Annotated in this window: 82 protein-coding genes (2 of these 82 cut by a window edge); 15 read left to right on the top strand and 67 right to left on the bottom strand. The window is 52.0% G+C overall.

Annotated elements, in window-relative coordinates; genetic code table 11:
- On the top strand, nt 1–885 hold the 3' portion of the coding sequence (gene splB, locus AC3RCL_RS01885) for a spore photoproduct lyase (RefSeq protein WP_492534381.1). The gene continues 93 nt to the left of window position 1, outside the view; the window shows 885 of its 978 coding nt (coding positions 94–978); its start codon lies off the left edge, out of view; it ends in the stop codon at nt 883–885.
- A gap of 152 nt (nt 886–1037) precedes the next feature.
- Here splB and AC3RCL_RS01880 read toward each other — a convergent pair whose 3' ends face one another.
- Nucleotides 1038–3056: a bifunctional diguanylate cyclase/phosphodiesterase gene (locus AC3RCL_RS01880; protein ID WP_492534379.1), complete on the bottom strand. Its 2019-nt coding sequence runs from the start codon at nt 3054–3056 to the stop codon at nt 1038–1040.
- Between the two features lie 388 nt (nt 3057–3444).
- On the bottom strand, nt 3445–3783 hold the full coding sequence (locus AC3RCL_RS01875; RefSeq protein ID WP_009593955.1) for a winged helix-turn-helix transcriptional regulator: 339 nt from the start codon (nt 3781–3783) through the stop codon (nt 3445–3447).
- Nucleotides 3784–3986: 203 nt separating this feature from the next.
- On the opposite strand from AC3RCL_RS01875, the gene AC3RCL_RS01870 reads away from it, so the two are divergent.
- On the top strand, nt 3987–4580 hold the full coding sequence (locus AC3RCL_RS01870) for an NAD(P)H oxidoreductase (protein WP_492536244.1): 594 nt from the start codon (nt 3987–3989) through the stop codon (nt 4578–4580).
- A 249-nt stretch (nt 4581–4829) separates the two neighbouring features.
- Here the strand turns inward: AC3RCL_RS01870 and AC3RCL_RS01865 are convergent, their stop codons facing one another.
- On the bottom strand, nt 4830–6221 hold the full coding sequence (locus AC3RCL_RS01865; protein ID WP_492534376.1) for a DUF5808 domain-containing protein: 1392 nt from the start codon (nt 6219–6221) through the stop codon (nt 4830–4832).
- Between the two features lie 9 nt (nt 6222–6230).
- Nucleotides 6231–6614, bottom strand: coding sequence for a GntR family transcriptional regulator (locus AC3RCL_RS01860; RefSeq protein WP_492534374.1), 384 nt, complete (start codon nt 6612–6614; stop codon nt 6231–6233).
- Between the two features lie 187 nt (nt 6615–6801).
- On the opposite strand from AC3RCL_RS01860, the gene AC3RCL_RS01855 reads away from it, so the two are divergent.
- On the top strand, nt 6802–7215 hold the full coding sequence (locus tag AC3RCL_RS01855; RefSeq protein ID WP_375121294.1) for a DUF2500 domain-containing protein: 414 nt from the start codon (nt 6802–6804) through the stop codon (nt 7213–7215).
- 157 nt (nt 7216–7372) lie between these two features.
- Here AC3RCL_RS01855 and AC3RCL_RS01850 read toward each other — a convergent pair whose 3' ends face one another.
- The 7 genes from AC3RCL_RS01850 to AC3RCL_RS01820 all read right to left on the bottom strand — a co-directional run bounded on the left by AC3RCL_RS01850 (nt 7373) and on the right by AC3RCL_RS01820 (nt 14679).
- The gene (locus AC3RCL_RS01850; RefSeq protein WP_009593933.1) at nt 7373–7792 is read right to left on the bottom strand and encodes an OsmC family protein; all 420 of its coding nucleotides are present in this window, start codon (nt 7790–7792) and stop codon (nt 7373–7375) included.
- 42 nt (nt 7793–7834) lie between these two features.
- Nucleotides 7835–8821, bottom strand: a complete 987-nt coding sequence (locus AC3RCL_RS01845; protein ID WP_492534371.1) for an ABC transporter ATP-binding protein — start codon at nt 8819–8821, stop codon at nt 7835–7837.
- Nucleotides 8805–9827, bottom strand: a complete 1023-nt coding sequence (locus AC3RCL_RS01840) for an ABC transporter ATP-binding protein (protein ID WP_213579996.1) — start codon at nt 9825–9827, stop codon at nt 8805–8807. The genes AC3RCL_RS01845 and AC3RCL_RS01840 overlap by 17 nt, the downstream gene beginning before the upstream one ends.
- A gap of 22 nt (nt 9828–9849) precedes the next feature.
- Nucleotides 9850–10755, bottom strand: a complete 906-nt coding sequence (locus tag AC3RCL_RS01835) for an ABC transporter permease (RefSeq protein WP_145040211.1) — start codon at nt 10753–10755, stop codon at nt 9850–9852.
- Nucleotides 10756–10770: 15 nt separating this feature from the next.
- The gene (locus tag AC3RCL_RS01830) at nt 10771–11721 is read right to left on the bottom strand and encodes an ABC transporter permease (protein ID WP_096774843.1); all 951 of its coding nucleotides are present in this window, start codon (nt 11719–11721) and stop codon (nt 10771–10773) included.
- A gap of 99 nt (nt 11722–11820) precedes the next feature.
- Entirely contained in the window at nt 11821–13419 is a 1599-nt protein-coding gene (locus tag AC3RCL_RS01825; protein WP_492534368.1) for an ABC transporter substrate-binding protein, read from the bottom strand.
- Nucleotides 13420–13731: 312 nt separating this feature from the next.
- Nucleotides 13732–14679 (bottom strand): phosphotransferase enzyme family protein, encoded by a 948-nt coding sequence (locus tag AC3RCL_RS01820; protein ID WP_492534366.1) that lies wholly within the window; start codon nt 14677–14679, stop codon nt 13732–13734.
- 246 nt (nt 14680–14925) lie between these two features.
- Between AC3RCL_RS01820 and AC3RCL_RS01815 the strand changes: the two genes are divergently transcribed.
- On the top strand, nt 14926–15549 hold the full coding sequence (locus AC3RCL_RS01815; protein ID WP_492534364.1) for a TetR/AcrR family transcriptional regulator: 624 nt from the start codon (nt 14926–14928) through the stop codon (nt 15547–15549).
- Nucleotides 15550–15626: 77 nt separating this feature from the next.
- Here AC3RCL_RS01815 and AC3RCL_RS01810 read toward each other — a convergent pair whose 3' ends face one another.
- The 6 genes from AC3RCL_RS01810 to AC3RCL_RS01785 all read right to left on the bottom strand — a co-directional run bounded on the left by AC3RCL_RS01810 (nt 15627) and on the right by AC3RCL_RS01785 (nt 22376).
- On the bottom strand, nt 15627–16766 hold the full coding sequence (locus AC3RCL_RS01810) for a toxic anion resistance protein (RefSeq protein ID WP_492534362.1): 1140 nt from the start codon (nt 16764–16766) through the stop codon (nt 15627–15629).
- A gap of 56 nt (nt 16767–16822) precedes the next feature.
- Nucleotides 16823–18511 (bottom strand): vWA domain-containing protein, encoded by a 1689-nt coding sequence (locus tag AC3RCL_RS01805; RefSeq protein WP_090910250.1) that lies wholly within the window; start codon nt 18509–18511, stop codon nt 16823–16825.
- A 15-nt stretch (nt 18512–18526) separates the two neighbouring features.
- Complete coding sequence (locus AC3RCL_RS01800; protein ID WP_012818581.1) at nt 18527–19270, bottom strand: hypothetical protein; 744 nt, start codon at nt 19268–19270, stop codon at nt 18527–18529.
- Between the two features lie 425 nt (nt 19271–19695).
- A complete protein-coding gene (gene tnpB / locus AC3RCL_RS01795) occupies nt 19696–20835 on the bottom strand; it encodes an IS200/IS605 family element RNA-guided endonuclease TnpB (protein ID WP_492534359.1) in 1140 nt (379 codons plus the stop codon).
- 5 nt (nt 20836–20840) lie between these two features.
- Nucleotides 20841–21242 (bottom strand): IS200/IS605 family transposase, encoded by a 402-nt coding sequence (gene tnpA, locus AC3RCL_RS01790; protein ID WP_090910252.1) that lies wholly within the window; start codon nt 21240–21242, stop codon nt 20841–20843.
- 291 nt (nt 21243–21533) lie between these two features.
- Nucleotides 21534–22376: a MurR/RpiR family transcriptional regulator gene (locus AC3RCL_RS01785; RefSeq protein ID WP_492534357.1), complete on the bottom strand. Its 843-nt coding sequence runs from the start codon at nt 22374–22376 to the stop codon at nt 21534–21536.
- A 198-nt stretch (nt 22377–22574) separates the two neighbouring features.
- Here AC3RCL_RS01785 and AC3RCL_RS01780 point away from each other — a divergent pair, with 198 nt between their 5' ends.
- The 4 genes from AC3RCL_RS01780 to AC3RCL_RS01765 are packed head-to-tail and all read left to right on the top strand — an operon-like array spanning nt 22575 to nt 27014.
- Nucleotides 22575–23465 carry a DUF8171 family membrane protein gene (locus AC3RCL_RS01780; RefSeq protein ID WP_192569996.1) on the top strand — a complete coding sequence of 297 codons (891 nt, stop codon included), beginning with the start codon at nt 22575–22577 and terminating at the stop codon, nt 23463–23465.
- Nucleotides 23458–25416, top strand: coding sequence for an ABC transporter ATP-binding protein (locus AC3RCL_RS01775; RefSeq protein WP_492534355.1), 1959 nt, complete (start codon nt 23458–23460; stop codon nt 25414–25416). The genes AC3RCL_RS01780 and AC3RCL_RS01775 overlap by 8 nt, the downstream gene beginning before the upstream one ends.
- Nucleotides 25391–26200 (top strand): energy-coupling factor transporter transmembrane component T family protein, encoded by an 810-nt coding sequence (locus AC3RCL_RS01770; RefSeq protein ID WP_492534353.1) that lies wholly within the window; start codon nt 25391–25393, stop codon nt 26198–26200. The genes AC3RCL_RS01775 and AC3RCL_RS01770 overlap by 26 nt, the downstream gene beginning before the upstream one ends.
- A gap of 37 nt (nt 26201–26237) precedes the next feature.
- Nucleotides 26238–27014, top strand: a complete 777-nt coding sequence (locus AC3RCL_RS01765; protein WP_492534351.1) for a PHP domain-containing protein — start codon at nt 26238–26240, stop codon at nt 27012–27014.
- 216 nt (nt 27015–27230) lie between these two features.
- Here AC3RCL_RS01765 and AC3RCL_RS01760 read toward each other — a convergent pair whose 3' ends face one another.
- The 10 genes from AC3RCL_RS01760 to AC3RCL_RS01715 form a co-directional block, all read right to left on the bottom strand.
- Complete coding sequence (locus tag AC3RCL_RS01760; RefSeq protein WP_492534349.1) at nt 27231–34814, bottom strand: pullulanase; 7584 nt, start codon at nt 34812–34814, stop codon at nt 27231–27233.
- 436 nt (nt 34815–35250) lie between these two features.
- Nucleotides 35251–37938: a family 78 glycoside hydrolase catalytic domain gene (locus AC3RCL_RS01755; RefSeq protein ID WP_492534347.1), complete on the bottom strand. Its 2688-nt coding sequence runs from the start codon at nt 37936–37938 to the stop codon at nt 35251–35253.
- A 48-nt stretch (nt 37939–37986) separates the two neighbouring features.
- The gene (locus AC3RCL_RS01750; RefSeq protein WP_492534345.1) at nt 37987–41820 is read right to left on the bottom strand and encodes a DUF5722 domain-containing protein; all 3834 of its coding nucleotides are present in this window, start codon (nt 41818–41820) and stop codon (nt 37987–37989) included.
- Nucleotides 41821–41926: 106 nt separating this feature from the next.
- Nucleotides 41927–44341, bottom strand: a complete 2415-nt coding sequence (locus tag AC3RCL_RS01745) for a glycoside hydrolase family 78 protein (RefSeq protein ID WP_261979533.1) — start codon at nt 44339–44341, stop codon at nt 41927–41929.
- Nucleotides 44338–46482 carry an alpha-L-rhamnosidase C-terminal domain-containing protein gene (locus tag AC3RCL_RS01740; RefSeq protein ID WP_012818571.1) on the bottom strand — a complete coding sequence of 715 codons (2145 nt, stop codon included), beginning with the start codon at nt 46480–46482 and terminating at the stop codon, nt 44338–44340. Before AC3RCL_RS01740 ends, AC3RCL_RS01745 begins: the two co-directional genes overlap by 4 nt.
- Before the next feature lie 27 nt (nt 46483–46509).
- On the bottom strand, nt 46510–47340 hold the full coding sequence (locus AC3RCL_RS01735) for a carbohydrate ABC transporter permease (RefSeq protein WP_012818570.1): 831 nt from the start codon (nt 47338–47340) through the stop codon (nt 46510–46512).
- Between the two features lie 12 nt (nt 47341–47352).
- Entirely contained in the window at nt 47353–49263 is a 1911-nt protein-coding gene (locus AC3RCL_RS01730) for an ABC transporter permease subunit (RefSeq protein WP_261979731.1), read from the bottom strand.
- Nucleotides 49264–49364: 101 nt separating this feature from the next.
- Nucleotides 49365–50678, bottom strand: coding sequence for an ABC transporter substrate-binding protein (locus tag AC3RCL_RS01725; protein WP_492534342.1), 1314 nt, complete (start codon nt 50676–50678; stop codon nt 49365–49367).
- 36 nt (nt 50679–50714) lie between these two features.
- Entirely contained in the window at nt 50715–51035 is a 321-nt protein-coding gene (locus AC3RCL_RS01720) for a hypothetical protein (protein WP_492534340.1), read from the bottom strand.
- A 158-nt stretch (nt 51036–51193) separates the two neighbouring features.
- Nucleotides 51194–52210 (bottom strand): LacI family DNA-binding transcriptional regulator, encoded by a 1017-nt coding sequence (locus AC3RCL_RS01715; protein WP_012818567.1) that lies wholly within the window; start codon nt 52208–52210, stop codon nt 51194–51196.
- Between the two features lie 441 nt (nt 52211–52651).
- On the opposite strand from AC3RCL_RS01715, the gene AC3RCL_RS01710 reads away from it, so the two are divergent.
- Complete coding sequence (locus AC3RCL_RS01710; RefSeq protein WP_492534337.1) at nt 52652–54568, top strand: beta-N-acetylhexosaminidase; 1917 nt, start codon at nt 52652–52654, stop codon at nt 54566–54568.
- Between the two features lie 118 nt (nt 54569–54686).
- On the opposite strand, the gene AC3RCL_RS01705 is transcribed toward AC3RCL_RS01710, so the two are convergent.
- The gene (locus AC3RCL_RS01705; RefSeq protein WP_492534335.1) at nt 54687–56006 is read right to left on the bottom strand and encodes a sulfatase-like hydrolase/transferase; all 1320 of its coding nucleotides are present in this window, start codon (nt 56004–56006) and stop codon (nt 54687–54689) included.
- A gap of 155 nt (nt 56007–56161) precedes the next feature.
- Here AC3RCL_RS01705 and AC3RCL_RS01700 point away from each other — a divergent pair, with 155 nt between their 5' ends.
- Nucleotides 56162–57037: a helix-turn-helix domain-containing protein gene (locus AC3RCL_RS01700; protein WP_492534333.1), complete on the top strand. Its 876-nt coding sequence runs from the start codon at nt 56162–56164 to the stop codon at nt 57035–57037.
- Between the two features lie 130 nt (nt 57038–57167).
- On the opposite strand, the gene AC3RCL_RS01695 is transcribed toward AC3RCL_RS01700, so the two are convergent.
- The 22 genes from AC3RCL_RS01695 to AC3RCL_RS01590 form a co-directional block, all read right to left on the bottom strand.
- Nucleotides 57168–58085: a hypothetical protein gene (locus AC3RCL_RS01695; protein ID WP_340962757.1), complete on the bottom strand. Its 918-nt coding sequence runs from the start codon at nt 58083–58085 to the stop codon at nt 57168–57170.
- Nucleotides 58086–58153: 68 nt separating this feature from the next.
- On the bottom strand, nt 58154–58642 hold the full coding sequence (locus tag AC3RCL_RS01690) for an RNA polymerase sigma factor (protein WP_340962755.1): 489 nt from the start codon (nt 58640–58642) through the stop codon (nt 58154–58156).
- A 337-nt stretch (nt 58643–58979) separates the two neighbouring features.
- A complete protein-coding gene (locus tag AC3RCL_RS01685) occupies nt 58980–65231 on the bottom strand; it encodes a 5'-nucleotidase C-terminal domain-containing protein (RefSeq protein WP_492534331.1) in 6252 nt (2083 codons plus the stop codon).
- Nucleotides 65232–65413: 182 nt separating this feature from the next.
- Nucleotides 65414–66367: an ABC transporter permease gene (locus AC3RCL_RS01680; protein ID WP_012818560.1), complete on the bottom strand. Its 954-nt coding sequence runs from the start codon at nt 66365–66367 to the stop codon at nt 65414–65416.
- A 6-nt stretch (nt 66368–66373) separates the two neighbouring features.
- A complete protein-coding gene (locus AC3RCL_RS01675) occupies nt 66374–67429 on the bottom strand; it encodes an ABC transporter permease (RefSeq protein WP_012818559.1) in 1056 nt (351 codons plus the stop codon).
- Nucleotides 67422–68954 carry an ABC transporter ATP-binding protein gene (locus AC3RCL_RS01670; protein ID WP_251500360.1) on the bottom strand — a complete coding sequence of 511 codons (1533 nt, stop codon included), beginning with the start codon at nt 68952–68954 and terminating at the stop codon, nt 67422–67424. The genes AC3RCL_RS01675 and AC3RCL_RS01670 overlap by 8 nt, the downstream gene beginning before the upstream one ends.
- Nucleotides 68955–69350: 396 nt before the next feature.
- Nucleotides 69351–70463, bottom strand: a complete 1113-nt coding sequence (locus AC3RCL_RS01665; RefSeq protein ID WP_251500357.1) for a BMP family lipoprotein — start codon at nt 70461–70463, stop codon at nt 69351–69353.
- A 368-nt stretch (nt 70464–70831) separates the two neighbouring features.
- Entirely contained in the window at nt 70832–71020 is a 189-nt protein-coding gene (locus AC3RCL_RS01660; RefSeq protein WP_145040239.1) for a hypothetical protein, read from the bottom strand.
- Between the two features lie 414 nt (nt 71021–71434).
- The gene (locus AC3RCL_RS01655) at nt 71435–74341 is read right to left on the bottom strand and encodes a DUF4855 domain-containing protein (protein ID WP_492534327.1); all 2907 of its coding nucleotides are present in this window, start codon (nt 74339–74341) and stop codon (nt 71435–71437) included.
- A gap of 322 nt (nt 74342–74663) precedes the next feature.
- Complete coding sequence (locus AC3RCL_RS01650) at nt 74664–76214, bottom strand: extracellular solute-binding protein (protein ID WP_251500350.1); 1551 nt, start codon at nt 76212–76214, stop codon at nt 74664–74666.
- Between the two features lie 107 nt (nt 76215–76321).
- Nucleotides 76322–77188, bottom strand: coding sequence for a carbohydrate ABC transporter permease (locus AC3RCL_RS01645; RefSeq protein WP_213579974.1), 867 nt, complete (start codon nt 77186–77188; stop codon nt 76322–76324).
- A 184-nt stretch (nt 77189–77372) separates the two neighbouring features.
- Nucleotides 77373–78308, bottom strand: coding sequence for an ABC transporter permease (locus tag AC3RCL_RS01640; protein WP_113059096.1), 936 nt, complete (start codon nt 78306–78308; stop codon nt 77373–77375).
- A gap of 174 nt (nt 78309–78482) precedes the next feature.
- Nucleotides 78483–80708 carry an AraC family transcriptional regulator gene (locus tag AC3RCL_RS01635; RefSeq protein WP_251500346.1) on the bottom strand — a complete coding sequence of 742 codons (2226 nt, stop codon included), beginning with the start codon at nt 80706–80708 and terminating at the stop codon, nt 78483–78485.
- A gap of 388 nt (nt 80709–81096) precedes the next feature.
- Nucleotides 81097–82116, bottom strand: coding sequence for an SPFH domain-containing protein (locus tag AC3RCL_RS01630; protein ID WP_492534324.1), 1020 nt, complete (start codon nt 82114–82116; stop codon nt 81097–81099).
- Nucleotides 82117–82137: 21 nt separating this feature from the next.
- Nucleotides 82138–82926 carry a TPM domain-containing protein gene (locus tag AC3RCL_RS01625; RefSeq protein ID WP_492534322.1) on the bottom strand — a complete coding sequence of 263 codons (789 nt, stop codon included), beginning with the start codon at nt 82924–82926 and terminating at the stop codon, nt 82138–82140.
- Nucleotides 82923–83954 (bottom strand): TFIIB-type zinc ribbon-containing protein, encoded by a 1032-nt coding sequence (locus AC3RCL_RS01620; RefSeq protein ID WP_009593950.1) that lies wholly within the window; start codon nt 83952–83954, stop codon nt 82923–82925. Before AC3RCL_RS01620 ends, AC3RCL_RS01625 begins: the two co-directional genes overlap by 4 nt.
- Nucleotides 83955–83981: 27 nt before the next feature.
- On the bottom strand, nt 83982–84686 hold the full coding sequence (locus AC3RCL_RS01615) for a PspA/IM30 family protein (RefSeq protein ID WP_492536241.1): 705 nt from the start codon (nt 84684–84686) through the stop codon (nt 83982–83984).
- A gap of 156 nt (nt 84687–84842) precedes the next feature.
- Entirely contained in the window at nt 84843–85301 is a 459-nt protein-coding gene (locus AC3RCL_RS01610; protein ID WP_492536240.1) for an Hsp20/alpha crystallin family protein, read from the bottom strand.
- A 324-nt stretch (nt 85302–85625) separates the two neighbouring features.
- The gene (locus AC3RCL_RS01605; protein WP_492534320.1) at nt 85626–85853 is read right to left on the bottom strand and encodes a helix-turn-helix domain-containing protein; all 228 of its coding nucleotides are present in this window, start codon (nt 85851–85853) and stop codon (nt 85626–85628) included.
- 66 nt (nt 85854–85919) lie between these two features.
- On the bottom strand, nt 85920–86162 hold the full coding sequence (locus AC3RCL_RS01600; protein ID WP_012818545.1) for a cold-shock protein: 243 nt from the start codon (nt 86160–86162) through the stop codon (nt 85920–85922).
- Nucleotides 86163–86384: 222 nt separating this feature from the next.
- Nucleotides 86385–86585 (bottom strand): cold-shock protein, encoded by a 201-nt coding sequence (locus AC3RCL_RS01595; protein ID WP_012818544.1) that lies wholly within the window; start codon nt 86583–86585, stop codon nt 86385–86387.
- 343 nt (nt 86586–86928) lie between these two features.
- Nucleotides 86929–89715 carry a glycoside hydrolase family 3 C-terminal domain-containing protein gene (locus AC3RCL_RS01590; protein WP_492534317.1) on the bottom strand — a complete coding sequence of 929 codons (2787 nt, stop codon included), beginning with the start codon at nt 89713–89715 and terminating at the stop codon, nt 86929–86931.
- 241 nt (nt 89716–89956) lie between these two features.
- Here AC3RCL_RS01590 and AC3RCL_RS01585 point away from each other — a divergent pair, with 241 nt between their 5' ends.
- Together AC3RCL_RS01585 and AC3RCL_RS01580 are read left to right on the top strand one after the other, a co-directional pair.
- Nucleotides 89957–91642, top strand: coding sequence for a PrpR N-terminal domain-containing protein (locus AC3RCL_RS01585; protein ID WP_492534315.1), 1686 nt, complete (start codon nt 89957–89959; stop codon nt 91640–91642).
- Nucleotides 91643–91802: 160 nt separating this feature from the next.
- Nucleotides 91803–92786 carry a 2-keto-3-deoxygluconate permease gene (locus AC3RCL_RS01580; RefSeq protein ID WP_492534313.1) on the top strand — a complete coding sequence of 328 codons (984 nt, stop codon included), beginning with the start codon at nt 91803–91805 and terminating at the stop codon, nt 92784–92786.
- Between the two features lie 150 nt (nt 92787–92936).
- Here AC3RCL_RS01580 and AC3RCL_RS01575 read toward each other — a convergent pair whose 3' ends face one another.
- The gene (locus tag AC3RCL_RS01575; protein WP_492534311.1) at nt 92937–94058 is read right to left on the bottom strand and encodes an RNA-guided endonuclease InsQ/TnpB family protein; all 1122 of its coding nucleotides are present in this window, start codon (nt 94056–94058) and stop codon (nt 92937–92939) included.
- 205 nt (nt 94059–94263) lie between these two features.
- Here AC3RCL_RS01575 and AC3RCL_RS01570 point away from each other — a divergent pair, with 205 nt between their 5' ends.
- The 3 genes from AC3RCL_RS01570 to AC3RCL_RS01560 all read left to right on the top strand — a co-directional run bounded on the left by AC3RCL_RS01570 (nt 94264) and on the right by AC3RCL_RS01560 (nt 96946).
- Nucleotides 94264–95577, top strand: coding sequence for a four-carbon acid sugar kinase family protein (locus tag AC3RCL_RS01570; protein WP_332294715.1), 1314 nt, complete (start codon nt 94264–94266; stop codon nt 95575–95577).
- Complete coding sequence (gene pdxA, locus AC3RCL_RS01565; protein WP_119850463.1) at nt 95574–96575, top strand: 4-hydroxythreonine-4-phosphate dehydrogenase PdxA; 1002 nt, start codon at nt 95574–95576, stop codon at nt 96573–96575. Before AC3RCL_RS01570 ends, pdxA begins: the two co-directional genes overlap by 4 nt.
- 194 nt (nt 96576–96769) lie before the next feature.
- Nucleotides 96770–96946: a hypothetical protein gene (locus AC3RCL_RS01560; protein ID WP_162939185.1), complete on the top strand. Its 177-nt coding sequence runs from the start codon at nt 96770–96772 to the stop codon at nt 96944–96946.
- A gap of 438 nt (nt 96947–97384) precedes the next feature.
- On the opposite strand, the gene AC3RCL_RS01555 is transcribed toward AC3RCL_RS01560, so the two are convergent.
- The 16 genes from AC3RCL_RS01555 to lepB form a co-directional block, all read right to left on the bottom strand.
- Entirely contained in the window at nt 97385–98059 is a 675-nt protein-coding gene (locus tag AC3RCL_RS01555) for a uracil-DNA glycosylase (RefSeq protein ID WP_492534308.1), read from the bottom strand.
- A gap of 144 nt (nt 98060–98203) precedes the next feature.
- Nucleotides 98204–99088: a glycoside hydrolase family 43 protein gene (locus AC3RCL_RS01550; protein ID WP_492536238.1), complete on the bottom strand. Its 885-nt coding sequence runs from the start codon at nt 99086–99088 to the stop codon at nt 98204–98206.
- 177 nt (nt 99089–99265) lie between these two features.
- Entirely contained in the window at nt 99266–100519 is a 1254-nt protein-coding gene (locus tag AC3RCL_RS01545; RefSeq protein WP_304148636.1) for a mechanosensitive ion channel family protein, read from the bottom strand.
- A 484-nt stretch (nt 100520–101003) separates the two neighbouring features.
- Nucleotides 101004–101456, bottom strand: a complete 453-nt coding sequence (locus AC3RCL_RS01540; protein WP_492534306.1) for an HNH endonuclease — start codon at nt 101454–101456, stop codon at nt 101004–101006.
- Between the two features lie 254 nt (nt 101457–101710).
- Nucleotides 101711–102307: a hypothetical protein gene (locus AC3RCL_RS01535; RefSeq protein ID WP_492534304.1), complete on the bottom strand. Its 597-nt coding sequence runs from the start codon at nt 102305–102307 to the stop codon at nt 101711–101713.
- A 304-nt stretch (nt 102308–102611) separates the two neighbouring features.
- Entirely contained in the window at nt 102612–103967 is a 1356-nt protein-coding gene (locus AC3RCL_RS01530; protein WP_492534302.1) for an FAD-dependent oxidoreductase, read from the bottom strand.
- 34 nt (nt 103968–104001) lie between these two features.
- Entirely contained in the window at nt 104002–104859 is an 858-nt protein-coding gene (locus tag AC3RCL_RS01525; protein ID WP_012818521.1) for a carbohydrate ABC transporter permease, read from the bottom strand.
- Entirely contained in the window at nt 104849–105796 is a 948-nt protein-coding gene (locus AC3RCL_RS01520) for a carbohydrate ABC transporter permease (RefSeq protein ID WP_096774888.1), read from the bottom strand. The genes AC3RCL_RS01525 and AC3RCL_RS01520 overlap by 11 nt, the downstream gene beginning before the upstream one ends.
- A gap of 26 nt (nt 105797–105822) precedes the next feature.
- Nucleotides 105823–106515 carry a hypothetical protein gene (locus AC3RCL_RS01515; protein ID WP_492534300.1) on the bottom strand — a complete coding sequence of 231 codons (693 nt, stop codon included), beginning with the start codon at nt 106513–106515 and terminating at the stop codon, nt 105823–105825.
- Nucleotides 106516–106541: 26 nt separating this feature from the next.
- Nucleotides 106542–107834: an ABC transporter substrate-binding protein gene (locus tag AC3RCL_RS01510; protein ID WP_277747541.1), complete on the bottom strand. Its 1293-nt coding sequence runs from the start codon at nt 107832–107834 to the stop codon at nt 106542–106544.
- 170 nt (nt 107835–108004) lie between these two features.
- Nucleotides 108005–108769: a response regulator transcription factor gene (locus AC3RCL_RS01505; RefSeq protein ID WP_492534298.1), complete on the bottom strand. Its 765-nt coding sequence runs from the start codon at nt 108767–108769 to the stop codon at nt 108005–108007.
- Nucleotides 108770–108779: 10 nt separating this feature from the next.
- The gene (locus AC3RCL_RS01500; protein ID WP_492534296.1) at nt 108780–110612 is read right to left on the bottom strand and encodes a cache domain-containing sensor histidine kinase; all 1833 of its coding nucleotides are present in this window, start codon (nt 110610–110612) and stop codon (nt 108780–108782) included.
- 324 nt (nt 110613–110936) lie between these two features.
- Nucleotides 110937–112994 (bottom strand): pectate lyase family protein, encoded by a 2058-nt coding sequence (locus tag AC3RCL_RS01495; protein WP_492534294.1) that lies wholly within the window; start codon nt 112992–112994, stop codon nt 110937–110939.
- Nucleotides 112995–113382: 388 nt separating this feature from the next.
- Nucleotides 113383–114174 carry a sensor domain-containing protein gene (locus AC3RCL_RS01490; RefSeq protein WP_492534292.1) on the bottom strand — a complete coding sequence of 264 codons (792 nt, stop codon included), beginning with the start codon at nt 114172–114174 and terminating at the stop codon, nt 113383–113385.
- A gap of 199 nt (nt 114175–114373) precedes the next feature.
- On the bottom strand, nt 114374–114739 hold the full coding sequence (locus AC3RCL_RS01485) for a hypothetical protein (protein ID WP_277747536.1): 366 nt from the start codon (nt 114737–114739) through the stop codon (nt 114374–114376).
- A 203-nt stretch (nt 114740–114942) separates the two neighbouring features.
- On the bottom strand, nt 114943–115343 hold the 3' portion of the coding sequence (gene lepB, locus AC3RCL_RS01480; RefSeq protein WP_277747535.1) for a signal peptidase I. It continues 244 nt past the right edge of the window; only the last 401 of its 645 coding nucleotides appear in the window; its start codon lies beyond the right edge, outside the window; the stop codon is at nt 114943–114945.

Below are 115343 nucleotides of genomic sequence, written 5' to 3'. Positions count from 1 at the left end.
GGCACACCCATCAAAATGACCACCTCCCATAATCGGGTAACCGGCATTCCGGGGGAGACCGAAACCGAAAAATACCGGAACGCCAAACGCACTCTAGTCGTTGGGATTAGGAAGACCTTGGATTTCGACACGTCCAAGCCTTCTGCGGAGTATGCCATCCCGCTGACGACGGGATGTGCAGGACATTGTCATTACTGCTACCTGCAAACCACCATGAGCTCGAAGCCTTATGTCCGGATTTATGTCAACCTGGATGAAATTTTGGACCGAGCGAAGCAATACATCGCTGAGCGGTCGCCCGAAATCACCCGGTTCGAGGCCGCTTGTACCGGCGATCCCGTATCTCTGGAGCATTTGACCGGGGCACTGGCCTATTACATTGAATTTATGGCTAAGCAGGACCATGGCCGACTGCGATTCGTGACGAAATTCGCCAACATCGATTCCCTGCTGAATATCGATCACGGCGGCCATACCAGGGTACGCTTCTCCATCAATTCCGATTATGTGATCCGTTATTTCGAGCCGGGTACCTCTTCCTTCGAAGAACGCATTGAAGCCGCGGGGAAAATTGCCGAAGCCGGATATCCGTTAGGTTTCATCATTGCCCCGATCGTCAAATATGACGGATGGCAGGAAGGATACTGGCATTTATTGGAGAAGCTCCATGAGCGATTGAGCCATGTGGAGGTTAAGGATCTGACGTTTGAGCTCATTCAGCACCGGTTTACCAAAACGGCCAAAAACACCATTTTGAAACGGTACCCCAAAACCAAGCTGGACATGGATGAGGAGGACCGGCAGTTAAAGTGGGGAAGGTATGGAAAATTCAAGTATGTCTATAAGGCCGAAACCGTCGAGGAGTTTCAGCAGCTGTTCGAATAGGGAATCCAAGAATATTTCCCGCGCGCGGAAATTGCCTATTTTGTCTAAAATACCCGGGAACGCCAGTCATTTGATGTACCCAAAAGCAACAAATAACGGACACTCCCGGTGCCCGTTATTCTTATGAACCATATGCATTCGTATCCGCTCTTTCATCGAAGGGCCGCGAACTCTTCGGCCTTGTGATCTTGGTCGTACATCCAGACCTCAATCTCATGGATATCCATCGGCTTTCCGTAATAGTAACCCTGCATGACATGACACCCGAGCCCCGTCAAAAAGTCGATATGCTCCTTATTCTCCACGCCTTCGGCGATCACGTCCAGATTCAGCTTTTCCGCCATAAGAACGACGGCGTTGACGATGGCGCGCTTGCTGGGCGTGTCCAAATCATTGGTGAACTGGCGGTCCAGCTTCAGGGCATCAATCGGAATCCGGTCCAAGAGCCCAATCGAGGAATAGCCGGTTCCGAAATCATCCATGGAGACCTTAACCCCTAAGGATCGGATACTCCCAAGCTGCCGGATGATATCGTTCACATCGTGCAGCACCATGGACTCCGTAATCTCCAGCTCTAACAACCGGGGCTCCAAATCCGCCTTATGCAGCACGTTTTGAATCAGCTCCAGCAGATTGTCGCCATGAAATAAACGGACCGATAGATTCACCGAGACCGGCTGGACAACCCCGCTATCCTGCCACACCCTGCACTGCTTGCATGCTTCTTCAAGCGTCCAGCGGGTCATCGGAATAATCAGCCCCGTCTCTTCCGCAATCGGAATGAATTCCTGAGGGGAAATCACGCCGAGGCGGGGATGCTTCCAGCGGAGCAGCGCCTCGAATCCGACCAAGCGGTCGCTTTGCACATTCCATTTCGGCTGATACACGATGAAGAACTCCTTCATCTCCAGCGCTCTTTGCAGGTCCTTCTCCAATTCCATTTTGCGAACCTCTTGAAGACCCATCTCCTCGTCATAAAGGCATTGCTGATTCTTGCCTAGCCCCTTCGCTTTATACATCGCGGTGTCGGCATTCTTCAGCAGCGTCGTACGATCCGAGCTATGGACGGAACCGATGCTGATGCCGATGCTAACCGTCACATACAGCTCATTGCCGTCGATATGGTACACCTTTTTAATTTGTTGGAGTATATCATCGGCTAAGCGCTGGGCATAATTCGGGTCGCTTTGCTTCAAAATAACCAGAAATTCGTCCCCCCCGATCCGGAACACCTGCTGGCCGCTTCGAATGAATTGACGCAGCCGCTTGCCCACTTCCTGGACCAGCAAATCCCCGACATTATGACCCAGCGTATCGTTGATGGCCTTAAATTGGTCCAGATCCAGAAACAGGATCGTAATCTTATCCGTTTCGGCATTCGTCTTGAAGAACCGGTTCATCTCATTTCGGTTGGGCAATCCTGTGATCGTATCCTGATAGGCCAGCTTTTCCAGCACATGCCGGTCAAAGAACATCGCGCCCCAGGAAATCAACAGAATAGCAAAAATCGCGACCGTCACGCAGTACAAGAGGAAGAAATCCACAGACTGCGGCTGATGTATCATCATGCCGGCATGTGCTTCAAAGCGCGCCGCCCTCATCCCTGTATAATGCATCCCGCACACGGCGAATCCCATGACAACCGCCGAGCCCCACTTGAGAAAGCTGGACTTGGAATGGTTGCGAAAACGAAGAAACAATAATAAGGCCGCATAGGAGGCCGCCAGCGCAATGACGGCGGACAAGATCCAAAAGACGGGATCGTAACGGATGTCGGCGTGAACGACCATGGCTTCCATTCCCATGTAATGCATCGTCACGATGCCGCTTCCCATAACGAAACCGCCAATGGCGATTTTGGACCAGTTAATATCCTTGGGCATGGTGATATAAAACGCGATGAATGAGGAAATCACGCTGGCCAGCATCGACATGATGGTCAGAAAGGCATCGTACTTCACGTTCATATTCATGTGCATCGCCAGCATGCCGACAAAATGCATGGACCAAATGCCGCTTCCCATGACCATGGCTCCCCCGAATAGCCAAAAAAACTTGGATTTGCCGTTCGCGTCCGAAATTTTGGACGTAATATTCAAAGCCGAGTATGAAGCAAGTATAGCGATCGCAATTGAAAGCCCAACAATATACAAGTTATAATTGCCGTCCATCTGAGCTGTGCACACTCCTTTTGTGAGTAATCCTTAGGTCCTATGAAATTCATACGTTACCCGAGAGACAAACGTTTCTATTAATTCAAGGATGGCTCTCCCTGCATACCCAAAATGATCATTCTTATGGTTACGGCCCGCCCGGCCCTGAGTCTTCTACCTATTATATCTTTAGTAACTATTCAATTTCTCGACAAACTCCGTTTTGGCCGAAACTTTCGGAACCCGCATGAGTCCAAAGGACTATATATTCCACAATATCCCTGCCTTTCCTTCTAACCGATTTAAAATAATGGCACGCAGAACGGACATTTCAACCGGATGGATAACGTGAAAAACAAAAAAACTGCCGACTCATTCCCTCAGGTCAGCAGCTTTTATCATGACTTCATGGAGCACTTACCTTCGTTTCTCCATTCATATACTTCTCGCCCCACTCACAGATTTGATCCAGGATGGGCTGCAGTGAAACGCCCAATTCGCTCAGCTCGTAAACGACCTTCGGCGGCACTTGATTAAAGACCGTCCGCGTAATAATCCCATCCTCCTCCAGCTCCCGAAGGGTCTGGGTTAACATCTTCTGCGTAATATCCGGCATCTCTTTCTTAATTTCACTCGTACGCTTGGGCCCATAACTAAGGTGGCACAGCACAACGATCTTCCACTTGCCGCCGATCACCTCCATGGTGGCTTCGGACGGAATATGGTATTGCCGATCACGATTCATAAGATCCTCTCACCTCCAGGACGTAAAATTACTGCGACTATGAAGGGCACTTTAGGGTGCTAATAGCACCTTTAGGTACCTATAGAACAAATAAGTGCGTACTTCCTTCCAGCCATTATATGATACATAATCCCCTTATACCAGTACTGCAAGAAAACAAAGCACATTCAACACATTATAGAAGAAAGCGAAGGTGATTCATGATGAAAGTACTGACTGTTGTCACTCATCCCAGAGTGAACTCCTTTACATTTGCTGTCACGGAGCGATTTGTGCAGGGGCTTCAAGATGCCGGACATGAGACGGAGGTTCTGGATCTTCACCGCATCGGTTTCGATCCGGTTCTGTGGGAGGCGGACGAACCCGATTGGTCTGATGCCGGCAAGGTTTTCTCCGCTGAGGTTGAAAACGAGATCGCGCGAATGAAACAGCACGACGCACTGGCCTATATTTTCCCGGTATGGTGGTACGGGGTTCCGGCTATGCTGAAGGGATATATCGACCGTGTCTGGAATCACGGCTTCGCATATGGCGGCGGTTCCAAGCTCCATCACAAGAAGGCGTTATGGATCGCATTGGCAGGAGCGTCGGAGGACCATTTTGCCAAGCGGAGCTATGATACGATGCTGTCCCATTCCCTCAACGTCGGCATGGCCAACTATTCCGGAATCGAAGATTCCCGAGTGGAATTCTTCTATGATACGTTAGAGGGCAGGCCGGAGCACATGGAGAGCCTGCTGGAGCGGGCATATCAGCTGGGGCTGCATTATGCGGATTCTGACGTGAGCGTGAAATGATTGCTTTATAATTAGCCGAATTTATAAGTTATAAATAAATCGACCTCAAGAGAGGTCGATTTTTATTTACAACACTTCTGATTGATGATTCTCACACTATTGGTACGTTAGCAGGATCGGAGGAATACAGGGTGGCATCAACCATTGATAAGACATTTCTAAATTTAATTGCCCCAAACATAATCTGCCTTGGTCGTCACGATGCATTTTCCACATCCGCCTCGCTACGGCTACCCCTAGGAACCGCCGTCACTCCTCCACCATCTCTCGCAATTCCTCATACAGCTCCTTCGTCTTCGCCGAGTCCTCATCGTTATAGAAAATGTGCAAGTCATCCAGCACGAATTGGATGTAGGGAGGATTGTTCTTGTAAATGTACAGCCTCGACTTCCCGATGTCCTTCAGGCGGAAATGTCCCCGGGCATGCTTATCCGTGGATTCACCATTGGTCTTGGAACCGGAAGGCACACTCTCGACTAGCGTCAGCTGCCGGATGTCCGTCATATCGAAGCTATAGGAATACATCGGGTAGTCAATCTCGATCCGTTGATCCGACATAACCGTAAGCTTAGGCGAGGTCAACTCGGATCGGATGAGCAGGAACGAAGTACCGAAGATAACAGCCGCCACGAGAGCGCCGGTACCCCATACGATCATTTTCCCTACCGGGGTGGCCGTATTGACGGTCTCTCCGACCCCCACTCGCTTCGTAACAAAAATACTTTTATCGTTCGGATTATGATAGGTGAAGCCGTTCGCCCAATATTCATCATCGTCCGTGTAGATGGTTTTGCCGTCATTAGTCAGGATCTCCTGCTCTTGAATGTGGATCCTTCGATAAACATAAATCACGAACCCTGCCGGAATAGCCGTGAATAAGAGTACCATCGTAACCCATACGCCGTTCATGGCCGCATTTTCATTCATAACCAACAGAAGTAGAATAAGGAAAAGGATATTCTCAAGGATCGCTACGAATAACCACAACAAAGAAACGGCTCGGCGTCTTGCCTGATTCAATACGAGATTGGTTTCGCTGTTCATGCTGTACACCTTGGCCTTCGTCCTTCTCATCGACAGCGAGACCAGGAACAGAATGACGGTCATCACCATTCCACCAGCCGAAACGCCCCACAACTGCGGGTCTATAGAGACCGCCCACAGCAGCAATCCAATCGACATGACCCCTGGAATGAGAAACAGCCATGGGGAGGCAGATCGTTGATTCTTCCACTGCGCTACACGCAGGTCGCCCAGGATTACCCGCTTGGTCCCGACGAACCATTCTTCCTCGCGCTTCAGTGCCAGCGTTTCGCGGAATGCCGTTCTGAACGGAAGCACCATAACGACCATAAAGACCATGAGCCATACAAAAAAATAAATCGTCTGGTACGCAAACCATGGACGGAGAATTACAAAGGGGATGTAGGCTGCCAGCATCCATATGCTCGTAAGGTTCATCCTTCTATTGTATTTGGCTTGAATGGCGCGAATGCCGTCATGCTCCATGGCATGCGGCGGCAGGGTAACCGCGAATAACATGCCGTTTCTGTATTTGGCCTGCGGTTTATACGTGGCAAGCAATGCAACGTAACAGATGATCGCGGTAATGGACAGGATTACGGTTAGCAGGGAGACCACCTCTCTTCATTAGGGCTGAGGAAACGTCATTTTGGAAAAAATGCGGGAGCACAGTTCCTGAAACCCGGAACGGTCAATCCCTTGAATCGCTGCTTGCGCAATGATCAATTGAAGCTCTTTCTCCAATTGCGGCGAAGGCTCGGGGTTGTGGGGCTTAGGCGGGCTCACCTTGGCCCCGTGCCGGCGGTCAATCACGATATAGCCCTGCTGTTTCAGAAGTGAATACGCTTTGTTCACCGTCATCGTATTGATTCCGAGTTCATCCGCCAATTGGCGGACGGTTGGCAGCTTTTCTTCCCTCGCAAGCTCGCCTGTAGCAATACCGACGACAATCTGATTGCGCAGCTGCTCGTATAGAGGAACCCCACTGTCCAGTTGTAAAGAGATCATCATCTTCAGGCACGCTCCTCTGCAATAAATTCACTCGAATAAGCATCATCTTATCTGTCATTAAGTATTAATCATTATAATACAAATAATACTTATATCGGAAGGGTACTCCTAAAATTTGAAACATTTTAGTCATTTTTACCGTACATATAATCAATGGAAAAATAACGGAACAGGAGGAGTGCCGTCGATGATGCCCCAAGGCCCGTCTTTTGGCGGAGGTTTTGATTTTATGTTTACGCTGGTTCCCATTCTGATCGGGATTGTATTCGTCATTGTGATCGTGGGCTTCATCTCCAATGGCGCCCGCTATGTTAAGAACGCCAAGTCCCCGCGCACTTCCGAGTTTGCCCGGGTCGTCTCCAAACGCATGGATGTCCGCCATCATACCAATCACCACAACCACGATAACGGAATGATGCACGCCAACCATTCATCCCGTACGTATTATTACATCACCCTCGAATTTGATAATGGAGAACGAAAAGAGTATCTTGACGTCAAGAATCTGTACGGTCTTGTCGTGGAGGGAGATACCGGCTATGCCGCCATCCAGGGCGACTGGATCGTCGCGTTTGAGCGGAATATGCAGCCGCAGTCGTGACCGGACGCGTTTACAATATAAAAATGAAGAAGCATCACGTCTCCGTATTTTATTCGTACGGTCGCTTAAGAACAGAAGAGCCTTAGTCCGCGGTGAAACCTGGACTAAGGCTCTTCTTGTTGAATCGACTTGAATGGTTAATATTTCATCTAATCCTTTACGCATTGCTGCTCGTTTCGATAGGCTCATTCACTTCGATCAGTTCAACGACGGCTTCGCTTTTCAGCGTATTGCCGATCGTGCATGCACGCTCTACGACGGATTTCAGCTTCTCCTTGTAGGCAGGCTCCAGCGTTGGCGGCAGCGAGACAAGGACGTTGAAATGCGAGAACTTATTGCTTTTATCCTCTGCTTTTACCGATGACACTTCGATATGAATGGAAGACTTATCATATTCCACGCCGTCGTAAGCCATTATTTTTTGGAGCGAGATGGATACGCACAGCGCCAGGGACGCTTCCAGCAGCTCTCTCGGAGACAAGCCGCCCTCCAAATTCGGGCCGTGGTTTCCTGCAATCTGAAACCCGGCCTCATTGAATATCCGATCCTGGCCTTCTACGATTTGTAACGTTGTCATGGTCCTTCTCTCCTTTTGGTTGGGGGTGCGAACTTATCTGTTCTAGTCAACAAGATGACAGGCGACCTTATGGCCCGGCCGCACTTCTCTTACAGCCGGTATGTCTGTTCTGCATATATCGGTTGCATAGGGACAGCGCGTGTGAAAAACACAGCCGCTCGGCGGCGATATCGGGGACGGGATTTCCCCCCGCAACATGATCCGTTCCTTTAATCGGCTGCGGTTAAAATCCGGTACGGCCGAGAACAGCGCCTTCGTATAGGGATGCAACGGCTCATGGAACAAATCGTCCGTCAAAGCCTCTTCCATTATTTTTCCGAGATACATAATGCCGATCCGATCCGAAATATACCGAACCACGCTGATATCATGCGTTATAAATAATAGCGTTAGTTTCATTTCGCGCTGCAGGCGCTTGAGCATGTTCAGAATTTGCGACTGGATGGACACGTCCAGGGCGGAGACCGGCTCGTCGCACACGATGATTTTCGGATTCATGATAAGCGCGCGCGCCAAGCCCAGCCGCTGGCGTTGACCGCCCGAGAATTCATGGGGAAAGCGAAAGGCATGCTCCGGCTGCAGGCCGACGGTTTTCAGGATGCGGAACACGGTTTCCTGACGCTCCGCCTTATCCCCCATTTTATGAATGATCAAGGGCTCCTCCAGCATCCGGCCGATTCGTTTCCTCGGATTGAGCGAAGAGAACGGATCTTGAAAAACAAGCTGCACGTCCTTGCGGAAATTCCGCATTTCCTCCCTCGTCATGGCCGCCAATTCCCGATCCCGATACAGGACCTGCCCTTGGCTTGCCGGCGTTAATCCGAGTATGGTGCGTCCCGTGGTGCTTTTGCCGGAGCCTGATTCGCCGACCAGGCCGTAGGTTTCTCCCTCGTTCAATTGCAAGGAAACGTCCGTGACCGCGTTGACGTATGCTTTGGCGCCCCCTATCTTGCCGAATGATCCGTACACCGGAAACTGCTTGTGAAGGGAGCTTACCTTTAAGATCGAACGATCAGCTGCTTGTTCCAACGGTTGTCTCCCTCCCTTCCGGCTTGTTTAGGGCCTCGTAATGCCAGCACTTCACTCGATGGTCCGTTTGGGCCGTTTGCATCGGCGGCTCGGAGGTACGGCACAGCTCGTCAGCATAAGGACACCGCGTTGAGAAGCCGCAGCCCTGCGGAATATCCGTCAGGGACGGCACCGTTCCCTCAATGACGTAAAGCTCATCGTCCCTGTCCCCTTCCAGCTTGGGGATGGATTGGATCAGCCCTTGGGTATAAGGATGCAGCGGCGTTTGGAACAGCTGTTCCGTGGGAGCTTCCTCCACGATCTGCCCCAAGTACATCACCTTCACGCCCGTGCAAATTTCCGAGACCACGCCCAGATCATGCGTAATGAACAGCACGCCCATGCCCATTTTGCGGTTCAAGTCGGCGATCAATTCCAAGATCTGCGCCTGAATCGTCACATCGAGCGCGGTTGTCGGCTCATCCGCGATCAACAGGTTCGGCTCGCAGGAGAGCGCCATGGCAATCATCGCCCGCTGCTGCATCCCCCCCGACAGCTGATGGGGATATTCGTTAACCCTGATTTCGGGCGAAGGAATGCCCGTCATCCGCAAAATTTCGATGGCTTGCTGATGGGCTTCCTTCTTGGACTTCTTCTGATGAAGGCGAATGGCTTCTCCGATTTGATTTCCAATCGTATAGACAGGGCTCAGGGAGGTTAGCGGGTCCTGAAATATCATGGATATTCGATCACCCCGGATCGCCCGTAATTTAGAATGCGGGAGGGACAGCAGGTTCTGATTCTCGAATACGACCTCTCCCTCGTACTCGATCGCATCCGTATGATCCAGCAATCTCATGATGGATTGGGACATCACGCTTTTTCCGCTGCCGGACTCTCCGACGATACCGATGATGTCGCCAGTATTCATGGAAAAGCTCACTCCGTTCACCGCCGTCACTCTTCCGCGCTCGGTATGAAAATGCGTTTTAAGATTTTTCACTTCCAATAGAGGCTCTTTATTCATGGAAACACCTCCAGCCTTATATTCATCGCTTTCTAAACTTTTGCTTCACGCGGGGGTCCAGTAAATCGCGCAGCCCGTCTCCCAGCAAATTCAGGCTAAGGACGGACAGGACGAGCGTGGCCCCGGGAAATACGACCATCCACCATGCCTTGTAAATTACAAGCTTGCTTGCCTGCAAAATGTTCCCCCAGCTGGCTTCGGGCGCAGGAATGCCCGCACCGAGAAAGCTGAGCGCTGCCTCCGAGATAATCGCCTCGGCAAATACGAAAGTCGCCTGTACCAGTAGTGGAGACAGCGTGTTAGGCACGATGTGCTGCCATATAATGCGCGTGGAGCTGGCCCCCTGGACATGCATGGCCTCGATGTAGGTTTGCTCGCGCACTACCAGTGCTGCCGAGCGGACGACTCGGGCAATATTCGGCGTGAACACGATCGTCAGCGCAATGATAACGTTCAAGGCGGATGCGCCGAGCGCGGCCATTAAGGCAATGGCGAGCAGGATTCCCGGAATCGCAATCAACCCGTCGCAAATGCGCATGAGAATATGATCCAACGTCTTATAATACGTTGCATAGACGCCGATCACGAGTCCCAGAGCGGAGGACAGCAGCGCAACCGCCAGTCCGACGCTAATCGATACCCTGGCACCGTAGAGTAGCCTCGTTAGCAAATCCCGTCCGAATTCGTCGGTACCCAGCCAATGCTCGGCCCCTGGCGGAGTTAAACGGTCCACAACCTTCATGTCGTACGGACCGTAGTTCGTGAAGAGCGGTCCGATCAGCGCCAGAATCACCAATACCACAAAGATAGTCGCTCCAATCAATAGCCCGTAGTTGGACTTCAGGCGGCGATATCCTAAGGCTCGCTGCTCTTTTTTCAGCTTTTTGCTGACTTGAGCGACATATTCCTTTTCCTGAACTGTAGCCATCCCGTTACACCTCTTTTATTTGCGATCCAATCGAACGCGCGGATCAACCGCGCCGTATAACAAATCGATGATCAAGTTGATGGTGACGTACATCAGCGTGACGACAAGCACCACCCCTTGGATCACCACAAAGTCCCTTCTGGCTATGGAATTCAAGATCAATTGACCCAGACCGGGAATGTTGAATATGGCCTCCACGACCACCGCTCCCGTCACCAACGTGCCGAAGGTTTGTCCAATGACGGTCAGAATGGGCAGAAACGCGCTCCGAAACGCATGTTTGAACAGCACCTTCATTTCATGCAGGCCTTTGGATCTGGCTGTCTTGATGAAATTCAAATTCAGCACTTCCAGCATGGACGAACGGGTCATCCGCGTAATCAGGGCCGCCTGTATGGTTCCAAGGGAAATGCCGGGAAGAATCAGATACTTCATATGTTCCCATAGCCCGCTGCTCAGCGGTTCATATCCAGCGACCGGCAGCCACTGCAGCTTGACGCCCACGAACAGCATAAGGAACAATCCCAGCAAGAAACTGGGCAAGGCCATGCCCAGCAAGGATATCCCCATCAATGTATAATCGGCGATGGACCCTCGCTTGTAAGCGGCGATAATCCCGAAGGGAATCGCGAGCAAGATCGCGATGACCTGTGCCAGAATGGCCAGCGATAGCGTGGGGGTAATATGCTCCGCAATGGCTTCGCTGACCGGCTGATTCATGAAAATCGAATCCCCCAGATCCCCCTTGAACACGTTGGCTACCCAGCTCGTATATTGTTCGAGTATCGGGCGGTCCAGTCCAAGGTCCTGATTCAGCTGCTCTATTTCCTCCTGCGACGCCTCCATTCCCAAGATGGCCGCCGCCGGATTCCCTGGCGTTATGTGGATGATCAGAAATATAGCGATGGTGACAACGGCCAGTACGGGAATCAGCGACAAAAGTCTTTTCGTAATATAAGCCAGCACGGCAAATCCCTCATTTGTACATGGTCTATGAATCCAATTTCAAAAAAGGAAGGTGTTATCGAAGTTACTCCGGTAACTTGTAACACCCTCCCTATACGCTTACTTCGCTACTTTGGCATTCCAAACCACCGGAGCTTCGAACAGCTCGAAGCCTTCAAGCTTCTTCGTTGTGGCGACGACGCCATTATAATGGCCGATTACGGTGGAGGAAGCGAATTCGTACAGGAAGCCCTGCAGCTTCTCCCATTCCTGCTTGGCGGCTTCCGGCGTGGCTGCACTGCGAATATCGATCAGTGCCTGCTTGACCGTTTCATTGTCGAGTCCGGCCCAATCCGGATTAACGGCCAGCAGCTGCGGCGGGGTAAGCTGATAGCCCGTGCTGGCAACAAAGATATCCCACTTGGAACGGTCGTTCTTCGTTTCCAGGAACGTCGGGAAATCGAAGTTCTCCACTTTTACGTTCATGCCGATCTGACGAAGCTGCTCCTGAATGACCAACGTAGCCGTGTACATCTCGTTATAATCCTTGGTCGTCAGCAGCGTGATTTCTTCGCCGTTATACCCGGCTTCTTGCAGCAGCTGCTTGGCCTTCTCCGGATTGGACTGGTTGTAATACTCCGCTCCGGCTTCGGTCGACCATTGGACTTGATTCGTATTCAGGTAACCCGGCGCTAAAGAGTACAAATCCGGCTTGGCGAAGCTCGCCAACATGATCTCCTCATTATTGAACGCAGCGAGAATGGCCTGGCGAATCTTCACGTCCTTTAACAATCCCTCGCTGGTATTGAAAAATGCCGTCAGGGCACCGCCAGGGAACGAGAGCAGGTTGATGTTGTTGTCGGCAGCCAGCTCATCATAGCTTTCGATCGGAATGCTGTCCGCCACATCGTACTGGCCAGTCTTCACGCCTGCAATGCGCGTGGAGTGGTCCGTGACGAAATGGAAGTACAGGTCTTTGGCGGGAGCTTCTTTTCGACCGTCAAATCCGCTTGGCTCCGCATCCGACACCTGCTGATAATCGTCGTTTCGCACCAAATGGATGTACTGATCCTGCTTCCATTCCTGGAATTTATAAGGTCCTGTACCGATGTACTCCTTGATTCCGTCAGCCGGCGCTGCGTCCACGATCTCTTTCGGCATGATGGAAGGGAACTGCGCTTGCGATGCAATAAGGATCAACACGTCCGACGTAGGCGACTCTACGGTCAGCTTCACGGTATACGCATCGACGGCTTCGAATTTGGCATTCGTCAGCAGCACCTTCGCCCGGGACGAAGTCACCAGCCAGCGGTTCATCGAGGCTACAACATCCTCGGACGTCATCTCTTTCCCGTTGTGGAACTTCACGCCTTGGCGAAGAGCGAACGTATACGTTAAACCATCCTCGCTTCGTTCAACCGACTCTGCCAAAGCCGGTACGGGTTCATAGTTTGCATTCAGCGTGTAGAGCTGTTCGAAGATATTGCCGGCTGTATCGAGCGCAACCGCCGATACCGTCAAGGCCGTATCCAACGTTGGCGGCTGAGCCGTAAGCGCGATGTTCAGCTCGTCTTTGTACTCTTGTTGTTCGGCTTGCTTCTCGCTTCCTTTGTCTTCGGCTGCGCCCTCTGCCGCCGGATCGGAGCCGTTGCCGCATGCCGCGATCAACAGCATCAGCATGATCGACGATAAGAGTAAACCTAACTTTCTGGCTTTCATTGTAATCCCCCCATGTAGTAGACATATGCATACGAAATGTATGCATCATGCTCTGTCAAAAACTCGTAAAACGAACGCACCCCTTAAATCTAAGTTATCTGGTAGGTTTAATAAGCTATGCACATACTAATAGATTCGCTATGGGCTGTCAATGCAATAATTGATCGTACTAGAATTAATTTCCTATTGGTGAAAATTAATAGATCTGAGTTGCAAGGACTTCGTTCCTCCCCATCGCCTTAACCGCCGCAGCCAGCCTTCCCCCCGAAATATAAAAAAGCCTTGGTCCGTCTTTCGAACCAAGGCTCTTTATTAAAGTGGCAGATCGCTTTGCAAAATCTTTTCCCTGCGCCCTTTCATATACCACTGTCCCCAGGGATGAAGTTTGTCGAAATTTCCGCGGCAGGCATGGAACAGCTTCATATACCGCCCCATTTCTCTCAGCTTCATGAAATAGGGGATTTCCCGAAGCCACTCCTCCTCCAGGCGACGCTCCAGACGGTATCCTTCCAGGAAAGGGATCATGAATTTACCTCTGTCCGGATCGGCTCCTTCGGTCAAACCCGAGAAGAAGGCGGCGACGGCTATATCATCCACGAACCATGAATAACGGCTCGCATCGAAATCAATCAGGCACAACGCATCCCCCTGGACAAAAAAATTGCCGTAATGAAAATCGGCATGGATTAATCCGTAAGCCTCCCTAGAAACCGGGAGCTTCGATATATACCGGCACAAGGCTTGATAACGAAAGACAATTCCCTTCTCAGACGGCGGTAAATCGAGATGTCGAACCTTCTCTGCCTCGTACGACCAATTCGGCCGTCTCGTGAAGGGGTCCTGATGGATATACTCTTGGGTGATACGATGCATGCCTCCCATGAATTGGCCCATTCGCCTGTATAAATCCTCGCCGGCTTCGTTCTCCCCAACCGGACGCCCCTTGGCTTCCTCGTAACAGACCGCCGTATATTCACGGTCCTCCATCCGGATCCGCTCCGCAAGGTTCCCGGCTGCCGAATGGAGCGGCCTCGAAACGCAAACGCCCTTACTCCCAAGAAACTCTACCCACTGCACCTCCCCGGCAATCTTCGCATAGGGTTTGTGGGACTCGTCGGTCAAGCGCACATACACGGTCTTCTCGTCCCTTCGATAAGAACGGACAAGGCTGTGTTCGGAAAAATGCGTCTGGAGTCTATCCCGCTCCAAAAGTCCGAACCTGCTCGCAGCCGCGGCCATAAGCTCGCTCCGTCGTTCCAATTGCAGCGCCTCCCTTCAAGCCGGATGATATTGAAATCAATGATGAATGATTTCTGCAAATATGTAAGCGGCTCCTGCATGCAAAGCCCGGTCCTCATGAATATTCCATTGAAATAACGCCATCTAATAGCGGTCCTTGTGCGGGCCGCTTTCTCCGCCGATGTATACGCTCTTGTTGTCGTCAAAAGGGCGGAAGGATATAATACGGGTAAAATAAAATCGTCATGCAAGAAAGAGGGCCTTATTATGAATCCCGAAACCCGAAACGCCCGAACCCAACTCATCATCGAAGCAGCCGAGCGCGTATTTACACATAAAGGCATTGAAAAAGCCACCATGCAGGATGTAGCCACCGAGGCTGCCATGGGCGTAGCCACCGTTTTTCGTTTTTTTCCCCGCAAAGAGAAACTCGTCGTTGCCGTTGCCACGAAAATGCTGGAGACCGTTCTCGAGACCTTCCGCTCCGTCGCGGAACAGCCGATTTCCTGTATGGAGAAGCTGGAGCTGCTGTTCGACCACTTTATTTCCCTGCTGGAGCAGCAGACCAGCTCGAACGTGAAACTGCTCGAGAACTTCGAGAGTTACGCGGCTCAGTTTACAGAGCCTCTCGAAGACATTGAGCTGTTTAACGCCGTCTACCGGGATATATCCCAGGTATTCTCGACCATCGTGGAGCAGGGCATCGAGGATGGATCGGTTCAAGCCGATCTTCCGATTGCCGAGACGCTGACCACCATCGTGAATACATTCGGCATTTTTGCCAGAAAGCTGTCCCTCCAGAAAAACATTCTGGTGGTCGAGCCGGACCTCGCGCCGGAGAAGCAGCTGGCGATTCTCAAGCACATTCTGCTTAATTATTTGCGGACATAAGGGACTTGGAGCCAAGTAAAAAGAGTGCGCAGCATCACGTCTGCACACTCTTTTCTTGATGGTATCCCTGGCTTCCCCTACAGGCCCAGCTTCTGCCCCCGCTCCAGGCGCTGAATCTGCTGTTCGCCCGTGACCGCCAGCTCGCTGAACTGATGGATCGTCTCGCGCATCCGCGGGAGAGCCTCCTGCTTGTAAGTGCTGATGGAATCAAGCGCTGACAGCACATCCGTGAACGCTTGCTTCAAGGTATCAACGGAAATGCTCGTTTCCAGCGATTGCTTGTGAATCGCCGCGCCCTGATCCTTCAGCATTTTGGAGGTGGCGCTGATCAGGTTGTTCGTGGTTTCGTTCAGCAGCTCGATTTTCTTCAGGACAATCTTCTGGTTGTAAAGGGCACTTGCGACCGTCACCGAAATCTTCAGCGCCGTTACCGTTACGTTTCTCGCCCGATCCACACCACGGATTAACTCCTTGTTGTTCCGGATGACGACTTCAATGGCCATGATACCCTGCTGGTTCACGACCAGCATCTGCTGCAGGTCCATCACGCGCTGGCGCAGCGGAAACAGCACCTCTTCGGTAATAAACCGGATTTTATCCTCCGACTCCTGGCGGATTTTGGCCGCCTCGACCTGGGACTCGATCTCCGTGTCCATCAGCATGCCCAATTGGATTTCCTTTTGCAGCTTTTTGGTGAGCTCGCGAAGGGTTTGCTGTTCAATCTCCAGCGTGGTGTTGTCGTTCTTTAATACGGTTTTTCCTTTATCCAGAGAAATGATAATGTCCGAAATGACGGCATCCGCCTTTTGGAACTTGGCAAAATATCGGCGCAGCGGGTTAAACACCATGCCCAGCAGCCCGCTCTTCGCAAAATCCACGACGCTCGGATCCAGATCCTTCAGCTGCAGCTGCAGCTCCGTTAACCCTTTGGCCACTTCGCCGCCTTCGTCCCCGGTTTTCGATAGTCTCCCCACCTGAACCTGCAGAAGCGCGTTCTTCTCCGAGGAGGACCTCATCGTGCTGATCCCAAAGCTGTCAATGGATTGCAGCACCTGTCTCCGTTTCTCGAGCGATTCGATATCCAGCTCCATGATGGCCTGCACATTGCTCGCTGCCAGTTCCTTCAGCTGCGTGACTTCTTCCGGCTCAGGCTTCACCTGCTCCTCGATCGCCGTCTTGATCTCCTCAGGACTTATGACTTCCATCGTGAATGACAATATAACCCCTCCTACAAGTTTCTGATAAACCAGGTTCACATCGTTATGAAAAATTGCTACATCTGCACATTCAGCAGCTGGCCGATTTTGTATACGACATCATCGGTATCGGCGTTGATGCTGGCAGCTTCATTGATGCTGGAAATGCTTTGGAGCGCCTGAATGTCGGCATTATAGCCAATCGTATACACCGGGATTTTGAAGGCTTGGATCAGTCCGCGGATATCGTCTAGGGAATGCCCGACGTTCGTCTCCCCGTCACTCAGCACAAAAATCAGGGGTTTCACGTCCGGATTCGCCGCCATCTCGTCCTGCAGCATCTTCATCGCCACGACGATGCCGTCAAAGGTCGCGGTATTCCCGCTGGCCTCGAGGCTGTTGATCGCACCGACAAACATCGACTGCTGATTTAAATCGTACTTGCCGATCGGAAGGTTAATCGTAACGTCCGTGGAATACGACACGAAGCCGATGCTGTTGTCCCGGCCCAGATATTTCTGTCCCGTCAACAGCGATTCCTTGAGACGGTTTAACGGCTCGCCGTCCATGCTCCCCGATACGTCCGCCACGAACACGGCCGCTACCGGCTTGTTGCCGTCCTTCTTCTCCTTCCACAGCTTCTGGGCGGACGGCAGCAGGCTGCTGTCGACGACCTCGAGCTCGGATTGGTAATCGTTAAGACCGTTGAACCCTTTTTTGTCGGCCATCTGCTGGTATTTGTCCTGCTCAACAAATTCCGCGAATTTCTTGATGATGTCCAGCTTCTCCTTCGGCAATTTCCCGAGCGCGTACAAAGGGCTGTCGTGCCTTACGCCAAACGGAGTAAAGACGTAACCGCTTTTCATATCCGCCGCGTTGACAAAGGTCTGATACTCCAGGACAAAGGCATCCAGCATGCCGGACTTCGCCGCATCGCGCATCTGGATCGTGGTGGAAGCCGTGAAAGGAACGTTTGCTTGGAATTTCTCGAAGCCCTGTACCGCCTTCTCACCCAGTATGTCGTTGCTGTCGAACGTTTCAAGGGCCGTGATCAGGAAGTTGAGACCCGTGGAGCTGGCAAAAGGATCCGTGTATCCCATCGCCAATTCATTATTCGCTATCGCATCCGTCAGCGTCTTGACGTTCAAGGAGCCGTACTTCTCCACCAGCTCGTCGTATTTGGCTTTTCGGGTGACGACGCCGGTGACGTTCCCCGTCAGGCGCTTGGATACCAGCTCGGCTTTGACGCCGTATTCCTTGACCATCTCCCCCCACAGCTCATTGGATGGCGTAAAAGCGTCCGGCACGTACTTCCCGGATGTTATGTAATCGGTTGCGGTTCCCGAAGCGATATTACGGATCTTCACGGATACCGGCTTGCCGTTCACTACCGGCTTGGATTTGTTGAATTCCTCTGCCACTTCGTTCAGCCATCCGTCAATGCCCGGTCCCGCCTTCTCCGGCGAGGAGAAAATCTCCACGTACAAGTCCGTCGTATTCTCGACCGAGATCGGGAACTTGGATATATCGGGCAGGGAATCCGCGACGGCCACCGGGTCCAGATCGACTTGGCCTTTGATGGGATCGGCTGTCGTGACAGTTATATCCTTGTAGATTTTGTTGATCTTTTTAGCCGCGCCTTCCGAATCGACCTCGGCTTGGCTTTTGCCCAGATTGGAGGTCAATGTGATCCCCGCGTACACTAGAACAAACACGACCACTGCAATGGCCACTAATACGACAAAGGCACTACCCTTGCTTCGCATAATCATCTCCCTCTCTTATTGCTTGTATAATTTGGTTTGCTTGATTAACGCATCGATTTCCTTCATGCACGGCATATCCTCCACATCCCGGTAATCGGTGCTGCCGAGCAAAGAAATCTCCAGCAGCAGCTTATCAAGCTTGAGCATGATTTCCTCGTTCGCCTCCAGATAACCGGTCACGTAAGCCAAGTACTCTTGGTATAACGCCGTTTTTTTCTGCGCCACCTTGCTGGACAGCTGGGAGGCTTTCGGCTGATCCGCCATGCGGGCGAAATCGGATGCGGCAAAGACGCCAAGCTTGTTCAGTATCCCTCGGATATTGAGGTAGAACAGCTTCTCGACTTCATCGATGACCCCCATGAATTTCTTGTAACTGAGCTCCGTTGGCTGAAAACGCTGACCCAGAACGCCCAGCAGCGCGTTTCTCTTCTTCTCGATTCGCTCCAATTGGTCCAGGGCAAGAGCGATATCATTCTTCAGCACTTTCACGTTGCGGTAATGGTGAAGCGCCTCTATGTAATCCTCGCGGGTCTGAATCGTTTGGATCGGTTTTGCAGCCGGAGACTTGAACAACAAAACATAACTTCCATAAAAGAGTGCAAGCATACTGACCACCCATACGGTGATGACCAGTGCAGACTGGAAAGCGTTATCGCCGCCGACTTGGAAGCCGAGCAGCCCGGGCGAAACCAGGACAATATTCACGATCGCGATAACCGCCATAAGCAGGAGCAGCTTCGCGGACTTCGAGCCATTCAAGAATTAACACCTCCCCTACTCCTATAGAGCGATGACTGATTCGACCTATAACCGCTTATAAAACATCCGTAAAAACATAGGTAATTAAAGGATATAACACATACTACGTCTCAATTCGAAGTTAGATGCATTTTCCTCTCCAAGCAGCCCTGCCGATATCCAATCCATTCATTTCTTTATCGGATTTTCACTTGGATAACATGATGCGGGCATGAACGTCCCGTGTTTAAGAAAGCCATAACGAATACGTAGAGAACGGCGGCAAAACAGAGGGGCCAAGCCGAGGCGAGCAAGTTCATAGAGGTAGGGTAACTATTTGAACCTCTCATCACTAAAGTGACGAGATTCCTAAGTACAGGGTTCTATCGAACCCTAATTAATTAGGCTATCCCCGTAAATTCCTACGGTTACTGCACAACGACTCACTACAACTGTGCAGACAGAAGTCTTTTTCCTTCATGGAGGATATTCTTACTTGCATTCCAATCTCGATCGTGATGAGAATAGCACACTGGGCAAGTCCATTCACGAAGCTTCAGGTTTCTAACCTCTTTGTTCTTAAACCCACAACATGAGCATAGTTGTGAAGATGCGAACGTTTTGCATACAGCGACCACTGTGCGTCCATACCATTTCGCCTTGTACTCTAACATCGTTCTGAATTGCGTCCAAGATACTTCGCTAATTGCCTTTGCTAGTTTGCCGTTTTGCAGCATATTCTTTACTTGCAAGTCTTCAATCGCAATGTTGTCGTGGTTTTTGACAATATGCGTTGAAATCTTATGTAAGTAATCTGCTCTCGAATTGGCAATACGTTCATGGATTCTAGCTACCTTAAGCTTTTGCTTCTGATAGTTTCTCGATTCAGCAAGAGATCTCTTTTGTATCAATGCTAATTCTTTCCTTCTTGATAGAATACGTTGTTCTTTAGCTAGTTTTGCTTCTAGCTTTCGAAAGAACTTAGGGTTTGGAAAGTTTTCCCCATTAGTCAGAACGGCAAATTTCTTCAATCCCACATCGATTCCAACCGAAGAGTTCGTCTCAGCCAATGCTTCCACTTCTACTTCAGCACGTATAGACACAAAATACTTACCCGTGGGGTTGCGTCTGACTGTAGCATTCAATATACGCCCTTCTATTTCTCTGGATTTTGCAAATTTAACTAAACCTAACTTTGGAAGTTTGATTTTGTTGTCTATTATAGCGATATTGTTGTTGGTGAAGTTGGTTTGATAAGACTGAACAGGGCTCTTCTTGCTCTTGAATCTTGGAGCATCATTCTGCTTTTTGAAGAAGCGAGAATACGAGTCTGCTAAATTCTTTAGTGCGTTCTGCAAAGAGAACTTATCGGGTTCTTTGAGCCAATCCAGCTCCTTCTTAAGTTTGGTTAGTTCGGCTGAACATGTTCCGTAAGTAAGTCCCTTGCCCGTCTCTTTGTAAGTTGTATTCCACTTCCCCAGAAAGTGATTGAACACAAAGCGACTACAGCCAATCGTCTTAGAAATGAGGACAGCTTGCTCTGTTGTAGGATACATGCGGAACTTGTACGCCTTGTGTACTAGCATGGATATCACTTCACTTTCTGGTTTTGTATATACTGTCTAATTTGAGATTCTGTATTTTCGCTAACTGTTGCTACAAAGTAAGATGGGTTCCAAAGATTCCCTCCCCAAAGCTTCTTTTTTAGCTGAGGAAACTCTTTAAACAACAATCTTGCGGATACTCCCTTCAATGCTTTAATGATAGAAGGGATAGCGTGTTGCGGTGAGCATTCGACCAATAGGTGAACATGATCACTGTCACTTTCGATCTCAACGATTTCAAAGTTGTTGTCTGATGCTATCTGACAAAGCATCTCTTTAAGTCTTTTGTCTACACCGTTAAGCAACACCTTATGGCGATCTTTCACACACCATACGATATGATACTGGATTGAGTATACGTAACCTCGTCCATGTTTAATTGCAGACATATATTACCACCTCTTGTTTAGAGTAACATATGTCATAGCAAAAAGAACCATATTTTTATTGTTTCACAGGCGTAAATGTTAATTAATGACCAAACATATGTCGGACAATCGACGTATCATATGGCACGTTTGTCCGAAGCTTTCTAACGCACGACTAATTTGCGAAAGCTGGCTCATCAAAATTACATAAATAATCCAATGGTTCTGCGACAAAAGACACAAAAAAAAGTCTTTCAGGGCGTGCCTGAACGACTTCTATTAGGGATGGCCTCCCGACGGGACTATAAGCCTTCAAGCTTTGCCTCTTGGCAGCTTATCCGCATATCGGGTCCGCAACTCGCCCAAGTAATCCAGCTTGCCAAGCACCTTCTCTTTATTCAGCATGCCCATGCTCAGAATGAGCTGCTCGATCAGCAGCAATGGCGTCACCATGGAATGAAATTCGCCCATATCCCCCCGACTGACAAAAAAGGAGATCTGCGCGGGCGTTCCATACCGGAAGTCCTCCCGGTCCGTGATCATGATCGCCGCATTCTGCACGCGGCTTACGCAGTCCAGGATGACCTCCGTTTCCGGGAGCATCCGGGTGAAGCTGAAGAGCAGTACGACATCTTCTCTTTCTACATGCGCGAGCGATTCCAGCAGTTCATGACCGCTGCCGGACATGATTCGCACCGACATGCCAAACCGGGATAAACGGTACGATAACAGCTCGCCCAGCGAGAGGGACGGACCAGGCGCATGCACATACACGCGTCTTGCCGAGGCCATTAGACGGGCTGCCTCCTCCAGCTCGTCCGGGCGGTTCTTCTCCATCGTGTCTTGCAGATGATGCTTCGCCTGTTCCAGCATTTTCGCGGGCAGACTGGACGCGTCCAGCCGGGATATCGTTTTTTCCAGCTTTACGGCAGGCGTCGTATCCGAGGATTCCCGCAGCTTCAGCTTGAACGCCTTGGCATTCTCGTGCCCGACGGCACGCCAAAACCGGGAAACGGTCGCAATGCTGGTGCCAAGCCTGTCGGCGATTTCCTGCTCGGTCATGAACAGCATCTCCTCGGGATTACGTTCGATAAAATCGGCGATTTTGAGCTGGCTCGGCGACAGCCCGGATGTATCGGGAAACCAATTCTTCAATGATGCTGCACTCCTTCTGCAATGAAATCATCGTAATTGAGCATGAGTTCATCATACGCCGTGATTGTTATGTAAATTTTATTTCATGATTATATTTTTGTAAAAAATATTACAATGCGTTGACATAGTACTCCGTTCATTTTAATAATCGCCTCCTATACTGATAGCAAATCCCATTCCCAAGGAGGCTTCTCTCTAATGGCAAGCAATTCACGGGTCTATACCCTGACCTCTTCACAGAAAATGATGATTTTCGTGCTGTCCATGTCGCTGTACGGCCTGTCCAACATGTTCACCGAGCTCATTCCCGCGTTTCGCCTGGGTCCGATCGAGCTTTCGGTCGAATATTTCGCGTTCATTCCCCTAACCCTCTGCATGCTGTTTCATCCTTTTTATGCTGCTGTAGGGGCTGCGCTCGGCGAGGTTATCTTCGGTGAACTGATGCTCGGGCAATTCGGCGGTCTCGGAGAGCTGGAGAAGTTTCTTACCTTCTCCTTCGCCATGTACGTTGCCGGCCGTCTGGTCAAAAACCCCCTCAGCCGCGCTCAGGTCGGCATCGCTGCCATGTCGGGTGTCATCATCCACCAGCTGTGCAGCTCTCTGGTGGATATCGGCAAGGTCTGGATCGGCGTCGAGGAATTCGAAGCCGTGCCCGGGCTTGCACAAAGCGTGGTCCTTGTCGAAGGCATCGGTTTCCTGAACGATGTGCTGTTCTCCGGCATTCTGTTCGCTCTTCTGCCTACATTATATCTGGTTCCAAGATTGTATGGAAAAATCGAGCCGCTGCTCGGCATCAAACCCCGCCAGAAGCTTACCCAATACGAAGCCGCCGGCATCGTCTCGCCCAAGCTGGTCCTGGCTGGAATCGTTTTGGCACTGATTGCCTTCGGAGCGGAATCCCTTTCGGAAACGGACTGGAACCTCGGCGAGTGGGACAGCGGATTTGCAGACCGGTTCGGCATCGGCGCGATCTGGATCAGCATCGGTGCAGCCGCCATCGTGGCCGTTGCCGTACTGGCTTTCATGCGGGCCAGAAGAAACCGCGGCCTTCAGGAAGAGAAAATGCCGGAGAACCCGCCTTATGCCTAATCCGTTCGTTCATGACCATCCGGCCATCCGAATCGCAGGCGTCACCTTTGCCTATCCCGGTTCGGAGCAGCCTGTGCTGAAGGAAGTCTCCCTTCATATTCGCCGTGGCAGCTTTACGGCGATCATCGGAGGGAACGGCTGCGGCAAATCCACGCTCTGCAAGCTGTTCAACGGATTGATTCCCCACTATTATTCAGGCGATTTCACCGGTACCGTCGAAATCTGCGGGGTTTCCGCCGAGAATCGGACAGTCTCCGAGCTATCGCGAAGGGTGGGGTATGTCTATCAGGATTTTGATAACCAGCTGGTCCGCCCCACCGTCATGGATGAAGCCCATTTCGCTCCGCTCAATTACGGGCTTCCGGACTACCGGGCCATGGGCGCCAGGGCACTCGATATGTGCGGATTAACCCATCTGAAGAACCGCTATATATGGGAACTGAGCGGGGGGCAGAAGCATCTGCTCGCCTTGGCGGGAGCCCTCTCGCTGGAACCGGACATTCTCGTGGTGGATGAGCCGGTATCCCAGCTCGATCCCCAGCACGCCAGGCAAGTGTATGATGTGCTCCGCCAATTGAATCAGGTTCATGGAAAGACCGTTATCGTGATTGAGCATCATGCGGAGTTTATTGCCGACTACTGCGAGGAAGTGTGCCTGATGGAGCAAGGGAAGGTGCTGTGGCAGCGCCCGGTCATTGAAGCGCTGAACAGCCTTGAAGATCTGGAGCGGCTGGGCATCCAGCCGCCCCAGGTGACCAAAGCCGCGGTACAGCTGTCTGCGATTCTGCTGAAGGGCGACCTGGCCCCCGGCAGTCCGCAGGATGGGCACTCGATAACGGACGTCTCCGGCTCTCATGCTATGGGATTGTCAGGATATCAGCTGAAGCAGCCTTACCCTATTACCGCCGAGGAAGCAGAAGCCTTTTTTGGAGAGCTTCTGCACAGACACGCGGATACCCCGTCGCTGCTTGATCATCCACCAACCGACGCAAGAGCTGATGATGCTTCATATGCTGACTCAACCGCGAAGGACCCAGATTCCGACCAGCACCGCATCCAGCAGGGCGATGAATCAGAACGGCAAGGGGAGCATGGCGCGCTGGTGGAGTTCCACCATACCGTACTTCGCTACCGAACGATTCATAAAACGGAGCACGAGGTTCTTCGAGGCATTGATCTTCGCCTGCATGAAGGCGAACGCATCGCGCTTGTCGGCAACAACGGCGCGGGCAAATCGTCGCTTCTGAAGCTGATCGCCGGCATCGCCAAGCCTTCCGGCGGCTCTGTCTCAATCATGGGCAGAAATACAAAGGATGTATCGATGGAGCAAATATCCGCTAACGTGGCTTACGTCTTCCAGAATCCCGAGGATATGTTCATTGAAGACAATGTGTATCAAGAAGTGGCCTACGGCTTGAAGAGCCGCCGTCACCCGGAAGCTGAGGATCGGGTTCATCGCATGCTGACCCATTTCCGGCTTCAGCCTCTCAAGGAACGGGATGCCCGTCTCCTCAGCGGTGGTCAGCAGCGCCGCGTATCCCTGGCAATTGGAGCTGCCATGACGCCCCAGCTGATTCTGCTGGATGAGCCGACGGCCAATCTGGACATGTCCACTCGCGAAGAGCTTTTGGATACGCTGCAGGAGCTGGAGGACCATGTCCGTACCGTTGTCATCGCCACCCATGATATGCAGCTGGTTCACGAATGGGCGACCAGAGTGATCGTTTTAAATCAAGGCGTCGTGGCCGGCGACGGCACCGTCTCCGAGATTTTCGCCGATGCGGAGCTTATTTCCCGGGCCGGGCTCGCACCGACCCAGATGATGGATTTATCTATAAGGCTGGGCGTCGTGCCCGCGACCAGCTCGCCGGACGTGTTTGCCCGGCATATGTACGGCATTCTGAGCGGAAAGGAGATTCACTGCCATGCAGCTAGTCCGCAACTGGTTTAACAAGATTTCGATTGAACGGATTCAACTCGAGTTGATGAATACCGCCTACGGGAGCGGCCATGCCGCCCTTTCCCGGCTCGATCCCCGATGCATGCTGATCTGGTACCTGTTCTTTGCTATAGCGCCCTGGTTTATTTCAAGCATGACCGTGCTGGCCGGATTGTTTCTCATGATGGTGGTCACCACCATTCTGTCGCGGGTTACACCGTTTATTATCGTCGTACTTTGCTTGGGCCTGATCGGCCAGGTCGGCTGGCTGTTCGTGGTGTCCCTCTTTTTCGGCGGGGACGTCAGCTCGGCGCTTCCGCTGCTGAAACTCACCTTAAAGCTGTCGGTTGTATCGCTTGCGAGCATTACGGTGTTCTCCGGCATGGATCCCGAGAAAATCAGCGACGGCCTGCTTGCGCTCGGCATGCCTGCCGCCTTCTCGTTCAGCTTGTCGTACGGCTATCGGATACTCCCCGTATTGTTCGAGGAATTTCGCCATGTGCTGCTCTCTTACCGGCTTCGGGGAAAAGCGCCGGAACATCCCGGTTTTCTCTACTGGCGGCTCGCGTCCTATTACATGAAGCTGCTGATGCTATCCTTTTTCCCTTTGATGCTGGCCACCGCCAAACGTTCCCGCACGACGGTAGAAGCGCTGGAGACCCGCGGGTTCTCCTACGGCATGAAGAATCCGGCTGCCAAGAAGCTGAAGCTGTCCCACCTGACCCTGTCGGCGCGGGATGCGGTGTTCCTGACCGGAACGGCAGCATATACCGCATTATTGTTCTGGTTCGGCTAACCTTAAAATTACTGACTTCGACAAGGAGTGTTCGAATATGAAAATTGATCTCCATACCCACGCCAAATTGTCCAAAGCGTCCGATTTCTCTAAAAATTATTATGAGGAGATGATCCGGGAGGCGCTGGACAACGGACTTGATGCGCTCGCTTTGACCGAGCATTTTAACACGCGCCATTTTGACGAGGTGTACCGGCAGCTTGACAGCATGTTCCCCTATAATGGCGAATACTACGATGCAGGCGGATTGAAGATCTTTCCGGGGATGGAAGTGGACATCCGGGAAACCGGACACATTCTGCTGATCGGCCGAAAGGAGTTCATTCTGGAAACCCGCCGTCGCCTGGACGGGTATACGGAGAAGGGCGCCTTCATCCCTTTCGATGATCTGATGGACTTGGCCGAAGCCTTCCCGCTGCTCAAGATCGGAGCCCATCCGTTCCGGGAGAGCACGCCGCTCCACCATCTCACGCGCAGCCAGTTGAGCCGCCTGGACGCCTTCGATCTCAATGCCAAGGATATGTACCAATACGGCAGCGAAGCCAATCAAGATCAGGTTCAACGTTTCGCCGCCGATCTCGGCAAACCTGTTACGGCGGGAAGCGATACGCATCAATGCCTCCAATTCGGAAGCGTCTATAACGAGCTGCAAATGCCTTGCGAATCCGCCGCCGAGCTCAAGGATGCCATTATGCAAGGCGCTTACCAGCTTCATGTCTCGGACAGCCTGCCTGTTAAGGTCAAAGCATCCGTCATGCTGAAAAAGCTCATGAAGGAGATCATCCGGCTCCAGTCCCCCTCAGCCGTCATCTAGCTAGTGAAACGTGAACTACGCCAAAGTTCGATAGGCCCCCCCGCCGTGTATTCATTTACATTCATGTACGAAAAAGAAGCCTGGTCATGTATCCATGTCCAGGCTCCTTGCGTTTCCGAAAGATTGTTTCATTGCGACTCGATCCCATGTCATTCCCGTCCGAACCGGCTCTCTAACCCCATTCCAGCGTTGCACGAATCGGCGGGATGGGCGGAATTACTGCAGTCGATCCAACAGATTCAGCATGGCTTGCGCGCTTTCCGCACGGGTGGTCTTGGCTTGAGGCGTAAACATGCCATTGGCATGCCCCTTCATCAAGCCAAGGGCCAAGGCTTCATTCACCTCTTGGTGTGCCCATGAAGAAATTTGCTGCTTATCTTTCAGGTCCGGTGCTTCCTCTAAAGAGGAAGCGTCCCCCTTGGTCTGGTAAGCACGATAAAGCATCACGGCCAGCTCCTCGCGGGTGATGGCCGCGTTCGGCGCGAACGTCTCCTTGCCTCTGCCGTTCACCAGCCCGTGCTGGGAAGCCGCCGCAACCGCGGAAGCATACCATGCATCGCCGTCCACATCCGTGAAGGTCGTGTCTTGGGTGCTTTCAAGGCCCAGGGCACGAACGAGCATCGCGGCGAACTGCGCGCGCGTCAGCGGCTGATGCGGACTGAATTTCGTATCGCTGGTCCCATTCACAATATGCTTGGCTGTCAACTCTTTTACCGCTTGCTCCGCCCAATGGCCGGCAAGGTCGGCAAACGATTTGTCGTATTCCAGCACGGCATAGTAGCTCAATTGACTGACTTCAGCCGTCAGCTGCCCGTTTACCGGCTTGCCGCCGGCATATTTCAATGGTCCCCATTCCGAAATGCCGTAGATGCCGGCCAGCTCGCCGTGAATGGCGCTGTCGACGGGAAAGGCAATCGTTACAGGTGCTATGAAATGCTCCAGCTTATATGCCTTGCCGTCTTTCGTACGGACGTTAAGATCTAATTCGTACATCTTGCTGCCCTGCTTCAGTTTAGCCTTCCCGGCAGCAGCTGCTTTGGCTACGAGAGAGGCGGCTGTCTGCGACCCAACCTCCTTCAGCTTAAACGAGATGACCGCATCCTTAGCCTGCTCGGCCGATACGAGCTGGCGCAGCGCTTTGAGCAGCGCCGACGGAAGCTGTACCGTCACGCCGTCCTGCTTCAGCTCCAGCGGCTTCGCCCCCAGAATATCCCCTGCCGTCAGCGGCAGGAGAACTTCGATATCCTCGGCACCGAGCTGAATCGTCACTTTCTCTTGCCCGCCGCGCAGCGATTCTTCGTTAACGATCCGCTGACCCTGATTTGGCTTCGTTCCCGGATCGGTAGGCGGATTGCCGCCTGCTCCTCCGCTTCCGTTTCCACTGCCGGGGTTGCTGCCGTTGCCGCCGCCTTCAGTTGGCACTGCAGCCAGAATGACGGTACCGCCATCCGACATGGCAGGGAGCGTCAGCGTCACTTTCTGATCGGCCGTTACGTTATACACGCTGCCGCCGTACAAGTCCTTCGCCTTGCTGCCTGCCTTAAACGGCACAGACAGGACGACTTCTTTCGGTTCGTTCTTCACATGAATCGCGGTAACGATATGCTCTCCGTTATACTGCTTGTCGAATGCGATATAACCATCGGCATTCGAAGCCGCAATGGATGTGCGCGTTCCTTTTGAAAATACTTTCGAGTTTGCCGCTCGAATGTTCAAGAGCTTCTGGTAATGCGTGAGCAGCTTCTTCTCGGTCTCCAGTTGGTCCCATGGCATATCGCCGCGGTTCTCGGAAAATTCGCCGTTTTCCATTTTACCGGCATTCTTACCGGAGCGCCCAAGCTCTTCGCCATAATAGATGACCGGCTGGCCTTTGGATGTAATTTGCAGCGCTGCGGCCGCCATCAGCTTTGCCTTGTCGCCATCCACGTAGTGGGACAGGAAGCCATCCTCGTCATGACTGCTCAGGAATTGCCCCATCATTCGGGTGTTATCCAGCTTCGATTCGCGGTCAGCCAGGTAGGCCTCAACCGATTCCACGCTGCCGTTCACGAATTCCTTGGCCTTTCCTTTGAAACCGAAGTCCAGCAAGCTGTCCATCTGGCCGCTCTGAAGCGTTCCGCCATCGCTGTCAACCGTGGCTCCGAAATATTCGCCAATCATTTTGAAGCTCGGATCGAGGTGGGTCAGCGCATTTTTGAACGCCTTCCATGTCGTTTCATCCACGTGCTTCACCGTATCCACGCGGAAGTAGTCGATCGTGTCCCCGCGGTCGGTTTTGGCACGCTCCAGCCAGCCTGCCTGCCAATCGATGATCTGCTGGCGAACAGCCGGATTCTCCGTTATGAAATCAGGAAGCCCCGCTAATTCGCCTTTGATCGGGTCCGTATCGGCCGACAGACCGTCTGTACGGAGCATATCTTTGAACCGGTCCTTATCTTCCTGCGTGATACCGGGCGCACTGTCTCCCGGCTTCAGGCCATATCCCGTATGGTTGACCACGACGTCCACCATAATTTTGATGCCCCGGTCATGCGCCTTATCGATAAGCTCCTTAAAAGTATCCAGATCACCCAAATGTTCATCGATCTTCGTAAAATCTTTGGCCCAATAGCCATGATACGCATATTGCTTGCCGCCGAAGCCTGCACCCTGATTAAAATCGATGTTATCCACAATCGGCGTGATCCACAGCGTGTTCACGCCCAGATCCTCGATGTAATCGAGTTTATCGATCAGTCCTCTGAAATCCCCGCCATGATAGGCTTCGGGGTGATCCTTGTCAACATTTGCATTGTTGGAAGCATCCCCATCCATGAAACGGTCGGTCAGCACAAAATAAATGCGCGCCTCGTCCCAATCGAAATCGAGTTTGCCGCCTGCGATTCTTGGCTTCACCGTTACCGCGGCTTCTCCGGTATGCCTATTGCCGTATTGGTCGACTAGCGTGATTCCAATTTTCTTGCTGCCGGCCGTGACCGTATCCTTTACGGCAATACTGTGCTCCAGCAGCTCGGTATCAACCTTCGCTCGGGCCGGTCCTCCCAGTTCCGTCAGGTCGACGAACGCCTCCTTGTAAGCAACGGGCTCCGAAGAGGTTACATTCAATTTTAGCACCGCATTTTCATCATAAGAGATGGAACCAGGGGTTACCTTCGCCCCGATGGTCACGGTCGGATCGCGGTAAACCACCTGCGACTTTCCGTTCACCGTGTTTTTCGGATCGGTGACCTCCTTCGTGGTTCCGTTATGATTGACGATGAACGTGTATTCGTACGTTCCGGGAGCAACGCCCTTAAGCGTATAACTGAACCATTCCTTGTCAGGAACGTAGACCATCGTTTCCAGCTTCCCGTTAATCTTCACTTTCACGTCAGAGATGCTATCCATCCGGCCGTCCCTGAACAATTGATCGTCCCGATAATGGAACGTAATGTTACCGCCTTCAAGCGTCGGCCCCGTAATGCTCGGCAAAATCTCCAGCTCATGCACCATGCTGGTCACATTCACTTTCGTGAAGGCCTCGCCTGGCTGAAGCGGAATGATCCGGTCATCCGGGATATCCTGCTTGGCCGTATCCCAATTCGTTCCTTTGCGCAGAACGAAACCAACGCCTGTTGTTTCGGGTGCCACCTCAATCTGTACGGTAGCCACGCCATTCTCTATCTTTTCAAAGTCGATCTGATCGTTCTTTACCCCCGTATTCCAAACCCACAAATTCCAATCCGCATAATCCTGATCCGGCCGAATGTAGTTAAGCTGCACATACCGTTTATTGTCCACTTCATCGGCTGTAACGGTTACGGTAATCTCTTTCTGGAACCCCCGATAGGAAACGGTTATGACCGCCGTTCCTTCCGAGACTCCCTTCACCACGCCTGCGGCCGTTACCGATGCCACCTGCGGGTTGCTGGATGCATAAGCCGCTTGTTTCGTTACGGCTCGTTTGCTGCCGTCCTCGTATTCAGCGTATACCGCGGTTTGATGCGTCTTACCGGTCTGCAAAGAGTAACTTTCTTGATCTACCGATATCGCGCGGAGTACGGCCGCCGCGGCGTCCGTCTTGATCACAACGGCCGTCAGAGGCTCAAGCGTGATCGAGCCGGAGGTTAACGTGAAGCCGGACTTCGCTTTGACGCTGGTCGTGCCGGCTTCATCGTTATCGACCACCACCGTGCCGGAGCTCAGATCCTCGTTAAGCGTCAACGTTCTCGACACGTTATCCGCATTAACGAACACATAATAATGGCCGGTTCCGTCCGTCGCTTTATTCTTATAAGCAATGACCAGATCCTGCGCCTTTACTTCGGGAATCTGCAGCAGCGTTACGTTCGAATTCACCATCGACTGATCGCCGAGACGGAAAGCGTCGGACGATTTTCTTAACTCGATCAGTCCGGTCGTATATTCACGCGTCTTGTTATTCTCCGGATATTTGGCTTCATCCGTCGCTTTCTCCCAATCGAACATGTTGATGGCATCGGAGGAGTCGTAGGAATCATGGATGAAATAACCGAAGCGGTTTCCTGCCTCGTCCTCTAATTCATGGTATTTCTGCTCGGGAACCCCTGGGCCCAGCCATTGCTTGGTCCGCCCGTACTCCTGTCCTGCATGGAGGAAAGCCGTTCCTTGCGAGGTCAAGGTGAGCAGGTTGCCCAGGCGAATGCGCTTATGGATCTCCAGATCATTCGCCGCAACCGACGGGTCCTTTTTGATGGACTGCGCTATAATGTCGTACAGCGGCAGATTGTCATGGGCTTCGATGTATTGAACCATGTCACCCGGATCGTCTTCCTTCGTGTTGCTCGGCTGCGCCTTAATATTGTTGAAAATGGTTTGGATGTCGCGCGCGCCGCCCGTAATGAATCGTGGCTCGCCTTCATTGCCGAAACCGGATTTCAGCTCGTTGCGGAACTCATCGGAGAAAACGCCGACGTCGTCCGTTTTATCCATCCAATTCTGGTCCGCGCCCTTGCCTGCCAGGGAGGGATCCGACAGATGACCGCCGAACGTGACCCAGCCCTCGCCGATAAACAGCGCCTTCGGGTTGATGGCTGCAGCGGCATCATAGGCGTTCTGCACGGCTTCATAGGTGGCGTCGCCCATCATGTCCCAGCGCATGCCGTCGATTTTGTATTCGTCGAACCAGTATTTCACGGAGTCCACCATCAGCTTCTCGGCCATCTTGCGGTTGGTCGCCAGATTGTTGCCGAAGCCGCCGATGAAATTGCCGTTGGCATCCTGGAATGCATAATAGTTCGGCACGATATCATTCAAGAAATCTGCCTTGGCCATATGGGTGTAAACCACGTCCAATACAACGCCCATATCCGCCTCGTGAATGGCGTTGATCATCGCCTTCAATTCTTTGATGCGAAGCTCGGGATCCGTAGGATCCTCGGAGTAAGCACCGTCAGGGGAGAAATAGCTGTGCGGGTCATACCCCCAGTTGTACTCATTGTCTTTGGCCGAATAATCCAGCTCCCTGTTCTTCATGGCCGCTTCGTCACCGTAATACCAAGCCATCACGGGCAGCAGCTGAACATGGGTGACGCCCAGGGACTTGATGTATTCGAGCTTTTCTTTGAACGCGTCGTAGGATCCCCAAGTCGCGTTATGCAGGTCATTCTCAATCGTCGGATCCGACGTGAAATCCCGGACGTGAATCTCCCAGATGATGGCGTCTTCCCGCTGCTCATAGCCCGGAATGTCCGCAAAATCCAAGCCGGCGGGATCCGTTTGACTCAAATCGACGATCGCGGCTTTGCCGACGGTATCGCCGTCCGGTCCAACTTCGCCCTTGGTGTTCACTCTGAATTGCGCCATGGATTTGGCATATGGATCCAGCACGGTTTTCGTCACGCCGTTGTTGGTCACTTCATATTGATAAAAATATCCTCTAAAATCTTGGATGCCGAGGTCTCCTGGCTTCAACCGAACCGACCATACCCCTTTATCACCCTTTTGGAGAGCGGCATTGCCGATAAACTGCGTGGCATCATCCTTGCTGTACACCTTTGCGGTGACTTCGGTCGCCGTCGGTGCCCACAACTTAAGCTCGGCTCCTCCAGCCTGATAAGTCGCTCCGAGGTCATCGCCGTCGTAAGCGTACATCTCATCCAGCATTCTCCAGCCGGTGGAGGCGGATACGGTTTTTCCGGCGTAAGTTACGCTTAGCGGTATCTGATCCAGCTGAAATGATGCCGATACTTCGATGGACGTGTTTCCGGTAATCTTCACGTTTTGAATGGCAACAGGATGGCCGTCCTTATTCTTAATCTGCAGCTCATTCTTCAGCGTATCCGCTTCCAAACCATCGGTCATGGTAAATCCGAGCTGGAGCTTTCCTGGAGCCAATACTTCAGCCGAGACCAACCCGGTAGGCACTTCCCCATACGGGGATGTGTAGACGGTGTTGTCGCCTTCTTGAATGAATAGATGCTGGTATCGGTCTACCAGGGTGAAGCCTTTGTCGCCTCCGTCTTTGCCGGCGTCTCCTTTGGCCGGATCCAGCACGAGGAAGTTAATCTTCTGGGCCCCCGGCTTCATTGGAATGTCCACATAAGCGCCATATCGGTCGGTTTGGCCTGAAGGGAACATGGTAGCCCCCGTCGGCCAGTCTTTCGAAGGCGCAGCGACATCGTCGCCCCATATCCACAAACCGTACGGATCATAGTTTTGATCCTGCCGTTGATAGTGGATGCGCACGGTATCCGCCGGCAGGTCAACAGGCTCAAAGCTGTATACCGTATCGGAGCCTTCCTTGAGCCATACTTCGTTCATGTCCGGCGAGGCTAGGGTGAATTTCTTGTCGCCGCCGTCTTTATTGCCGCTGATGCGATCGACCACGACGATGCCGACCTTTTGGGCGCCGTCCTTGAGCGGAATGTCGACGAAAGCCCCGTAGCCGTCCTGCTGCCCGCCAGGGAATGGCGTTGCGCCTGCCGGCCAATTGGCGGACGGGGATGCGACGTCATCGAATATCCACAGTCCGACGCTGCCGTAATTCGCGTCAGCCCGGTTGTAATGGACGCGCAGGTGGTTAGCCGGCACCGGCGTTCCCGGATCGGCGGGTACCGTGAAATGAGCGGCAACGCCGTGATTGGCCGCATCGTAGCTGAACGTAACCTTAACGTCCTGCGGCAGCTGAAGCGCCTCCCGATTAGCGGGATGAACCGGACTTGCCGCATCGCTGCCCAAAGCGATTTGGTACTCATGATCCCCTTCGTACACGTCGGCCGTCACCGTGTATACATGGTCATAATCGGGATCCTGCATGATTAATCTCGCATCCGCAGGCGACCAGTCGGCCGCTTCGCCGATGCCCGATTGGAAGCTGCCGATCACTCGGGGAAGCTTATCCGCCTCGATCGGAGCATAGTATGTAGAATCCGCGATCCGGTGGGTCCCATGGTTGTAATAAAAGGTAACCTGGGAATCTTGGGCGAGCTCTATGAGGATGTTGCCATCCTTGTTTGCTCCGCTCGGATTGGAATAATGGGCGAAGCCGTAATTCTCGTCCCACTTGCCGTCGATCGCGATCTTGTATTCGTACGATCCCGCGGGCAAGCTGCCGGTGAACCTGTATTCTCCGTTCCCCATATCGTTCATGGTTGTCGCGGCGGCAGCCGGATCCCAATCCCCGCTATGGCCTAATTCGGATTGCAGAGTCCCCACCAGCGTAACCCGGCTTGGCGCGCTATTGGCATCGGCCGTTGATGGCGGAATGCCGAGCATGGAGAAAATCAGCGAAACAATCATGATGATGGACCACGTTCGTTTGCTTGAAACCGTCATTCTCATGAAACAAATAACCTCCTTCTGTTCTTGGATTAGGTACAGCTGGTACGATGCTGATGCCAATCATTGCGCAAACGCTTGCATAAACAGGTTTGAGCTTCCATCAAATAAAGTACGACAATTACTGACAAGAGTTAGAGAATAAGTTCGAAATATAGAATGAAACATAAATAGATGAAAGCGATTACAATGAAAACGTTTGCATCATTTATTGTAGTATCGAGGCTCCTTCTCGTCAACCATATTTTGACCTGTTTTCATCATGAATTTTGCGGCTCAAGCGGGTTTTCTCCAGCAGCATCTAGCTCTAACAAATAAAGGGAATCAGTCATCCAGATGACCGATTCCCCTACTAAGGTTTACATGTATGGTATGGCCGTTGCCTGTAAATAGGGCTAATGGAATTGCTAAAGTTGGTCGGCCGCAAGCACAACGCTGCCTAATAGCGAACCGTTAACTCATAACGTCCCGACAGCAGCTCAAGTTCAAGCATGCTATCATCCAGGCCGCAGCGAACGATGCCGTCCGGCATGCAGCTTGAAGCTGCTCCTCCCCATATCTCAACACCATCGATCGAGAGACCGGTAATGGGGCGGGAGCTCGGTGAAGCCAATGCAGCGGTAGCGCTCATCGTGCAGGGCAGCTCAAGCCGCATCCGTATGCCGGCTTCGCTGACCCGCTCCCAGCGTACGGCGATCTTGCCTCTTACGGTGGAAACGGAAGCCTCGGCAAAGTCCAGATCCGGCGCGAAAAAGGGGCGAATTCGTGCCGTCGCGAATCCGGGAGCTCCGCTCTGAATCCCGCAGACATACTCCTGCAGCAAGCGGGCGGGATAACCGTTCCATGCATGGCAATGGGATTCGATATCATCCCAGCCTTCCCACATGGTCTCGGCTCCTTGTGCAATCATGTAGCCCCACCCCGGATAATCCGGTTTACTCAGCAAATGGTAGGCCTGATCCTGCAATCCCTCCTCGAACAAAAGACGGAGCAGCGGGAGCGACAATACCGTCTTGCTCTCCCACGGTTTGCCTGCCACGGCCTTCAGTGCAGCCTCCCGGTCTTTTTGCGGCAGGAGCCCCGCATATAATGCCAAAGCATTAACGCCTTGATGGGTGGCAGTCGATCCCGAGCTGTCATGCAGCAGCTTGCCGGAGCCATCGTACAGCCCATTCAGGACGCTGACTTGCAGCTTCTGGGCATGGGCAGCATACGCTGCACTGTCATCTGCCCGGTTCAGCAAGGCAGCGGCTTCGGACAGAATGCGCAACGCCTGCCATGCCTTGATCTGCTGCACGGTCAGATGTTCGCCTTCATGCTCAACCGTCGGGTAGGGCCAATCGCTAATATGCCATCCGCGGCCGACCGGAATCAGGCCTGTTGCCAGCGATATTAACGACAGATAGCCATCAATCATTGCCCGGAGCGGTTCATAATATCGCGAGAGCAGCTCCGTATCTCCGCTAAACTGGTAAAGCTTCCATAGCAAGGTCGCATAATGCAGGTCCCATTCCGGGATTTGAATGAAAAAGTCTGGATGCTCGTAGTTCGATGGGAACACAAAAGGGAAGGAGCCGTCTTCCAATTGGCCGTCCGCAAAGTCCTGCAGCGTCTTATCCAGCACCGGATAGGCATCGAAGTTATAGAGCAGCGTCTCGGCTTGGAGATCGGTATCCGCGAGATACTGCGCCTGTTCCCGATGCGGGCAATCGACCACTTGGCCCAGCACATTATTGCGCTGCGTCTGCAGGCAAACGTCGTACAGCTTGTTTAAGAAGTCAGACGAACACCGAAAATGCCCCGTACGTGCCATGGCCGTACCTGCTGAGCAAATTCGCAGCTGGCCTTCCTCAATCGGTTGCGGATAGCCGGTAATCTCCACATAACGAAAGGCTTTAAAGCTGAAATCCGGCTGCCAATATTCGATCCCCCCGCGTCCATGCATCGTATACAGGTCGTAATAATGATGCGAAGTCTCGTTGCACACTTGATGAACGACCCGCCCGCTGCCATCGAGCGTTTCGGCATACCGCAGCCGTACCGTGACGCCTGCCATACCGGGCAAGGCCAATTGCGGCCAGCCCGATATGATTTTGCCAGCGTCGAATACCTGAATGAGCCCCTCTTCCCCGTTTACGAATGACGGCGCAGCTGCCACGGATGGAATGATGGACTCCAGTTCTTCCGCCTCGGGGAGCTGCTGCCAATGGAGTGACCATGGCTGTGCGGATGGATGAGCAAGAACAACCGAACTGCAGCGTTCCTCTCCAACATCGGACTGCAGCCAGTTCAGTTCCAGAAGAGCCGCATCATAGTCCTCTATGGACGATAAGCGGCGATTCTGCTGATAAGGAGACCCGATGCGATGCGGAATCTGCCTTAAGGCCTGCCATGTCAGATCCGATACAACCATTTGCTCCGTCCCGTCCTCATGCTCCACGTGCAGCTGGAGCAGCATTCCCGGGACGCCGTTCACGTAGTTCTGGCCGCTTCCGCCCAAATAATGAGCGGCAACGCCGATGCAGTTGGCACCGGTCGACAAGAGGGAGGCCACATCATAAGCCAAATAATATTTGCGGTGAGGCACACCCGTCGGTGCGGGTGAACCATAGCCTCCAACCCGTTGTCCGTTAACGAACAATTGGAATACATGGTGGGCGGATACGAATATTTTGGCCCGCGCAACGGCTCCCCGGAGATCAAAGGATTTGCGGAAATAGGCAAAATCATTAAGCTTCATCTCCTCGGACCGCCATATCCATTCGGCACTCCAATCGCCGGGAAACAAGCCCGTATCCCAATATGCCGGTACGCTTTCGCTTTCCTTACCCTGATGGTCCCAGACCGTAACCCGCCACCAGTAACGCGTATTGCTCTGCAGCGGCGGACCATCATACAGAAGGCTTAGGCTTTGGCCACTCCGCCTGCCGCTGTCCCACACCAAATCTTCGTCGTCCCTGTTAGAGAGACCCTCCGCGGAAAGGGACACCCACACCATCACCCTGTAAGCCGCGAACGCCTCTCCGCGCCGATCGCTCTCCAACAGCCAGGAAAAACGGGGAGAAGACACATCCAGCCCCAATGGATTCTCCAGACCATGCACAAGCGGTTTTAGTATCGTAAGCACGCTGCTTCTCCCCTTCCAGACTGTCTATCGGGCGTTAGAATCCATCCATCATGGATTCGATTGATCATGCGGCACGTTCACCTGGGTCACGGCCGCGGTTTCATTGCCGGCTTGATCCGTGACCGTATAAGTGATCGTGTAGATCCTGCCGGAGCCTGCACCCGATCTTGCCGCGCGCAAGCTGAACGAGGTATCCATCGTGCCCAGCTCCGCACCCTGAATATCCTCCGCTTGCAGCTCCTCATTACTTGTAATGGAGGACAGCACGACGGAACCGATATCCGAGACCGAATCGCTGGCGTCGACGGAAGCCGTGACCTGGACCAGCCTCTGGTTAGGCGGCCACAACTTGACCGGGTCCGCCGTTACGTTCGCCACGGGCGCGGTCTGATCGATCTTCAAGGTCAACGACTTGATGGAACCCGGTTCCCCGGCTGGACTCATCGTCCGATAGTCCAGCTCATGAATCCCGTCCGTATCCATGATCATTTCGGAACCGTATGTCTGCCATTCTCCGTCATTCACGCGAAACTGAATGTCGTAGCCGTCCGGCAAGCCATTCGCTGCGCCAAGCTTCACAGTTACCGGGCTTCGGTACCAGCCGTCGTTGCCATCCGGCTGCTCCGGCGTCAAAACGGCGGTAAGCTCTGCCGCCTCCATGCCGTCGGCCAAACCGATGCCGTCCACATGGAAATATCCTCCTTGCCAATGCACCCGGCTTGCCGGCACAAGCCCGATTTTAATTTTGGTGATCCGGTCCTTATAGGCCCAATCCCCTAAGTCAACCGCCAGGTTACTCCACTGCTTCGGCGGAACATTCCCCTCTGCTTCCAGCACATGCTGATCGCTGTACACCTTTACCCGAACGGTATAGGATTCGGCCGCAGGTCCGTTCGAAGGATTGATGCCAAAGAACAGGTAGGGTTTGCCCTCGGCATTCAGCGGCTCGTCGAACAGCTTGGCGATGCCTTTGCTGTCGCCCAGCTGATCTCTGGTCATCACCGTAGCCTTGAGCGTTTGACTGCCGGTCCAGGTGACGGAAGCATCGGTTTCGACGCCGGATACATACTCTGCATGGGTCCAGCCCTCATCGCCGTTCTCAAAATCAAACAGCATTTCCGCGCCCTCCAGCTGCTCCGGAGGAAGTACGGCCGCTGGCGCCGTATCCGGTATCTCCCGCCGAGCAAGCTTGCCGGCATCGAAGGTTGGCGCGATATCCTGCCAGTCGGCGATGCCAATGATCGGCTTCGCGAATTCCGTCACCTCCAGCGAACGTTCCGTGTCGATATACTTAAAGACATCATACACCAGCTTGTGCTCCGCAGGAATGTTGGCACCCCTCGTCGTATCCGGATCATGCGTCCACAATCCGAGATTCAAGCCGTACTCTTCGGCATGGTCCACATGCCGGTGCAGAATGAAGGAGTCGATGCCGTCAAGGAAGTCCGTAATGTAATAGGCATACGCATAGGCTGCCGCCTGCAGCTGCTGGCCTTCAGGCGAATTGTCGCCGCTGTGGAAGCCCTGCTCCGACAGGATAATCCGGCGCGCCTCATCGCCGTACATGAACTTCGGCTGCTTCATGTAATCAACGAGGACGTGCAGGTTTTTAAACGTAATTTTCGGCGTATCGAACTGCTCGAGCGACTGCGGAGCAACCCAGGCTCTCGGATCGAACAGGTTTTCCGGGTAAGGATGATAAGCGATATGCCACGGAATGTCGCCCTCTGCAGCGATCTCCGACTGAAGCGTATCGATGATCGATCGGCCGTCGAACGAGCCGATCTGCGTGGACGGCAGCTGCTGATCCCAGTTATGCGTCAGCGAAATATACACTCTGGCGTTGCTGTAAAAGCTTTTTACGACGGTATTCGTTATTCTCACGGTCCGGGCATAGTCCTGAACGAATTCCCTGACCGTTTTATCGTTGCCCATATTGTACCAGGTCTCCCCGGCGTCCACCTCGTTGCCAACGATGTAATTGACGGCTCTGCCGTATTTCTCGTCCTCGCGCGAGTAGCGCTCCGCCAGGAAAGCGGTGATGGCTTTATAATACTTCGTCCCTAGCTCATCCGTCGTGTTAAATGCATAGACGATGCCTTCCGTGGCATCCGGATGGAGCAAATACCGGTTAGGCGTGGTATCGTCCATTCCCCCCTTATACATGAGGAGGATCAGGGATACCGTCACTCCGTTATCGGACAAACTCTTGATGGAATTATCCCGCTCCTCGATCCAATCCTTCTTGAAGTAGAAGGTCTCCCCTTCGTAGGAATATTCGAACGTATTGGCCGGATTGACGGCCCCGTTCATGTACAGGGCGTTATTGTAATCCACGTTCAGTGCGGCATGGCTGATGCCGAGGTCCTCCGCATCGCCGACCATCTGCACCTGCAGCCCCTTCTTGCTCTTCGCCACTGGGAACGGATACGTATTCGGCGCAAGAATCTCGGGGTTGCTTACGTATTTAGCGCGATCTACGAGCTCCAGCGATCCGTCCGGAAGCATGGCCGCGACAGCAAATTTGGATTGCAGGCGGGTATGTCCCTCTTCTCCTGCCAGGTCCAGCTCAAACATAAATTGTTCTTGAATCCCCTGTTCGGCAATCGGCTCTCGATTCGCCAGATCCCTTTCGGATTCATAGGGCTGCAGCTCAAACAATTGGAGCTCTCCGCCTTCATAAAGCTCCGCTTCCCCGGGCTTTAATGCGCCCTCGATCACGATCCGGTCCCGGGAAGCCGCGATCTCATGCCTCGTAAGCTCCCCGGGGAAAACCTCGATCGGTGCCAGCTGTTTGAATCGGATCTGATCGATGCCGACTTCTCCCGTGATTGCCCCTCCGTCGCTCAAGAACGTCAACCGGAACTGCTTCAGGCTGCCGCTCCACTCCGAATGCAGCGACAGATTAAATTCCTGTTCAACGGATTGGCTGTTATTCGCTTCGATGTCGAACACCTCCGATTTCGCTTCATCCCAATCGGGGCTTTCCTCCGTGATCCATTCGACCTTCACTTTGTTGAATGGCGACTCGTTCCTCCATTTGACGCTTAATGTATTGTAATGATCGATATCCTGGATGATCACCGGAGATTGCAATACGGGAGCGGCACTTGTCAATGCTAATCGGAGCTCACCGCCGGCTGCGCCTACCTCGGCACCTTGGGCGGTAAACCCTTCCGTTTCCCCGTCCACGTTAAAATCCATGCCGATGGCGTTCGATCCGCTGAGATAATCGATCTGGTAATTGCCGCCCCAGAATTCGTATCCCGGATCGCCCGGCTTCAGTCCGCCGTGATCGAAGTTGAGCATGAACGCGAATTCGATCTTGGTGACGTGGTCCCGCTGGGTCCAGTCCTTGACGGACACCGCTACTTTGCTCCAGCTGTTCGGATTGATTTGGGCAATGCTCTCATAGGAATCTTCGCCGCTGAACAGGGTAACCTTGATCAGATAGTCCTCTGTCTGCCATCCGTAACAGTTTGCGGCAAACGTAAGATAATTCACCCCCGACAAGTCGAGCGGCTGATCGAAATCCCTGGATACCGTTCTCCATTCATAGGCTTTGACTTCATCCGACCACACCTCGAGCACGTGGCTTCCCTCATATGGAGAATTCGGGCCGTTGGCATAACGGTCGACGTAGGTGACTTTCTCCGCCCCGGCTCCGCTGGTCCATTTACCTGGCTGGTTTACCGCATCGGGCTCGTTAAAATCGTCAATGACAATCGAAGGCGTGTAACCCGTCACGTTCAGCACATGGGGAGATGCCTTTAAATCCGGATCATACGTGCCCGCAAACACGATCCCGGCGGGATACGCTTGCAGGGTGAGCGCCAGCAGGACGGAATACAGCAGCAGCCTTTTAAACCCCTTCAACTTCATTACGCTTGTTCCTCCTCAAAATGGATTCTGTTGATACGATTACCGCAGTTCGACGCCATTCACCCCCTTTCCAAACCCCTATTCGCTCGTCTCCAAGCCGATCGCCTTAATCTCTGATTCTAAGCACAAGCTCCGTCCCGTCGATCGCTTTCACGGTAATTCCCTCCGGAATCGTGAGCTCGTATTTCAGTTTCCCTCCCTTCTCTCTCTTCCAGCTTGCTTCCATCATGCCAAAGCGCGTCGGCACAGCGCCTTCCGCCCAATCGAGATCACCGGCATGCGGGGCAAGATATACCTCCTGCTCGCCGAGTCTGCTTAAATCAAGGCCCAACACGGATTGCGTCAAAATATAACTCGGCGATGCGCCCCAGCCGTGACTAAAGCTCACGGGAATATGATCAACTAAATAAGTTGGCGTATTGCCTTGATAAGCGCTCGGCACGGTACAGGCCGGCGTTGATGGATCATACGTCTCCCACCAGGTGGTCGCTCCCCGGTCCAGCATGCCGCCCCAATAGCTTCTAATGATCTCCAAAGCGCGGTCTACGCGTCCTTTGCTCATCAGCGTCTCCAGAACCACATGATAGAAAAAAGCGCCTTTTAACGGCGGCAGCTTTCCGCCGTCGTACCATTCGTCCAGGAAGCGGTCCTCTTCCGCCGGGTCCATCAGGCCGGACCATATCGCCGCAAAGTTGGTCTGAGCCGTGATCTGCTTCGATAATCCGTCCGATCCGATGCAATCCGCAAACACGATCTCGCCGGGGGGCCGCATCTGCTCCCTTATGGCAGCGCGAAGCTGGACCGCCTGGTCCTTCCACTGCCCTGCCAGCTCGTCGCGTCCGGTCTCTTGCGCCAGCTCCGCCGCCAACCCGAGCGCCTTGTAATAGAAGCAGGAGACGGCCGTCACCCGGTCGCGCCGGTCGATGTAATCGGCCCAGTCGATAAAGCACCACCAGCCAGGCCGGTCGGCGCCGGCAAACAGGCCATCCCGATCCTCCTGCAGCGCGAACCACGCCATCAACCGTGTAATGGCCGGCCAGATTTCTTCCAGGAAATCGCGGTCCTTCGTATACCGCCAGTGGGAATGCACGCCGAACAACCAATGCGCGCAGAAATCGGGCAGCAGGAACGAGTTTCGTTCCGGGCCGGTACCGGGTATGGAGCCGTCGTCATTCTGAATCCGCGCCCCTTGCAAGAGACATTTGCGCAGCAGCCGATCATCGCCGAACGCGTGGTAGATGACTTTGCCCATGACCACGGCATCGGCTACCCAGAGCGCCTTCTCGCGCAGCGGGCAATCCTCCAGATGATCCTGGCTGTTCACCAGCGTCGTATACGCCCCGACCTCCCAAATCCGGTTCAGGCGCTCATCGCTGCAGCGAAAAAAGCCGGATTCGTCAAACGGATAGTGGACGGATTCGACGCCGAAGCGCGATATCGTCAGCGCGGCCGGCGTCGCCTGTGCCGTAACCTGAAGGAAACGGAAAGCCCGGCGGCCAAAGGGCTTCAGCCGATTTCGCCCTTTGCGCAGGATGAAGGTATCGTACAATTGCAGCTCCAGCGATTCTCCGTACGACAGTTGGATCACGCCGCCCGCAGGCGCGTCCAGCTCCAGCTCGGGATACCCCACGATTTCGCTAGCAAAGTCATATACAACACCCGGCAGCGAGCCGGGCATGCTGGCATCAAGCGTCCAGCCTGTTGTACCTGCCGCTAACCGACCTGGATCTCTTTCTGTTTCCGCCGAGTCCTCTTGCAAGCCAAACGCTTCATGACCCCGAGGGGCACGCTCCGGCGAACCGAACGCTTCCGTGCTGCCTAAGCGATTCCGCAGCATGCCCGACTCCCCCAGGCTGACGCCGAAATTGGCCTCGGTCCGCACGATCGCTGCCGGACTAACCCATTCCCTGTGCAGCGGAGGAATCTCCCGCGGAAGCAGTCGCGGCCATGGCGAATCCGGATCCATTGCTTTGGCGATAACCACCGCCCCGCTCCAGGAGGAATCGTCGTAGGCGGATTCCTCCCATCCGTCCTCCTGCTGCGCGAGATAAACTTCGCGGAATCCGTTCCACTGATGCTGGCGCGACACCTGGGCCATCCATCTTGGCGATCGCCGGACCTTCCAATCCGCATCCGTGGCGGCCACGCAGAACACTCCGTTCCCGCGCTCGATCTCAAGCTCGGCAATCAATCCCCCCGGCCCTTGCATCTGGCCTGTCACGATATCGGTCGAACCGAAATTGTAGGCGACGATGGCCAGCACATTCCTACCTTTCGGAAGCAGCGGGGTCACATCGATCTCGTCGTAATATTTCCACTGCTGGTCGGCAGGTGAAGGGCCCCTCCCGACCACGGTACCATTGACATAGAGCAAGTACTCCTGGTTGGCTGACACGTACAATCGGCCCGCCATCGGCGCTTCCTGCAAGTCAAAGCTCCTTCTCGCTTCCAGATACACGTTGGCCGTATTCGGGGGGAAATCTCCCCAAATCCAGCTCGCTTGCCAGTGATCTTTCATCATGCCCTCCCTGCCAGCTCGGCTTCCCCGATGCGAGCTGATTTGATCATGCGGCCATGCTCAAGCTTCCATTCCACCTTAATCAAGCCCCTGGGACTTGGAATCACGCCCCGTGCGGCCGTGAGCCCTCCGATCGCATGAGGCTCAAAAGCGATGCGGGCATATCCGGGCTCAAGCGCGCGTATCCCCAGGACATACCTGGCAATCCAGACCACCGGCGTGCTCGACCAGCTGTGGCACAAACTCATCCGATAGGAATCGTACGCGGTATACGTGGTCAGGGCATGGTGAATATCGCTGCTCGGCGTCAGCCTGATCCCCTCCCAGAAAGTGGTTGCTCCTGCATCCAGCATCGTTCCCCAGACCGTAGCGATAACCGCCCACGCCCGTTCGTGCATGCCGTACTCCGAATAGCATTCCGCCAGCCAGTAAGCGGACAATGGCGTGAGCGGGTCCCCCAGCCGATAGTCGAGGAGAAATTTGCGTGCGCTGTCTTCTCCCACATACCCGCTCTTAATGCCGATGACCGAGGTGAGCAGCGCGTATGACGGCCCGATGAACTGCTTTTCCTTAAGCTCCGCTTGCGGTTCATCCCAATGGAGCCCGAGCTCCGGCATGTAATCCGCCAGCTGCTTCATTTGGCTCTTCGCCATGCCGTAAATCGCGTTCAGGCACGCCCACGATTCAGACGTCCCCATGGGCGACCATTCGATAAAGGAATGTGCTTCACTGGCATCCGGCATGAAAATCCCGCTGCACGGATCCGCATTCGCCTTCACCCAAGCGATATGCCGCTGCAGATCCTCCCTTATTTCCCATACGAATTCGCGGTCTCCCGTCTCGAAGTAGTAATCCCATATGCTGCTGAGCCACCACAGCGTATAGGAGGGGAGATTGTTCATCCAATAGCCGTAAGGGGTCCGCCCCAGCTCCCGGAGCGACCGCTTCAATACCGAATAATCGTCCCAGAGCGAGTATTCGGTTTTGGCGGCCAGGTAAATATCGTAAGCCCAATTGAGGCGGTCCCGCTTGATGCCGTCCCACAATCCGATTTGATGGCAGACCCGGCTGGTATGCACCGACACCTCATAGATGCGCTGCAGAAGGTCGTTGTCCGTCTGCAGCTGCCCCGCCTGGTTCAGCGCGGCGCCGGCTGCCTCCAATCGGAGCTCGATATGGAATGTTCCTCCATCGTCCCCGCTTACGTAAATTTGCACGTACCGCATGCCCTGGGGATTCGTTGCCGACAGGCTCCCCGGCGGAATCGCCAACCACTCGGTCATGCATCCGTCATAATGCCGCAGCTCCTGCAAGGATTCAGCGCCATTCCACAGCAAACCGATCTCGGAATCGCCGTGGTTGGTCACCTTCATCCGCACATTGAGCTCATGGGGCAATTCCAGCAGCAGCTTCGGCATCCGGCTCAAATCCAGCCCTTTCTGCTGAGTCCTGCGTTCCTTCCATTCCCCCTGCTTCAGAAGATGATAAAAAATATGCCGTTCATTCCGGGACTCCACTTCGCCTAGGACAATTCGCCCCCCGGCCGTTCCATTCATCTGAATTACACCATCTATGCCGCTGACCGCTTCCACTCCGGCTGCGGACATGACTCTTATGCCTTGGACAGGCTCGACCACGATATCGCCGTATCCTCCGGCAATAAACCAAGGAGGCGCATGATCCAGGTCTCCGAAAGGCTCCTCGCCCCAAACGCATACCACCTCCGCCGGGCCGTCCCCGGCCTCCCAGGTATCATCCGTTGCCAGCCATAAGCCTTCGCTTCCGCTCAAGTAGGCGATGCATCCCACCGAGCGGTCATGCAGATGCATATTGATGGGATGCATCGGCATCGGCTCCGTATTTCGGAGCTCGATTCGGAGCGTATAGGCTCCAGGCTCCAAACCGCCGGGGAGCCCCTCTACCGGATAAAATGCGGACGTGTGCCTGGCATGCTCCGGAAAATGGCCGATCACGGCATCGTTCAGCCTGATCTCGGCTTCTCCCGTACAGGCGATTCTCATCTCTAGCTGCTCAACCGCGGCATGCAGGACAAAGGTTTTTTCCAGTACGACATGCCGCCGGCCCTCACGTTCCCTGTGCCAGATCCAGCTGGGTATCTTCTCCGCTTGTCTGTGTATATTCATCCATCTCTCTCCATTTGGTCCGTCGTTTTATATTTTTAAAGCTCCTTGCGTAACGCCCTGAATGTAATACTTCATCCCGAAGCTGAACAGCAGCACCAGCGGAATCGCCGAAATGATGTACGCCGCGAATTCCACGCCCATGTTGGAGATGCCGAACTGGTTCGTGAATTGCGTAAGCCCGACGCCAATCATCTGGATGCTGTTCGATTTAATGGTCAAAAGCGGCCAGATGTAATCGTTATAGATCCCGACGGACTGCATGATCATCAAGGTCATGAGAACGGGAACGGACAGCGGCAGCACCATTCTTGTGAACACCACGAATTCTCCCGCACCGTCGATTTTGGCGGCATCAAACAGCTCGTTGGAAATGCCCGCCATGAAGCTCCTGCACAGAAAGGTGCCGAAAATCTGGCCGCCCGCTGCCGCGCTGATAATGATGACCCACGGCGTATTCACCAGCCCCAGATTCGCATACAGCACATAGGAAGGGATCAGCGTCATGACGCCTGGTATCATCATGATGGCCAGCATCAACATGAACAGCACCTCCTTGCCGAGAAAGTCCTTCTTGGCGAAGGTATAGCCGGCAACGGCGGACAGGGCCACGACCAGGGTGCCGCCCACCGCCGCATACAGCACCGTATTCAAGGTATACCGCCAGATCGCCGCGAAGGCTTCCGCATAATTCGCGGTCTGCGCGGGGATCGGCATCGTCCAGATGCCTCCGAGAATCTGCGCGTTATTTTTGAAGGAAGAAATCAGGGTGAAGGCAATAGGGGCGAGGGTCAACGCAACAAAAACGATAAGCAGCACATAAAGCCCCGACTGATGAACGAGTCTAGCCTTAGCATTCATGCCGTTTCCCTCCTAATCCGTATTGGTTTTGATGAATTTCATATTGATGACCGTAATCACCATGATGATGGCGAACATGCTGACGCCAAGCGCCGACGCATAGCCCAGGTCATTGAATTTCGTTGCGGCAAAATACATCTGCAGCGCCGGCACATAGGTCGAGTCGGCAGGCCCCCCGCCGGTCACGATCAGGATGGAGCCGAAGTCCTGAATGATGCCGATCAGCGCGAGCACGATCAGCAGCTTGAATTGTCCCGCCAGCAGCGGCAGGTGAATCGCCCGGATAATGCGAAAAGGTTTGGCGCCGTCGATTCTCGCCGCTTCGATCACTTCTTCCGGAATGGCAATCAGCCCCGAGTACATCACCAGCAGCTGCAGGATGCCGACGAACGGGAAGCCCATCATTATGATGGCCCACAGCGCCGTATTCGGGTCACCCAGCCAAGGATGGCTTAGCGAGCCGAGTCCGATCATGCGCAGCAGCTGGTTCACAAGGCCGATGTTCGGATCGTACATGTCCTGCCAGACCAGCAGCATGCCAACGGATGGAATGACCATGGAAATGACGAAAAACGTGCGGAATACATACTGGGACCTTTTGCTTCTCAGATGATAGATCAGCTCCGCCACGATCAGCGGCGGAATGAGCGCCTTGAACAATCCGGTGGCGATGAGGATGAGCAGATTGCCCACGCCTTTGGTGACGTACGGATCGTTCGCCATGCGCCTGAAATTGTCCAGCCCGATAAACTCGCTTCTTGCCCCGGGATTCCAGTCGTACAAAGAATGAATCAAGCCGGAGAACGCCGGGATATACAGAAATATGATAAGGAGCGTAAAGCTGGGGAGCAGCATGGCATACGCCAGTTTGCTCTTCCACAACCGGTGAAGAATGTAAGGTTTTTTGCGCCATAACCAGAAAAATAACAGGGCCGTCAACAGAACGAATACGATCACGGCCGCTACCTGTACCACGGTTTTGACCATCGCCGCCTGTTTGCCTTGCTCCAGCACGGCCCCGACTTCATATTGGAAGACGGCTCCTTTATCCGAGCCTGCGAAGAGCCGCGTGCCGTCTTTGCTGAACCGGATTTGCTGGCCGGCTCCGGCCTCCTTCGTGCTCCACAACAAATCGCCGTCTTGATTGGCCACGTAATAATTGCCCGAGTAATCCGCTACCCCGATAAACTCCCCGTCATGGGTGACATGAACGGAGGTCACTTTATCCTTGGTCAACAATTCGCCAAGCCTGCTGCCCTCCGCCGAATAGAAGACCGCTTTATTGCTGGACGTTCCGACCACCATCGTTCCGTTATCCGCAACGGAAGCATGAAGAATGTCGCCCTCCAGCGGCGTCTGGAATTGCAGCTCGTCGGCAGGATTGAACAAATAGGCATACTGGTTAGCGGCTCCGGCTGCCAGCCATTGCCCGTTCGGGGATACCGCGGCGCTCTTCACCGCGATGCCGATCGGAATTTCACGCAGCGTTTGTCCTTGTTCGTCCAGCACATGCACCAAACTTTCGTTATGCAGCGTCACGATAGCCAGCTTGCCGTCGGGCGTTGCCGACAGATTCTTGATCATTTTCTTAAAATCCCGCTTCCACAGCTCCTTGCCGTCAGCACTCAGCATATAAAGATGCCGGTCATCGGAAGTGACGAGCATGCGGCCGTCATTCAGGAGGGCGACACCGGTCACGACGTTGTTTGCCATGAATTCGAATCGCTGGGTGCCGTCACGCTGAAGAAGAATGGCACTCGCATTCTGCGTACCGACCGCCACCAGCTCGCCGTTTTCCGATATGGACAAGGCTTTGATCGTAAGGCCCTGCTCCATCGTCCAGATCGGCTCAGAGGCATGGATCGGCTGGGCATATAGAAATAGCAGCAGCGAAGCCAGCAGGCAGGAATATATTGTTCTCATCACCTTCGTGTTCACACTCCCTTCCATGCCAAGTGAACCCGCAGAACTCCACCGATGAAGGCGAAGTCCTGCACCTTACAGTTATTCACAGCCTTCTAATGCTACTGTCTGACAGGCGGCTGACGCTCCGGATTCTCGATATCGGAGAGTTCTTTTTTGCGTTCCTTGAGCATGGCTTCGAATTTGGCGTCAATATCCGCCTGGTACTGCTTCAGCAGCTGATCCACATCGATTTCATCGTTGAAGTATTTGGAGATCAGACCGATATAGCTTTGCACGGACGGCTGATAGTCATGGAGACCGCGGGCCAACACGTTGCCCGGGCTGTTCAGCCCTTCCGTATTCCCGATCGCGTCAAACGATTCGAACGTCTTCTTCATTTCTTCCGGCAGCTCGATATCGTTAAGCAGCGGCGCGCCGTTCAGGGAGGCGTCTTTGGAATTTTGGACGGCTTCCAGGTACACTTTATATCCTTCCGGGCTGGTCAAATACATCATGAAATCCACGTTCAGGGCGGTTTGCTCCGCATTCTTCTTCACGAAGCCGTAGAAGCCGGTGTAGATGTGAATCGTTCTCGCCGGAGCCTGGACCAGCTCCCCTTCCATGGAAGGCATGTTGAAGAATCCGAAGTCGAAGGATTTCACGCCGCCGCTCTCTCCCGTTTTTTCCGCATCGGCAAAATCCTTGGGAAGCTGCCAATAGGAGGACGGAAGCGCGACCATGGTTGCGGCCTTGCCTGTCAGGAAGAGCTTGTAGGCCTGCTCCTCGGACATGCCCATAAAACCGTCCGGCGCGTAACCGAACAAGGTTTTCAGATTTGTCATGACTTCGCGCCACGCCGGATTGCCCTCGACTTTATACGGGCCGACTTTGTTTTTGATCGCCTGGTACATCCGCAGCTCGTTCGTCGATACTTTGGAACGGGAATCGTTGTACGGGTCGCTCAGGTCGAACTTCCAGTTATCGTCGATGTTTGGCATGTACGTATAATCTTCCGGCTTTGATTTGATCAGCTCCACGTAATCGCGGAAGTACTGGTCCGGATAAATGCGCATGAGCCAGCCCGCCTGACCGCTCCACAGGGAGAGCGCGTTGCCACCGATCGTGAACGGGATATGACCCGCCGCCTTCAGTTTGTCGTAGGTCGCGATGAGTTCATCGAACGTTTTAGGGGTATCGGTAATCCCCGCTTTCTCGAACATCTCTTTGTTGTACATCCAGAGGATTTGAACCGATTCAAAGTTAAGCGCTTGCAAAGTTTGCAGGTTAGGGTCATCCAGATTGACGCCCATGCCGTCCAGGTTGAAGCTTTCCTTCCAGAGCTTTCCGGTGTATGGGTTCTCCGTCTCCAGCCAAGGCTTGAAGTCCACGAATTTCTGGTCTTCGTTCAGGTCGCTGTTTTCATTCGTGTTCACAAAATCGGCTTCCGGCTCTCCGGCGGCAAACTGAGCCTACAGCCATTCGCGGTAGCCCTCGGCCGGCTTGATATCCACGACGACCTTCACGTCCGGATGCTTAGCCATGTAAGCGTCGGCTACCTTGCCCCAAACCTCGGCTGAGGCACCGCGCAAGGATATTTGGATCGTGCCGCTTTTAGATTTTTCGGTATCTTCTCCGGCTGATTCGGCTGGTGTTTTGTTATCCGTTGGGGTAGGCTGTTCGGATGGTGACGGGCTGGCGGTATTGGGTCCGCTGCTGGTACAGCCCGCTGCGATGATGATCATTAGTGAGGAAATCAAAATGAGGCTTACGATTTTTCTAAAATGGATCATGACGTTCACTCCCCTAAGCGTTTAATGAATTCGCTTACATTTATGTGAAGTCTTAGATGTCTAAATTGGACCCGCATCACTCCCTTCAAGGTTAACAGGGTGCAAAAACGTTTTTGCACCCTTCAAAAAAAAGAATCGTCCAACGAAAATATCCGTTTTCAGGTCGATTCTCTTTCAATGACGGTACACGGCAAAACGATCGTCTGAATATCGTCAAAACGAATTTCGCCGTCAATCAACTGCATTAACAGCTTCGCTGCTTCCAGGCCCATCTGCCGCATCGGCAGCTCGATCGATGTAATGGATGGCCGGGCCAACTGGGACACGGCCGTGTTATCGAATCCGATCACCGCCAGGTCCTCCGGCACCTTGTAACCCAGCTCCTGAGCCTTCTCGACGACGCGGGAAGCGATCACGTCGCGTCCGGCGATGATGGCGGTAGGACGCTCGGCTCTGTTCAGCAGCTTCTCCGTTTCCGTATACCCGCTGTCTTCTTCGAAGGAACCGATCTCCACCAGCCGCTCATCGAACCCGTCGCCTAATTCCTCCATGGCCTGGCGGTAGCCGTTATATCGGTCCAGCGAGGCATCCACTTCCAGCGAGCATGGGGTGATGAGCGCAATCCGGCGATGACCTTTGCCGATCAGATATTTAACGGCTTCATAGGCGCCTTGCTCGTTATCCGCATTGACGCTGTGACACACCCCGGGCATTGTGGGCCTCCCGAGCAGGACAAAAGGAAACCGGTTCTTGATCAGCTCCCCATACGGCTGGTTAATGGCCGCGCCCATCAGGATCAGCCCATCCGCCGATTGTTTGCGGTAGACATCCAGCAGATGATCCGCCAATTTATTCGTACTCGGCTTCTGAAAAGACAGCAGCAAATCGTAATTGTTGTCTCCCGTCGCCTCTCCAAGCCCCTTGACGACGTCGAGGAGAATGGTATTCTCCAAACCGTCCACCGTATCCTCGACCACCAGGCCGATGTTGTTCGTCTTCTTCGTAACCAGTCCGCGCGCGGATTGGTTCGGCCGGTAATTCAGCTTCTCGATTGCATCGAATATCCGCTTCTTGGTCGCTTCCGCTACATGCGCGGAGCCATTGACCGCAAACGACACGGTACAAACCGCTACGCCGGCCTCACGGGCGACGTCTTTTATGGTTGCTGCCATCATGATCATCCTTATCCAAAATTATAGGAAAGCATTTGATTAGACTATAAATGCAGAGCTGTAGAAGAAAAAAAAGAGTTCAAACCAACGCATACGTAAACGCTATCAAATCTTGGCCGATTACGGCGCTTTCTCGTTGAAGAATGGAGCGCCGGATGACGCAATGATCGATGTTCTGATTATGCAAAACGTTTTTGCAAAAACGATTTGTATATAAAATACACCGGGTTATCGGCAGTGTCAATCCCGTTTTCTGTTCTTTTTTTAATCAATTCGTAAATGAATAACTCGTCCACGATCCGCTGTACGTTTGATATAGGTCGTGATAACTCCTCTAACTTTGCAAACAAAGGATTGATTTCCAGCGGCGATTCCCATAACATTAAACATTATAATGATATAATGTTTAATGTTCGCAAAATCATGGATGCAGGGGGATTTCATATGAAATTTCGTTTCGAGGGCGCTGTTACGGATGTCATGCCAGGCATTGAGCTGCTGCTGGAGGAGCTTGGCGTCGAACTTGGGGAAAACGGCATCCCCGTTGAGGCAGCCTTGTCCGATGGCGATCTGGAGGTCGGCAGGGACCGAGACCGCGCCTATATTCGTTACGGACGAAAACATCAATTTTTCCGGGGACTCGGCTTGCTGGTTCAACATAGCCGCCAAAGCGATTCGTTCCACCTTCACGAACGCCAGCAATTTGACCAAATTGGCCCGATGTTCGACCTGTCCCGCAACGCCGTGCTGACCGTGGACAGCTTTAAGCTCATGCTGAATAAAATGGCCCTGATGGGAATGAACAGCGTGATGCTGTACATGGAGGACACCTACCAGATCGAAGGCGAGCCGTATTTCGGTTATATGCGCGGTCGCTACACGCAGGCGGAGCTGAAAGAGATGGACGATTATGCCGATCAATTCGGCATCGAGGCTTTTCCAAGCATCCAAACCTTGGCGCACCTCGAGGAGTTTCTGAAGTGGGAGCCCATCAAGCATTACCGCGATACGAAGGGTGCCCTGCTCGTCGGCAGCGAGCAGACCGATTCCCTGATTGAACGGATGATCGAGGCTGCCAGCGCTCCGTTCCGCAGCAACAAGATTCATATCGGGATGGACGAAGCGGAGGAGCTCGGACGTGGTAAATATTTGGATCACAACGGTTATGTGAGCCGTTTCGACATTATGATCGCCCATCTGGACAAAGTCCTGGCTGCCGTCCGCAAGCGCGGCCTGAAGCCGATGATGTGGAGCGACATGTTCCTGAAGCTCGCTGCCGGCGGAGGCGGCGATGCGGCGTATTACGACAAGGACACCTCGATCCCGGAGGATATGGCCCACCGCATCCCGAAGGATGTGGATATGGTGTACTGGGATTACACCCACATGGAGCCGGCGGACTATGAGCAGCTGATCGCCAATCACCGCCCGCTGGGCTGCAACCTCGTGTTTGCCGGAGCCGTCTGGATCTTTAACACATTCGGCGTCAACTACGGGTTGTCCCTGAACGCATCGAATGTTGCGCTTCAAGTGTGCAAGCAGGAAGGAATCCGCGAGGTATACGCCACGATGTGGGGCGACGACGGCAACGAAGGAAATCCGTTCGCGGCGCTGCTCGGTCTGCAGCTTTATGCCGAGCATGCCTACTCGGAACAGGAGCCTTCCCCGGCTCAGTTGGCGGAACGGGTGAAATTCTGTACGGGCATCGACATGGAGGCGTTCCTCCTGCTGAAGGATCTGGACGAGATTCCCGGCCAGGAGCCAAACAACGCCAAGCAGAGCAACCCGTCGAAATTTTTGCTGTATCAGGATGTGCTCCTCGGGATGTTCGACAAACAGATCGAAGGCCTGGACCTCTCGAACCACTATGCCGAGCTGGAGCAAAACCTGCGGGCGAAGCGCGATAGCACAGCCGAGCTGGACTACCTGTTCGAGATGCCGGAGAAGCTGAGCGCCGTCCTCAAACGCAAGAGCGAAATCGGCATTCTGCTGAAGCAAGCCTATGATGCCAAGGACGTCGATACCTTAAGGCATATGGCCAAGAGCGTGCTCCCTGCCATCTCCAAAGCCGTGCAAGAGCTGCGCATTGCCCATCGCACGCAGTGGCACCGGATGTTCAAGCCCTTTGGATGGGAGGTCATCGACATCCGCTATGGCGGCGTCATCACCCGCCTGGACACCGCATCGTTCCGCATACTGGAATACGTGGAGGGACGGGCGGCACGGATCGAGGAACTTGACCAGGAACGGCTGGTGTTCAGCACGACCAACCGCGACAACCACAAGGGCGTCGGCTGGTGCAGCCATTATTACCGCATGGCTTCGCCGAACGTGTTCTACCATGTGCTGAATCCTTTTTAAGGGTTCCGGCTGTCGGATTCTGCTGATACCCTGTCATCAACACATAATAAAAAGCCCCGGTTGCCGGGGCTTTTTTTGCATTTATCGCTGAGGCTTAGGCGATATGCTCTATTCACGCTCAGGATCCGTGCCGCTGCACTTCCTCATACCAGTCTCGCACATCCCGGCTAAGCCGTTCCACGATCTCCGGGTAACGGTCCGCCAGGTTGGAGCGCTCCCCGGGATCCCTGGACAGATCGGACAGGTGAATCTGATCCGGAACCACGCGGTCAAAATCGAGTTTTCCGTTCAGCACCAGCTTCCAATCCCCTTCCCGGACAGCCAGTTGGCCTTGATACTCCCAGAACAATTGCTGATGCGGCGACGGCTCGCGCATTTGCAGCATCTCCTTCAGGCTGCTTCCGTCCAGCGCAACGCCTTGAAGCGGTCCTGCCGCCGGATCGACGCCGGCCAGATCCAAAAAGGTCGGTGCGAGGTCCATCATAGCCGCCACCTCATCTCGCACTTGCCCGCCTTCCCATCCGTTCGGCCAGCTCAATATGGCAGGTTCGCGGATTCCGCCCTCGAACAGGCTTGCTTTATGCCCCCGGAAAATCCCCGCGCTTCCCCCGTAATACACGTCCTCCGTCCCATCCAGCCAGTTCCGGCTCTCGGAGGACGGTCCGTTATCGCTGGAGAAGAAAATGACCGTATCCTCATAACAGCCGGCTTCCTTCAGTGCCTTTACGATCTTCCCGACGCCGTCGTCCACCGCGGCAATCATGGCGGCCATGACCTGCCGATCCCAAGGCAAATGCGCAAACCGGTCCATGTATTCCTGCGGGGCATGCATCGGGTAATGCGGCGCATTGTACGACGCAAATAAGAAGAACGGAGCCTCCTGCTCCCGCGACCGCTGAATGAAATCTACCGATCGTTCCGTGATCAGCTCGGTCATGTACCGGCCGTTCTCCCAAACCTCCGTTTCGTTCTCCCATAGGTCATGCAGGGGGTTGACACCATGGGCTTGGCCCCAATAAAAAATGTGCGAGTAAAAATCGACGCAGCCTGCCTTGAATCCGAAAAACTCATCAAATCCATGCGCATTCGGGCTGGTTTCCTCGGACAAGCCCAGATGCCATTTTCCATACAGTGCCGTCCTGTACCCGGCAGGCTTGAGCGCCTTGGCCAACGTCACCTCGTCGGCAGGCAGTCCATGCGAACCGCGCTTCGCCCCAAGAATCTCGCCGACTCCCGCTCGGGCCGGGTACTTGCCCGTCAATAATGAGGCTCGTGACGGAGAGCAGACCGGGGAATTCGAATACCAATTCGTAAAACGAATGCCTTCATCAGCCAACCCGTCCAGATGCGGGGTTTTCACGGTGTCCGAACCGTAGCATCCAAGATCCCCATAGCCTAAGTCATCGCAATAAATCACGATAAAATTCGGTTGCTTCATATCTCCATTCACCTCTACTATGCTCGACTTGTTCCTCATCATCGTACCTTTTGGCCGACGAATACGGAATGCTCCATCCTTGCAAATGTTATACAATATGTTGCATCATAGCAGTAACAAAAAAGAAATGATCGCTATAGGTAGAAGGAGGACACATGAGTTTAACAGTGAATCAGCGGCCATCCCGAGAAGAATACTTTAACAACCCGGCTCACTTTGAGACACAACTGGGATTATGGATATTCAAATCCGGATCCCACCCCTTTTTCACCGAAAAAGTCGGGCCCCGGTCGGTCGAATTTTATAGTATACATTTCGTTGCCAGCGGCAAGGTGCGGTTCGGATGGGACGGCAGCAGCGTCTCCCTCTCGGAAGGCGACCTCTTCTGCCTCTTCCCCGGCTCGGTCTATACGTATGTCAAGGACTGCGACGAGCCGTCTACCAGGATCACCTGGACGGCCTTTATGGGCGAGTTGATGCCGTCCATATTGAAGCATGTCGATTTATGTCCGGAACGGCCCTATCGTCAAAATGCCTTCAGGGACGATGCCTTGGCTGTCATCAAGGACATTCAGCGATTGCTCCGGCAACCCCAGCAGGACCATAGCCTTCAGCTGATGTCGCTGGGATTCCAGTTGATCCACAGCATCGATCCCAACCGGGACCAGCACCTCCCCGCTGCTTCGGCTGCTTCCGACTGGCTCGAGTCCGTCCCCGGATATATGGGGCTTCATTGCACGGAGAACCTATCCGTGGAGGAGCTTGCCGCCTGGGCCGGCGTGCATCGCAGTCACTTCACCCGCGCGTTTACCCGCCGATACGGCATCTCTCCGTCCCGCTACATGCAGCAGTTGATCATGGAGAAAGCGCCCCGCCTGTTATCCGCCGAGGGAACCAGCATCACGCAGACGGCTTTATCCCTGGGCTATTCGGATTTGTTCACGTTCTCCCGCGCCTTTACCCGGTATTTCGGAATGACGCCGAGCGCATTCGTGAAAGCGAATCGCCCATCATCAACGGCAAGCGAATAACACAAGGAACCGTCATGCATAAAGGAATCGTTATAAGCGACCCTACAGCAACGAAAAGAGGCCATCCGATTAGGGATAGCCTCTAGTCTTTTTACATTACCTATTTTTCGTGGCTACAAACGGCAGGAACCTATTCCTCCATTAGCTCCCACAGCGTGGTGAATGCCGCGCCTTCCAATTGAAAGAACACAGGCGCATTGGCATATCGCACATATTGGCCGCCTTTGAACAGTCTTAACTGGACTTCCGTCCCGTCCTGCAGCTGGATATACAGAAATTTCTGCTCGCTAGGCCCGGTCTCGTAGATCCCTTGCTCAAACAGAGGCTCTGCCGCTATCGGCTTCGCTTCATATAAAGCGTCAACGAAGGCTTGCACCTCCGCATCGGCGGAAAGCTCGCGCAGTTTGTTCTCGCCCATGTTCCAGCTATCGAAATCCTGCCATTTGACCGAAGTCATGTTCCCCATCAGATTCAGCTTGCCGATGATATCCTCGCCCTTGGCCACCGTAATCCCGTTCAAATGCTCATACAATTCGGCGTAGACTTCCCCGTCGTGCTCCATGTAGGACATGATTCTAAAATCGGCGTCATATCCCTTAACCGTGAATATATCCATTTCGCCGATCGTCGAAGCAAGCTCCGTATAATCATCGGAGGAGCTCCATTCCGTAATCCCCGACTTTGACCGTCCGAGCTTGTCGCCCCGCAGCTGCTTGGCGATTTCCGGCGTGATTTGCGTACCGGTTTGGGTGTAGATATTGCCCTGGTATACAACCAAACCGATCATGTCGGCTTTGACGTTGCTCTCGCCCGGAAGTTCGATTTTCGGAATGGTTATTGGATCGTGACCAACCTTCGCGGTCGGCGGGGTATTCGCCCCAGTCCCTTGTTGAACCACCGGGATATCGCTGACCGCTGGCTCGTTCTCAAGATTCAATACCAGCGAAGTCACTACCACCAGCCCCAGCATAATGGCCGCGGTGACGCCGGCGACCCCCATTCGGCTCATTCTTGTCGTTTGACGCTGATTTTGTTTCATTCCTTTCATAATTCGCTCCTCCAATCCCTTATCAGGTTCTATTCGATCTATCAATGATTTGTAGTCATTCCGATTCATCAATCGTCCTCTCCTTCCAAGTCCATGCGCAGCAGCTTCCTGCCGCGCTGAAGACGCATCTTGACCGCAGACTCGTTAATCTGCAAAATCCCGGCGATTTCCCTAACGGAATAATCCTCGTAATAAAACAGATGGATGACCGACTTATACTTGAACGGCAAACTCATGACGTTATCCATCAGCGTCCGTTCCGACGGTTCGACAAAATAATCGTTCATATGCTCCATTTTGGTTACCCGCTTGCGCCACAGGCTCCCTTGCATGTTCTTGCAGTGGTTCGTAATCACCCGAATGAGCCAAGCCTTCTTATGCTCCTGGTCTCTGAAGTCGGGCGCTTTATATATCAATTTAATGAACGTCTCCTGAATGGCTTCTTCGACATCCTGTTTGTTCCCAAGATACACCATTGCTATTTTAAAAAGCATATCGCCATATAATTCATAGGTTTCCGTAATATCTCCGCCCGGCCGGAGCGAATCGATCTGCATCGCCTTTAGACCTCCTTTTACCCTTAACACAGTTATGGACGCGGATCGGTCACATTTTGTTTTTAAGTTTTTCGGATTAAAAAAAGAGGGTGTCCCGATAGATATGGCTATCTCCTTTTTCTGTTAGGAGAAGCTCCGTGTGCGACCCATTTACGAAAGAAGCGGTGCAACGAAAGTAAAAAACAAGAAATGGCGGTGCAAGGATCGTATCCTTAGCACCGCCATTTCTTGTTTTCCTCTTTGTTGATCAATAGAGTGTTCTTCAGCATATTTGCTGTTGTCCCACTCATATATCACAAAAATGCTAACCTAGCATACATCAGCCTCTATAGAGTGTTTATTTTACGTACGTCAAATCCTGCATCAAACGATGGAGCACAGCGGCGCTTTCGCCGCGGGTGGCATTCGATTCAGGGTTGAAGCGCTGCTTCGGATCTCCGTTCAGAATATCAAGTGCCGCCAATTCATACACCGCTGCTTGAGACCAAGCTCCGATCGAGGACGCATCGGCAAAATGAGCTTTTGCCACGTCGACGGGGTTGTATCCGGCATACTCCAGCGCGTTGTAGGCCATTACAGCCATCTCTTCGCGCGTGATCGTCCGATTCGGCTTAAAAGTGCCGTCCGTGTAGCCGTTAATGATATCGGCATCGACTGCTGCCTGGATCGCTCCCGCGTACCAGTCGGATGAAGCCACGTCCTGGAAGCTGCCTGACGCAGCGTCTGCAGAAAGTCCCAATGCCCGGACGACAAGCGCTGCGAACTCGGCCCGAGTGACTGGAGCGTTCGGAACAAAGGTCTGATCCGTGCGCCCGGTTACGATCATTTGGGCTGCAAGCGATTCAACCTCACCCTTAGACCAGTGGGACGCGATGTCCTGGAACGTTACCGGGTTCTGCAACACCAGATACGTGCTGTTGGTTCGGCTATAGATATCGATACGTTGGCCGTTCACCTTGAATGGTACTGGCGTGTATTCGCCGTTTCCATCCACTCGAACAACCGCAATGTCTGTCAACGCATGCGATTTGTCGACATTCAGGGACCGTTTCACATACGTTTGGAACGAATCCAGCGTGAAAGCCTTGCCACTGCCGGACTTCACCGTCACGGTGTAGCTCACGGCTTGCAGCGCTTTATATCCTTTGGACGCCGCTGATTTAAGGGCATCCGCATCGACAGCAAGCTGAATGACCAATTGAAGGCTGTTCATATCCGAACCGGCTTGGGCTGCCAGCGCTTGAAGATCGATCTCCGTCTTCGGAAGTTCATAGCTTCCGTAAGGCGTCGCTACCACCAGCACCTGCGCGCTTGTTTGATCAAGCCACGCACGCAGCGCTTCATTCTCGATGGTAACGGATGAAGAAGAGATAGGCTGCGTGCTTGTTACCTCTACGGTAACATTTCCGCCAACAGGCTGTTTCAGGGCTTCCTTCATGGCCGCTCCGGTCACGCTGCCTGCCGCCGCGCCGTTCTCCACCTTAACCGGCACCTTGATCTTGCCTGGTTCCGCCGGCGGCGTCGTGCCAGGATTCGATGGATTTACGGGAGGCGTCGTCGGCCCTGGAGTTCCAGGCGTGCCCGGATTTTCAGGGTTGCCCGGCCCAGGCTCTCCCGGACCACCCGGAAGCGGCGCTCCCTTCAAGTCCGTAATCCGTCCTTCGACGGCGGAGGTCTTGGCCGTGATGGTGCCTACCTTTTTCACATAGTTCGAGAACACCTCATAGTCAGGCTTATAAAGCAGGTTCACGCGCCCTTCCAGATAAGCCTTCTCGAGCGAAGCATAGAAATCGCCGCCCTTAGCGGTAAATGCGTTCGTCGCTACTTCATACGATTTATTCATGTCGATCGGCTCATACCCGTTCTTGCCTTTCACCTCGATACGCAGGACGCGTGATCCAACCGGCTTGGTCGAATCATAATAGAACTTCATGCCCGCGATATGCGGGAAGCGCCCGTCCTGAGCCGGGGTTTTGGAAACCCCGTTCTCCATGGCTTCTTTGATCTCGGCGCCCGTTAACGTGATCGTGACGAGATCATTGTTAAACGGAAGCACCGCCATGACGTCACCCATCGTGATTTTGCCTGCTTCAATCGATTCGCGGATGCCGCCGCCGTTCTGCAGGGCGATGACCGCATTCGTGCCGGCGGCTTGCGCCGCATCCAGCATGCCATCGGCAATCAGATTGCCGAGATTCGTTTCCTTCGTGCGGACATCGGCGCGGACGCCGTTCAGCTTCACTTCTGTCGTGCCAACCTCCGTTTGTTTCAGTTCATCTACGCCCGGCTTATATTTGGTATTCAGAATTTGCAAGGCTTCGGGATCCGGCTGAATGACATACTGCTCATTGCTATCTTTCTCGTCAACGGAAATGAGGCTGCTGTTCCACTCCTGCAGAACACCCTCGTCGTCAAACACGACCTCCAGTTGGCCTAAGAATTGACCTTTTTCACCTGTCTGCACGATCAGCTTCGGTTCGCTGTCCGAACGGTCCACGACCGCCTGATCAAGCTTGGTATGACTGTGACCGCCCACGATGATGTCGATGCCCTCGACTTCCTTCGCAAGGTTGACATCCACGTCATAACCGAGGTGCGACAGTACGACGATTTTGTTGATACCTTCATTCTTGAGCATCGCTACGGTATCTTTTGCCTTTTGCACCGCATTCTCAAAGGTTACGTCTCCAGGCGAAGCGATGTTCGCCGTGTCTTCGGTTGTCAGTCCAATGAGGCCAACCTGCTCCCCGTCTACCTCCATGATAATGGCCGGGTAGATGGTTGCATCCTTGGCATCCCGGGTCACTTCATGCTTGAATTTCTGGGTCAATAAAGCATCGGCCGAAAAATTCACGTTCGAGGAAACAAACGGGAAATCCGCATGCTCAATGAAATCGTTCAGCACCTCGGAGCCTTTATCGAACTCATGGTTACCGAAGGTCATGGCATCATATTGAACCAAATTCATGAACTCCAGATCGGCGAGTCCCAAATATTGATTAAAATACAGCGTGCCTGAGAATACGTCTCCCGCATCCACGAGCAGAGGATTGACCGCATTCGCTTTGGCTTCCTTGATCGCCGTAACCCGGCGCGCAATATTATCCGGCGAGCTTACGGTGTCCAGATTGGCATGCGTGTCATTGGTATGCAAAATCGTCAGCGGGAAGCCGTCCACGGCTTCTTCCTTCAGGTCGATCTGGGCGACGACCGGATCATGATCCGATACGCGGCCCTTGGAGGCCGGGAAATCGGCGTTCAGATGCACGATATCGACTTGCGTAGAACGGGTCAGATTCTTGCTGACCAGAATATGATCCAGCACCTGCGAGTTTCCGTCATACGTGTACGTGTACTGCTCCTTGAGCGGAAGCGTCTCGATCAGGTTGTCTAATTCGTTGCCCTTTAAAATGTTCGCCGTCTCGGTAAATTGGAAATCATTCAAATCCCCCAGCACGACGATGTTAGCATCAGGATTAGCAGACACCACGTCTTTCACGAAACCGTTCACGACCGCTGCGATCTGATGGCGCTGGGTTTCGCTGGAGAGAACCGGCGGCTGGGTATTGCCGAATGGCCCTTGATCTCCGGATTTCGAGTTAAAATGATTCGCGATGACGATCACTTTTTCCCCTTGGAATTCGAACTGTGCTGCCAGCGGCTTGCGCGATGCGTTGAATGCCGCATTCTGAGGATCAATTCGGCCCGGATTCAAGGTTAACTGATCCTTCGCCGCATCATACGCCACGGATTCCGTCGGGGATCCCTTCTTGCCCTGAACGCTGTCCGATAACTGGACGCGATCCGCGTTGTAGAGGAAACCGACCCGAATGTTGGCTCCCGGCGCTCCCCCGTCGTTATTATTCTCTGGTTCAATGTCGGTAAAGCTATAGGTTGGTCCGCCGGCTGCCTTGATGGCGTTAATCAAGGTCTGGTAGCTTTGATCGGCCGCGGTGGTTCCGTTGTTCTGCTCTCCGTTATTATCCTGTACTTCCACAAGGCCGATAATATCCGGAGACTTGATGTTGTTTACGATCGACTCCGCAAGCTTGTTGATTTTGGCAGAGCTTACGCCAGGGTAGAAATTTTCAATATTATACGTCGCTACTCTGAGCTGTTCGGCATTCACGTCAATAGTAGATACCTCTTGCTTAAAAGAACTGCTGTCGATTGGAGGCAATTCGCCTTTAGCCGGAATCACCTTGAAATTGCCGCTGTTATAACCGATTACGCCGATCACATCATCGGCAAATGTATCGCCTGTACCCACTTCTTGTCCCGGATTGCCGTAAGCAATCAGGAGACGCTGAGGGTTGAAATTGCCGTATTCTTTCAGAACCAGCCCGCCCGCCGGCGTAATGACATCGGCGACATCATTTTCGACCCGGGTCGCAATGTTGTAGGTGCCGCTGCTTGTCCAATAGGGACTAATGATCGTTGGCTGCGGAAGTCTGACCAGCATGCCCTCCAGCGACTCGTAGAAGTCGATGGCATCCTCCTCCGGATCGAACGTGGTCATGCCGTCGTTATCGATAACGGCAGCCGGAATCGGACGTCCGCCTTTGCCTAATAGAACAGGGTCCGGCAGCTGCTGTGCCTCCACGATTTTCTGGAACGATTGCAGCTCGATTTGAGTGGATGTCAGGTTGCTGGAGCTTCCCTCGTTATACTCGGCCACTTTACCTATGACGCTTACCAGATCTCCGATTTGAGGACGGTTTGGATCCGTGGAATACACGAAAATGGCGTCCGAGGTATTCGGATTGGAATCCGGCTTCGGATCCTGGATATAGAATCCCTTAATGCTGCCGTTAGAGAACGTATAACCGTACTGGGTTACAACGCCTTCAATATCGGTTACGGTCTGTCCGTTATACGGCGAAGCATGGTCCTCGCCTTGGATATCCGCGATGCGCGGCTGCTGAGTGGCCTTGTAAGCAAATTCGTATACCTTGCTCACATCCGCACCTGAGACGACAATCGCCTTGATGGTCGTGTCACGGTCAATCTGTATCGGTGCGCTGTACAGTGTGCTTGCAGCCGTAGGAACCGATCCATCGAGCGTATAATAGATGCTTGCGCCTTGCGTAGGGCTGGACAGTGTCACCGTTCCCCCGGTAATGATCGGTCCGGCACCCGGACTTGCGATTACGGAGAACATCTCTTCGATTAAGGCATCCTCGCCTAACGGAATCAGCTCATAAATGTTTCCGAACTGCTTCACCACGCCCGTGATGCGGCTGAGGGTCTTCACCGTCTTCAGCTTGGACAAGCCGGAATAGATGATGAATTCATGCCCGCCTTGCTCGGCTGTGTATTCCCCAGGTCTATTCTCGGACTTGATGGTGACATCATCCAGGTAGACCAGTCTTGCTTCATAAGTCTCTCCCGAAGCTGCAGATAGATCAGCTCCGGTGATTTGAAGAGCCTGCGGCACTCCTGCATTTGCACCAGTTACGTCATGCGGCAGGAGGGCGTGCGGTTTGATCTCCTGAAGATTGTTGTAAATCTCCATCACACCGGCCACGCTGACCCGGTCGCCAACGCTGGCATTAAGCGGGTAGTCATAGAGCACGATACCGGCCGTGTCATCTTGAATGTAAGTTTCTCTGCCTTCGATATGCGTGATGATGCCTTCCGTCCAGACATGCTCGCCTTTTGCCTTGCTGCGGGCCTCAGCGACGGACGTTTGCGTTAAAATATCATATTGGAACGAGGAGACCGGTCCATCCGGTAAACCATCCTGGACTGCATAGGCGTCCACCCGCGTAGGCTCGTTAATCTCGATCGGGCCATTCACGAGCTGATATCCCGAATTTCCACTGGACAGATACACATCCGCATAAACGGAAGCGCCCACCGTCGGCGGATTCAGCGTAATCTCCGTTCCGGCTGGCCAGGCATTAGGCTCCGGATTGGCCGTTACCGCTCCAAGGCCCGAGCCAGGCGTGACCGGCGTAACGGGACTCGCACTGTTCCGGGGATCCGGCGTTGTAACGGTAAAATCCGCCGCATTGTTATCCGTGTCGCGGCCGCGATCATTTTGACCAAAGGTCAATTCCTTGCGAATCGCTGCCGTGCTGTTGGATAGAGCTGCGGTCGGACTCGTTTCATACTCTGAAGCGGACCCATAGCCAATGAGATCGATGCGATCGCCAGCGGTGTTCACCAGATCTACTTTGCCATTGGAGCCGCTAAGGTTCAATGCTCCTGCAGCATCAGCTGTCGGCAAAGAAGCACCTACCGAGCCGCTGCTCTGTAGTTGAATCAAATAATAGGCATATGGTTCTATGATGCCAGTTAAAGAGGCCGTGTTGTTAAAAGTGCCTGCTGCGCTTGCATAACGTACCTTCCAGCCTGTCAGGTCGACCGGACTGCCTGTCGGATTGAACAATTCGATAAAATCATACGTATAAGTGGCCCCGCTATTCCCGCCGGCACCGTACACCTGGCTGATCACAACCTGGTCATGTCGGGGAGAAGCCTCCGCCACCTTCACAGGGCTGAACGGAACGATGATACTCAGAAGCATCACGATAACCAAAAGCATGCTTACCGGCCTTTGGCATCTATGTAATCGAATGCGCATTCAGGTGTTCACTCCTCTATTCTATTAAATTTTCTTACCTTATTTACTATATATACCAGATATGTTTTGGGAGTTCTAACCTAAAGTATGCTAGAAGTAAAAAAACCTCCGATAGACCTAAACCCAAAGCTGGATAGGCATATCAGAGGTTCTATTTGTCTTACATCGACTTGCGCAATGCGTTACCGTTTACCTGAATCGAACGGCTCCCCTACGGCTTTCGGCGCATTCGAGGATTTGGAGAAAATCACGAGCGCGATCAGCGTGACGATATAAGGGAAAATCTTGAGAATGACCGGCGGGATCACCGCCAAGGACGGAATAACCTGCGATACGTTGGCTACCGTCGTGGCAAATCCGAAGAACAAGGTCGCCAGCAGGATGCCGAGCGGCTTCCATTGTCCGAAGATGAGGGATGCCAGAGCCAGGAACCCGAGTCCTGCAACGTTCCCCGTAAATTCGCCGGAATACGTCAACAGAATGACAGCTCCCCCGAGTCCGGAAAAAGCACCCGAGATCATGACGCCGACATACCGCATGGACTGCACCTTAATACCGGCTGCTTCGGCCGCGTGCGGATGCTCGCCGCAGGACCGGAGTCGCAGACCGAAAGGTGTCCTGTACAGCACAAATGCACTGACCAAAAGCAAAATCAGAACCAGCCATGTCGTGGCATAGGTTTTCGTGAAGAATAAATCCCCGATAATCGGAATCTTGGAGAGACCCGGGAAATCAAACGGTTTGAATCCGCTGGTGATGCTGATCTTGCCGCTGCCCGTAATGTTGCGGGCAAGAAAAATCGTCAGGGCGCCCGCGATCATATTGATCGCCGTACCGCTTATGATCTGATTGGCACTGAGGTTGATGCTGGCAAACGCATGCAATAGCGAGAATAGCGCGCTCGCTGCCGCCGCCGCCAATAGGCCTACCCATAATACCCACCAATGGCCGGGCCATTGGGCCTGCATTTTGAATATGACAAAAGCGCCGATGAAAGAACCGACAATCATCAAGCCGTCAAGGCCGATATTGACGACCCCGCTTCGTTCACTGAACAGTGCGCCCAGGGCGGTAATCAAAAGCGGGATCGTGTAAGCGATGGCATACGGAAAAATCTGTTCAATCGTTGTCCACATATGTCCTTACTCCCCCTGCTTTTTATTTGCCGCGCGACGCAGCTTGAATTTACGGTACAGACGCTCGATCAAGATGCTGGTTGCCGCAAAATAGATAATGATGGCGATAATCGAATCGGCGATTTCCGGCGGAATCTCCGTCATGGCATTCATAAACCCTCTACCCGAGTAGAGAATCCCGAAGAACAGGGCCGACACCAAAACACCGATAGGTGCGTTGATTCCAAGCAGGGCTACGGCAATCCCGTCAAATCCCTGGCTCGGCAGAATGCCGATCTGCATGCTGGAGGCATTCCCCGCATACTGTGCAACACCCGCGAGGCCCGCGAGCCCACCGGAGATGAACATGGACAGCACGATGCTGCGTTTAACAGCGATCCCCGCATATTCGGAAGCGTGCCGGTTGAATCCGACCGCTTTCAATTCGTATCCGAGCGTTGTTTTGTTAATAAGGAAAGCGACGACCAGAACGGCGATCACCGCGATAAAAAAGCCCAGATTGACATAAGAACCTTGGAACATATCGGTGAGCCACTGCTGATGCAGCATGGCTTCCGGCGGAAGCTGGCGCGATTCCGTCTCCAGGCTCGCCCCTTTGAAGTAACCCGGAATGACATAATAAACGGTCCAGTAGGCCGTCCAGTTCATCATGATCGTGGATACGACCTCATGCACGTTATATTTTGCCTTCAGGAAACCGGGAACCACCGCCCATAGTGCGCCGCCGATGAAACCGACCAGCACCATGACCAAAAGGAGCAGAGCCCGCGGTAAATCCAGCGAAAGGCCGACAGCCGTTGCACAGAAACCACCGAACAGCATTTGGCCCGCAGCACCGATATTGAACAGCCCGGTACGGAAGGCAAAAGCCACGGACAAACCGGTCAAAATAAGCGGAGTCGCCGTCGCCAGCGTATTTCCGATCCGCTCCGGATTTTTAAGCCCGCCTTGGAGGAGATACTTATATCCTTCTATCGGATTATGCCCGGTCAGCGCCATAAGCAGTGCCCCCGCGATGAGTCCGAACAGGACGGCAAGCAACGATTTTACGCTGTTATTCATGTGGTGCCTCCTCTTTTTGATACCCGGCCATCATCAGTCCGAGTTCTCTTTCGTTCGTTTCGGAGGTTTTTACGATACCTACCAGTTCACCGTTATTGATAACGGCAATGCGGTCCGACAGATTCAGCACTTCATCAAGCTCCAGGGAAACCAGCAGAACGGCTTTCCCCTTGTCCCGCTGTTCGATCAGACGACGGTGAATATATTCAATCGAGCCTACGTCAAGGCCCCGGGTCGGCTGAACGGCAATAAGCAGATCCGGATCGCGCTCTACCTCGCGGCCGATGATTGCCTTTTGCTGGTTACCGCCGGACATCGAACGCACGATCGACCGGCCGCCCGTTCCGGAACGCACATCAAAGCTCTGAATGATATGCTCCGCATGCTTGCGGATCGCTGCCGGCTGCAGCAGCCCGTTCTTGGAATACGGTGGGCGGTTATACACCTCAAGGATCAGATTCTCTTCAATCGTGTAATCCAGCACGAGGCCCCTCTTCTGGCGGTCCTCCGGAATGTGGCCGATTCCGCTCTCGTTCCGCTGACGGACGGAAAGTCCATTAAGCGTCTTACCATTCAGGCTCACCGTCCCGCTCTCCGCTTGACGCAAGCCGGTAATGGCTTCCACCAGTTCCGTTTGACCGTTGCCGTCCACGCCGGCAATGCCCACGATCTCGCCGGCATGCAGATCCAGACTGAAGCCTTTGAGCGCATCGACTTTTTTACTGTTCTTCACGGTAAGCGACTGGATCTGAAGAACGGTCTTGCCCGGACGGCTCTCCTGTTTGTCCACTTTAAAGGAAACGCTGCGGCCTACCATCATTTCGGCCATCGCTTCGCGGCTCGTATCGGCCACGTCAACGGTGCCGATCGTTTTCCCCCGGCGGATGACGGTACAGCGGTCCGCAACCGCTTTAATTTCTTTCAATTTATGCGTGATCAGAATGATCGATTTGCCTTCGTTGACCAGGTTCTTCATAATGCCCTGCAGATCTTCGATTTCCTGAGGGGTCAGCACCGCCGTGGGCTCGTCAAATATGAGCACTTCCGCATCGCGGTACAGCATTTTGAGAATTTCCACGCGCTGCTGCATCCCTACCGAGATATCCTCGATTTTGGCATAGGGGTCTACGTTGAGCCCGTATCGTTTGGACAGCTCCTCGACCCGCTTGGCTGCGGATCTCACGTCTAAACCAAAGTAATACTTGCGCGTCTCGCTGCCGAGAATAATATTCTCGGTCACGGTAAACGGCTCGACCAATTTAAAATGCTGATGCACCATCCCGATTCCGAGTTTATTCGCGACGTTCGGATTCGAAATCCGCACGTCCTTGCCGTTGACTTTGATCACGCCACGGTCAGGCTGGTACATGCCAAACAGGATGCTCATCAGGGTCGACTTGCCCGCGCCGTTCTCGCCGAGCAGCGCATGAATTTCGCCCTTCTTCAGTTGAATCGTGATATCGTCGTTGGCCACGATTCCCGGAAATTCCTTGCGGATGCCCACCATCTCGACAACATAGTCCATGGTTTTGGGTCCTCTCCTTCTTTTTTGTTGGATATCTTCCTGTTCATCATTAACCGCTAAAAAAACGCGGATCGACTCACTTCCAAACAGCCAGAACGCAGTTCCATAGAGATCATTCTACATTCAATTTCAGGATGCAATCGCTTGCGCCGGTGATACGGTCTGTTACCTAAAATAGCCCCACAAAGTGGAGCCTATGCTTCGATGCTTGTTCCAAATACTTTGCAGGGGCCCCAAAACATATAGATGCGATTACAGAATTGCTTACGCTTCACTGAAACAACTATAAATTCTAATACCTTAAAAAAAGACGGAAGAAATCCGTCTTTTTTCATGCGGTATCGCTGCTTTTCAAGTAAGCCTATCCACGCTCCGTAGATAACTTGGTGTCTTGAATTACTTAATCAATTCGCCTTGCTCTGCGGCTACTTTAATTTCGCCGGCTTTGATCTTGCCAAACACTTCGTCTACTTGCTTCAGAACGTCCTCGCTCAAGTTCGGGTTATTCTCAGGAAGTCCGACGCCGTCATTTGTGGCATCCAGCGTAAGCGTTTGTCCGCCCGGGAATTTGCCTTCGGTTTCGGCTTTGATCATATCGTAAGCCGCATGGTCGATTTTCTTGACAGCGGAAGTCAGAACAACGGACTTGTCGCCTTCGTAAACGCCGTCTTGGTATTGGTCAACGTCGACGCCGACGATCCAAACTTCGGATCCGTTCTGCACGCGAGTCTTCGCTTCGTTAATCGCACCGACGCCAACGCCGCCTGCAGCAGCGAAGATCACGTTTACGCCGCGGTCATACATTTGAGCCGCCAATTGGCTGCCTGCCGCAACGTCGTCAAAAGATCCTTGGTACACCACGTTTTCTTTATTAATTACTAGTTTCGTGCCGAGATTCTCGTTAGCATAAGCTACACCCTGCTGGAAGCCCCAGTTGAACTTCTGTACAGGCGGAATTTCCATGCCGCCGATAAAGCCTGCTTGTCCATCCTTCACATGAAGGGCAGTCGCTACGCCAGCCAGGAAGCCGGACTCTTGCTCAGCGAAGAAGATGGATACGGTATTTTCTTTAACGACCGGTGTTGCGCCTTCTTCTCCAGATTGAGGCGTTCCGTCAATAATTACGAATTTAGCGTCTTTATACTTGTCCTGTGCTTTGAACACGGCTGTTTCGAATTTGAAGCCTGGCGTTACGATAAATTTAAATCCGGCATCGTACAGGTTACCGATCTCTTTCGAATAGTCGGCTTCTGTGGTTCCGGCCGGCTTCAGGTATTTATACTCCATTTTGAAGTCCTCGTTCGCCTTCACGATACCTTCGTATGTGCCTTGGTTAAACGACTTGTCATCGATCGTTCCAGCGTCTGTAACCATCCCTACCTTGAAGTTTGCCTTAGGTGCGTCGCCGCCTGCGCCGCCGCTTGGCTCTGACGCCGGTTTTTCGCCGCAGCCCGCCAGCATTGTGACAGATAACGCCAAACTGATTAAAGATATGACCCCTTTTTTCATTAAGGATAACCCTCCTAGGTATATATGCCCGAATACTAGATTCGCGCTATTTACAATATATTAATAAAAGTGACCCTTTTCAACATAAATTTGGGTGAATCTGTCAAACTGCATCTGTGCCGCGGTGAAACGTTTAAGACATGTTTTATTCCAATTCTAGTAGAGATAGGAAGACGTAATTTTCGTATCGTTGATTTAACGGTTTTTATAGATAACACGGGGGTTACAGGCGGTGTGATACGAAGCGTGTGCAAGGTTTTGGACCCTTTGATTTGGTAAAAAATAATTGCGCTTTACGAAAAGAAAGCACCTTGGCCAAGGTGCTTATAAACATGCTGTTCATTCGATGAATGGCTGTGAATGATTATTCACTTGCGGCGGATTTTCATCATGCGGTTATATGTAATGAATGCGGCAATAATCATCGCGATAAAACCTAAATCGCTCGCCGACTTCGGCGACATGCCAAACACGCCCGCCAAACTCGTGACCAAGTTATTCGTAAGCAGCGCTACCGCAATCAGCATGACCGGACGCCACACGCTGTACCTTTTCATCCTCGCAACACCCCCAGGCAGTTTCGAAACCATTCAAACACAAACCACTTAAGTCGCTTTGCCTAATCTATTAGATGCATTATACCATGAATAAGTATGCGTTTACATTAATCTTAACTTTCGCAGTATGAATTTTTCGGATAGCCCGCAATTACTTCATTATATGAGACGTGTTCATAAACATCGGGATGCATCAGATATTTATCATACGGTCATCAAGACCGATTCGAAAGCAAAAGCCATAGATCACAGCGTGGAAATCACGCTGCGTCCATGGCTTTTTTACGAAACATAAATTAATTATCATGCATTATGCCGCGACAGAAATTATCACGGAATGCCCTCATCCTAAATCAACATCATGGAAATCAGGACGTATACCATCGGAAGTTAAGCTTGTGCAAGAAATAAACGTCAGTCCTTTTTATTGTACTCGAATGAAATCTTAACGGGAGCCGACATTCCTTCCATAGAGAGATAGGCGTCGCAGGTTCCCTTTAAATTGCCGGTAAGCTTGATCGTGAATTGGAAACTTCCCGTTTCCGTACTGGTCGTCTGGCCTTCGTACCGAACTTTCCCTTTCGAATCGAGTATTTTCAAATCCACTTGGGACTGACTGCCGTTCACGACCAGACCGTCGATCGTCAATTTCTTCGCAGCGGCATCCACCACGGCTCTTGCGCCGTCGATTGTAGTGCCACCCCCCGCATGGCCGTCAACGCCGAGAACTTCGATTTCATCAAGGAAGACCCAGACGTTGACCGGGAATTCCACTTTAACGTAGCGGGCAGACACTTTATCGGCTCCCGATTCCCCCGGCACACCGTCTGTTATCCCGCTCCAACCCACGAACTCGGCCGAGGCAGCATCCTGTGCCGGTGGCGGAGTAACGGTTGCCAGCGTGCTCCAGGACTCGCCGTCAGATGAAACGGAAAAAGTGACGTTCTGAGGGAAATAGATGCCGGGTCCTTGATCCTGAAGAAAATGGGCTCTAATGGCCCCGATCGATTTGTTGCCGCCCAAATCAAACGTGATGGTGCGGCTTCGTTCGTCAGGGTAGTCGCTTCCCGCATGGGCCTGCCACTGCTCGGTGCGGTAATCCGTCCCGCCGAATCGGCCGTCCGTAAGTTCGTTCCCGGAATCGGGATAGTTGCTGTTAGGCTGCTGTGAAATTGTATAGCTTTGGCCAAGAACCAGATTGCTGAGTCCCCCTCCGTCAGACCAGGTATGAATGAGAACTTGGGCGTAGGAATCAAGCACCGTTGCGGCCGGGACCGAAATCAACCCTTGCGCTTGGACGGCCGGGTCGTGAATGTGCGCGAGAAAATCCTGCATATACGTCACGGCTTCCTTCGGCTTGTTATCGTCCAAAAGAAGCTTGATGGTCTGCAATCGATACGTCAAATCATTACCAAAAGCCGGCTTGATTTCGTTCGATGCGACATAACGCTGTACAACCTCCGCCATCGTCTCCGGCGCCGGGCTGCTATCGATGGCGTACGTTCCGTTCAAATACTGGTACAGCCAGTCATACATTAAACGCAAACTTGGATCCTTGCTTACCCCTAAGTTGTATACTGCATTATTGCCTTGATAGTGAGCTCTGAAGCCATTTTGCATCAGACCGGATCTGACGCCGCTGTCCAAGTATTCGACAAAACGCTGACGAAGTACGGGATCTGTCAGCATTCCGTCATCAAATTCAACTTCGTTCCCCATTCCGTATCGCTTTGCAGTATTCGTAGCATCGTCCAGACGGTCGGAATCCATTCCGCCGAAGAAATAGTTAGGCTGAAGCGCCGCGGCATCGAACCCTACGTCTTTCCACATAAACATTTTGTAAGCATATGAGTGTGGAATCCAGAAAACCTTCATGTTCATGGCGTGCACTTTATCCGACACCATGCGAGCTATGTCCGGTCCCGATTCGGATATGTCGATTTGTTCCGGCATCCAGTACATGCCGACAAGCTCAAGATTCGAGTAGTTGGCAGCCTGCCATCTTTGCCGGGTCTGGTCCAGCCACCACTGCACCGCTTTTCCTCTGTTTTCAGACGCTTTTTCTTTGCCTACGACAGAGTCGTTGAAATTCAAGGAACCACTGCCGTCAATGTCGCCAAAATTGGTTAGGGATTCCCCTGGATTCGGAATCATTAACACAACCTTGACTTGATGATCGGGCTGTTTCAGCTTGGACCCAACTTCCTTGGCAGCCTCATTCAACTGCTGCATATCGCCCGTCGCTGCAAATGTTTTATCCAAATACCATTTCCAATCGTCCAGGTTCGTTTGTCCCTGACCGAAATCGCGACCGGCAGGCGAAGCAATCCCGAGATATAGAACGCCGTCATAAAGCCAATCGACCGGCTCGCCGTCTTTATTTACATAGCTGATATTAGGGATGATCCGTTCCTTGTTCCAATCGCCCAAACCATTCGCGTATTGTCCGTTATACAGCAGATTCAGATTCCGGATCCCGGCCGTAGCTTCCCCCGGCTCCAAAAAACGAGGCTGCTCGGCAGGAACCTTTACCGCACCGTCAACCTTGCCGTCCATACCCATAATTTCGATTTCGTCAATGTATTCCCACTGTGTAGGATGCATAAAAAAGGTCACCTTCACATAACGGGCATAAGCCAGCTTGCCATCCGTATTCCCGCCTTTGATTCCATCCCGGCTGCCATCCCATTCAAAGGTCTCATGTCTGGGCGGTCCTTCTCCCCACAGAAGCTGCGTAGCGTTATGGGAAAGCAGCCCCCAATTTTCCTTATCGTCGGAGACATACATCGATACCGACAGCGGCACGAGAATCGAATTCGTAGGAAAATCTTGAAAGAAATTAGCCGTGATCTTTCCAATTGACTTTTCCTCACCGAGATCGAACACAACTTCGCGAGTCTTTCCGCGCAGATGTCCTACCCATGCCGGGTCGTTCATATCCAATGCGCCGTATGTTCCGTCCGTAAGCTTGTATCCGTCATCGGGATGCGAAGCTTCGGGAGCTTCAGACCATTCATACGGAAGGCCTGCCGCGAGATTGCGGAATTGCGTCTCCTGCACAGCCGAAGATACTGCCGTTTGATTTTCGTCTATTGCTTGTGGTGCCTGTTCCGCTGCCGGTTCACCAGCATCCGTCAGTTGATCTAGATCTAGTTCGACCTGTGGATTACCCGAATCATTCCCTGCTTCCATCTGGTCTGCACCTGCCGCCTGGAGGACAGTCACATCCGGAACAAGCGATTTCGCCTGAACCGCTGAGAGCGGAGTCAGTAGTAATACGGCTGCCATTAATCCGGATAACCATTTTTTATTCAAATTCATCAAGGCCAGCTCCTTTTCTTTATTCTCGAGTACAGAAATATCAAAAACTTTAAACCCTTATTTCTGTTCCGGGTGAACGCTAGATTTTAATCCCCCCCTTTCGCGAATTCCGCCATAAGCAAGCAGCAAAGCGTATAAGATCGGCTTCCTCCGGAAGAGGAAGCCGTCACCGCCGCGTCCAGTGCCGCCAGCGGGGCGAAGTTTCCAGTGGGCAACAGCAGTAGTACAGCGCAGCCAAACACTCCGCACTTCAAGCGATCTGAGGCGTAGATAAACAGTGGATAAGCAAACTTCGGTTTATCCGTGTTCAAGTGATTCTGTTTTATTCCGCCTTTGCCGCCAGGAACTCGTCAATTTGCTTTTGCAGCTCCTGCTGAATCTTGTGGAGGGCGGGGCCGGCTTCCGCTTCGAATTTCTTCAATGTGTCCTCCGGATCGATAACCCCGTTAAACAGCGCCGTGTAGTATTGCCCGTCGACCGTATTGTACTGGCTGACTTCGTTCTGCACCGGAGTACTGTCAAATTCGAAGCCGGCCAAAATGTCGGTGGTGAACATGTCGGCATCGCGAAGCACGGCATCCATTTCATCATTCTGCGGATCGCCGCCTACAACACTGCGCTCATCGACCGGATTCCATAGCCAGACATAGCCGAATGCGGAGTAGCCGGATGTATCCAGGTTTTTCATTTTGTCTTCTCCTACCGCTTCCCAGTGCTTTCCTTCGATTCCATAAGAGAGCAGGTCGTAGTTTTCCTTCTCATTCGCCCAGTTCAGGAACATAATCGCCCGCTCCTTGTTCTTGCTCACCTTCGGAACAGCGAGGAAATTCCACTGTTTAAAATTGGTCAAATTCGCGCCTTTTTCCGGGTTAAAGAAGGTGACCGTTTCCAGCTCGCCTCCCGGTACGTTGTTCTTGAACGTGTTCTTGAGGGAATCTCCGATGCCGAACGCGCCGTTTGTGACGATTGCTACTTTGCCTGCCGATATTGGCTGGTGAAAATCTTTTGTCGTCAAAATGTCCTTGAAGATCAGTCCGTCTTTAAACCACTTGTGCGTGTTCGCCAGCCACGTTCCGATCGGCTCCCGATCCTCCAGCAAATTGTAAACTTTGCCGTCATTGTTCTTGTAGTAGAGCATCAGGCTGTTGCCCAGGGCGTGGGTCGGTCTGACATGGGTTTCGTAATCATTCAGCGCATGGTGAGCGACAAATGAATAAGTGGCGGAGCCTGCGCTCATCGGGATAATGCCTTTCTCTTGCTCCTTTACCTTGTAAGCGAAAGCGATCAATTCTTCATATGTCTTGATCGGCGGTACGCCCAGCTTCTCGCGAATGTCTTTGCGCACCATGTACGAATTGCCGGACATGTAGCTGACGCCGAGCGGAACGGCCATAATTTTGCCGCCGTATTTGTTGTAGTCCCACATTTGCTGCGGCCGTTTCTCCAGCACCGTTTGGCCGTACTTGGCCAACAGGTCATCCAGCGGTTCATAGAATCCGTTTGCAATCATCTGATTGATGTGCAGCCATGGCGCATCGAAGATGAGATCGATGTTTTCGCCGGAAGCAAGCGTTACCTGTGTCTTTTGCGCTAGATCGGACCAGGGTACGAAGACGACGTCGAGCTTGACGTTGATCGTATCCTTCATCCGCTTTTCTGCCTCGGCGATGACCAAATCCATATCCGACGGCCGATCGCCGGGAATCATGATTTTCAGCGTCACCTCTTCAAGTTTGGCGTCATCGCTGGCGCTGTCTCCGGTTTGACCCGACGGTCCGAGCGTCTTCCCTTCCCCTTCGTTCTTGCCCGAACAACCCGCAATCGCGATGAGCGCAATCAATAACACAAGCGCGATGGACAATAATCTTTTCATGGTTCCTTCCCCCTGAATCAATAATAGAGAAAATAGGCGGATGAGCCGGTTCATAAACAGCAGCGATTGAAAGCTCGAACCGGCCAAACGCCTTCACGTTTGCGGCTCTACCCTTTTACCGAACCAAGCGTCAAACCTTTTATAAAGAAGCGCTGGATGAAGGGATAGACGAACACGATCGGGCCGATGGTAACGCAGACGATCGCCAGCTGCATGCCATAGGTCGGCACGACGACGTTGTACTGCGTCTGGCTCCCGCTCACATAAGCCATAACATTCAAATTGGACATAAGCTGGCGGATCATCATCTGCAGCGGCAGCATTTTGTGATTGTCGATAAACAGCAATGACAAGTACCAGTCGTTCCAATATTGCAGCGCGTAAAACAGGCTCACCGTGGCGATAACAGGCAGCGAAATCGGCCAGATGATGCGAAAGAAAATATAGAGATCATTGGCGCCGTCCACAGTCGCAGCTTCATTCAATTCATACGGCAGCGTCCGGTAGTAGGAGACAAGAATGAAGGCATAGAACGGATTCAGCAGATAGGGCAAAATGAGCGCCCACACCGAGTCTTTCAGCTGCAGCCAGTTGGCGATCAGCATGTAAAAGCCGACCAGTCCTGCGCCGAACAGCATCGTCAGGAAGGTTAGAAACGATAAAATATTGCGGTACTTCACTTTCCGGTGGCTCAGCGTGTACGCATAGGCGGCTGTCAAGAGTACGCCCAGCGCCGTGCCGGCGATCGTCACAATCATCGTAATGCCGTAGCTTAGAAACACCTGCTTGCCGGAAAGCAAAAATTTGTACGCATGGAGGCTGAATTTGCTCGGCAGCAACTGGTACCCCGCCGTCTGCAGAAGCGATTCGTCGGCGAACGAGTTGATGAACACAATCCAGAACGGAATGAAGCAAAACAGCGCAAAAGCGCCCAGCACCGCGTACATCAAAACAAGAAACAAGCGTTCTCTCACTTCGATCACACCTTAACTGGTTGGGACTGAAGCAAAGGGCCGGTTCGGAGCTGGAGAAACGCAAGTGGTCGCCTTTGTTCCCGAATCGTATCCGCTTAACGAGCTTATACGATCATAACGATTCGGGGACAACAGCGATCGGAAGCCCAAGTCCGGCCTCATGCCAACTCGCCCAACCTTCCTTTTAGAATAGTCTTGAATCCGCGTCCACCTTGCGCGCAATCGCATTGAAGATCAGAATCGTGACAAGCCCCATGCAGGACTGGTACACGACAACGGCAGCGGACATGCTGAAGTTCCCCAGCTGCCTCAGCGCACGAAACGCATACGTATCGATGACATCTGTCGTTGGAAAGAGTATGCCGTTATCTCCGATGATCGCGTAAATCATGCCGAAATCGCCGTAGAAAATACGGCCAATGCCAAGCAGCGCCAATATCATCACGGTCGGCCGCATCAACGGCAGCGTTATGTAGAGCATTTGCTGCATCCGGCTCGCGCCTTCTATTCGGGCGCTCTCGTAATATTCCGAGGAGATGCCCGTAATGACGGCCAAAAAAATAATGGAATTATAGCCAGCAATCTTCCAGGCGCTAATGACGGTTAAGATATACGGCCATACGCCAGGCGTCAAATACCAGTCCACTCCTTCGTAGCCAAGGGCGGCAAGCGCGCGGTTAATCAGCCCCTCGGATGTGCTGAATAGCGTCAACGTCATCATGCTGACGACAAGCCAAGAAATGAAATACGGTAAAAAAATAAACGATTGCGTGATTCGCTTGAACAGCCTGTTACGGATTTCGTTCAGAAAGATAGCCAGCACGACCGCGCTGCCGAGACCGGTTACGAGAAACAGTGCATTCAGGAAAACGGTATTCAGCGTCACCCGCAGCCAGTCTTTCCCATTGAAGAAAAACTCGAAGTTTTTAAATCCGACCCATTCGCTCCCCCATATTCCATCGGATAGTCGGTAATCCTGGAAGGCGAGCAGATGCCCGGCCATGGGCATATAAGCAAATACGACCAGAAACGCAATGCCGGGCAGCGCCAGTAAGTACAAATACCGGTTCCGCGACAGCTCGCGCACAAACGACCCGCCGAACCTTCTACGTCGCTCCAAAGAGCGCCCCTCCTTTCTTGTGCGGCTTGCAGGATTCGAACGGAGCCATCGTAGCATTCACGGTTGCGGCTTGCCTAGTTCTCATTGGCCGGATTCGGTTCTCGCGCGGCCGATTCGCGAGCGTTCGGCCGATTGTTATTGGTCTGGCGAGTTCTCAATCGCCCGCTGACCTTTCTAATTCGCAGAGTTCCCGGCTATCTGCCGCGTCCGCTCCATCCGCTCGTCCGCCTTGCTGTCGCGGTATTGGCTCGGCGTCATGCCGGTCGCTTTTTTAAATGCGGTGAAAAAGTGGCTTTTCGTCTGAAAACCGGACTGCTCTGCAATTTCGGTGATCTGCATGCTGGTCTGCTCCAGCAGCTCCTTAACCTTCCCGAGCCGCTCGTTCAAAATGAAATTCGATAGAGGCATGCCATAATGTTCGTGAAACAGCTGCCGGACATATTTGGCCGACAAAGCGATATGGTCAGCGATATCGTCTACCGACAGCATCGGGTCATGGGTATGGTAGCGGACGTACTCGATGATTTCCCCAATCAGCTTTTCCTTGCGATTGAATCCCTTTTGGTCGCTAAGCTGCCGGATCATCCGCCCGGTCTCTTCCTTCAGCCATTCGCGAACCTCGGTAAGCGTGGCGAACTGCCTCAAATGGCGCTCAATCCCTTCAACACTCTGGATAGACATCACTTTGCTGAACGACTTGACGATCGCAAACAGAAGCAGCTTCAGTTGGAATTGGCACTCGGTATATTTCATCGTCTGCAGGCGCGTGAACACCTCGTCCAGCATGGCCAGCACCTTCTCTTCTTTGCCGGTGCGAATCGTCTGGATCAAGCTTTCATGCACGGCGGAGTCGATCGGCGCCTGTAAATCCGCATACCGTTCAAAGTCTTGTTCGACGTAGATTTTGTCATCACCGCTGACAAACTTGAATAATGTCAGTTCGTTCATGTCGTCGTATACTTTGCGTAAATCGTCATGTACGCGCCGCGCTTCGCTTTCGGCGATCGTCACGTCCAGCTTTACGTAACGGCTGACTTGACGGCTAAGCTCCTTGAGCTCTTGGGTCAACTCGGGATCAGGGAGGGAACTGGCCGTGCCAACCAGCACGACCAGATGGTCGGTCCCAAAATCGACCACCTCGATCGGCCGTTCTGATGTGCCAAGCAGCTCCTCTGCGATATTGCCGATTGCATACTTGAGCAGCTTGCGAGAGAAGAAATCATACCGCTCGGATATCTCGTAATAGGAATCGATCTTGATAACAGCCAACCGAAGCCACTCATAGTCAAGCAGGCACGATTCGCGGACAATCGCCGCTCTGGCGCCGTCGGTCAGCCTGCCCTGCAGCAGCCATTGCCGCAAATATTCGGTCTTGATCAGCGGATAATGATCGCGAAGCATAACGACGCCCTGCTCGATAACGCCGTAATCGTTCTCCCCCTTCACGCCCAGCTTCCGCTGCAGTTGATCCGCCAGCCGGCGGAATGGACCGACGAAACGGCGCGAATTCCAATAGGCGACCAGGAGCAGCGCCACGAGCAGCAGGAGCGAGCAGACGATGATGACTGTTTTGAACGCCCCGGCCTTTTCGCGGAATTGCTTCATTTCAGTGACGGATATAATGGTCCACTCCGGCGATCCCATCCTCGCATAGTTGACGAACGCTTTCCCACCGGCGCTGTTCATCTCGAATGATCCCCGCTTCTGTCCCGTCTGGATGTTATCGATGGTCTCCTCGAGCCGACCATCCCCTTCGCCCAGAATCAATCTTCCTCGATCATCCACGATCGAAAGCAGCGTATCCGCCCTCTCGTCGCCTGAGATCAAATGCTTCTGCAGCTCCTTCTTGTCGAACAGGACGACAAGATACCCGTCCCGGTTTTTCTGCACAGGTGTCGAAGGAAGCTGAAGCGCCAAATACGATTGGTTTCCTATCCGGTGATCAAAATAGCGGAGAAAATTCCCGGGAGTGCGCTCGATCCGCTGCAGCATCGCCTGATCGGCAAATTCCTCGAACGAAAGTAATCCAGCTTTGGCGTCGATCACCTCACGTTTGCGGATGCTGAATAAGTAAGCGGTTTCAATATAAGGCTCGTGAGATAAATATTTAGATAGCACCCCCATCGTGCTGGCATTTTGCAGCAGATTGTCGGCTGAAGCATACATCCAGTTTTGCACGGAATGATCCTCGTACATGGTCAGGCTGTACCATTTCAGCTTGGCCAGGATGTACTCGACCCGCTCCGCCATTTCATCGATGCGGTCCTGATTAAACGTTCCCATCTGCGAGTATGCGAAATGGGAAAACCGGTTGGCCAGAAACAACGAGAACGGTATGATGGTCATTGCAAAAAAGATGCCGCTAATCACAAATATGCGCCAGGATGTCGATCTGAACATAGTATCCCCCTGTCCCCCTTCGTCTTTCGGAGTTCTCTTATGACCGATATGTCCTATCATAATGTACCCCTTTTCCATTTGCCTAGTTCTCATTTGTCCGTCAAGTTCTATTTCTCCGGATTCGCGCTGCAGCACCCACCTTCCTGCCCTTGGAGACTGTTCTTCATTCCAGTTGTGGGACACTTCCCTCTGCGGAAAGGTAGCAACATAACTCAGCTACGGCGTTCATAGCAAAAAAGCCCCTCACTTCATAAGTGAGGGGGGCTGTCGTGAGTTAAATTCACTTTTAATAGAAGAAATAACGCAATTCGCATCGTTTTAACCGTGACATCAAAACTTTTAGGTCCATCCCAAGGTTATGCATTTATTCGTGCTGTTGGCTTTCAATTCAACCCAGCTTCTGTCCGCAATTTGGACAGAAGTTCGCCCCTTCGTTCTTCGCGCCGCAGTTCGGGCAGAAATTGGGCTTCTTGTTTCCTTCGGAAGAGGACGGGGCTGCTTGGGCGGATTGCTCCTTCGCGGCCGGAGACTGCTGGCTTTGATTCTGATTGTTTTGGCCCTGGTTCTGATTCATATTTTTCATCATTTCATTGGCCATGTTCATCCCCATCATCATGCCTGCCATATCCGAAGCCGCACCGCCGCCTTTCACCTTGCCGGACGCGATCCCGTCCGTCATGCTGACCTGCTGGTACTTTTGCAGATTGCCAATCATTTCATGGGAGGCCGTCTTCGTGATCATGTCCTGAATTTCCTTCGGATAATTGAAGCTCATCACCTGGAAGCCGGTAATCGTCATCCCGTTGTCCATCACTTCCATGTCGAGGTCTTCCCGAATCCCTCTGGCGATGTCGGAGGCGTTCGCCTGCAGATTGAACATATCCTTGCCTTCACGACTGATCCACTTCATCAACAATTGATCGAGCACCGAACTGATCCGGATTTTCACGTCCTCCACAAGGTAGCTCTCTTTGATCCCGACAATCCTGTCGATCAGCGTTACGTAATCGTTCACTTTAAAATTAAACGTGCCGTTGGCGCGGATTGGCATGCCGCCCGGCAGCTGCGGCGTCGGGATCAGAACCGGATTCTGCGTACCCCATCGAACGGTGAATTCCTTGGTGTTAACGAACAGCACTTCCACGCGCATGCCGCTGTTAAAGCCGAATTTAAATCCCTTTAGGGTAGAAAGGAACGGAATGATGTCTGAGTCGATGTTATATACGCCTTCATCCTCGAAAATTCCTTCGATTTTGCCGTTATTGATGAAGATCGCATCCTGACCGGAGCGAATGACCAGCTTGCTTCCTTTTTTGATCTCCCGATTGCGCCATTTCCAGAAAATCATGTCATCTCTAAACTCTTCCCATTCCACTACGTTGGAGAATTGGTTCTTGAAAAATCCCATTGCTGCTTCCATCCCTTCCCATTAAAATTTCCCGCTGCTGCTGCTGTGCGAATGGCCGCCGCCGGTGACGCCGCCTCCGCCTCCGCCGCCCGAGCCGCTGCTTGTGTTGCGCTCTATTTTCCGCTTTGTTACGGTCGTTCTAATATATCGGTCCTGCTGATTCAAGACCCCCGATGTGCTGGCATCCTCATAGGTTCGGCTGTTGACCGTCACGCGCCCGCCGGAGCGGTAAGCCATGATGCCCACGGCGATCGCGCCGATGGCAGCGGCAGTTCCCAGCTGAAACCAGAGATTAAATATAATATTATCCGGATTCACGTCCGGCTCAAAGCCCATGTACCGATGAGCGGTTTTGATGTATTTTTCAAAAGCCTGCTTGTAATTGCCGCTCGACAAGTCCGGAGTAATCTTGTTTTGTATCTTTAACAGCCTACCGGAGTCGAGATACTTTTCAGCCTTATAATAACCTTCCAAATGCACATCGCGGGTATCTAATACGATGGTCAAAATGACGGTATTGCCGTGCCGCCTGTCATACCCAGGTGCATATTCATCGTAAAAGTTTTCCGTCCATGCCTCAACTTCATCATTTTCTACACGGTTAGTAGTTAGGATCATAAAATCCGTCTCGCGTTCGGCGCCGTACTCATTCGCCATCGCATTCAGCTCATTCCGTTCTTCCGGACTAAGCAGATTTGCTTCATCAAAGATCAAAGGCTTATCATCCGCGGCTTTGACGATCCCGGAGGGCGCTATCAAATATACCGTTAGTAAAAATAAGACCGTCCATAACGCATATCGTCTTCTCACAGGAACCCTCCTCCCATTGCCCAGGAGATCAGCTTCAAGGATAGCAAGGAGACGCCCGAAATGCCCGCGAACCACCCGGCCACCTTCGCTTTGCTGATCGGCGGCTTGCCGACCACCTTGCCCGTCTGGCCGTTCATCGCAAACGTATACTCCGATTTGTTGTAATCATAGTGCACCATCCATACCGGAAGGAGAACGTAATCGGCCTGTTTCTTGGTGGTATCGATCCGTTTGTTGGTATAACTCACGGTCGTGTATCCTGAGACCGCCGACGAAATATACGAATCAATGAAGGAACTGATCTTTTCCTTAGCGCGCGGAAGAAGCTGCTCGTCGTCATGGCTGTATTTTTCCGCTATGTACCCGGCCAGATAAGGCGTCTTGAATTCCTTCAGCTGCTGATAGGGAAAAGGCTCCAGCTTATCCATCAGCTCATCGTTCATTTTCTCGGAAGCATCGATCGGCACCTTCACATAATTCAAGCGAATTTTCCGGTAGATGTCGAAATGCTCGGTCTCCGTGTACTGGTAATCTCCTTGCGTGTAAGTTCTCACCTTGGTGCCTTGGCCATGAACCTCAACCCGATTATGCAGCTCATACAGCCAGAAGGGGACGTAGATCCCGGTGATGCCCTTGATCCGGTCCGCTGTCATAAATCCGCTTGGCGTCAACAGGCCGTTCCGGCACCATTTCTTGAACGCCTTCATCGCCTCTTCCTTCGTAATCGAAAAAGGGATGACCTTCACCGGAGCCAGCTCGCCGCTCAACCGGTCGCTGAGCACGACGGCCGATCCGCAGAAGCTGCAGGTCGTTGCGCTGGTCTCCGGCTCGGTCACGATCACGGCTCCGCAGCTGTTGCAATGGTACTCCTTTACCTCGTCTTCCGCGAACACCTGCTTCTTCAGCGGGTCGGGGATTTCCTCGATATTGTCTTTTCTTCCGCAGCTGGGGCAAGACAACATTCCCGTATCGCCGTCAAAAACCATGCCGCTGCCGCAGTTCGGACATTTGTATTCAATTACCGGCATTTGCTCACCTCGATAACAATGAAATGGTTACTCCTTCTTGTTCAGCTTTTCTTTGATCGCTTCCAGTTCATCCTCGGCATTAGGAGGCGAAGTCGGGGCAGCTCCGTCCTTGCCCATGTTCTTCTCCAACTCCGCGATCAAATCGTCCAGGTCATCTTCCTTCGCTCCTGCCCGCAGCTCAGCTAGGGCCTCCGCTTCATCCAAAGCACGGTTCGCTTTCTCCTCCATGGTATGGAATGCCGCGTTGGCACCGCCCAAGGAGGATCGGCCGGCATTCAGCTCCTGCTGGGTTTTCGCAGCGGCCATCTTCCCTTTCAGTTCGGCATAGCGAGCTTCCAGCTGGCTCATATCCGATACCAGCTTATCCTGCAATTGCTTCATCCTGACGGCGTTTGCGGAAGCCGATTCGTGAGCTGCCTGCAGGTCGCTTAGCTTCTCGGCCTGCGCCGCTTTTCGCTCCAGGAACTTCAGGGCATCGCCCTCATTTCCCGCTTCCACGGCCTTCTCCGCATATCGCTGCAGCTTCTGGATTTCGGCGCTGCACTCATCCAGTGCCCGCTTCGCTCTCCGCTCATCCGAAAGCACTGAAGCGGTCTCCGCTTTCACCTTACCCAGATCGCCGTTCAAACTCCGCATATAGGTATCGATCGTTTTCTCCGGATCTTCCGTCCGTTCCAATAACGAATTCACATTCACCCTCATAATATCCTTAAACCTCGATAAGATTCCCATCATGTGCGTCCCCCTCGAAAAGTTTACATTTAACTTATAATACCCTATATACTCCCGATAGGTTTCATTTGCCGAAATTCATTGGCATATATGTAAATTTATGACTAAGAAAGCACAAAAAAATACCCCCCGACCTTATGGATCGGAGGGCATATATTAGATATCATCCCGAATCTGGATGCGTTTCTTACCAGGGTCAGACTTTTTTGTTATTTCAAGCTTAAGGACTCCATCCTTCAGGGAAGCGTCGATTTGGTCCTCGGCTATGTTCTGAACGTAAAATCTGCGCACATACTCGCCGTAACGGCGCTCCTTGCGGACGATGTGCTGGTTCGTATCCTCCACGCTCTGATCTTCCTTGCGCACGGCTTTGATCGTTAAGTAAGGGTCAGCGTAGCTGATTTCGATGTCTTCCTTGCGAAAACCGGGCAGCTCGGCCTCAACCAGATAAGCGTGCTCCGTCTCCTTGACGTCCGTCTTAAACGACATCATCGAACTCTTGAACGGCGCGAACACATCATCAGGAAAAGCGTCATTAAAGGCATCATGAAATGACTTCATCAGTTGTCCGAAGGCATCCTCTCTGCGCTTGCCGAATGGCATCAATTCAAACATCATGAATTCCCCTTTCTTTGACCTTATTTGACCTTACGCTTTTATTATATGCCCGAACCGTTTAAATGCCAAAACCGATGATGCAGGAAATCGCGCCAAAACAGCTCGTTATCGGCCGTTTTCACAAAAGAATTTGTTTGGATCTTTAAATTTGACCTTTTTTGACCTTTAATGTGATTCGTTTAAAAGTTCCACCGATCGACTGGGAGCATGAAAAAAAGGAGGCCCTTAGGGCACCCTCTTCTCTTATATATTCATATGGAAGGCGATACTGATCGAAGAGCTTGAGGCTCTGTCTCTGTATAAGCACAATACTGCTCTGTTTTATTGCTTTTCCATAATTCGATCGATTTCACTTTTCAACAAAAGGTATCGATGCACGCTTCGCATGATCGGAACCTTAGTCAGCTTATTCTGATCGACATAGATCTTCATTTGATCTTTGGACAGACCTAACAAATGACTTGCCTCAGAAACGGTTAATACCTCCTTGTTACTTGTAGCATTAAACGTTTTTTTCACCTTTAGATTCCAATCTTCGAATGCCTGCATGAAATCTCAACCTTTCTTGTACGCAACGAACGAGGGCAGAATGTTTATGGGACCGTGAGAACCGCCCTACGACTTCGCGTCCTTGCGCTGATTCTTGCGGTAAAGCTTGATTTGCTGATCCGACGAAACGAGAATCGGCAGGATTTTATTGCTGCTGACCATGGACGATGCGCACTGTGAACAAACGGGAACATCCTTGAACGAGAAATTGTCTCGAATCCAACCGTTACACCCTTCCTTCGTACAAGACCAGATCGCGGTCATCTCTTCCGGCAGATTTTCCAGTGGTTTATTCCAAGAATAAGACAATGCATTTCCCCCTCAGCTACATTTTTTAATACTTTCGTGCTTTAAACTAGCAAGCCTACCCTTTATAAGAAATACGTCAATCGACGTACTCTAAAAGAAGACGGACCGCGTTTAGCGGTAGTTTTTCTTGCGATATCAGGCAGCAGATCCTCCGAAATTTATACTTTCTGATATCTTATAAAAAAATCCCCAAACGATACGTTTGGGGATCCTTTCACGAGTCTACAGTTTTACAACGTTCTCGGCTTGCTGTCCGCGGTTGCCTTGGACCACGTTAAATTCAACGCGCTGTCCTTCGTCAAGCGACTTGAAGCCGTCACCTGCGATTGCACTGAAGTGTACGAATACGTCTTCGCCGCCTTCAACCTCGATGAAACCAAAGCCTTTTTCTGCGTTAAACCATTTCACTGTTCCTGTTTGCATAGAAACACCTCCTAAATTTATATGATTTTCTCATTTTTGGTTAAAAAACAAAAAATTCACATATTGCACAAGGTTCCTAATCAAAATAATAACCCTCTGCAATATGTGAATCTCAGGTCAAAATCCCAATAAACTTATTATACCTCAATGGATGTGGAATAGCAAACGACGAATGTTTTCCAATTCACTGCCGAAATTTTTAAGAAACCCTAAAAGAAGCCCGCTCCATGAGCGGGCCGCCTTCGTTATTTTCAAAAGAGAAGCATCGGACACTTACCATTTAATTTCATGTATCAATGAATCAGGCTAAACGGTACTTTGCGATATCCCATAGTGTTTAGATCTAAACCCGTTTCAATTCAATCCACTCGATCTGCAAGCCCGGCTTGACGAAGTCCAGTTTCATCTCGTAATAACCCGCTTCCAGTTCCACTTTGACAAGCTTCTGCCGAATCCATCTGCCGTCGGTGCCATTCGTTTGAATCGTGGTTACCGGCTGATCGTTCAGCGTGACGTTGCAGGCGCTTTGGGCCAGTTCCGATTCCGGCGACATGATGCGCACAATGATTCGGTACTCACCGGATTCCTCCACCTTCATATATGTTGATCCCGCTGCAGCCGGCTTCACTTGCGTGCTCTCCGATAAGGCTTGCGCTGATACCGACTCGAGGGAAGGATCGGCTTTAAATGAACCCACGGCTTCCTCGATCACCTGCTTTCTAGAGAAGACCGGCGCATGCATCAGGAATTGGCAGATGTTCATGGCGCTGCGCTGCAGCTCTCCACGGGTCAGCGTACCATTTTCCAAGGATGCCAGCGTATTGTCTTCCCAGGCGTTGATTTCTGCTCCGTAGTTCATGACCACCATGTACAAATCGTTTTGGGCACGGACCATCCAGTTCGTGTTTTTTCGATCGGCCGGGCCTCCGTTTACCACGTCGTTCATAATGGCCCACCAATCCGTCATGACGATGCCCTGAAATCCCCACTCTCCGCGCAGAATCGTGGTGTTCAGATCATAATTGGATGCCGCCCAGTGCCCATTGATTGGGTTATACGAGGTCATGATGGAGTTCGCCCCGCCCTGCTTCACCGCGATTTCAAAGCCTTTCAGATAAATTTCCCGAAGGGCCCGTTCGGATACGACGGCGTCGACTTTGCTCCGATGCTTCTCCTGGTTATTACAGGCAAAATGCTTCAGCGTGGCGTTGGAGCCGCCCTTCATAATCCCGCGCGTGCACGCCGCAGCAAAGGCGCCGGAGATGAGCGGATCTTCCGAGAAATACTCGAAATTGCGACCGTTCAGCGGGCTGCGCCGAATGTTCAGACCAGGACCAAGCAACGCATCGATGTTGTAGCTAAGCAGCTCCCGGCCTTCCATCACATAGAGCTCTTCGACCAGCTCCGTATTCCACGTAGCTGCAAGCAGGGTGCCAATGGCTACCTGCGTTGCCTGCTGCCCGCTGTCCATCCGAATACCGGACGGTCCATCCGCGGTGCAAGCCACCGGAATGCCGTAGTCGAGCAGGCGGTCGCTCACGCCGCCAAAAGCCGATGCCGTCCCTGCCGTAACCAGCGGACTGCTCATGCCTTCTCCTCTGACGATGACCGCCAGATCTTGATCGCTAAGCTGGGCGATGAAAGCCTCCATACAGACTATCTCCTCATGGACGTCCCTTAAGGTATAGCCTCGATTGCCCGTTTGCTCCAAGGTCGGCGGCAGGTTCAAGTGAATGCGCTCTTCCATGGCAATCGTGCGCTTCGGCACCTCCGCAAATGTAAGCTCGTACGAGCCGTCCTCCCTGCGAACGCCCGGCTTCATTCGCGTGAAGCTCTCCGTTGGCGCCATGGCTTCCTGAAGCTGCTCGACAACTTGCAGCGTTTCTACAACATAACCTTCTTGACCATCCAAGCCGATAGGCTGCACATTTCTCACGCTGGTTCCCGCGTACAGACGGTACGTTCCGGCCTCCAATACATAGGCTGAACGGTGGCCCGTCACGCCTGCATCGTCATAGGAGGCCATGGCATGAACCGGGAACTGGAGCGTTAGCTGCTGCGATTCCCCCGGCTGTAGCTCCTGCGTCTTCCCGAATGCGGCCAGAACTTTGGCAGGCTGACCCAGCCATCCTTGCGGTGCTTCATAATAAACTTGCACAACCTCTTTACCTGCATAGACGGTCCCGATATTGGTCACCTTCACGCCGATCTCAACGGTTTGTGCTCCCTCTCTAACCGCGAGCCTGGCTTCTTGCGGCTCGATTCGGAACTGCGTATAGGACAATCCAAACCCGAATTCATACTGGACGGCTGCGGGTCGAAACGTTTCGAAAAAACGGTAGCCCACATAAATATCCTCTTGATACAGGTTCTTAAGCTCATTGCCATAATTGCGGGTCGATGGATAATCCTCGATCGAATAAGCAATCGTATCGGTCAGTTTGCCGCTGGGCGTCACCTTGCCCGCCAATACGTCTGCAATGGCGTTACCACCCTCCATGCCGCCGTGCCAAGCATAAATGACTGCAGAAATCGGGTGCACATAACCTTCATCGAGCATCCAGCTCATATCGATAATGTTGGATACATTCAGGACTACAACGGTTTGCTCGAAGTGTGCGGTCACCTGCTGCAGCATGGCTTTTTCTTCGGACGTTAACTGGTAGCTGCCCGGCTCATTGGCATTGTCCTGATCTTCACCGGCCGTCCGCCCGATGACAACGATCGCCTTGTCGGATGCCCGTCTTGCCGCGGAGACCAGCTCATCGGTCAAAGGCATTTCCTTCTGATGCCACGGCTCAGCCGCCCAGCCGCCCCCGCCGTTATCGAAAGGATTCTGCTCGATCCACTGCTCATAAACGGCAGCCAATTCTTCATTGACGGCGATGCCCTTCTGATCCCGAAGACCGCCCAGCAGATTCGTTGTATGGGAAACATGAACGCTGCCTCCCGACCCCGTACCGCTGCGATAATACTGGATCTGCGTCCTGCCAAAAACGGAAACGGTTTCGTTCGGCTGCAGGGGCAGAGCCTGTCCTTCATTCTTTAACAGTACGGCACCTTCGGCGGCGACTTTTCGGCTAAACTCGGCAAAGCCTTCCAAAGGAGCTCCCACTCTCTGTGTACTCAATATGTTCCCTCCTGTTTGTTTTCTCCAAATCACCAAGCCATATGAAGAAAGATAGTAAATGCCTGACGAATTCCAACATTAGGTATTAGGCATCTATGTACTATCATAGTAACAAATTCCGTAGGGGAATACAGTGCAATGTTCGCAGGATGCGATGAAGTTGGCTATAATAATGTAAACATCTATATTCCGTCAACACGGATATGCGATTGGATGATTTTGAATGAAGGCAGGATCAGTTATGCGTATACGTGTCCATATGATCGCTCCTTATGAAGCGATGGTTCCCATCATACAAGAATGCATTCCTCTGTTTCCCCAGTTAGACATACAATACGCCGTCGGCGATTTGCAAAAAGGGGCCGAGCTGGCAGCTTCGGCTCAAAACAACGGAGCCGAGGTGATTATCAGCCGCGGCGGAACGGCCCAGCTGATTAAAGCCGCGGTATCGATCCCCGTCATTGACGTCCACCTGTCCGGATACGACATGATCCGTTCCTTGACGCTGGCGAGCCAGTTTAACGGAAAAACCGCCATTGTCGGCTTTTCCAATATTACATCGGGCGCCCAATCGATTATTGATTTAATGGATCTGCCTTTAAAAGTGTATACCATACACAGCTCTGAAGATGTTGCACGGTTATTGCTGGAGCTGAAAGCTGCCGGATACCGGCAGGTAGTCGGGGATGTCATCACCGTCCATACGGCCGAGGCTTACGGGTTAAAGGGACTCCTCATCCATTCCGGCAAGGAATCCATCATGCGAGCCCTGGACGATGCCCAGCTCATCTACCGCTACCTGAGCAACAACCATACCGTCTCGGCCATTCTGAACGACCTGGTTGCCAAAGAACACCCCAATCTCGTGATTTTTAACGATCAGAATGAAATCGTATATGAGCAATTGGCCGATTTTGAGCACAGCCCTTTGACGGATAACCATATCTATCTGATCAATACTAATGTGGAATTCCACAAATCTCAAGTGCAGAATGTTTTTACGATGGACGATTACCAGCTTTCCGTTACAGCCTATGAAACCTCATTGGAAAACAAAAGCTATAAAGTATACGCCTTGGAAAAAGGGCGGCCCTATGAATTTGCGCAGTCAGGCATCAAAGCCTACGCTGAACCATTAGCAGAGCCGATGATTGCCGAATCCGCTGCCATGCGCACCACGTTGGCAAGCATCCAAGCTCTGTATCAACATCATGAGCCCATTCATCTGCTTGGCCGGGAAAATACGGGCAAATCTTTCACCGTGAAGTATATTCATCAATTGTACGCGGACGGCGGATTGCTGCTCCAGATCGATTTAGCCCAGGTTTCCCCGGATCAGTTAGGAACCCTTCCGCTGTCCAAAGCCAGGACCGTGGAATTCATCCATGTGGAAGAATGCATACAGGATCCGAGTTTGATAGCATTTGTGGAGACCTGCCTAAATAGGCGGATTGGCGTATTCATACTTAGCGATCGGGCACTTGACCTACACGAAACCCCGAACATGAGCCTGAATACGATCATCATGCCTTCGCTTTCGGACCGTTTGGAGGATCTGCCTTCGCTTATTCAGCTCTTTTTAAGCCGATACCATCAAAAATACGGGACGGCGGCGGTCAAAATAAAGGAAGATGCCTTGCAGCTGATAAGACAGAATGCTGCGCACATGACGATCGGCCAATTAAAGCAGCTCATTAAACAGGCTGCGATGAACGAAACCGACTATGTGATTTCAGCCGATACACTAGCACGCTTGCTCGATCATCAGCCTCCAGCCTCAAACCCTATTCCGTTGAAAGGGACGCTTAAAGAGATCGAGAAAGGCATTATTCAATACGTACTCCTCGAGGAAAAGAATAACCAATCTAGAGCAGCCGAACGATTAGGGATTAATCGGGCCACGCTTTGGCGTAAACTTAAAGAATAAATTTAAGTTTACGCTTTTTTTTATCTTTAGTGTTGCAATTTTAAACAATTTATTAGATTTATCACATTTACAGAAATTATATGTTGCTAAAATAAACAATTTGAACTAGTATAATTACTGCAAGCGCTTCAATAAAACGATTACACAAGGAGCTAACATTATGAAAATTAAAGCGACATTAGATCGTATCCCTGGCGGTATGATGGTTGTTCCCCTCCTCATCGGAGCGTGCATCAATACATTCGCACCAAACGCTTTGCGGATCGGCGGGTTTACGGAAGCCTTATTCGTGAACAGCTCGAGTACGCTCATCGCCCTTTTCTTATTGATTGCCGGCACGCAAATTACGTTCAAAACAGCGGGTTCGTCGGTCGGAAAAGGCGTCACGCTGCTTGTGTTTAAATGGGCGATAGGCGCATTATTAGGTTTGGTCGCCATCCTGTTTGCGGATTCCAATGGATTATTCCTGGGTCTTGCCCCACTTGCCATTATCGCCGCGATGACGAATTCAAACGGCGGACTGTATATTGCGTTAGCCGGGCAATACGGAAAAGAGGATGACAAAGCAGCCTATCCTTTCCTGGCATTAAGCGACGGACCGTTCTTGACGATGGTCGCGCTCTCGATCTTCGGCGCCATGGGTTTTGCCAACGGCATGTTCTCGCCGATGTCTTTCGTTGCCGTACTCCTTCCGCTGCTCGTCGGCGTCGTCATCGGGAACCTGGACCGGAATATGGCGGAATGGCTGCATAAAGGCAGTGACAAGCTGGTTCCGTTCTTCGCATTCTCGCTCGGTATGGGCATCAATTTCTCATCCATCATTCAAGGCGGACTAAGCGGTATTCTGCTTGGCGTGCTGACGGTACTGCTCACGGGCGGCATTGGTTTTCTGCTGTTCAAGGCGATCGGCTGGAATCCGATTGTCGGTGCTTCCGAAGGCTCCACAGCGGGTAATGCGGTAGGCACGCCTGCTGCGATCGTCGCCGCGAATGCTTCCTTCGCGCCGATTGCCGAAATCGCGACCGTACAAATCGCCGCGAGCGTCGTGACGACCGCCATACTGCTGCCTGTCTTTATTGGTTTCCTGTCCAAGAGACTGGAGAAATCGGGCGGCGTCGAAAAATACAACAACCCTGCAGCATAGTTTTCTCAAGGAGGAGGTAACTGCATCAACAACTCTTGACTGAAGTCACGAGCTTGTAACTGCCCAGAAGTGAGAACGGCCGTTAGACCTCCTTCCTTTGGATGGCGTTACATGAGGCAGGTTGACTGCTGCCCAACTAAGTAGGTATACCTACTTAGCCACTTCAGCGATGTACTTGATTCCAAGTCCCTGAAGATTCATCGCAGCGATCCGATCATCATTAGATTGGTAGCCGCAAGCCATGCAACAAAAATGGTGCTTCTTCTTGTCCCGATTCGCTTTGTTTTTACGATCACACTTCGGGCAAGTCTGTGACGTATACCTAGGGTCGACTGCAACCACTCTCGCTCCGCGTAGCGCTGCCTTGTATTCGATCATCTTCCTTAGTTGAAGAAATGACCACGATACGTTCTCATAGCGATCCTGAACTCTCACGCGTTCTGTAGCCGTGCGAATACCAGTTAAATCTTCAACCACAAATAAAGTGAATGGATCATACTGACTCACGAGTGCCTTTGAGATGCGATGGTTCACATCGGTCATCCAGCGGTTTTCTCGTTCACCGATCCGCTTCAGTTTCCTGCGGGCAGAAGGTGTGCCGACTTGCTGCAATGTTTTGCGCAGATGCTTATACTGGGACCGTTTATCTTTGATCGGTCTGCCGGGGTAGAATACGGTCTTCCCTGCTATGTCATAGGTGGTTGCTACAAAGTTAATGCCCAAATCAATACCGACAACTTGATGGATCGAGGGTAGAGTAACTCTATCCACTTCCTTCGTCACTGGAATGTGCAGATACCACTTCCCGCGTCTATTCACCAACTTAGCCGTGCCAAAGATCCATGTACCATCAAAATAGATCTCCATCCCTTGCATGACAAAGGGCACCTTGATGCGACCTTCTAAGGTGTTGATAGAGAATATTTGCTTACTTAGTGAATAGTCGCGGTTCCAAACCAGGTCATATTCAGGTTTCTTGAAGTGAATTTGCGTCCAAGGATGTCCATTGCTGACTATAGACTGATACCGAGCAGCCACGGTCTTCAAGATAGACTGGGCCATCTGAGAGCGAAGGCTAAAGGCCTCGCGCAAATCGCGATATAGAAGCTTATGCAGACAAATCACGGAACGTTTCTTTGTCTCATAGACATGCTGTGAGACAAAGTTGCACGCTTGGCGGTAAGCATGCAAGGTTTGAAGCATCCGCTCTGATTGCTCGGGAGTCGGAGTAAGCTTTATTTTGACCGTAACTGTAACCTTTGCCTTTTCCATCAAAAAAAACACCACGATTCGCTGGAATAAGGGAAATAAGGACGGAGTTCAAAAATATCCTTATTTCAATTATACCAAACATTTGTTCCTATTTAAAGCAGCAGACCAAGGCTTTATCCACTATATTGAAGGGAGGAAGTAAGGGAACTATGATCTTTCGTAAGATGATAGAGCAAGTCAATTCCTCTCACGACTGAAATCACGAGTGTCCTTTACGCAAGGCATGAAATTAGCCATCATTGCAGATGATTTGACTGGCGCCAATGACAGCGGGGTCCAACTCGCTCGTCATGGCCTTAAAACAAGCGTTCTGTTCGATATGGACAAAGACAACATTCGTCATTACGATGCCGTTGTTTTTGATACGGACAGCCGTTCCATAACACCCGAAGAAGCTTATCAGCGAGTAAGCCGGGCCGCTCGATTTTTAACGGATGCCGGGTTTGACACGATTTTCAAAAAAATGGACTCCACCATGCGCGGCAATATCGGGACCGAAATTGATGCGCTGTATGATGTGGTGAAGCCGGACTTTATGATGATCGCTCCGGGTTATCCCAAGAACAACCGAACCATTCTCAACGCTACCCATTACTTGAATGGAGTACCGTTAGCCGAAACCGAGATTGCCCATGATCCCAAAACGCCTGTCACCCACTCCTATCTTCCCGACTTGCTGAAGCTGCAAACCAAGTATGCCGTCGGCGAGATCTCCATCCGTGATCTGGAGGCTGGAGCAGGCCGCATTGAAGGCAAATTAAAAGAGTTTCAAGAACATAACGTACCGTATGTGCTGATCGATTCCACGGAAGAAGCTCATCTGGAGCTCATCCTGCACATCACCGGGCAGCTCCCATACAAGTTCGCATGGGCCGGCTCTGCAGGCATCGCCAATTATCTGCCGGCCCATTATCATATTTCGTCCAAACCGAGGGAGCTTGCTATCGCGCAGAATCAGGGACCCATCCTTACCGTGGTCGGCAGCGTGAACAAGAACTCCCGTGCCCAGCTGAAGCTTTTGCTTGAGCATACCGACGTGGTCCCCGTGCAATTCGTGTCTTATAAGGCTGTGTCCGATTCGGCGGAGCGCACGGAAGAAATGGATCGCGTCTATCAAGAAGTCAAGCTGCACGCATTGGAAGGCAAAGATATCGTGATCTATTCCACGGCGGAGTCTTCCGATATCGAACAGGCCCGTGCCGTAGGCGAAGCCCGCGGGCTCAATCACACCGAGGTCAGTAACGAGATTGTCCGCGCGATGGGAGAAATCTGTGCCCAACTGCTGGAGCAGGGTTATTTCAAGGGCGTATCCATGACAGGCGGAGACACGGCCAAACAAATCTGCATGCAATGGAGCATTAGCGGCTTCGAATTGCTGGACGAGCTGGAGATCGGCGTGCCGATCTCGAAATTCTTGGGGATCGACGATCTGTATGTGGTCACCAAGGCAGGCGGATTCGGCAAGCCGGACGTATTTATCCACGCGATTCAAACGATAAAAGGAGGTAATCCAGCATGAAACCGACGGTTGGAATTACGATGGGCGATGCGGCAGGCATCGGACCCGAAATCATTATGAAGGCCTTATCCCATCAGGAGATGTACGATAACTGCAACCCGCTCGTGATCGGCGACGCTAAAATATTGGAACGCGTGCTGCCGATTATCGGCTCAAGCCTGAAGGTGAACGCCATTCAAGAGCCCTCCGAGGCAAAATACGAGTTCGGCACCGTGGACGTTATCGATCTGGACCTCGTGCCGGCTGACCTTGCATTCGGCGAAGTATCAGCAGTTGCGGGAGATGCCGCTTTTCAGTTTCTGGCAAGAGCCATCGATCTGGCGAAGCAGCGGAAGATCCATTCCATCTGCACGGCTCCGCTGAACAAGGAAGCTCTGCATCAAGGCGGACATATGTACCCGGGTCACACCGAAATTTTGGCTGATCTCACGGATACCAAAGACTTCTCGATGATGCTGACGACGCCGAACCTGCGGGTCATTCACCTGACGACGCATATGGGATTGATCGAGGCCATTCAGAGCATCAACCCGGAAAGAACGTATACCGTCGTCAAACTGGCCCACGATACCTTGAAAAAGGCCGGTTTCGACAATCCAAGAGTCGCGGTCTGCGGAATCAACCCGCATGCGGGCGAGAACGGATTGTTCGGCAACGGCGAAGAAGAAGAAAAGCTGCTCCCGGGCATCAAGCGCGCCCAGCAGGAAGGCATTAATGTAGTCGGCCCCCTCCCTGCGGATACGTTATTCTTCAGAGCCGGCCGAGGCGATTTCGATATCGTCGTGGCCTGCTACCATGACCAAGGACATGCGCCGATCAAGGTCATGGGCATCGAAGAGGGCGTGAACATTACGGTTGGACTGAAAGGCGGCATCATCCGTACCTCGGTCGACCATGGCACAGCCTTTGATATTGCAGGAAAAAACATCGCCGATGACAAGAGCATGCTCGCTGCGATTCGATCTGCCATTGAGCTTGCCCCGAAGGATCAAATGTAATCGTGTGGTGATCGAAGATGTCATATGTAGAAGACCCGGCAGAAGCCGGGTCTTTTTACGATCCTTTGCTACGAACGCTAAAGTTTCCGTAACTACGCCCCGATCCAACCTAAGCAGTAATCGAGAATAACCTCACGACCGCCAGCACATAATAATCATCACATCGATTCCAGCAAATAAGGAGGCCCCTTCCATTGAGCACGAACCATCCGGACAAAAACCTGATCAACACGGTGGAACAACTGGCAGAGACACCCGTGAACAGCCATGAGGCCCAGCAACAGCAGCAAGCCCGCAATGATCGCCGGAAGCAGGCGCTGCATGACAGCGACGGCAAATACAAGGAGAATGAATCCAAGAACTATCACTAGCCGTGCTGCAGCGTCTATAGCAAGCTTCAATAAATGCACATATTTCTACGTACAAGTAAAAAAAACGACCAGTTCCGGTCGTTTTTTTGATTTGGCATAAACATCTAATCATCCTATGAGCTGATCGTTTCGCAGGACCAAAACGATTGTCCAAATGGAAAAAGACCACCTAAGAAAGGTGGTCTACATCGTATGCTGCGAGTAGGCGAACCGCGACTATTTACAGCCACAATTCGCTGAATCGAAAGGATATCTGTGGGCCTACGCTTTCGAATCGGGCCGTTAAAGCATCTTTTGCTTTCTGATCGAGCCGTACAAACGGGCATAAGCCCATCCGGGTGGTAAGCAAAAACCACATCCTCATGCGGATGTGGTTTTTTGGTCTAGATACAATCGCTTGCGGAATGCAGAGGTTTCGCGAATGCCCTCTCCTTCCGCTTACAAGTTCGGAATCTGCCAATCCACTTCCTGAAGCCCCATACTGCGTAGAAATTCGTTCGCGCGAGAAAACGGCTTGCTGCCAAAAAAGCCTCGATGCGCAGACAACGGACTCGGATGCGGCGAACGTATCAGTTTATGCTGCCGGTTCGTAATGAGCTCCGCCTTCTTCTGGGCGTGGCTTCCCCATAACAGGAACACGACAGGCTCATTTTTCCGGTTGATCGTCTCGATGACCTTATCCGTAAAGCTTTCCCATCCCCTGTTTTTATGAGAATTCGCTTCATGGGCCCTTACGGTGAGCACCGTATTTAGAAGCAGTACCCCTTGCTTCGCCCATGTTAGCAGATGGCCGTTATTGGGAATGAAGCAGCCCAGATCATCCTGAAGCTCCTTGTACATATTTTGCAAGGAAGGCGGCGTGCTGACGCCCTCTTTGACAGAGAAGCTTAGGCCGTGGGCCTGTCCCGGTCCATGATAAGGATCCTGGCCCAAAATGACCACCTTGGTGTCCGCCAGCGATGTATAGTGCAGCGCATTAAAAATATCGTATTTATCGGGATAAATGGTTCTCGTCCGATACTCCTCGATGAGAAACTCCCGCAGCTGTAAGTAATATGGCTTCGTAAACTCCTGATCTAAATATGATGCCCAGTCATTCTTCAATATCGCCATTTCGGGTGCTTTCCTCCTGTTATGGTCAAAAGATATAACTAGATTATATCATACGGATTTCTGGTATTTTCCTAATAGCTAACCTTATGAAGACGCAAAAAAGCGACCGATTACGGGCCGCTTTTTCACCATTGATTCCCTTAATCAAGTCATGATGACCGGCTCAATCTTGCCATTGCCGATCCGCATCCGATCTATGCATAACTGGCGATGGCCCGGCTCGGTGTCCCCAATGATTCGGCGGTGGTACACGATAAGCCATTCATCTCTCTCCTGCAAATGCAGGTAGCCATGGTGGCCGGGTCCTTCGGCAATCGGCTCCTGACGCTCCAGAATCGTGCCTTCATTCTTGAATGGACCGAGCGGGCTGTCGCTTACGCCATAGGCTACGCGATAGGTTCCATTCGTCCATCCGCCCATGGACCACATCAGATAATAAAGTCCGTCCTTCTTAACCATACAAGGACCTTCCACGTATCCCTCCGGCGTAATGGAACGGAAAATTTCATTGCCGTTGTCGGCCGATGGAACGAATCCCGTCATCTCTTCGTTCATCCGCGCAACGTTGCAGTGCCCCCATCCGCCATAATACAGATAGATCGTTCCGTCTTCGTCCTTGAATAGATGCGCATCGATCGGCTGTGCCTGATGAATGAACTTATCCACGAGCGGCTTCCCCAAGTAGCCTCTGTACGGCCCCTCCGGACGGTCCGCAACGGCGATTTCCAAACCGCCGGTTTCCTCGTTCGATTGGATATCGTTCGATGCAAACACGAGATAATATTTCCCTTGGTGCTCGATATGGGTCGGTGCCCAAACCGCCCTCCATATCCATGGAAAATCCGCCATCTCGATAATGCCTTCGTGTTTCTCCCAATGGATCAGATCGTCCGAACTGAATGCGTCCAAATTCATCTGCATCGTATATTCCGTGAAGGACCGCGTTGCATAAATCCAGTGCTTCCCCTCATACGTTCTGGCTTCGGGATCTGCATACCAGCCGGGTATGATCGGATTGTTGATGTTCAATGGTAGACACTCCTTTCCTGTGCTGGGCATGTCGAGTTCGAGCGAGAGGACATAGCCCGCCGACCAATCGCGCTCGATTGAGCGATAGCCTCGTTCTACCATTGCTTCTACAACGGATAGGCAATCTCCTCCCGCGTGATATCCTTGTAAATCGTTCAACTCCCCTCCGAATCGCTCTCAATAACCCCGGGAATATTCCGGGCTTTCTTTGAGATGAACGATATCATGGCCGGTTGGATTTTGGAAGGCACGCAGCCCGAAGGTCGGCGCAACGGCAAAGATATGGTCAAAGATATCCGCTTGAATCGATTCATAAACACCCCAGTTGGTATCATTGCTGAACGCATAGATTTCCAAGGGCAGTCCGTTATCTCCCGGCGCTAACTGCCTGACAATCAGCGTCATATCCTTATGGATTTTCGGATGATTCCGCAGGTATTGATGGATATACTCCCTGAACACGCCCACATTCGTAAGCTGTCTGCCGTTCACTTTGCTTTCCGTATTGATCTGATGCTCGATGTTGTATGCGTTAATTTCGTGTAATCGGGTCGTGACATAATCGGAAAGGTAGTGAATCTTCTGAAATTCCTCAATCATTTCCTTGGTGCAAAAGCAGATGCTGCTCGTATCGACATAGAAGCTTCGCTTAATTCTTCGGCCGCCGGATACCTGCATGCCTCTCCAGTTCTTAAACGAGTCCGAGATGAGGGCATAGCTGGGAATCATCGTGATCGTTTTATCGAAATTCATCACTTTTACCGTATTCAACGTAATGTCGATGACGTCGCCGTCCGCATTGTATTTCGGCATTTCAATCCAATCGCCGACACGCACCATATCATTGGATGATAATTGAACGCCTGCCACCAAGCCCAGTATGGAGTCCTTGAACACCAGCATCAGAACGGCCGATAGAGCACCAAGCCCGCTGAGAATGATCAACGGATTCTGCCCGATGAGGTTCGAGATCACCACAATGCCGCCGATGATGAAGAGAACGATCTTCACCACCTGAATGTAGCCCCTAATCGGTCTGATCTTGGAGACCTCAAACGAACGATAAATGTCATCAAAAGCATTAAGCAGCGCATTCAACACCGTGATCGTCACGATAATCATGTACGTTGCTGCAGCTTTTTCAATCAACACTTGATAAGCCGGAAAGATGGACGCCGAAAAATAAATAATGATTGCCGGTACGAGATGCGACAGCTTGTGGAACACTTTTTTCTCTACGATGATATTGTCCCATGTGTACCGATTGTTGTTGACGATATGAATAATCGTCTTCAGCACGATTTTTTTGGTAATAAAATTGGCCAATATGGAAATCACCGCGATAAAAACGACCATGATCATATTCGAGAGATATCCAATGGTTTGTTCGCTCATGCCATATCCGTCTAGTTGATTTTTGATAAAGTCCATTGTTTCCTCCTGACGCAGTTTAAGATTAGCCTATTATTATAGAGGAGATTCTAGTACTGCGCAAAGTTCAAGATAAGACATCGCTGGGTTGATTTGGAAGATGCTTGGTGTAAGACGGTCTGTTTGAAAAACAAAAAAAGAGCACCGAAAGGGTGCTCTCTTGGTCTGATTCGATCAAAATCTATAAAGCACAAAGGTAATGAAAATTCATTGAACAAAGAAAGATAATTCCACTCCTTCGAAAAGTCTTTCTCCAACTACCTCTGTATTCTAGGTATTTCGTGCACGCTGTCTAATCCGAACTGTCTCCCCTCCTAACCTAATCACGGCCGCTTTTATATCGGTATGAGAGAGGAAAGGGATCTTAACCCTGTCCGAAGACGACACCACATAAGCTACAGTTTTAATGTCGGCTAAATGAATGAGCGCGTCACGATTTCTGCATAGACTTCGGTCGGTCAAAACAACGATTCTAAGCCTTTACTTAAGTGTCTCTTTTTTTCAATTGACGATGTCTGTATTTAGCTATAAAGATACGCCAGCTAAGCTTCATAAGATTTGGAACAGCGTGTGCGTTTTCTTTGAGAAAGGACAGTGCAGAACGGTTTCCTCGCTTCGTATTGCATTCGCTGCATGAAGCCATCAGGTTGTGCGGAAGATCCGAGCCGCCTTTGCTTGAGGGGATCATATGGTCCACTGTCGTGGCGTGTCGTCCGCACCACAAACAAGTGTGATGATCTCGTTTCAGTGCAGCTTTGCGATAGTCCCGAAATAAGAACGGATTATAAAGCAATTGGATCGTCTGCTCATCAACCCAGACAGCTCGCGATCGCTCAACTTCCCGCCAAGCCCGATGGGGCAAACATGGTGTCAGTTGTTGACCATCCATATTGAGTACCGTTATCAATGGTTCCTCTCCATCATGACCCTGATTCATCGATATCACTCCATCTGTACGACATGCTCCTGCCTATAGTATTAATATAAAACAAAAACACCATCCTCATGCGGATGATGTTCATCATGGTGAAGGCGAGGGGAGTCGAACTCCTGCCCGAAGATAACGACAACACACAAGCTTCTACGGGTTTAGTCACCGTTTTGATGTCACCTGGATTACATTGTTTCGCAACTCTAGCCGACATCGTATGTGATACCGAAGCATCCCGTAACCAGCACTATTCGATGGGATTATTTTTTATATTCGGCTTCAAGACCCCTTAAATCATCGTCGGAGATGTCTTGGTAAGCCCCGTCTTGTTGGGGAAAAGCCAAGCTTGCGATGATGTTTGCCTTGAACGTCGATCCTCCATTCCCGTTCTCCCGTTCAGGCGAAATCCCAACCAGAACCAATCCGGTCGGATATCCCTCCTGTTTCCGAACGAGGGTTACCCATGAGGTTTCAATTTCGGCAAGATCGGCTGAAGGTTCCCCGCAAAGGGGGGTCCAGTAAACTTGCTCTCCCGCTTTCCTTGAGGTTCCCGCCTTGCCTATGCTTTCAAGCCTGCCCTCGATTTCCACGCATAAGTAGTCGGTATCGCCTGATAGGTCATACGCTATTTCATCGCTGCCCCTCAGTTCAAACGGGATGCCCGGGGTGACGCTGATGGCCGGCGACCATCCTTCATTCCAAGGTATGGCGATCATTTCTTCCGCAGGTACGCTTAAAACCTCTGGTTGCACCTCTTCTTCCGTCTTCGATTCGCACCCGGAGCCAAGCAGAATCCATACCAGACTTGCACAGATGAACAGTAGTTTAAGCCCGCCGACTTTGATTATGTTGGACATCTACTTGTACCTCCTGTGTAAGGGTAAGGATGAAATTAACTAAAGAATTTATTCCTAGAGTTCTTGTTAGCAAGTGTCTGCTGAGAATGAGTTGCCCTTCTTTCACTCAATCCCAAGGAAGACGAACAAAGCCCCCTAATCATCTAGAGGACTTATTTTCCATTAATAGGTGAAAGTTGGTTTGAAGATATTATAATATCCATTACTTAATCTTTCAATGTTCTGGGCTCCAGAAAATAACAGTGCAGATTGGAGAATCAAAATCAAGAGTAGCAACAACCTGCTTCTTCTAGCCCGCGTCTCTTCACACAATCGCCCCTTGGGCGTGCAGCATCTCCCTGAGCTGCGATGCATCGACTTCCGCCGCGGTGATTCCCGCCTTGCAGGCCAGGGCCGCCGCGGTGCCCGCCGCTTCACCCGTAGCCATGCAGCTTGGCGTCAAGCGCGTGGTCGCCAGTGCTTCATGCGTGGTTGAAATGCAGCGCCCCGCCGCGAGCAGATTTACTGGCCCTCGGGCCACCAGGCAGCGGTAAGGAATGCTGTAGGAACCGTCATTCTCGATGGAAGCCTCCATAATCCCTTTGCCTGACGGATCATGCAAGTCAACCGGATAACCGCTCCTCGCAATGCCGTCCTCAAAATGTCGTCCCGTCACCACGTCCTCCATCGTTAACCGATACAGACCGTCGATTCGGCGCGACTCCCTAATTCCGATCTGGGGTGCGACCGAGGAAATGGAGGCCTCGGCAAATCCGGGCACCCGCGATTTCAAAAATTCCGCCATCATCAGCACCTGCTTGCGCCCTTCCTCCTCCGCCAAAGTCAGCTCCTCGACATCGGTCGCGCTTAAGCCTTGTACCCGCGTACAATTGATCAGCACCTCATCCTTCTCCGGTCCGATAAACAACAGAACCTGATCGCGGTTGATCGGGACCTCGGCAGCTTTCCACTCCTTATAAAAGCCGGAAACCCCCGTGAGCGGAATAAGCTCCTTCTCTAGCTCGGCAAACGGCGTCTTGTGATAAAAGTTGTCGGGATCAGCCAGCATCGCCTTCCGAATCGCCTCCACGTCAACGCCCCGCATCCGGAATTTCATCGTCATCGGCTGCGACAGCCCGTCGCTTTCGCGCCCCTGAAGCGTCGGCGCTCCCGCCAGATAAGCGACATCCGCATCCCCGGACGCATCGACGAACATCTTCCCGTCCACCTTGATTCGCCCCGATTTTCCAGTAAGGGTCACGGATTGGATGTATTCGCCTTCACGCCCGACTTCGTCAACGAAGCTGTGTGAGACGAGCTTCACCCCCGCTTCGCGCAGCATATCGACGGCAAGCACCTTATATATCTCTGGATGGTACGGCGTCAGCGTATGCACGAAACCGACGGTATCGCGAAGATGGCCGGGCGAGCCCCCGCGCTCCATCAGGCGCTCCACAATTTCCTGTGCAATGCCGCCGATGACCCGTACCCCTTGCTGTGTATGAAACGTCATCCAAGGATAAACCCCGGCAACCGTAGACATCCCGCCGACAAATCCGTACCGTTCAATCAAGATGACGCTTGCCCCCTGCCTGCCGGCGGCAATGGCGGCGGCAATGCCCGCCGGCCCTGCACCTATAACTACCACGTCCGCCTCCATGATCCTTGTCCTGCTGTCCATCTCTTTTCACTCCTCCTTTTAAGCGTTATTTACCCTATTCCTTGAGACCCGTCATGGATACCCCTTCGACAAACTGCTTCTGCGCAAAGAAAAACACAATGAGCAGTGGTAATGTCGCCATAACCGAAGCGCTCATCAGCAAATGCCACGATGTTCCCGACTCGTCGGTAAACAGCGATAATCCCAGCGGCAAGGTCATCAGCTTACGGTCATTAATAAAGATCAGCGGATCAAAAAAATCGTTCCAGCTCGTCAAAAACGTGAAAATGATCAGCGTGGCGATCGCGGGTTTTGCTAACGGCAACATGATTGTGGAATAAATCCGCAGCCGCGAGCAGCCGTCGATCATCGCTGCCTCCTCCAGCTCCTTCGGAATCCCCAGAAAAAATTGCCGCATCACAAACACCCCGAACACACCGCCCGCGCCGAATATAGGCAAAATAATCAGCGGTAAATGCGTATTGATCCAACCCAGCTCACGCATAAACAGAAACATCGGTATGGCAATGACCTCGTTCGGAATCATCATCGTGCTCAGCAGCATCAGAAACACCAGGCTTCTCCCCCAAAAAGGAATTCGTGCGAAAGAATACCCCGCCATGGAAGAGAAAAGCACGGTGCCCACGGTAACCAGTAGGGCGATATATACGCTGTTGCCATAAAACAGATGGAACGGGATCGTCTCCAGCACTTCCGCATAATTCGCCCATCGTATCGGCGACGGAATCAGCTGCGGCGGAAAAACAAACACATCAGCCGGCTGTTTGAGCGAAGTAGAGACCATCCACACGAACGGGGTCATCATGACCACCGAAACGGCAAGCAGCAGCAGATAATGGAACAGGTTCCCGCCTGCCGGGTTGCCCCTTTTAGCAAATAGACTAGCTTTCATTCAGAACCCACCTTTTTCTCATCTGCCATTGTGCCAGCGTAAGCAGCAGGGTGATGATAAACAGCACATAAGCCAGAGCAGAAGCATATCCGAACTCGAACAGCTTAAAGGCTCGTTCCCAAATGTTGTAGACGAGCACCTTCGTGCTTCCGGAAGGCCCCCCTTGTGTCATCACGTAAATTTGTCCGAACACCTTCAGCGAGCCGATAATGGTCATCATCAGGGTCAAAAAAATCGTCGGCGTGATCATGGGTACGGTAATTCGGAAAAAAATCCGCATTCTCCCTGCGCCATCGATTCTGGCCGCCTCGTAGAGCTGCGCCGGGACCTGCTGCAGCGCCGCAATGAACAACACCATATTCAAACCGACATTTTTCAGGAGACTGGTCACGATAACAACGGGCATGGCAAGCCGGGTATCGTACAGCCAGGCCGGTCCGGTAATGCCGATCATACGCAGCAGCTGGTTAATGAACCCGGAATCCGTGGCAAACATATACTTCCAGACAATCGACCAGACCACCAGCGAGGTCATAACCGGAATAAAGATCAATGTCCGGAAAAAGCCGGCTCCGCGAATATTTTTTGATAACGGGATGGCAAGCAGCAATGCCAAAATAATGTTCAGCGGAACAAGTCCGGCGGCAAAATAAAGCGTATTGCCCAGCACGCGCCAAAATTCTGCGTCCCCCGCAATCGTGCGGTAGTTCTCAAATCCGATGAGCTTGGCCTCACCCAGCAGCGGCCAATCCGTAAAACTCATATAAAGCGCCATCATGAGCGGGACAAGCAGCAGCAGAACGAACCCCAGCACCATCGGCAGCACGAACAGCCAGCCCGCCAAATGGTCTCCGCGGTTTAAGGGCCTGTTCTTCCTTGCCTTCCTACGGAATGGACGGCCGGGCCCTTCAGATTTTATCGTTTCAAGTGTGGTCATGTCGCTTTCCTCCTTGTGGGGCACCTCTACAGACGATCGATTGCATTCCGTAAAGCGGCAACCTCCCTAAGGATGCCTTCCGCTTCATTGCCCGTGACCACCGCTCCGACCAACAGCACCTTGACGCCGCTATCGGCCAAGGCCGGGATATCCTCCGGGCCGATTTTACGCTGCGTTGGCACAATGACCGGCAAACCGCCGTGTGCCGCCAGCCAGCGGTAATGAAGCAGATCGGCAAGGGTAAGCCTGGTACCATATTCATGGCCGGGAACGATGGAAGCCTCAAGCGCGCTGATGCCGAAGGTCCGGCCTCCTTCCACGAGGCCCCGGTCGAACTCGCTATCGATCGCAAACGTTCTTGCCAGTCCCGGGGCCTGCAGCAGAGAAGCAGGATGATGAAAGGCATAAATCGAGTAGAAATCGACGCCAAGCTCAGGGAGCCGGGTGATTTCCTCCGCGTTTACCTCTTCCACCGAGCCTCCGGGCACAATTCCAAGGGGGCCGTTAAAGCGGGAGCGAATGTCCTTGAAAATGTCGGCATAGCTGTCCAGCGTGCCGAAGCGATTGCCGCTGGCCCGGTGCCCTACGTTGATATGGACTTTCAAACCGTCGGCGCCCGAAGCCAAGGCTGCCTCTGCAAGCTTGATGTCATTGGCCGGGAGGCTGACGAACAGCTGCAGCCCCGGCGCTTCGTTTAATGCTTTATCCAAACGATTCATGCCCGTTCCTCCTAACGTAACTGCCTCTATTTGCTCAACAGAGCATCCACCTTGCTTTTTACCTCATCCTGAATTTTCTGCGGTTCGCCCTGCCCGGCAAATAACTCGTCAAAGCCCGTCAAAATCTCCGTGTCGATGTTTTGCCAACGGATATGTCCCGGCTGCACGACCGCTTTAGGCATCTCGTCGATGACCGCCTGCTTGATGTGCCCGGCATCCGGATTGCCCTCCACGCTCAGGAACTCATCCGAGTTCAGCACCGATTGGCGCGGCGGCACAAAGAAGGCCGACGTTTTCTGCACACCCTCTTTGCCGGCAAGGAATTTCAGCAGTTCCTTGGCTTCCTCCGGATGTTTTCCCTCTTTAAATAGCACGTAACCCGCCTGACCCATCATCGGAACGCTGCCTTTCGAGCCCGATGGCATTGGCGCAATGCTCCATTTGAAATTTTGGATCTCCCTAGCTTTGGATACAAAGCTATAGTTGTCGAAAATCATTCCGATTTGCCCGGATTCAAAATTAACCTGCTCTCCCGCCTTCGGGTGCGAGCCTTCCGTAAACATCATGCGCTTCAGCATGTCCAAGGTTTCAACCCCGTATTGATCATTCCAAGTGTATTCCGTCATCTCTGGATTAAAGGGTCCGCTCCCGTTTGACCAAGAATACGAAGCGAGAATAATCCATGTCTTCCAGTCGCGGAAAAAATTAGCCCCGTAAACGTTCGAAGAAGCAGCGCTCGTCTTGATCGTTTTTGCGGCTTCTTCGAACGTTTCCCACGTCCATTCGCCTTTTTCCGCGAGCTCGTTCGGCGTACTCAAGCCCGCTTGCTTGAACAAATCTTCATTGTAGAACACCACGCTGGGCGGAGTGGAAAACGGCAGTCCGTATAGCTTGTCGTCCTGGCGAAACAGTTCAAGCGTCGAAGGTATAATGTCATCGATGTCAAAAGCATCATCCTGAACGATATCCGTGACATCGGCCAGAATGTCGTTGGCCATAAATTGCGGTACCATCCGCTCCGATACCCAGGCAATGTCGGGCAGCTCCTGGCCTGCCGCCAGTACGGACATTTTTTGCTGATAGTCCGCAAACGGGATCGTGTCAATTTGCACCTCAATATTCGGATGCTCCTGTGTGAAAGCGTCGGTCAGCCCTTTGTACAGCTCAAGCTGCGCCGGGTTTCCCCATGTCGCGAATTTGAGCAGTACCTTCTCGCCACTGGCTTCGCCTGGCGTATCATTCGGCTGTTCTTTCCCGGCGCAGCCCATGAGCCCCACACCAAGTGTTAATGCCAATAAACCGGTCAACCATTTTTTCATATACCGCTTCCCCCTCTGCATTGTTCAAGTTAAGGTTGTGATGAGGTTAATTATATTTACATATGGTCATATAAAAAATCACTAAACGTTCAGAAAAGGTACGATTTTTTTAGGTCATTTCCGTTTTAGCCCATAAAAAAGAACTACATAACATAATCTGTTATGTAGTATTACACACTGTATTGTTCCCGGTAGGTTCCCGGCGTCATTCCGATATGCTGTTTAAATACCAGCATAAAATGCTTCGGACTTTGATATCCCGATAAACGGGCGATGTCGTAGACCTTCAGGTTCGTCGTCTCCAGCAGCTTGCAGGCTCGCCGGATGCGCGTTTCGGCGATATAATCGGACAAATTGCCGCCACCATCCTGCTTAAAGAGCTGGCTTAGATAGGAAGGATTTAAATGCACCATCTCCGCTAACGTCTGCAGACGCAAATCACCGTCGGGGTTTTCAGCGATATACGCTTTCAGCTTCCGGATCATCCTGCGCCCCTCGCTGGATGGCGGCCCCCCGTCCGCCTCGCTATGCGGCTCAGTCCCATCCGCATATCGATTTGAGGAATTCAAGGTTAGCCGAATCTTGTCCAAGGCAACCGTAAAATCCTTACGGTCTATGGGCTTCAGCAGGTAATCGGCGATCCCGAATTGCAGCGCTTTTTTGGCGTATACAAAATCTCCATAACCGCTAATAATGACAATCGGCATCTCATGGCCCGCGGTCCGCAGCTTTTCCACCATCTGAAGCCCGTCCATCTCCCGCATTCGAATATCCGTAATGAGCACATCCACCACATTGCGTTCCAGATAAGTCAGCGCTTCCTTGCCGTGAGCGGCTTCGTATACGACCTCAAAATCAGGAGCCACACGGCCGATCAAATCGCGGATGCCTTTACGGATAATGTCCTCGTCTTCCACCAACATGAGCTTGATCATGGATGACCTCCTACTTTTCTTGTTTCGCGAACGGCAGCGTCACGGTAAAAGCCGTACCTTGTCCCAAGCTTCCATCGATTTCGAAGTCGCAGTCCCGGCCGTAAATCAACCGCAAACGCTGTTTAATATTTTTCAGCGCCACGCCATGACCCCGTAATGGCATCGCCGGAGTTTTTGCTGCCACATCATCCCCGGCCTCTTCCAATGAGGCTTGCAAAGCCGCCAATTCATCCTCCGACAAGCCCCGCCCGTCATCCCGAACGGTCAACAGCACTTCATCCTCAAATCGCGCCACCGTAACGTATACCGTGCCCCCTTGCTCGCGGTCTCCAATCCCGTGCATAATCGCATTTTCAATGAGCGGCTGGAGCAGCAGCTTCGGGACCAGGCAATCGTCCAACCCTTCTTCGATATCGAACATAGCCTGCAGCCTGGAACCATGGCGCATTTTTTGGATGCGAATATAGGACTCCGCCGTCTCAAGCTCCTCGCCAAGCCGGATAAGGCTTCGGTCCTGCTCCACTGCGCTGCGGATCAGTCGTCCCAAAGCCGTGGCCATTTCCGAGACGTCCTCATTATTGCGCTGCCGGGCAAGCATGCTGATCGACTCCAGTGTATTATATATAAAATGAGGTTGGATCTGGCTTTGCAGTGCGGCTAGCTCCGCCTCTCTTTCCCTCATGCCGAGCACGTATACTTCATGGACGAGCCGGTCGATTTCCTCTACCATCCGGTTGAAGCCGGAACCAAGCCGACCGATTTCATCCTCAGTTACCGGCACGCTCTGCTTGAAATCGCCGAGCTCCACGAGTCGCATTTTTCGTACCAGCGTCCCGAGAGGTTGGGTCAGCCGATAAGAGAAGTAGATGGCTAAGGCCCCGGCCAAAACGAGACATATCAGGCCGGCTAGAAGCGTAAAATTGCGAAGTTCCTTGGTCTCCACAAGCAGGGATGCGACCGGAATATAGCTGACGATATTAATATCGGAATATCGGGAATAGTTGGAGACAACCAAATACTTGCTGCCCTCCATATGCAGAATCTCGCTGGCCGTTTCCGAACGCCCTGAAAGGCCGAGAATCCGATCCGAAAGCAGCTTGGAGGCTTCCGTATCCCCATCTGCGGTCGCCGTGTAGAAAAGCTCTTCCCGGCTATTCTGCACGACGATGCCGCCGTTCTCTTCCAGCTTGACATTTTCGACAAGCTGCTTGAACAAGGTCTGCTTCAAATCGATTTTGACTAACCCGAGCGTCCGGTTGGTATTGGGCTCACGGATCAGCCGGGCTACGGAAAAATAGCTTTGATTGCCGTCCAGATAGTAAGAAGGCCGATGCGGCGGAAGCAGCACCCAAGCCCCTCTCGCTTCCACCACGCCAGGGTACCAGGGCTGCCGCTCCACGTCCGTATAGGCAGCGATCGCGCTAGGAGCCAGGCTCGAGAAGGTGTAACCGCTTCCGGCGAAAATCTGGATACTGTCAATCTCTGGCCTGTCGAAGGTCATGCTGGCGATATAAAGCTGCATTTTGGAGCGTTCTTCCACCGTAGGCTGCTGATGTAGACTATCCTCCTCCCTGTACTTGCGCAAGATGGACAATACCCCCGAATCGTATAAAGGCATCAACGTCAATCTCTGCATCTCCATCAGGGTCCTGTCCAAATTCCGGTTGATCTGGTCCACCAATTGAGCGGTATAATCGGAGGTTCTTCGTTCAACGGAGTTGGAGAAACCCACATAGGTAGCTACGCCCTGCAGGCTGAGCGGAATCGAAATGAGCAGCAGGAAGATCAGCAAAATTTTAGCACGAAGACTCCAGGACTTAAGCGGTTTAAACCTGAAAGACACGCTGGCCACCCCCTTCCGCCAGTCCCGTTTATTTTCACTTCATTGTACAGGAACATGGTGGGGATGACTATGGGATACGAAAGCGAATCCCGAAGTTGACTACAGTTAGACTGTGAAATCGATTTCATAATTGTTATAACGATTGAGGATTTTACGGTAGATATGGTTAATCATAAATATCAGTTTCCCGACTTAGCAGCTACCATTCAGAAGCATGGTGTCCCAATAACCAAATCAACAGATAAAATATAAAAAGCGACCGAAATCACGGTCGCTTTTTATATTCGTATGAGAGCCGCGCGGGAGCACAAACCCTGCCCTGCTCTACTCCAACTCCATATAAAAGAGATTCGTCGTATGATCTTTTGTAATCGTATGCGCTCCTGGAGCAAGTGGCACACTGACCATACCATTCGTCATGGGATAACTCGTTCCATCAATCTTGATCTTGGTTCCGTCTGCCGAATTAAACACTAATGTTAATGTAGCGGTTTCCGTAGAGGTAAAGGTAATGCGGGTTGAACTCTCGATTTTCAAACATTGGGTTAGCGTTAAGCTGTTATACGCCGCAGTTCCCTTGGTTGTGGAGAGATTCCCTACAATATTGAAGAAATCGCTTGCCAATCCGGATGTTGTAAAGTTGTGAACTTGTTCTCCGGTGGACGGCTCTGGTTCTGGTTCCGGCTCCGCCCCGGTTGAATTCCCGCCTATGGATACAAGCCCGCTGGTGTAGCTGCTTATTTTAGCCATCAGAGCTGTATTGAGGGCATAGGATGTGTCGTCAACGGCATCATTGAATTCCCAGGTGAAATCCCCGTTATTCAGGCGTCCGGCTTGTGCGGTAACAATCTGTTCTACATCGCTCACGTTATCGATGTCAGCGCTATTTACTCCCGTATCGACGGTTGTGTCGAAGTTATTATAAGCCGTTCCTCCCACGAATGCTTTGTATGAGCTTGGTACGGTTTTAATTCTTGACGAAGCCAAGTATGCATCGAATGAGGTTGCATTTGCCGGAGCTGTCCCGGTATTGGAATTTGCATAAATCAGGCTGTCCGCATCTACGATCCTATTGTTATAGGCCTTAATCACGCCTCCGTCTTCGCCCGAAAAGGTCCCTTCCCCTAAAGCATCGGTACCTTGCAAGGAGCTCAACATCGGGTATTTGGCATGTCTAAAGTAATTGGATTCCACGAAGGCTGAAGCTCCCGTTGTCACACCGACCCCATATTTTGAGACTCCGTCATAGAAGTTATTATAGATGTGAACCGATGCCAATCGGATTCGCGGATGGCGGGAGTCCGAGTGATCAAACCAGTTATGGTGGAAGGTGACAAAGAATTCCTCCGATTCACTCAACCCGACCAAAGCCGCTTTTCCCGAATCCCAGTAGTGATTGTAGGAGATTGTAATATAGGTCGATCCTTTTTTCAGATCCGTTGAACCATCGCCCTTGGCCTGGTCGGCATCTCCTCCTGCGGTTCCATAAAATAGATCGTTATTATGCACCCACACGTTGACATTTCCTGTATCCATGGAAATTCCATCATCAGGAAACAACATGAGCCCGAGGTTTCTTACTTCCACATTCCCTACGTATCTAAGGAGCAATCCCCACCCATAAGCATAAGCGTCGTCTCCGATCCCTTCGATCGTCATATTCATTTCCGAGTAATCGTTTTTGCCTTTTACTTGAAGGTAGCCGCTGCTATTCAGCTGTCCGCTCATGTCGTCATCGGTAACTTTTCCAATAAACCGGATCGCAAGAGGGGTTGTGTCATAGCCTTTTTGTCTTAGCGTCAAAATCTCGCCGATCCCCACGCCCGTTTGAACCCCGCCTGAGCTGTTGATTTTCACATCAAGGGTTACGGTTCGTGCCGTCTCGGAGGTCACATAAATAACTTGTGCACCATCTTTAAGCGTACCGTCATCATTGTAGGCACCCGAGCCAGTCCCGTATGGCGAGTCTGAGGAAAAAGCAAATCCGGATCGATCATGCGGCGCTACGGATAGGTTATTCGAAACGACACTTACCGTTGAACCGTCCGACAGCCTGGCTTCAACCTTCATCACATAATTTCCTGCTGCGAGTCCAACGGCATCTGCTCTCCAATAGGAAGGGTATTGCCGGATCAGCTCACTATCCATTTGTTGATAGCTGGAACCCGGCGCATTGGCGTGTTTCACGTAGACATTGTATCCCTTCGCATTACTCACGGGTGACCATTCTATATACGCCGTTTCATTCCAGCCCCCACCGCCGATTATCGAAAGACCGGCAGCATGGACCGTTGTCTTATTCACCCATCCTCCCGCTATGAGAGCTAGCGCCAGAGAAAACAACAACACCATGCCGGTTACCTTTGCAACGCTGTTCTTCATTTCATCTCCTCCTTTTTTTATTCACTTGTGCTATTGTAATCGCTTGCAATAAATTAGAGCTTTCTTATCAGCCTCCTCGCTTTATGGACCCTGTCTGTCAAACAATGTCCTTGTTTAAAATCAACAAATTTTGGAATTCCACCCACAGCTTATCAGCTGCGAAAATAGTTCCGAAACAATCATTTTGTTATAACCTGCGCATTCCGCGATATTCTGAGTTAATGATTATAGGTCGGGGAAATGACACTTCCTCTTGGACAACATCCATCCGGGATGGTCGTGAACGGCTGAAATCTGTAGATACAAGACGTAGATCGGGTTGTATTTCAGGCTTAAACCGGACGCAAAAACGAAAAAGCGACCGGTTAAGGTCGCTTTGGGAGAGCCTTTAAAGCTCTCTATGGGCTGGCTGCATCATCCCTTGAGTGGGGTGATCCTCTTGGTACTCGTAATATTGCGACTGAATTGGCGCATGGATTTGTGCTTCCATCGGCGGCACTGACGGCTGCTGATAGGGCTCATCCACATACATGATTCTGCGCAGAATTTGCATAAGCCCATTCACAACGCGCAGCGCGACCCAGAACAGGATAAGGCCTACGACTACGTACAGCAGGTATTGCTGATTATAGGTCCAATCGATATGAAAATAACTAAACAAGCTATTTTCCAAAATATCGAGCTGCAGTTCATTCATCAAAATGATATGCACGACCGGAAGAGCAATCAATCCGAGTCCCAGTGAAATCACCGTTACCATAATAACAAAGAATACGATGCCGGTAACAAATCTTAGTAATACGAGCAGCAGGTTTCGAATAAAGAGCGCTCCGTCAAAACCGCTCACCATTCGTTTCAACTTCTGCCCAGCTTCAGACTGGTGATTGTAGGTATACGATACAGTAGGATTAGGTAAACCTAAAATTTGCCTAATCATGCTTTGTTCAAAAATCACAATCCCGTTGAGCAGCTTAGCTACTCCAAAAAACAGCGGTATTCCGATAAATATCGGAGTCAAACCGATGGATAAGGTAAGTCCCGTTATCGCTACTGTAAAATAAATAATCCCTAACGGGAGAGATAGCAATAAATAGAGAATCGTTGCATAGGTTTTCGGATTAAAAAGCACCCAATTCACCTTGCCTGCCCGCGACATTGCAGTCGCTTCTGTTGCCTTCATATTCAAACACCCCTTATGGCTTCATAAGTCACGCTCCAAGTTTATAAATCCATTATATCCGCGTTATTTGGCTGACATAACCGTCTTAGGGGGTATCTGAACCTAGACCTTAGACTAGGAATGGGCCTGGCTCTGGTGAATTTATTGAAGCGAAGACACTATGACCAACTCGCCGAACGACATTTAAACACCGTATAGGCTATAGTGAAAAATCGGTAACGCCCTTCTTATAGGCATACTTCAGAGTATAGGTTTCTTCTTCTTTTCCATAGGGCATGGTAGCCATTTTTATGCGAGTATAATCAAGCCGACTCTCTTTTATCACTCTTTTTACCAAGGCTATACCCTGTTCTTCCTCCGTAACAACACAAAATATATTAAGCGCATACTTCTTCGGGTCGGACATGCATGTCCCCATATCAAAGCCGTCGACATGGCCCAAATCAGCATCCGCTAGAGATAATTCTAAATATTCCATTACTTTTTCTCTTAACCAGTGGTCGCGTTGGCTGCCTTTTGCACTTTTCAGAGGATACTGTATCACTAACCAGAATTTTTCGCTCATTCCAATTCACCAGCCAATCTTCAGTTAATGTGGACATTTCGGGTTATTATACCACAAATGGAAAAGTCACCAACCCTAACACACGGATTGATGACTTTTGTCATTGAACCTAGATTTAGCTAATATACTCTGCGGCAAGTAACGGGTGTAGGAACCGCATTTTATCACTCATCGCTCGTTAAAAAGTATATAGAATTTATCAATTAAAATTCCTTCGTGACCCCTAGTACTTTCCCTTGAATATTTTTTAAGGGAACAGGCCCAAAATGACGGCTATCCACACTTCTTTCCCAATTATCACCTAAGACAAATATATGTTCTTTAGGAATTTTAATTTTAACCATACTCTGATTAAAAAAATCATTTTCTTCCTGAGTTAATTTAAAGTTTGAGTCACTTTCTTTTTGTTTATCAATGTATTCCTGCTCAGTTAGACCGTATTTTGCTGCCACACCGTAAAAACCATCAAGTTTTTTGTCATTGACATAAACTACTCCCTTTTTTATTTCCACACTATCTCCCTCACTTGCGATAAGTCTAGAAATATAATGATCAGCTAATTTAAAATCAGGGTTATCTTTAAATCCCTCGAACTCTGGAGGTA

The organism is Paenibacillus sp. MT86 (assembly GCF_058792535.1).
This window is presented reverse-complemented; position numbering and strand designations above follow the sequence as displayed.

Bases quoted from the DNA above. Each gene is read 5' to 3' on its own strand.
- AC3RCL_RS01880 (WP_492534379.1), bottom strand. From the start codon at position 3,056: ATGGACGGCAATTATAACTTGTATATTGTTGGGCTTTCAATTGCGATC.
- AC3RCL_RS01875 (WP_009593955.1), bottom strand. From the start codon at position 3,783: ATGAATCGTGATCGGCAATACCATATTCCGTCCGAAGCCACCATGGAG.
- AC3RCL_RS01870 (WP_492536244.1), top strand. From the start codon at position 3,987: ATGAAAGTACTGACTGTTGTCACTCATCCCAGAGTGAACTCCTTTACA.
- AC3RCL_RS01860 (WP_492534374.1), bottom strand. From the start codon at position 6,614: ATGATGATCTCTTTACAACTGGACAGTGGGGTTCCTCTATACGAGCAG.
- AC3RCL_RS01855 (WP_375121294.1), top strand. From the start codon at position 6,802: ATGATGCCCCAAGGCCCGTCTTTTGGCGGAGGTTTTGATTTTATGTTT.
- AC3RCL_RS01850 (WP_009593933.1), bottom strand. From the start codon at position 7,792: ATGACAACGTTACAAATCGTAGAAGGCCAGGATCGGATATTCAATGAG.
- AC3RCL_RS01840 (WP_213579996.1), bottom strand. From the start codon at position 9,827: ATGAATAAAGAGCCTCTATTGGAAGTGAAAAATCTTAAAACGCATTTT.
- AC3RCL_RS01835 (WP_145040211.1), bottom strand. From the start codon at position 10,755: ATGGCTACAGTTCAGGAAAAGGAATATGTCGCTCAAGTCAGCAAAAAG.
- AC3RCL_RS01825 (WP_492534368.1), bottom strand. From the start codon at position 13,419: ATGAAAGCCAGAAAGTTAGGTTTACTCTTATCGTCGATCATGCTGATG.
- AC3RCL_RS01815 (WP_492534364.1), top strand. From the start codon at position 14,926: ATGAATCCCGAAACCCGAAACGCCCGAACCCAACTCATCATCGAAGCA.
- AC3RCL_RS01805 (WP_090910250.1), bottom strand. From the start codon at position 18,511: ATGCGAAGCAAGGGTAGTGCCTTTGTCGTATTAGTGGCCATTGCAGTG.
- tnpB (WP_492534359.1), bottom strand. From the start codon at position 20,835: ATGCTAGTACACAAGGCGTACAAGTTCCGCATGTATCCTACAACAGAG.
- tnpA (WP_090910252.1), bottom strand. From the start codon at position 21,242: ATGTCTGCAATTAAACATGGACGAGGTTACGTATACTCAATCCAGTAT.
- AC3RCL_RS01780 (WP_192569996.1), top strand. From the start codon at position 22,575: ATGGCAAGCAATTCACGGGTCTATACCCTGACCTCTTCACAGAAAATG.
- AC3RCL_RS01775 (WP_492534355.1), top strand. From the start codon at position 23,458: ATGCCTAATCCGTTCGTTCATGACCATCCGGCCATCCGAATCGCAGGC.
- AC3RCL_RS01770 (WP_492534353.1), top strand. From the start codon at position 25,391: ATGCAGCTAGTCCGCAACTGGTTTAACAAGATTTCGATTGAACGGATT.
- AC3RCL_RS01765 (WP_492534351.1), top strand. From the start codon at position 26,238: ATGAAAATTGATCTCCATACCCACGCCAAATTGTCCAAAGCGTCCGAT.
- AC3RCL_RS01760 (WP_492534349.1), bottom strand. From the start codon at position 34,814: ATGAGAATGACGGTTTCAAGCAAACGAACGTGGTCCATCATCATGATT.
- AC3RCL_RS01750 (WP_492534345.1), bottom strand. From the start codon at position 41,820: ATGAAGTTGAAGGGGTTTAAAAGGCTGCTGCTGTATTCCGTCCTGCTG.
- AC3RCL_RS01745 (WP_261979533.1), bottom strand. From the start codon at position 44,341: ATGATGAAAGATCACTGGCAAGCGAGCTGGATTTGGGGAGATTTCCCC.
- AC3RCL_RS01740 (WP_012818571.1), bottom strand. From the start codon at position 46,482: ATGAATATACACAGACAAGCGGAGAAGATACCCAGCTGGATCTGGCAC.
- AC3RCL_RS01735 (WP_012818570.1), bottom strand. From the start codon at position 47,340: ATGAATGCTAAGGCTAGACTCGTTCATCAGTCGGGGCTTTATGTGCTG.
- AC3RCL_RS01730 (WP_261979731.1), bottom strand. From the start codon at position 49,263: ATGAGAACAATATATTCCTGCCTGCTGGCTTCGCTGCTGCTATTTCTA.
- AC3RCL_RS01720 (WP_492534340.1), bottom strand. From the start codon at position 51,035: ATGATCCATTTTAGAAAAATCGTAAGCCTCATTTTGATTTCCTCACTA.
- AC3RCL_RS01715 (WP_012818567.1), bottom strand. From the start codon at position 52,210: ATGATGGCAGCAACCATAAAAGACGTCGCCCGTGAGGCCGGCGTAGCG.
- AC3RCL_RS01710 (WP_492534337.1), top strand. From the start codon at position 52,652: ATGAAATTTCGTTTCGAGGGCGCTGTTACGGATGTCATGCCAGGCATT.
- AC3RCL_RS01705 (WP_492534335.1), bottom strand. From the start codon at position 56,006: ATGAAGCAACCGAATTTTATCGTGATTTATTGCGATGACTTAGGCTAT.
- AC3RCL_RS01700 (WP_492534333.1), top strand. From the start codon at position 56,162: ATGAGTTTAACAGTGAATCAGCGGCCATCCCGAGAAGAATACTTTAAC.
- AC3RCL_RS01695 (WP_340962757.1), bottom strand. From the start codon at position 58,085: ATGAAAGGAATGAAACAAAATCAGCGTCAAACGACAAGAATGAGCCGA.
- AC3RCL_RS01690 (WP_340962755.1), bottom strand. From the start codon at position 58,642: ATGCAGATCGATTCGCTCCGGCCGGGCGGAGATATTACGGAAACCTAT.
- AC3RCL_RS01685 (WP_492534331.1), bottom strand. From the start codon at position 65,231: ATGCGCATTCGATTACATAGATGCCAAAGGCCGGTAAGCATGCTTTTG.
- AC3RCL_RS01680 (WP_012818560.1), bottom strand. From the start codon at position 66,367: ATGTGGACAACGATTGAACAGATTTTTCCGTATGCCATCGCTTACACG.
- AC3RCL_RS01675 (WP_012818559.1), bottom strand. From the start codon at position 67,429: ATGAATAACAGCGTAAAATCGTTGCTTGCCGTCCTGTTCGGACTCATC.
- AC3RCL_RS01670 (WP_251500360.1), bottom strand. From the start codon at position 68,954: ATGGACTATGTTGTCGAGATGGTGGGCATCCGCAAGGAATTTCCGGGA.
- AC3RCL_RS01665 (WP_251500357.1), bottom strand. From the start codon at position 70,463: ATGAAAAAAGGGGTCATATCTTTAATCAGTTTGGCGTTATCTGTCACA.
- AC3RCL_RS01660 (WP_145040239.1), bottom strand. From the start codon at position 71,020: ATGAAAAGGTACAGCGTGTGGCGTCCGGTCATGCTGATTGCGGTAGCG.
- AC3RCL_RS01655 (WP_492534327.1), bottom strand. From the start codon at position 74,341: ATGAATTTGAATAAAAAATGGTTATCCGGATTAATGGCAGCCGTATTA.
- AC3RCL_RS01650 (WP_251500350.1), bottom strand. From the start codon at position 76,214: ATGAAAAGATTATTGTCCATCGCGCTTGTGTTATTGATTGCGCTCATC.
- AC3RCL_RS01635 (WP_251500346.1), bottom strand. From the start codon at position 80,708: ATGTTCAGATCGACATCCTGGCGCATATTTGTGATTAGCGGCATCTTT.
- AC3RCL_RS01630 (WP_492534324.1), bottom strand. From the start codon at position 82,116: ATGGGATTTTTCAAGAACCAATTCTCCAACGTAGTGGAATGGGAAGAG.
- AC3RCL_RS01620 (WP_009593950.1), bottom strand. From the start codon at position 83,954: ATGCCGGTAATTGAATACAAATGTCCGAACTGCGGCAGCGGCATGGTT.
- AC3RCL_RS01615 (WP_492536241.1), bottom strand. From the start codon at position 84,686: ATGGGAATCTTATCGAGGTTTAAGGATATTATGAGGGTGAATGTGAAT.
- AC3RCL_RS01610 (WP_492536240.1), bottom strand. From the start codon at position 85,301: ATGTTTGAATTGATGCCATTCGGCAAGCGCAGAGAGGATGCCTTCGGA.
- AC3RCL_RS01605 (WP_492534320.1), bottom strand. From the start codon at position 85,853: ATGCAGGCATTCGAAGATTGGAATCTAAAGGTGAAAAAAACGTTTAAT.
- AC3RCL_RS01595 (WP_012818544.1), bottom strand. From the start codon at position 86,585: ATGCAAACAGGAACAGTGAAATGGTTTAACGCAGAAAAAGGCTTTGGT.
- AC3RCL_RS01585 (WP_492534315.1), top strand. From the start codon at position 89,957: ATGCGTATACGTGTCCATATGATCGCTCCTTATGAAGCGATGGTTCCC.
- AC3RCL_RS01580 (WP_492534313.1), top strand. From the start codon at position 91,803: ATGAAAATTAAAGCGACATTAGATCGTATCCCTGGCGGTATGATGGTT.
- AC3RCL_RS01575 (WP_492534311.1), bottom strand. From the start codon at position 94,058: ATGGAAAAGGCAAAGGTTACAGTTACGGTCAAAATAAAGCTTACTCCG.
- pdxA (WP_119850463.1), top strand. From the start codon at position 95,574: ATGAAACCGACGGTTGGAATTACGATGGGCGATGCGGCAGGCATCGGA.
- AC3RCL_RS01555 (WP_492534308.1), bottom strand. From the start codon at position 98,059: ATGGCGATATTGAAGAATGACTGGGCATCATATTTAGATCAGGAGTTT.
- AC3RCL_RS01545 (WP_304148636.1), bottom strand. From the start codon at position 100,519: ATGGACTTTATCAAAAATCAACTAGACGGATATGGCATGAGCGAACAA.
- AC3RCL_RS01540 (WP_492534306.1), bottom strand. From the start codon at position 101,456: ATGAATCAGGGTCATGATGGAGAGGAACCATTGATAACGGTACTCAAT.
- AC3RCL_RS01535 (WP_492534304.1), bottom strand. From the start codon at position 102,307: ATGTCCAACATAATCAAAGTCGGCGGGCTTAAACTACTGTTCATCTGT.
- AC3RCL_RS01530 (WP_492534302.1), bottom strand. From the start codon at position 103,967: ATGGACAGCAGGACAAGGATCATGGAGGCGGACGTGGTAGTTATAGGT.
- AC3RCL_RS01525 (WP_012818521.1), bottom strand. From the start codon at position 104,859: ATGAAAGCTAGTCTATTTGCTAAAAGGGGCAACCCGGCAGGCGGGAAC.
- AC3RCL_RS01520 (WP_096774888.1), bottom strand. From the start codon at position 105,796: ATGACCACACTTGAAACGATAAAATCTGAAGGGCCCGGCCGTCCATTC.
- AC3RCL_RS01515 (WP_492534300.1), bottom strand. From the start codon at position 106,515: ATGAATCGTTTGGATAAAGCATTAAACGAAGCGCCGGGGCTGCAGCTG.
- AC3RCL_RS01510 (WP_277747541.1), bottom strand. From the start codon at position 107,834: ATGAAAAAATGGTTGACCGGTTTATTGGCATTAACACTTGGTGTGGGG.
- AC3RCL_RS01505 (WP_492534298.1), bottom strand. From the start codon at position 108,769: ATGATCAAGCTCATGTTGGTGGAAGACGAGGACATTATCCGTAAAGGC.
- AC3RCL_RS01495 (WP_492534294.1), bottom strand. From the start codon at position 112,994: ATGAAGAACAGCGTTGCAAAGGTAACCGGCATGGTGTTGTTGTTTTCT.
- AC3RCL_RS01490 (WP_492534292.1), bottom strand. From the start codon at position 114,174: ATGAAGGCAACAGAAGCGACTGCAATGTCGCGGGCAGGCAAGGTGAAT.
- AC3RCL_RS01485 (WP_277747536.1), bottom strand. From the start codon at position 114,739: ATGAGCGAAAAATTCTGGTTAGTGATACAGTATCCTCTGAAAAGTGCA.